The 115,343-nt window shown below is 34.2% G+C and carries 95 protein-coding genes and 1 tRNA gene (2 of these 96 only partly in view); 40 read left to right on the top strand and 56 right to left on the bottom strand.

The window, feature by feature from the left end; genetic code table 11:
- Positions 1 to 772: the 3' portion of a tRNA dihydrouridine synthase DusB gene (gene dusB, locus BUE95_RS05330; RefSeq protein WP_073582111.1), read on the top strand. The gene continues 233 nt to the left of window position 1, outside the view; the window shows 772 of its 1,005 coding nt (coding positions 234-1,005); the start codon falls outside the window, past its left edge; the stop codon is at positions 770 to 772.
- 90 nt (positions 773 to 862) lie between these two features.
- Here the strand turns inward: dusB and BUE95_RS05325 are convergent, their stop codons facing one another.
- The 7 genes from BUE95_RS05325 to BUE95_RS05295 form a co-directional block, all read right to left on the bottom strand.
- Positions 863 to 1,222, bottom strand: a complete 360-nt coding sequence (locus BUE95_RS05325; protein WP_073582109.1) for a nuclear transport factor 2 family protein — start codon at positions 1,220 to 1,222, stop codon at positions 863 to 865.
- A 156-nt stretch (positions 1,223 to 1,378) separates the two neighbouring features.
- On the bottom strand, positions 1,379 to 2,284 hold the full coding sequence (locus tag BUE95_RS05320; protein ID WP_073582107.1) for a pseudouridine synthase: 906 nt from the start codon (positions 2,282 to 2,284) through the stop codon (positions 1,379 to 1,381).
- A gap of 28 nt (positions 2,285 to 2,312) precedes the next feature.
- Positions 2,313 to 3,233: a geranylgeranylglycerol-phosphate geranylgeranyltransferase gene (locus tag BUE95_RS05315; RefSeq protein ID WP_073582105.1), complete on the bottom strand. Its 921-nt coding sequence runs from the start codon at positions 3,231 to 3,233 to the stop codon at positions 2,313 to 2,315.
- Positions 3,234 to 3,321: 88 nt separating this feature from the next.
- Positions 3,322 to 4,260 carry a mevalonate kinase family protein gene (locus BUE95_RS05310; protein ID WP_073582103.1) on the bottom strand — a complete coding sequence of 313 codons (939 nt, stop codon included), beginning with the start codon at positions 4,258 to 4,260 and terminating at the stop codon, positions 3,322 to 3,324.
- A 30-nt stretch (positions 4,261 to 4,290) separates the two neighbouring features.
- Complete coding sequence (locus BUE95_RS05305; protein ID WP_234977627.1) at positions 4,291 to 4,584, bottom strand: type II toxin-antitoxin system RelE/ParE family toxin; 294 nt, start codon at positions 4,582 to 4,584, stop codon at positions 4,291 to 4,293.
- Entirely contained in the window at positions 4,584 to 4,793 is a 210-nt protein-coding gene (locus tag BUE95_RS05300) for a hypothetical protein (protein WP_234977626.1), read from the bottom strand. The genes BUE95_RS05305 and BUE95_RS05300 overlap by 1 nt, the downstream gene beginning before the upstream one ends.
- A 42-nt stretch (positions 4,794 to 4,835) precedes the next feature.
- A complete protein-coding gene (locus tag BUE95_RS05295) occupies positions 4,836 to 5,915 on the bottom strand; it encodes a diphosphomevalonate decarboxylase (RefSeq protein ID WP_073582097.1) in 1,080 nt (359 codons plus the stop codon).
- An 82-nt stretch (positions 5,916 to 5,997) separates the two neighbouring features.
- Here BUE95_RS05295 and BUE95_RS05290 point away from each other — a divergent pair, with 82 nt between their 5' ends.
- Positions 5,998 to 6,474 (top strand): TspO/MBR family protein, encoded by a 477-nt coding sequence (locus tag BUE95_RS05290; RefSeq protein ID WP_073582095.1) that lies wholly within the window; start codon positions 5,998 to 6,000, stop codon positions 6,472 to 6,474.
- Between the two features lie 10 nt (positions 6,475 to 6,484).
- Here BUE95_RS05290 and BUE95_RS05285 read toward each other — a convergent pair whose 3' ends face one another.
- The 9 genes from BUE95_RS05285 to BUE95_RS05245 form a co-directional block, all read right to left on the bottom strand.
- A complete protein-coding gene (locus BUE95_RS05285; protein WP_073582093.1) occupies positions 6,485 to 7,699 on the bottom strand; it encodes a BaiN/RdsA family NAD(P)/FAD-dependent oxidoreductase in 1,215 nt (404 codons plus the stop codon).
- A gap of 90 nt (positions 7,700 to 7,789) precedes the next feature.
- Positions 7,790 to 9,226 (bottom strand): alpha-amylase family glycosyl hydrolase, encoded by a 1,437-nt coding sequence (locus BUE95_RS05280; RefSeq protein WP_073582091.1) that lies wholly within the window; start codon positions 9,224 to 9,226, stop codon positions 7,790 to 7,792.
- 11 nt (positions 9,227 to 9,237) lie between these two features.
- Positions 9,238 to 10,176 (bottom strand): alpha/beta hydrolase, encoded by a 939-nt coding sequence (locus tag BUE95_RS05275; protein WP_073582089.1) that lies wholly within the window; start codon positions 10,174 to 10,176, stop codon positions 9,238 to 9,240.
- A complete protein-coding gene (locus BUE95_RS05270; protein ID WP_073582466.1) occupies positions 10,177 to 12,012 on the bottom strand; it encodes a glycoside hydrolase family 13 protein in 1,836 nt (611 codons plus the stop codon).
- Between the two features lie 7 nt (positions 12,013 to 12,019).
- Positions 12,020 to 14,134 carry a glycoside hydrolase family 97 protein gene (locus tag BUE95_RS05265; protein WP_073582087.1) on the bottom strand — a complete coding sequence of 705 codons (2,115 nt, stop codon included), beginning with the start codon at positions 14,132 to 14,134 and terminating at the stop codon, positions 12,020 to 12,022.
- A 102-nt stretch (positions 14,135 to 14,236) separates the two neighbouring features.
- Entirely contained in the window at positions 14,237 to 16,519 is a 2,283-nt protein-coding gene (locus tag BUE95_RS05260) for a glycoside hydrolase family 65 protein (protein ID WP_073582085.1), read from the bottom strand.
- Positions 16,520 to 16,563: 44 nt separating this feature from the next.
- Positions 16,564 to 17,214, bottom strand: coding sequence for a beta-phosphoglucomutase (pgmB, locus tag BUE95_RS05255; RefSeq protein WP_073582083.1), 651 nt, complete (start codon positions 17,212 to 17,214; stop codon positions 16,564 to 16,566).
- Positions 17,215 to 17,217: 3 nt separating this feature from the next.
- Entirely contained in the window at positions 17,218 to 18,564 is a 1,347-nt protein-coding gene (locus tag BUE95_RS05250) for an MFS transporter (protein WP_073582081.1), read from the bottom strand.
- Between the two features lie 203 nt (positions 18,565 to 18,767).
- Positions 18,768 to 19,790: a LacI family DNA-binding transcriptional regulator gene (locus tag BUE95_RS05245; protein ID WP_073582079.1), complete on the bottom strand. Its 1,023-nt coding sequence runs from the start codon at positions 19,788 to 19,790 to the stop codon at positions 18,768 to 18,770.
- Between the two features lie 224 nt (positions 19,791 to 20,014).
- Between BUE95_RS05245 and BUE95_RS05240 the strand changes: the two genes are divergently transcribed.
- The 4 genes from BUE95_RS05240 to BUE95_RS05225 are packed head-to-tail and all read left to right on the top strand — an operon-like array spanning position 20,015 to position 28,708.
- On the top strand, positions 20,015 to 23,074 hold the full coding sequence (locus BUE95_RS05240; protein WP_073582077.1) for a SusC/RagA family TonB-linked outer membrane protein: 3,060 nt from the start codon (positions 20,015 to 20,017) through the stop codon (positions 23,072 to 23,074).
- Between the two features lie 10 nt (positions 23,075 to 23,084).
- Positions 23,085 to 24,635, top strand: a complete 1,551-nt coding sequence (locus BUE95_RS05235; protein ID WP_073582075.1) for a RagB/SusD family nutrient uptake outer membrane protein — start codon at positions 23,085 to 23,087, stop codon at positions 24,633 to 24,635.
- Between the two features lie 19 nt (positions 24,636 to 24,654).
- Positions 24,655 to 25,749, top strand: a complete 1,095-nt coding sequence (locus tag BUE95_RS05230; protein WP_073582073.1) for a SusE domain-containing protein — start codon at positions 24,655 to 24,657, stop codon at positions 25,747 to 25,749.
- Between the two features lie 58 nt (positions 25,750 to 25,807).
- Positions 25,808 to 28,708, top strand: a complete 2,901-nt coding sequence (locus BUE95_RS05225; RefSeq protein WP_073582071.1) for an alpha-amylase family glycosyl hydrolase — start codon at positions 25,808 to 25,810, stop codon at positions 28,706 to 28,708.
- Between the two features lie 94 nt (positions 28,709 to 28,802).
- On the opposite strand, the gene BUE95_RS05220 is transcribed toward BUE95_RS05225, so the two are convergent.
- The 3 genes from BUE95_RS05220 to rplU all read right to left on the bottom strand — a co-directional run bounded on the left by BUE95_RS05220 (position 28,803) and on the right by rplU (position 29,700).
- A tRNA-Leu gene (locus BUE95_RS05220) sits at positions 28,803 to 28,884 on the bottom strand.
- A 120-nt stretch (positions 28,885 to 29,004) separates the two neighbouring features.
- Positions 29,005 to 29,265: a 50S ribosomal protein L27 gene (gene rpmA / locus BUE95_RS05215; RefSeq protein WP_073582069.1), complete on the bottom strand. Its 261-nt coding sequence runs from the start codon at positions 29,263 to 29,265 to the stop codon at positions 29,005 to 29,007.
- Between the two features lie 18 nt (positions 29,266 to 29,283).
- A complete protein-coding gene (gene rplU, locus BUE95_RS05210; protein WP_073582067.1) occupies positions 29,284 to 29,700 on the bottom strand; it encodes a 50S ribosomal protein L21 in 417 nt (138 codons plus the stop codon).
- Between the two features lie 178 nt (positions 29,701 to 29,878).
- Here rplU and BUE95_RS05205 point away from each other — a divergent pair, with 178 nt between their 5' ends.
- A complete protein-coding gene (locus tag BUE95_RS05205) occupies positions 29,879 to 31,204 on the top strand; it encodes a M16 family metallopeptidase (RefSeq protein WP_073582065.1) in 1,326 nt (441 codons plus the stop codon).
- A gap of 13 nt (positions 31,205 to 31,217) precedes the next feature.
- Complete coding sequence (locus tag BUE95_RS05200) at positions 31,218 to 33,269, top strand: insulinase family protein (protein ID WP_073582063.1); 2,052 nt, start codon at positions 31,218 to 31,220, stop codon at positions 33,267 to 33,269.
- A 43-nt stretch (positions 33,270 to 33,312) separates the two neighbouring features.
- Here BUE95_RS05200 and BUE95_RS05195 read toward each other — a convergent pair whose 3' ends face one another.
- Positions 33,313 to 34,182, bottom strand: coding sequence for a DMT family transporter (locus BUE95_RS05195; RefSeq protein ID WP_073582061.1), 870 nt, complete (start codon positions 34,180 to 34,182; stop codon positions 33,313 to 33,315).
- Between the two features lie 110 nt (positions 34,183 to 34,292).
- Here BUE95_RS05195 and BUE95_RS05190 point away from each other — a divergent pair, with 110 nt between their 5' ends.
- Entirely contained in the window at positions 34,293 to 34,661 is a 369-nt protein-coding gene (locus tag BUE95_RS05190; RefSeq protein WP_073582059.1) for a heavy-metal-associated domain-containing protein, read from the top strand.
- 115 nt (positions 34,662 to 34,776) lie between these two features.
- On the opposite strand, the gene gldD is transcribed toward BUE95_RS05190, so the two are convergent.
- Genes gldD through mutY form a run of 4 tightly spaced genes read right to left on the bottom strand, consistent with a single transcriptional unit; the run spans position 34,777 to position 38,134 of the window.
- Positions 34,777 to 35,334, bottom strand: a complete 558-nt coding sequence (gene gldD / locus BUE95_RS05185; protein ID WP_073582057.1) for a gliding motility lipoprotein GldD — start codon at positions 35,332 to 35,334, stop codon at positions 34,777 to 34,779.
- A gap of 4 nt (positions 35,335 to 35,338) precedes the next feature.
- Complete coding sequence (gene gldE, locus BUE95_RS05180) at positions 35,339 to 36,628, bottom strand: gliding motility-associated protein GldE (RefSeq protein ID WP_073582055.1); 1,290 nt, start codon at positions 36,626 to 36,628, stop codon at positions 35,339 to 35,341.
- Between the two features lie 15 nt (positions 36,629 to 36,643).
- Positions 36,644 to 37,045 (bottom strand): single-stranded DNA-binding protein, encoded by a 402-nt coding sequence (locus BUE95_RS05175; protein ID WP_073582053.1) that lies wholly within the window; start codon positions 37,043 to 37,045, stop codon positions 36,644 to 36,646.
- A gap of 39 nt (positions 37,046 to 37,084) precedes the next feature.
- Positions 37,085 to 38,134 (bottom strand): A/G-specific adenine glycosylase, encoded by a 1,050-nt coding sequence (mutY, locus tag BUE95_RS05170; RefSeq protein WP_073582051.1) that lies wholly within the window; start codon positions 38,132 to 38,134, stop codon positions 37,085 to 37,087.
- Positions 38,135 to 38,265: 131 nt separating this feature from the next.
- On the opposite strand from mutY, the gene BUE95_RS05165 reads away from it, so the two are divergent.
- Both BUE95_RS05165 and BUE95_RS05160 read left to right on the top strand, forming a co-directional pair.
- Positions 38,266 to 38,559, top strand: coding sequence for an HU family DNA-binding protein (locus BUE95_RS05165; protein ID WP_008254909.1), 294 nt, complete (start codon positions 38,266 to 38,268; stop codon positions 38,557 to 38,559).
- A 327-nt stretch (positions 38,560 to 38,886) separates the two neighbouring features.
- Complete coding sequence (locus tag BUE95_RS05160; RefSeq protein ID WP_073582049.1) at positions 38,887 to 40,437, top strand: Rne/Rng family ribonuclease; 1,551 nt, start codon at positions 38,887 to 38,889, stop codon at positions 40,435 to 40,437.
- A gap of 391 nt (positions 40,438 to 40,828) precedes the next feature.
- Here BUE95_RS05160 and pbpC read toward each other — a convergent pair whose 3' ends face one another.
- The 3 genes from pbpC to BUE95_RS05145 all read right to left on the bottom strand — a co-directional run bounded on the left by pbpC (position 40,829) and on the right by BUE95_RS05145 (position 49,221).
- The gene (pbpC, locus tag BUE95_RS05155; protein ID WP_073582047.1) at positions 40,829 to 43,198 is read right to left on the bottom strand and encodes a penicillin-binding protein 1C; all 2,370 of its coding nucleotides are present in this window, start codon (positions 43,196 to 43,198) and stop codon (positions 40,829 to 40,831) included.
- Positions 43,174 to 48,666, bottom strand: a complete 5,493-nt coding sequence (locus BUE95_RS05150; protein ID WP_073582045.1) for an alpha-2-macroglobulin family protein — start codon at positions 48,664 to 48,666, stop codon at positions 43,174 to 43,176. Before BUE95_RS05150 ends, pbpC begins: the two co-directional genes overlap by 25 nt.
- 114 nt (positions 48,667 to 48,780) lie before the next feature.
- Positions 48,781 to 49,221 (bottom strand): nucleoside deaminase, encoded by a 441-nt coding sequence (locus BUE95_RS05145; RefSeq protein WP_073582043.1) that lies wholly within the window; start codon positions 49,219 to 49,221, stop codon positions 48,781 to 48,783.
- Positions 49,222 to 49,263: 42 nt separating this feature from the next.
- Between BUE95_RS05145 and BUE95_RS05140 the strand changes: the two genes are divergently transcribed.
- Together BUE95_RS05140 and BUE95_RS05135 are read left to right on the top strand one after the other, a co-directional pair.
- Positions 49,264 to 51,039, top strand: a complete 1,776-nt coding sequence (locus BUE95_RS05140; protein WP_073582041.1) for a 1-deoxy-D-xylulose-5-phosphate synthase — start codon at positions 49,264 to 49,266, stop codon at positions 51,037 to 51,039.
- Complete coding sequence (locus tag BUE95_RS05135; RefSeq protein WP_073582039.1) at positions 51,032 to 51,976, top strand: DUF3078 domain-containing protein; 945 nt, start codon at positions 51,032 to 51,034, stop codon at positions 51,974 to 51,976. Before BUE95_RS05140 ends, BUE95_RS05135 begins: the two co-directional genes overlap by 8 nt.
- A gap of 12 nt (positions 51,977 to 51,988) precedes the next feature.
- Here the strand turns inward: BUE95_RS05135 and dgt are convergent, their stop codons facing one another.
- From dgt to BUE95_RS05105, 6 genes are all read right to left on the bottom strand, one after another.
- The gene (gene dgt / locus BUE95_RS05130) at positions 51,989 to 53,329 is read right to left on the bottom strand and encodes a dGTP triphosphohydrolase (protein WP_073582037.1); all 1,341 of its coding nucleotides are present in this window, start codon (positions 53,327 to 53,329) and stop codon (positions 51,989 to 51,991) included.
- A gap of 36 nt (positions 53,330 to 53,365) precedes the next feature.
- Entirely contained in the window at positions 53,366 to 53,590 is a 225-nt protein-coding gene (locus BUE95_RS05125) for a hypothetical protein (protein WP_026725983.1), read from the bottom strand.
- A gap of 81 nt (positions 53,591 to 53,671) precedes the next feature.
- On the bottom strand, positions 53,672 to 54,586 hold the full coding sequence (locus BUE95_RS05120) for a hypothetical protein (RefSeq protein ID WP_073582035.1): 915 nt from the start codon (positions 54,584 to 54,586) through the stop codon (positions 53,672 to 53,674).
- A gap of 9 nt (positions 54,587 to 54,595) precedes the next feature.
- On the bottom strand, positions 54,596 to 57,031 hold the full coding sequence (locus tag BUE95_RS05115; protein ID WP_073582033.1) for a ribonucleoside-diphosphate reductase subunit alpha: 2,436 nt from the start codon (positions 57,029 to 57,031) through the stop codon (positions 54,596 to 54,598).
- A gap of 252 nt (positions 57,032 to 57,283) precedes the next feature.
- Positions 57,284 to 58,261: a ribonucleotide-diphosphate reductase subunit beta gene (locus BUE95_RS05110; protein WP_073582031.1), complete on the bottom strand. Its 978-nt coding sequence runs from the start codon at positions 58,259 to 58,261 to the stop codon at positions 57,284 to 57,286.
- A gap of 267 nt (positions 58,262 to 58,528) precedes the next feature.
- Positions 58,529 to 59,095 carry a DUF3109 family protein gene (locus tag BUE95_RS05105; RefSeq protein WP_073582029.1) on the bottom strand — a complete coding sequence of 189 codons (567 nt, stop codon included), beginning with the start codon at positions 59,093 to 59,095 and terminating at the stop codon, positions 58,529 to 58,531.
- A gap of 442 nt (positions 59,096 to 59,537) precedes the next feature.
- Between BUE95_RS05105 and BUE95_RS05100 the strand changes: the two genes are divergently transcribed.
- Genes BUE95_RS05100 through BUE95_RS05090 form a run of 3 tightly spaced genes read left to right on the top strand, consistent with a single transcriptional unit; the run spans position 59,538 to position 60,937 of the window.
- The gene (locus tag BUE95_RS05100) at positions 59,538 to 60,119 is read left to right on the top strand and encodes a MarC family protein (RefSeq protein WP_073582027.1); all 582 of its coding nucleotides are present in this window, start codon (positions 59,538 to 59,540) and stop codon (positions 60,117 to 60,119) included.
- Positions 60,120 to 60,131: 12 nt separating this feature from the next.
- A complete protein-coding gene (locus BUE95_RS05095; protein WP_073582025.1) occupies positions 60,132 to 60,329 on the top strand; it encodes a hypothetical protein in 198 nt (65 codons plus the stop codon).
- Complete coding sequence (locus BUE95_RS05090; protein WP_073582023.1) at positions 60,329 to 60,937, top strand: FAD-dependent oxidoreductase; 609 nt, start codon at positions 60,329 to 60,331, stop codon at positions 60,935 to 60,937. Before BUE95_RS05095 ends, BUE95_RS05090 begins: the two co-directional genes overlap by 1 nt.
- Before the next feature lie 4 nt (positions 60,938 to 60,941).
- On the opposite strand, the gene BUE95_RS05085 is transcribed toward BUE95_RS05090, so the two are convergent.
- The 4 genes from BUE95_RS05085 to BUE95_RS05070 are packed head-to-tail and all read right to left on the bottom strand — an operon-like array spanning position 60,942 to position 64,061.
- On the bottom strand, positions 60,942 to 61,457 hold the full coding sequence (locus tag BUE95_RS05085) for a hypothetical protein (RefSeq protein ID WP_073582021.1): 516 nt from the start codon (positions 61,455 to 61,457) through the stop codon (positions 60,942 to 60,944).
- Positions 61,458 to 61,469: 12 nt separating this feature from the next.
- Positions 61,470 to 63,038: a S41 family peptidase gene (locus tag BUE95_RS05080; RefSeq protein WP_073582020.1), complete on the bottom strand. Its 1,569-nt coding sequence runs from the start codon at positions 63,036 to 63,038 to the stop codon at positions 61,470 to 61,472.
- Between the two features lies 1 nt (position 63,039).
- Positions 63,040 to 63,468: a deoxycytidylate deaminase gene (locus BUE95_RS05075; RefSeq protein ID WP_073582019.1), complete on the bottom strand. Its 429-nt coding sequence runs from the start codon at positions 63,466 to 63,468 to the stop codon at positions 63,040 to 63,042.
- A 2-nt stretch (positions 63,469 to 63,470) separates the two neighbouring features.
- Positions 63,471 to 64,061: a HupE/UreJ family protein gene (locus tag BUE95_RS05070; RefSeq protein ID WP_073582018.1), complete on the bottom strand. Its 591-nt coding sequence runs from the start codon at positions 64,059 to 64,061 to the stop codon at positions 63,471 to 63,473.
- Positions 64,062 to 64,202: 141 nt separating this feature from the next.
- Between BUE95_RS05070 and BUE95_RS05065 the strand changes: the two genes are divergently transcribed.
- Complete coding sequence (locus BUE95_RS05065; RefSeq protein WP_073582017.1) at positions 64,203 to 64,634, top strand: tellurite resistance TerB family protein; 432 nt, start codon at positions 64,203 to 64,205, stop codon at positions 64,632 to 64,634.
- A 78-nt stretch (positions 64,635 to 64,712) separates the two neighbouring features.
- On the opposite strand, the gene fbp is transcribed toward BUE95_RS05065, so the two are convergent.
- Complete coding sequence (fbp, locus tag BUE95_RS05060; protein ID WP_073582016.1) at positions 64,713 to 65,720, bottom strand: class 1 fructose-bisphosphatase; 1,008 nt, start codon at positions 65,718 to 65,720, stop codon at positions 64,713 to 64,715.
- A gap of 193 nt (positions 65,721 to 65,913) precedes the next feature.
- Between fbp and BUE95_RS05055 the strand changes: the two genes are divergently transcribed.
- The 9 genes from BUE95_RS05055 (at position 65,914) to BUE95_RS05020 (ending at position 76,642) form a co-directional block, all read left to right on the top strand.
- Complete coding sequence (locus BUE95_RS05055; RefSeq protein WP_073582015.1) at positions 65,914 to 66,387, top strand: GNAT family N-acetyltransferase; 474 nt, start codon at positions 65,914 to 65,916, stop codon at positions 66,385 to 66,387.
- Between the two features lie 69 nt (positions 66,388 to 66,456).
- Positions 66,457 to 67,710, top strand: a complete 1,254-nt coding sequence (locus BUE95_RS05050) for an aspartate kinase (RefSeq protein WP_073582014.1) — start codon at positions 66,457 to 66,459, stop codon at positions 67,708 to 67,710.
- Positions 67,711 to 67,789: 79 nt separating this feature from the next.
- Positions 67,790 to 68,002 carry an addiction module protein gene (locus tag BUE95_RS05045; protein WP_073582013.1) on the top strand — a complete coding sequence of 71 codons (213 nt, stop codon included), beginning with the start codon at positions 67,790 to 67,792 and terminating at the stop codon, positions 68,000 to 68,002.
- Positions 67,995 to 68,129, top strand: coding sequence for a hypothetical protein (locus BUE95_RS13860; protein WP_262494362.1), 135 nt, complete (start codon positions 67,995 to 67,997; stop codon positions 68,127 to 68,129). The genes BUE95_RS05045 and BUE95_RS13860 overlap by 8 nt, the downstream gene beginning before the upstream one ends.
- 214 nt (positions 68,130 to 68,343) lie before the next feature.
- Positions 68,344 to 71,748: a hypothetical protein gene (locus BUE95_RS05035; protein WP_073582012.1), complete on the top strand. Its 3,405-nt coding sequence runs from the start codon at positions 68,344 to 68,346 to the stop codon at positions 71,746 to 71,748.
- Positions 71,749 to 71,810: 62 nt separating this feature from the next.
- Positions 71,811 to 75,260, top strand: a complete 3,450-nt coding sequence (locus BUE95_RS05030; RefSeq protein WP_073582011.1) for a T9SS type B sorting domain-containing protein — start codon at positions 71,811 to 71,813, stop codon at positions 75,258 to 75,260.
- Between the two features lie 2 nt (positions 75,261 to 75,262).
- Positions 75,263 to 76,012, top strand: a complete 750-nt coding sequence (locus BUE95_RS05025) for an enoyl-CoA hydratase/isomerase family protein (protein ID WP_073582010.1) — start codon at positions 75,263 to 75,265, stop codon at positions 76,010 to 76,012.
- Positions 76,009 to 76,176, top strand: a complete 168-nt coding sequence (locus BUE95_RS13715) for a hypothetical protein (protein WP_200778597.1) — start codon at positions 76,009 to 76,011, stop codon at positions 76,174 to 76,176. The genes BUE95_RS05025 and BUE95_RS13715 overlap by 4 nt, the downstream gene beginning before the upstream one ends.
- A 16-nt stretch (positions 76,177 to 76,192) precedes the next feature.
- Entirely contained in the window at positions 76,193 to 76,642 is a 450-nt protein-coding gene (locus BUE95_RS05020; RefSeq protein WP_073582464.1) for a 6-pyruvoyl trahydropterin synthase family protein, read from the top strand.
- Positions 76,643 to 76,687: 45 nt separating this feature from the next.
- Here BUE95_RS05020 and BUE95_RS05015 read toward each other — a convergent pair whose 3' ends face one another.
- The 3 genes from BUE95_RS05015 to BUE95_RS05005 are packed head-to-tail and all read right to left on the bottom strand — an operon-like array spanning position 76,688 to position 85,705.
- Positions 76,688 to 78,559 carry an OmpA family protein gene (locus BUE95_RS05015; protein ID WP_073582009.1) on the bottom strand — a complete coding sequence of 624 codons (1,872 nt, stop codon included), beginning with the start codon at positions 78,557 to 78,559 and terminating at the stop codon, positions 76,688 to 76,690.
- A gap of 18 nt (positions 78,560 to 78,577) precedes the next feature.
- Positions 78,578 to 79,498, bottom strand: a complete 921-nt coding sequence (locus BUE95_RS05010) for a PorP/SprF family type IX secretion system membrane protein (RefSeq protein ID WP_073582008.1) — start codon at positions 79,496 to 79,498, stop codon at positions 78,578 to 78,580.
- 54 nt (positions 79,499 to 79,552) lie between these two features.
- Complete coding sequence (locus tag BUE95_RS05005) at positions 79,553 to 85,705, bottom strand: fibronectin type III domain-containing protein (protein WP_073582007.1); 6,153 nt, start codon at positions 85,703 to 85,705, stop codon at positions 79,553 to 79,555.
- 161 nt (positions 85,706 to 85,866) lie between these two features.
- Here BUE95_RS05005 and BUE95_RS05000 point away from each other — a divergent pair, with 161 nt between their 5' ends.
- Entirely contained in the window at positions 85,867 to 86,607 is a 741-nt protein-coding gene (locus BUE95_RS05000) for a UDP-2,3-diacylglucosamine diphosphatase (RefSeq protein ID WP_073582006.1), read from the top strand.
- Here the strand turns inward: BUE95_RS05000 and BUE95_RS04995 are convergent.
- The 7 genes from BUE95_RS04995 to BUE95_RS04965 all read right to left on the bottom strand — a co-directional run bounded on the left by BUE95_RS04995 (position 86,604) and on the right by BUE95_RS04965 (position 92,588).
- The gene (locus BUE95_RS04995; RefSeq protein ID WP_073582005.1) at positions 86,604 to 87,872 is read right to left on the bottom strand and encodes an MFS transporter; all 1,269 of its coding nucleotides are present in this window, start codon (positions 87,870 to 87,872) and stop codon (positions 86,604 to 86,606) included. The two genes, BUE95_RS05000 and BUE95_RS04995, sit on opposite strands and share 4 nt — an antisense overlap.
- A complete protein-coding gene (gene recJ, locus BUE95_RS04990; RefSeq protein ID WP_073582004.1) occupies positions 87,865 to 89,565 on the bottom strand; it encodes a single-stranded-DNA-specific exonuclease RecJ in 1,701 nt (566 codons plus the stop codon). Before recJ ends, BUE95_RS04995 begins: the two co-directional genes overlap by 8 nt.
- 150 nt (positions 89,566 to 89,715) lie before the next feature.
- The gene (locus BUE95_RS04985; RefSeq protein WP_073582003.1) at positions 89,716 to 90,048 is read right to left on the bottom strand and encodes a HopJ type III effector protein; all 333 of its coding nucleotides are present in this window, start codon (positions 90,046 to 90,048) and stop codon (positions 89,716 to 89,718) included.
- A 3-nt stretch (positions 90,049 to 90,051) separates the two neighbouring features.
- Positions 90,052 to 90,474 carry an OsmC family protein gene (locus BUE95_RS04980; RefSeq protein WP_073582002.1) on the bottom strand — a complete coding sequence of 141 codons (423 nt, stop codon included), beginning with the start codon at positions 90,472 to 90,474 and terminating at the stop codon, positions 90,052 to 90,054.
- Between the two features lie 6 nt (positions 90,475 to 90,480).
- Positions 90,481 to 90,696 (bottom strand): PLDc N-terminal domain-containing protein, encoded by a 216-nt coding sequence (locus BUE95_RS04975; protein ID WP_073582001.1) that lies wholly within the window; start codon positions 90,694 to 90,696, stop codon positions 90,481 to 90,483.
- A gap of 16 nt (positions 90,697 to 90,712) precedes the next feature.
- The gene (rsmI, locus tag BUE95_RS04970; RefSeq protein ID WP_073582000.1) at positions 90,713 to 91,390 is read right to left on the bottom strand and encodes a 16S rRNA (cytidine(1402)-2'-O)-methyltransferase; all 678 of its coding nucleotides are present in this window, start codon (positions 91,388 to 91,390) and stop codon (positions 90,713 to 90,715) included.
- Between the two features lie 238 nt (positions 91,391 to 91,628).
- Positions 91,629 to 92,588 (bottom strand): hypothetical protein, encoded by a 960-nt coding sequence (locus BUE95_RS04965; protein WP_073581999.1) that lies wholly within the window; start codon positions 92,586 to 92,588, stop codon positions 91,629 to 91,631.
- A gap of 99 nt (positions 92,589 to 92,687) precedes the next feature.
- Between BUE95_RS04965 and BUE95_RS04960 the strand changes: the two genes are divergently transcribed.
- The 9 genes from BUE95_RS04960 to BUE95_RS04920 all read left to right on the top strand — a co-directional run bounded on the left by BUE95_RS04960 (position 92,688) and on the right by BUE95_RS04920 (position 103,658).
- Positions 92,688 to 93,320, top strand: a complete 633-nt coding sequence (locus tag BUE95_RS04960; protein WP_073582462.1) for a thymidine kinase — start codon at positions 92,688 to 92,690, stop codon at positions 93,318 to 93,320.
- A 1-nt stretch (position 93,321) separates the two neighbouring features.
- Positions 93,322 to 95,766, top strand: a complete 2,445-nt coding sequence (locus BUE95_RS04955) for a bifunctional UDP-N-acetylmuramoyl-tripeptide:D-alanyl-D-alanine ligase/alanine racemase (RefSeq protein WP_073581998.1) — start codon at positions 93,322 to 93,324, stop codon at positions 95,764 to 95,766.
- A 66-nt stretch (positions 95,767 to 95,832) separates the two neighbouring features.
- Positions 95,833 to 96,204: a large conductance mechanosensitive channel protein MscL gene (gene mscL / locus BUE95_RS04950; protein ID WP_073581997.1), complete on the top strand. Its 372-nt coding sequence runs from the start codon at positions 95,833 to 95,835 to the stop codon at positions 96,202 to 96,204.
- A gap of 159 nt (positions 96,205 to 96,363) precedes the next feature.
- The gene (locus tag BUE95_RS04945; RefSeq protein WP_073581996.1) at positions 96,364 to 97,359 is read left to right on the top strand and encodes an aspartate-semialdehyde dehydrogenase; all 996 of its coding nucleotides are present in this window, start codon (positions 96,364 to 96,366) and stop codon (positions 97,357 to 97,359) included.
- A 231-nt stretch (positions 97,360 to 97,590) separates the two neighbouring features.
- Entirely contained in the window at positions 97,591 to 97,899 is a 309-nt protein-coding gene (locus tag BUE95_RS04940; RefSeq protein ID WP_143165227.1) for a hypothetical protein, read from the top strand.
- A 65-nt stretch (positions 97,900 to 97,964) separates the two neighbouring features.
- Positions 97,965 to 100,346: a TonB-dependent receptor gene (locus BUE95_RS04935; RefSeq protein WP_073581992.1), complete on the top strand. Its 2,382-nt coding sequence runs from the start codon at positions 97,965 to 97,967 to the stop codon at positions 100,344 to 100,346.
- Positions 100,347 to 100,357: 11 nt separating this feature from the next.
- Positions 100,358 to 100,918 carry a type 1 periplasmic binding fold superfamily protein gene (locus BUE95_RS04930; RefSeq protein ID WP_073581965.1) on the top strand — a complete coding sequence of 187 codons (561 nt, stop codon included), beginning with the start codon at positions 100,358 to 100,360 and terminating at the stop codon, positions 100,916 to 100,918.
- A gap of 109 nt (positions 100,919 to 101,027) precedes the next feature.
- Entirely contained in the window at positions 101,028 to 103,130 is a 2,103-nt protein-coding gene (locus tag BUE95_RS04925) for a prolyl oligopeptidase family serine peptidase (RefSeq protein WP_073582460.1), read from the top strand.
- A 78-nt stretch (positions 103,131 to 103,208) separates the two neighbouring features.
- The gene (locus BUE95_RS04920; RefSeq protein ID WP_073581963.1) at positions 103,209 to 103,658 is read left to right on the top strand and encodes a hypothetical protein; all 450 of its coding nucleotides are present in this window, start codon (positions 103,209 to 103,211) and stop codon (positions 103,656 to 103,658) included.
- On the opposite strand, the gene BUE95_RS04915 is transcribed toward BUE95_RS04920, so the two are convergent.
- From BUE95_RS04915 to BUE95_RS04900, 4 genes are all read right to left on the bottom strand, one after another.
- On the bottom strand, positions 103,651 to 104,097 hold the full coding sequence (locus BUE95_RS04915; RefSeq protein ID WP_073581961.1) for a hypothetical protein: 447 nt from the start codon (positions 104,095 to 104,097) through the stop codon (positions 103,651 to 103,653). The two genes, BUE95_RS04920 and BUE95_RS04915, sit on opposite strands and share 8 nt — an antisense overlap.
- Positions 104,098 to 104,175: 78 nt before the next feature.
- Positions 104,176 to 104,976 (bottom strand): TIGR00266 family protein, encoded by an 801-nt coding sequence (locus BUE95_RS04910; protein WP_073581959.1) that lies wholly within the window; start codon positions 104,974 to 104,976, stop codon positions 104,176 to 104,178.
- Between the two features lie 109 nt (positions 104,977 to 105,085).
- Positions 105,086 to 105,826, bottom strand: coding sequence for a monofunctional biosynthetic peptidoglycan transglycosylase (gene mtgA / locus BUE95_RS04905; protein WP_073581957.1), 741 nt, complete (start codon positions 105,824 to 105,826; stop codon positions 105,086 to 105,088).
- 50 nt (positions 105,827 to 105,876) lie between these two features.
- Entirely contained in the window at positions 105,877 to 106,989 is a 1,113-nt protein-coding gene (locus BUE95_RS04900) for an NAD(P)/FAD-dependent oxidoreductase (protein ID WP_073581955.1), read from the bottom strand.
- Positions 106,990 to 107,210: 221 nt separating this feature from the next.
- Between BUE95_RS04900 and BUE95_RS04895 the strand changes: the two genes are divergently transcribed.
- Positions 107,211 to 108,539, top strand: a complete 1,329-nt coding sequence (locus BUE95_RS04895; RefSeq protein WP_159433496.1) for a TlpA family protein disulfide reductase — start codon at positions 107,211 to 107,213, stop codon at positions 108,537 to 108,539.
- Here the strand turns inward: BUE95_RS04895 and BUE95_RS04890 are convergent, their stop codons facing one another.
- A complete protein-coding gene (locus BUE95_RS04890) occupies positions 108,540 to 109,223 on the bottom strand; it encodes a DedA family protein (RefSeq protein ID WP_073581951.1) in 684 nt (227 codons plus the stop codon).
- Between the two features lies 1 nt (position 109,224).
- A complete protein-coding gene (locus BUE95_RS04885; protein WP_073582458.1) occupies positions 109,225 to 110,487 on the bottom strand; it encodes a dicarboxylate/amino acid:cation symporter in 1,263 nt (420 codons plus the stop codon).
- An 85-nt stretch (positions 110,488 to 110,572) separates the two neighbouring features.
- On the opposite strand from BUE95_RS04885, the gene BUE95_RS04880 reads away from it, so the two are divergent.
- The 3 genes from BUE95_RS04880 (at position 110,573) to BUE95_RS04870 (ending at position 113,613) form a co-directional block, all read left to right on the top strand.
- Positions 110,573 to 112,474, top strand: coding sequence for a S9 family peptidase (locus BUE95_RS04880; protein WP_073581949.1), 1,902 nt, complete (start codon positions 110,573 to 110,575; stop codon positions 112,472 to 112,474).
- 101 nt (positions 112,475 to 112,575) lie between these two features.
- Positions 112,576 to 113,091, top strand: a complete 516-nt coding sequence (locus BUE95_RS04875; RefSeq protein ID WP_084530224.1) for a hypothetical protein — start codon at positions 112,576 to 112,578, stop codon at positions 113,089 to 113,091.
- A gap of 51 nt (positions 113,092 to 113,142) precedes the next feature.
- A complete protein-coding gene (locus BUE95_RS04870) occupies positions 113,143 to 113,613 on the top strand; it encodes a hypothetical protein (protein WP_073581945.1) in 471 nt (156 codons plus the stop codon).
- Positions 113,614 to 113,669: 56 nt separating this feature from the next.
- Here the strand turns inward: BUE95_RS04870 and accC are convergent, their stop codons facing one another.
- Positions 113,670 to 115,019, bottom strand: coding sequence for an acetyl-CoA carboxylase biotin carboxylase subunit (accC, locus tag BUE95_RS04865; RefSeq protein WP_073581943.1), 1,350 nt, complete (start codon positions 115,017 to 115,019; stop codon positions 113,670 to 113,672).
- Between the two features lie 93 nt (positions 115,020 to 115,112).
- Positions 115,113 to 115,343, bottom strand: partial view of an acetyl-CoA carboxylase biotin carboxyl carrier protein gene (gene accB, locus BUE95_RS04860; protein ID WP_073582456.1) — the final stretch only. It continues 258 nt past the right edge of the window; 231 of the gene's 489 nt are visible here — the last part of the coding sequence; its start codon lies beyond the right edge, outside the window — the gene reads right to left on this strand; it ends in the stop codon at positions 115,113 to 115,115.

Here is a 115,343-nt window from a genome sequence, read left to right as displayed (position 1 = left end):
AGAAGCGATGGAAATGTCGTCGCGAATTGTAGATGCCGTTCAACCTGATTTGGTAGATATTAATTTTGGTTGCCCAGTAAAAAAAGTAGTTTGCAAAGGTGCTGGTGCTGGTGTTTTGAAAGATGTCGATTTAATGATTCGCTTAACGAAAGCCGTTATCAAAGGAACGAGTTTACCTGTTACCGTAAAAACGCGTTTAGGTTGGGATGAGAGTTCAATAAACATTGATGAAGTTGCAGAACGTTTACAAGATATTGGTGTGCAAGCTTTAACCATACACGCTAGAACTCGTGCGCAAATGTACAAAGGCCATTCCGATTGGTCACACATTCAGCGTGTGAAGGAAAACCCTAGAATTACGATGCCGATTTTTGGAAATGGCGATATTGATTCTCCTGAAAAAGCATTAGAATACAAAAACAAATACGGTTTAGATGGTATGATGATTGGTCGTGCTGCGATTGGTTATCCGTGGATTTTTAATGAAATTAAACATTATTTCGCCACAGGAGAAAAATTAGCACAACCAAGCATGACCGACCGAATTGAAGCCGCAAGAAATCACTTAATTTGGAGTATCGAATGGAAAGGCGAACGTTTAGGTATCAACGAAATGCGTCGTCACTACACCAATTATTTCAAAGGCATTCACGGTTTTAAAGAATACAAACAAAAATTGGTTACCACAGATGGTATCAATCAATTATTAGATGTATTTACTGAGATTGAGCAGGTGTATGCGGATTATGTTTTTGAGGAAAATAAACAATGAAACGGTTTTTGTGCCGAACTTGTTTGAGCATCTTATCTTTTAAAATGATGAGATTCTGAAACAAGTTCAGAATGACAGAACTCCTATTCTCTACCCATGATACACTCTAGAAAACACTATTTTACCCTCTTTAATTTCTAAAACTTCAGCTACTAACATATCAGCTTCACCAGCTACTTGACGTGTGTATTCCATGAAAACTCTGTCGGTGTTAGCGGTTAATGAGGTTACTTTGTAGTGTAACGTTGGCAATCTATCAAAAGCATCTTGCCACCAAACGCGCATCGCTTCTTTTCCGATGATTAAACCATTGGTTTCGGGTTGACGCATTTTTAATTTCGGACTGAAATGTTGGGCTTCGTTGTCGTATAATTCTAATAGCTTTTCTAAATTTTTTGCATTAAAAGCATCAAACCATCGAATGGCGATTTGTTGTAGTTGATTTGGCATAGATTACATTATTTTATTTGCAACACATAGACATATAGGTTTCATAGTTTTAAAAAAAGGTCGTTTCACTGCGCATAGAAAACATAGCGTTATGGAAAATCATAAAAAAAGACACATAAAATAATCTATGTGCCTATGTGTTTCAAAAAAATACGTTTAAGCATTTTTAAGGTTGATGATTTCTTGTTCCGTTAAAAATCGCCAATCGCCTCTTGGTAAGTTTTTCTTAGTTAAACCGGCAAACGTTACACGGTCCACTTTTAAAACATCGTATTTTAAATGTTCGAAAATTCTACGAACGATTTTTACGTTTGAAGTTTTCATTTTTAAACCAATTTCACTTTTTGGCTGATCTTCAATATAAGTAATTTCTTCCACGTAAACTCTATGATCGTCAATCGTTAATCCCTTTTGGATGCGTTCTAAATCTTCAAACTTTAAGTTCTTATCTAACGAAACTTGATATACTTTAGAAGAACGTTGATTTGGAGCGGTGAATTTTTGGATAATTTCAGTATCATTGGTAAACAACAACAAACCAGTTGTCGTTTTATCCATTCTTCCTACAGGCATTAAATTGGCTTTTGATGCACCACGAACTAAATCTAAAACATTAGCTGAACCTGGCGAATCATCTCCTGCTGTAGAGAAATTTTTCGGTTTATTTAATAAGACATACTCTTTCTTTTCTGGCGTAATATTTACCCCATCAAACTGAACGGTATCCGTTAATTTTACTTTATAACCCATTTCGGTAACTACCACACCATTCACCTTTACATTTCCGCTTTGAATATAAATATCCGCATCTCTTCGGCTACACATACCCGAATTAGAAATATAACGATTTAAACGAATTTCATCTGGATTAGATGGTTTTTTTGGAGACTTTGGTGCTTTAGGTGCTTCTTTAGCTCCGGATGTTGCAGGATCTGCCTTGGTTTTAAACTTTGAAGGCGCTTTACGAATTGGAGAATTTCCTCTTGAATTACTATCTTTTTTGTAACCTCCTTGTCTTCCTGAACCCGGACGACTTTTATCGCTATCTTGATGACGTGACATATTATAAACAATTTGTGCAAAGATATAACTAATATATGGAAATCAATTTTTTGCCGTGAATTAAAACGGAAGGCTCAATTAAAACTATGCAAAAAACACCTGAAACAATGATGAATTTCAGCAAAAAATGAAGTTTTAAATATTCCGTTTTTGAAGTTGCTTTCCATAAAAGTAAAACAAAAAAAAGCAAAGCCATTAAACTCAAGTAAAAGTAGATATCCATGTAACCCACATCATACACTTCAATTAAAAAATAAACCGGAAATAAGGTCGAAATTGTTAAAACCGAAATAATAGATTTGGCCATTTTCTCTCCAAAAACCACTGGAATTGTTCTGTATTCTGCTATTAAATCTCCTTCAATATTTTCTAAATCTTTAATTAATTCCCGAATTAAAATCAATGAAAATAAAAACGTAGCATGAGCAAAAATAACTTCGTAAAAGTTTTTATAGTACATCAAAACTCCAAAGAAAGGCAAAACCGCTAAAACTGCTGCCGTGACATTTCCAATCAAGAACATCTTTTTCAATTTGTGCGAATAAAACCAAATTAGAAAAATATAGGTCGAAAAGAACAAAACCGCCCACCACGAAATGAAAAACATCAACAAAGCAACGATGAAATTAATTCCGAAATAGACTTTTAACTTCGTTTCCTGACTCACCAATCGGTCAATCATAGCTTTTTTTGGGCGATTGATTAAATCCTTTTTCGCATCGTAAAAATTATTGATAATATAACCCGAAGCAATGGTTAAAATTGAAGCAACGACGATTAAAAACAAACGCCAATCGAGGATAATGTCCAAAGCGCGTTTTTCAGGAGCCAAAATAAAAATGGCAGAAAGATACTGTGCAAGGGCTATTACCCAAATATTGTATCCTCTAATCACAGAAAAGAAGCTGAAGATTTTAGTAAGGACTAATTTGGATTTGCGTGTAAGCATTTCTCTTGAGGTTTAGGGTTATGGGTGATTGGTAATTGGTATGAGAATATAAAAACCCATTACCTATTACCAATAACCTATTACCTATCTAAAAGTTATAAACTACTTCTAATTTATAGTCTTTCAAAGATTCTTTTGCTTTGTCTAAATCTTGGGTAAATCCTAAAATGTAACCACCACCGCCAGAACCACACAATTTTAAGTAATAATCGTTGGTATCGATTCCTTTTTGCCATACTTGGTGGAATTGTTCTGGAATCATCGGTTTAAAGTTATTCAAAACCACTTTCGATAATTGTTTGGTGTTTTCTAACAAGGATTTTACATCGCCATGTAAGAAGTTATCCACACATGCATCGGTATATTTTATGAACTGGGATTTTAACATGTTTCGGAAACCGTTATCCTTTAAGTTTTCCATAAAAATCGAAACCATTGGAGCGGTTTCACCCACAATTCCTGAATCAATTAAGAAAACCGCACCTTTTCCTTGTGTGCTTTGTGTTGGAATTCCCGTTGCTTCTATGTTATCTTTTGAGTTAATTAAAATTGGAATACTTAAATAACTGTTCAATGGATCTAAACCTGAACTTTTTCCATGGAAAAACGATTCCATTTGAGAGAAAATCGTTTTTAATTGCAATAATTTTTCACGCGTTAAATTCTCTAAAACCGTGATTTTATCATTAGCATATTTATCGTAAATCGCAGCAACTAAAGCACCGCTACTTCCTACTCCATATCCTTGCGGAATACTCGAATCGAAATACATTCCGTTGTTTACATCTTGTTTTAAAACTTCTAAATTAAAAGTTACCAATTCAGGCTGTTCCGCTTGTAATTGCGCCAAGTAAACAACGAACTTTTTTAAACTTTCATTAGATTTCACAGCACTTTCAGACGAATTTCCATCACTTTTTAAAGCACCATTGTAAAAATTATAAGGAATTGAAAGTCCTTTCGAATCTTGGATAATTCCGTATTCTCCGAAAAGTAATATTTTTGAGTAAAAAAGTGGTCCTTTCATTTTTAGTATTCAGTTTACAGTTTATAGTAATCAGATTTTTAATTTCTTTGGGTTTTGTCTTGTATCAAAAACAGCAACCATTACAATATGCTTTTCATTATAATGATAAAAAGGTGTATTCTGTTTTGCAACCACACACTTTCTAAATTTAACATTTTTACTTGAAACAGGAAATGATTCTGGACTTTTTGCTACAATCTTCAAAACTAAATGAAGCTTATTCACAAAATCATCTTTAACTTTCAAATTCCATTTTAACACCAAATATTCAAAAAGCTGATTCAATTCATTCTGAGCTCTTGGCGTTATTACAATTTCTCTCATTATTTCAAATGTGGCTTGATAAAATCGTCAAAAGAAGAAAATTCTCCCTTTTCATATTGCTCCATTGATTCGTTTAGAATATTTTGTTGCTCTTCCGTTAAATCATCCCACCAATCTTTATCTTCTTTTTGGAAAATTTTCCTAATAGCTTGTAATACCAAAGGATTTTCTGTTTCCATCAGCATTTTCATAAGCTCTAATTTTTCCAATCGAATGTCCATTTTTATTGAAATCTATGGTAAATATACGAATTATTTTAATTGATTTGCACCATTTCCAATTTGGTCACAAATATACTGACCATTTTGACAATAGCCAACTAATTCATCTTGAATAAATTGCAATACGTTTTCTTTCACATTTTCAGGATACAAAACGTGTACATTGGCACCAGCATCTAACGTAAAACAAACCGGGATTTGAGTCTCATCTCTAAACTTCCAAATTTTATTGATAATTTCCAATGTATTGGGTTTCATCAAAATGAAATACGGCATTGAAGTCATCATCATTGCATGTAACGTCAAAGCTTCGCTTTCCACAATTTTGATAAACTCTTCCACATTTCCTGAGGATAAAAGCGTTTTTATTTGGGATAAATTTTCGTGAGCTTGAGCAAAACGTCTTTCGGCATAAGGATGATTATGCATTAAATCGTGCCCAACCGTACTCGAAACTTGCTTTTCTCCTTTATCTACCAATAAAATCGTGTCTTGATAGTTTTTGAAGTTGGAATGAATTTCCGAAAATTCCACTCCAAACAAATCCGAACTCCCATTAATTTGAACATGATTTCCCCAAACAACCACTTCCCCTTTGATGCTTCTGCACGCACTTCCACTTCCTAATCTTGCTAAAAATGAAGCTTTTGAATAAAAATAGTCATCAGAAATAGCTGGATTAATTGCTTTCTCCAAACTCATGATATTCATCGCTAAAGCTGCCATTCCGGATGCGGAAGAAGCAATTCCTGAACTGTGAGGAAAGGTATTCTGAGTATCAATTTTAAAATGATATTCTTTCAAAAACGGACAATATTTTTCAATTCTTTCAAAGAATTTTTGAATTTTCGGCTTAAAATCTTCTTTCGGTTTTCCTTCAAAAAGTAAATCAAACGAAAAACTAGAGTTCTCCGACTTTTTTACCACGTCTAATTTAGTAATTGTCTTGCAATTGTTTAACGTAAAACTTATTGAAGGATTCGCTGGAATTTGGTTTTCTTTCTTGCCCCAATATTTCACTAAGGCAATATTACTAGGCGCGCTCCATTCGAAACTAGCGGAATCAATAGTATTATATGAGGTGGCGATAAAATCTTTTTCGGCAAGCATAGCTTAAAATTTTGACAAAAATACCGATTTTGATTGATTTGTTCCCTTGATATTTCGTTAATTTGCCTATAAAATTAAAAAGATGAACAAATACCTTAAAATCATATATTGTGTTGCCATTTGTTTGGCTGTTGGTTATTTATCAAGTAATGTAACACAATCAAGCATTACTACTTGGTATCCCGAAATTAAAAAACCGAGTTTTAATCCGCCTAATTGGGTTTTTGCTCCCGTTTGGACAATGCTTTTTATTCTAATGGGAATTGCCGCTGGAATGGTGTGGAACAAATTAGAAACCAACAAAGAATTGGTAAAAAAAGGGTTGCTGTTTTTTACTGTTCAATTGCTTCTAAATGCCTTGTGGTCTTATCTATTCTTTGGGCTGAATAATATTTTATTAGCTTTAATCGAGATTATTTTACTTTGGTTAATCATTTATGAAACCTATCATATTTTCAAACAAATAGACAAAAGAGCTTCATATTTATTGATTCCGTATTTAGCTTGGGTTGGATTTGCAACGATTTTAACGGGAAGTATTTATTGGTTGAATCGATAGTTATAAGCACTTATTGAGCGATATTCTCAGCAACAATAAATCCGCCTGTCCAAGCATTTTGAAAGTTAAAACCACCTGTTATTGCATCGATATTAAGAATCTCTCCAGCGAAAAACAGATTTGGTAAAACTTTGCTTTCCATAGTTTTGAAATTCACTTCTTTTAAGTCGATTCCGCCAGCGGTAACGAATTCTTCTTTGAAAGTACTTTTTCCATTTACCTGAAATTCAGCATTCGTTAATTGTTCGGCTAACGTATTTAGTTGTTTTTTGTTGACATCGGCCCATTTGGTTTCTTCAGTAATTCCGGAAGCTTTAACCAAATTTTCCCAAAGTCGTTTTGGTAAATCGAAATGTGCGTATTTAGAAACTAATTTTTTAGAATTTTCTTCCTTAATTTCTTTTAAAAAATCAATTGTATCTTCAAAATCAGAATCGTTTAACCAATTGACTTGAATAGCAAACTGATATTTTTTATCTGCCAATTCTCGAGCTCCCCAGGCAGAAAGACGTAAAATTCCTGGACCGCTCATTCCCCAATGGGTAATCAACAAAGGTCCAGATGCTTGTAGCTTTGATTTCTTTACTTTTACAGAAGCAAAAGTCGAAAGTCCCATCAAATCTTTGATTCGGACATCCTTGATGTTAAACGTAAATAAAGAAGGAACGGGTTCGATAATCGAGTGACCTAAATTTTGCATCAATTCCCACATCTTTGGATTACTCCCTGTTGCCATCACCACTTTTTGACAACTAAAAACTTCTTGATGGGTAGAAATTTTCCAATAATTTTCACCTCGATTCAGTTCTTGAACACTTTGCCCCGTTAAAACATCGATTTTAAGTTTTTGAGTTGCTTTTAAAAAACAATCAATTATCGTTTGAGACGAATTAGAAACAGGAAACATTCGTCCGTCATCTTCAATTTTAAGTGCCACTCCATGTTTTTCAAACCATTCAATGGTATCTCCAGAGCAAAATTGATGAAACGGCCCACGGAGTTCTTTTTCTCCTCTTGGATAAAATTTAACCAGTTCATTTGGTACAAAACAAGCATGGGTAACATTACAACGACCACCGCCAGAAATGCGCACTTTTTCTAAAACGCTTTTCCCTCTCTCTAAAATAGCTACTTTTAAGTTTGGATGCTTTTCTACAATGTTGATTGCAGTAAAAAATCCAGCAGCTCCTCCGCCGATGATGATGATGTCGTATTTTGAATTCAATTGATTTTATTTTTGCAAATATCGGTAATTTCAAAATAAAAAATCCTATCGACTTGCAATAGGACTTTAAGTTATAGTTTGTAAGGATTCTTAATTATTCAATATAAAATATTGGAAAGGTTGAAGCATGATGACTTCGTTATCTTTTAAACGCATTGGTTTCCCTGTCATGTAATTAGTAAATTCACCTGTAATCGCTACTTTTGAATTAATTGGTTTACTTGAAAAATTAGCAATATAAACTACTTTTTTACCATTTTTCTCACGAACAAAAGCTAAAATATTGGCATCGTCGTCTGTTTTAATTCTAGTATAGTTTGCTTTGCTTTTTCCACCATTTAATGCCAGATTTTCAGCTTTTAGCTTTCCTAATTTTGCTCTTAATTCCCAATCTTTTCCTTTTGTTTTTGGAATAGAATCTTTTTCGAAAAACTTCAAGCTGTGATTCAAACCATATTCATTTCCACTGTAAATTAATGGCATTCCGGGCATCACATAAGATAAAGCAGTCATCGCTTCTTCTGCTTTTCCTAATCTTCCTTTAACCGTTCCATTCCAAGAATTCTCATCGTGATTATCCACAAAATTCATTAGGATATCGTTAGCCTCATATTTTTTTGCATCCTCCGTCATGAATTTATCCCAATCTTTCACGGTATTTTTCCCTTGAGCGATTCTATTCATGGTGTGATGGGCTTCCCAACCATACGCCATATCAAACAAACCATCTTTTAATAATTCAGGTTCCCAAGCTTCTGCTAACATGAAAATATTTTTTTCTTTTCGCAATTGTGGAATAGCTTGTTGCCAAAAATCTAAAGGAACATTACTTGCCACATCGCAACGGAATCCATCAATGTTTTCGTTTTTAATCCAATGTAACATATCCGCTGTCATCTCCTTACGAAGTTCTTGATTGTCGTAATTCAAATCGGCAACATCTGACCAACCCCAAGATTTTCCAGTTTCTGGATTGATTGGATCGATGATTTCACCTTTAGCATTTTTTGTATAATATTCTGGATGCTCTTTAATCCAAACATGGTCCCAACCAGTGTGATTAGGAACCCAATCTAAGATTACATAAATACCATTGTCATGCGCTGTTTTTACTAAATTTCTAAAATCCTCAATTGTTCCAAACTCTGGATTTACTTTTTTGAAATCAGAAACAGCATAGTAACTTCCTAAATATTTGTGTTGCTCTTCTTTTGGCATTTCAGAAGCAAACTTACTATCATCGCCACCTGTTGCTTTTCTTTTGGTTTGTGAAATTGGAAAAATCGGCATTACCCAGATGATTTTCACACCTAATTCTCTTAATTGCGGAATATCTTTAGTGAATGCATTAAATGTTCCTCCTGGCGAATATTGGCGGATGTTTACTTCATAAATAATTCCGTTTTCTTCAACTTCGGGAGAAAATTTTGCGATTTCAGTTTTTGAATTTTCTGCCGTTTTTTCTGTTTCGTTTTTACAACTCGATAAAGTTAAAACAGCTAATGCAGTAACAATTGTCTTTTTCATTTTTTATAATTTTATTTTCCAAACATAAATTCTAATGGGATATGAATCCTTTTTTGCCAAGAAGCTTCGGAATGATTTTCACCTTCGAACTTTAAATTTCGTGAATTAGCATCCGTATATCCTTTTGCTTTTAAAATTTCATCAACTCGATATTCATATTTTATATAGAAAGCATCTAAAGTTTCTGTTCCGTAATCGAAATATATTTTGTGATTCTTAGCTTCGGGTAATTTCTTTTCCATATACGCGAAAAAAGATTCCGGAATTGGGTTGTTATCAAATTCTCTAAATCCAATCCAATGCGTTGACAAACAAGCCGCTTTTCCAAAAACATTTGGATATTCACACAAAGCATACATCGAAATCAATCCGCCCATACTTGAACCCATAATAGCTGTATTGTTCGCAGTTGTTAAAACCGAATACTTTTTATCTATGTATGGCTTCAATTCTTCCACAATAAATTTCAAATAGTCATCCGAATTTATTTTGCTGTCATCAAATGGAAATTGCGATTTTTTAGCTTCAATTTGAATTTTCTCTTTTAATTTATTTGAAAGTGATTCATAAGGTTTTTTTGGATACAAATCCATGTGACGTAAATTAGGAATGTTCCAAATAGCCACGACAATAAAATCATTTACTTTATTTTCTTGCATCAGCTGTGATGCAACTTCATCAACTTTCCATTCTTGTTTGTTCCATGTGGCTGTGGCATCAAAAAGCATTTGTCCATCGTGCATATACAAAACACTATACTTTTTTGTTTTAGAATAGTTTTTCGGTAACCAAACATCAACCGTTCTTGGCACAATATGTTTTGATGGAAAACTATCTACTCTTTCAATATTTCCTTCAAATTTTCCTGAGTTTTCAAGAACATATGATTTTATCTTACTTTGAGAAAAAGTAAAATAAGAGCATAATAGAAAGAATAGCAACTGTTTCATTTATTTCAATTCTAAAATCATAGACGTTTTACCTTCAATCGACAATTCGTTTTTCAAATCGACTGTTTTTCCTGAAAGAATATCATTTCCTAAAGTAAACGATTTGATATTTTCTTGAAAACGAATAAGATTCAAGTTCTGAGTATCAGTAGCATTATTGATAACCACCATAACCGTTTCTTTGTCATTGTGACGGAAATATACATACACATTATTTTCAGGAATGTAATGGGTTAATTTTCCGGTATGAATGACTTCTTTGTTTTTTCTCCAATTCAATACTTTTTTCGAAAAATCGAAATATTTTGCTTGTTCTGCGGTTCTTCCACTAGCTAAAAAAGCATTGTTTACATCACCTTCCCAACCACCAGGAAAATCTTGACGAATATCGGCATCTCCTTTTCCTTTATCGCCCGCCATTCCAATTTCAGAACCGTAGTACAATTGTGGAATTCCGCGCATCGTTGCCATAATGGTCATTCCTAATTGGTACTTTTTGAAATCGTTTTGATAAATGTGATTAAAACGACCAGTATCATGATTTTCTAAGAAAATCAATAAGTTATTTGAGTCGGCATACAAGAAATCGTTAACGAAATTCTCGTAAAACTTAATCATTCCGTTGCTCCAATCCGCTCTATCTTCATTAAAAACGTTTCCAAAAACATCATGTAATGTAAAATCCATTACACTTGGACAATTAGAATTGTAGCTTTGAATTTTAGCAATCGGACTATCTTTTTGCCAATACGAAATTTGGGCTTGATCGTGCATCCAAACTTCACCAACAATATTAAAATACGGATATTCGTCAGTAATTGCTTTTGTCCATTTTGCAATTCCTTCTTTATCGTTGTACGAATAGGTATCCACACGGAATCCATCCAAATCGGCATATTCTATCCACCAAATCGCATTCTGAATTAAATAATTCAACACCAAAGGATTCGACTGATTTAAATCGGGCATACTGGGCACAAACCAACCATCCATACAATATTTAGCATCGCGTTTTGAACCATTGATGTCGTATTGCGTGGTCATGCGATAATTGCTTTGTGCATATCCTGGAAATTGATGAAACCAATCATAAGTTGGCATATCTTTAAACATCCAATGTTCGGCTCCCCAATGATTCGTAACGTAATCTTTGATTAATTTCATGCCACGTTTATGCATTTCATCGGCTAGTTTTTTGTATTCTTCGTTGGTTCCGTAACGAGGATCAATTCTGTACACATCAGATTGTCCGTAAGTGTGGTACGAATAGCCTTTGTCGTTATCTTCACACATGGGTGTACTCCAAATTGCTGTTGCACCTAATTCTTTGATGTAATCTAAATTATTAATGATTCCTTGAATATCGCCACCATGTCTTCCTCCTGGTAAACTTCTATTAGCTTTTTCTTGTAATTCAGGTGAAGAATCATTGTTTGGATTTCCATTTGCGAAACGATCGGGCATCAATAAATACATTACATCTGAAGCATCAAAACTCTTACGAATTGCAGAATTTGGTCTTCTCTTTTTAATTTCGAAATTTCTCTTGAATGATTTTTTACCATTACTAAACGTAAATTGCAGGTCTTGTGCTTTTATATTTTTAGTATCAATCGTAACGAAAAGATAGTTTGGATTTTCGGTCTTAGTTACATTCGTAATTACTACATTATTGGAAACTTGTACCGAATTCTGAGCAATATTCTTTCCGTAAAACAATACTTGAACTTCGCTTTTATTCATCCCTTCGTACCAAAACGGTGGTTCCATTCGGTCAATTTGTGCCGAAAGCGAAAGTGTAAATAAGGTAATTAGTGAGAAAATTATTTTTTTCATAGCTTTTTTATTTAACCTCAACAATACTAATAGCATAACCCCCTCCTGCTGCTGTTCTCAATTGCAATTTAGTCTTATTGGTTACTTTTTGTTTTGAAATTTTGTAGGCTTGTGGATTGGTTTTGTAATCCGCGTCTGCAGCATCGGCGTAAATGGTGGCTTCGTATTTTTTCCCTTTTTCTAAGAAATCTAATGTAATGGTTGATGTTCTTGAACTGTAACCATTTGAATTTCCAACAAACCAATTGCTTGAATTTTTATCTTTTCGAGCGATGGTAATATAATATCCTGGTTCTGCTTCTAAATATTTTGAAGCTGACCATTCCACTGGAACATCTTTTATGAATTGGAACGCATCTAAAAATCGGTTGTAATTTTCTGGTAAATCGGCAGCCATTTGAAGTGGCGAATACATAACCACATACAATCCTAATTGATTTGCTAATGTTGTATTAACGTGTGAATTGTTGTTTGGATTCAATTTTGCAATATCCATTTCGAAGATTCCAGGCGTATAATCCATTGGACCTCCAATTAATCTTGTAAAAGGCAATAAAGTGGTATGGTTTGCTTTCGAACCACCAAACGCTTGAAACTCTGTTCCTCGAGCCGATTCATTTCCAATTAAATTAGGATACGTCCTGCAAATTCCTGTTGGACGAACCGCTTCATGTGCATTTACCATAATTTGATAATCAACTGCTTTTTCAATACAATATTGGTAATGATTTATAATGGATTGGCTGTAATGATGTTCTCCTAAAGGTAATATATTTCCAACATATCCACTTTTCACGGCATCATAACCATTATCTTTCATAAACTGATAGGCTTTATCTAAATGACGTTCGTAATTTCTAGTTGAACCCGATGTTTCGTGATGCATAATCATTTTTACGCCTTTTGACTTCGCATATTCATGAATTTCTTTTACATCAAAATCAGGATAAGGTGTTACAAAATCAAATACATAATCTTTTTCGTGACCAAACCAGTCTTCCCAACCTTCGTTCCAGCCCTCCACTAAAACAGCATCAAAACCATGTTCCGCAGCAAAATCAATATGGTCTTTTACATGTTTAGTATTCGCTGCGTGTTTACCATTTGGCTTAGCTTTGGTGAAATCGGTAATTCCTAATTGTACGGAAGGAATTTCATCGGTATATGCCCAAGAGCTTTTTCCTGTAATCATTTCCCACCAAACGCCAATGTATTTTACAGGTTTAATCCAAGAAGTATCCTCAATCTTACATGGCTCGTTAAGGTTCAACGTCATTCGTGATGCTAAAATAGCACGGGCATCTGAACTTGCAATTATCGTTCTCCAAGGCGAAACACTAGGCGCCTGCAAATACCCTTTATTTCCTTTTGCATCGGGTGTTAAGTGCGACTGAAAAACTAAGTTTTTATCGTCCAAATTCAAGTGCATACAAGAATAATTAATTAATGCGGCTTCGTGAATGTTGATGTAAATTCCTTCTGAAGTTTTTAGTATTAAAGACGTTTGAACCCCTGTATCTGAAAATTGCTTTTGAGAAGCATTATCGGTAACTGCTTTTTTAAACAATCCTCTAATTTCAGTTAGCTTACTTTCAGTAAAATCGTATTCTTGTGTATCGTAATCACCCGGAATCCAAAATGCGGTATGGTCACCAGTCATAGCAAACTCCGTGCGTTCTTCTTTTACTACAAAATACGTTAGGTTTTTTTGTTCTGGAAATTCGTAACGAAAACCTAAACCGTCGTTAAATAATCGAAAACGAATAATAACTTGTCTTTCGGTTTCATTTTGTTTCAGTGTTAGCGCTAATTCGTTGTAGTGGTTACGAATTTCGGTTTCTTCCCCCCAAACGGTTTTCCAAGTTTCATCAAATGTGTTTCGAACCTCATTTACCAATGTAAAATCATTCAATAATGACTTTTTATCTTTTTGAAGTTCTAAGCCTAACTTACTTTTTTTGATAACTTCCCTGTCTTTCATGAAAAGTTGATACGTTGGCGTACCATCATTTTCTAAAGCGAAAATCATTTTAAAATTTCCATTTGGCGATTTTAATTCTTGAGCATTCATCCCAAAAATCGAAAAAACCATCACGAATACTGAAACAAAATATTTATTCATATGTTTAAATTTTATTTTTTAGCGGTAACATATGGTGTCGCCTTTTTTAATCATAAGTGTTTGCTTATGCAAACTTTTTGTTAATGGCGATTTCATATCTTACTATTTAATTAATTGTGATTCTCCGTTTACAAATACTTCTACATCCGAATTTCCTTCGATAGAAACATTTGTCCCTTCTTGTCTTACTTCAACTTTTACAATAGCATTTCTGAAATTCACTTTGAAGGAATAACCTTTCCATTGTACTGGAATTTTGGGTTCAAAATGCAATTGGTTATTTCTAACACGCATTCCGCCAAAACCTTCCACGATACTCATCCATGTTCCTGCCATGGATGTAATATGCAGCCCTTCTTCTACTTCTTTGTTGTAATCGTCTAAATCTAAACGTGACGTTCTTAAATAAAAGGTATACGCTTGTTCCATTCTGCCTAAAACAGCCGCTTGAATGGAATGTACACAAGGAGAAAGCGAACTTTCATGAACCGTAAATGGTTCGTAAAAATCGAAATGTTTTTCCAATTCTTCTTTAGTAAAATGATCTTCGAAGAAATAGAATCCTTGTAACGTATCGGCTTGTTTGATATATGGTGAACGTAAAATTCGATCCCAAGACCATTTTTGATTAATTGGGCGTTGCGATTTATCTAAATCCGCTACGGTAATCAATTCTTTATCTAAGAAACCATCTTGTTGTAAATATACACCGTGTTCTTCGGAATAAGGAAAATACATATTATCTGCCACTTTTTTCATTGCAGAAATTTCGGCTTGTGATAATTTCACTTTATTCATGATTCGGGTATAATCCGATGGATATTCTCCTTCTATTCTTTGAATTTGCGCTACTGTATAATCAATACACCATTTCGCAATATAATTTGTGTACCAATTGTTATTTACATTATTTTCATACTCATTTGGCCCCGTTACTCCTAAAATCACATACTGATTTCTGTACGTTGAAAACGTAGCTCTTTGATGCCAAAAACGCGCAATTCCGATTAAAACTTCTAAACCTTTTTCTGGAATATAGGAATAGTCTCCTGTGAATCGGTAATAGTTGTAAATAGCAAAAGCGATAGCGCCGTTTCTGTGAATTTCCTCGAAAGTAATTTCCCATTCGTTATGACATTCTTCTCCATTCATAGTTACCATTGGATACAAAGCAGCTCCATTTTTGAAACCTAATTTTTCAGCATTCTCGATAGCTTTATCCAATTGGTTGTATCGATACGCTAATAAGTTTCTAGCGACTTGTTGGTCTTTGGTTGCCATATAAAAAGGAATACAATACGCTTCGGTGTCCCAGTAAGTAGAACCTCCATATTTTTCACCCGTGAATCCTTTTGGCCCAATATTCAATCTCGAATCCTTTCCTAGATAAGTTTGATTCAATTGAAAAATATTGAAACGAATTCCTTGTTGTGCTTTTACATCGCCATCTATGGTGATATCACTCATTTCCCAAATTCTTGCCCAAGCTTGTTTTTGGTTTTCAGTTAATTGTGAAACCCCTATTTCTAAAGCTTTTGCGATACTTTTTTTAGCTCCTAAAATTGTGTCATCATGATTCATAGAAACGGTATAACCACCAATTTTTTGAATCGTAGTTGTTTGACCTTTTGCTACCGCTACTTCATATGAAAATTGAATTTTATCCTTTGTTTCTTGAACACTTACAGGCGCTACACTTAAACTAGAACCTTCTAACAAAACACTATTTTGCATGAATGTAGTTGCCGTGAAATGCGTTTTGAAAGTTCTAGCCGTTACGAAAGCTTCGTTTCCTGAATGTTTTACGCTAATTGGTTCCCAAAATTTCTCTTCCCAATTGGCGTCTTCGTTATGAACTCCAGCGTCAACATAAGGTTTAAAAACGATTTTTGCATCCGAATTTAAGGCCGTGATTTCGTAATTGATAACCCCAACTTCATCCAAATCTAATGATAAGAAACGCTGTACTTTAACAGCAATTTCCGTTCCGTTTGCTAAAACTGCATCGAATGAACGGTAATAAATACCTTCTTTCATGTTCAACTCACGACGGAAATTAGAAACCGACTGACATTTGGCTAAATCTAAATTCTCACCATTAATTTCGATGTCGATTCCAATCCAATTGGGTGCATTTAGTACTTTTGCAAAATATTCGGGATAACCGTTTTTCCACCAACCTACTTTTGTTTTATCGGGATAATAAATTCCAGCAATGTAGCTTCCTTGAAACGTTTTGCCTGAATAATATTCTTCAAAATTAGCGCGTTGCCCCATAGCACCGTTTCCGATACTAAATAAACTCTCAGAAGATTTAACTCGTTCTACATCAAATCCTTCTTCTATAATCGACCAATTGTCGGGTTGTATATAATCTTGATTCATTTTTGTAATATGTCAATTTGTTAATGTGTCTATTCGTCAATTTCTTAACCAATTAATTGCGATAAAAAAGTTTCATCAATAAAGGTGAAATCTTTAAAATTATACTTTGCTTCGTGTAAAACGGTGGCATCTCCGATTCCTACACTTATCATATTCGCTATATTGGCCGCTTGAATTCCCGCTACAGAGTCCTCAAAAACGACAGCATTTTCATTGAAAACACCTACCAATTGTACAGCTCTTAAAAACACTTCTGGATCTGGTTTTGCATTGGAAACATCATTTCCATCAACAATAGCATCAAAAAAGTGCGTGATATTGGTTTTATCTAAGATAGGACGCGCATTTTTACTTGCCGATCCCAAAGCAATGAATTGGTTTTTACTTTTCAGATACTCCAATACGTTTAATACACCCGGAAGAATTTCACTTTCGTCCATGTCTACTAAATAGGAAAGGTACTCTTCATTTTTTTGAACCAACCATTGGTTCTTATCTTCTTGGGAAGCTTGGATGTTTCCCAATTCTAAAATAATGTCTAAAGAACGAACTCTACTCACGCCTTTTAAGCCTTCGTTATGTTCATGCGTAAATTCGATTCCTAATTGATGGGCCAACTTTTGCCAAGCTAAAAAATGATATTTAGCGGTGTCAACGATTACGCCATCAAGGTCAAATATGAATGCTTTTCTCATTGTCTAAATATCTTTTTGATCTCTAACTTTTAATACCAAAAGGGCTGCTAATAGGAAACTCACACCACTCATCACAATAGCATAAATCGCATGGTCGTTATAAACATATTTTACTAATGGACCACCAATTAAAGCATTTATAATTTGTGGAATTACGATAAAAAAGTTGAAAATACCCATGTAAACACCCATTTTTTTAGGTTGAATGGAGCCCGCCAAAATAGCATAAGGCATGGCTAAAATACTTGCCCAAGCAAATCCAACTAAAACCATTGAAAGGATTAAAGCTTCTTTGTTTGGCATAAAATACATAGAGATTAATCCGATTCCTCCCAAAACTAAAGAAAGTGCATGTGTTTTTCTTCGTCCAATTTGTTTTGCGATGTATGGTAATGCAAAAGCTACCACAGCAGAAACTGCATTATAAACTCCGAAAATAATCCCTACCCAATCTCCAGCGGATTGAAATTCTGGACTTTTTATATCATCTACTGACAACCCATAAATGTGTTGTGCAATAGCGGGAGTAGTAAAAACCCACATCCCAAATAATCCAAACCAAGAAAAAAATTGTACCCAACTTAGCTGACGCATCGTTTCTGGCATTTTAGCAAAATCTGAAAAAACATCTGAAAGTTTAGCTTCTTTGGTTTCACCTATAGCTTCTTTATGTTCTTTTTCGTCACTAAATTGTTCTAATTCATCAGGAGAATATTCTTTAGTTGTAACAATAGTAACTAAAATAGACACAACTAAAATAATGGCTCCTATTATAAAAGAATAAATTAAGTTTAATGGAACAGCTGAAGTTTCGGAAGGTTGATTACTAATTCCAAACCAATTGGTTAAAACATATGGCAACCATGATCCTACCACGGCTCCTATTCCAATTAAAGCGGTTTGAACACTGAAACCCAACGTATGTTGGTCTGCTCTTAAATTATCTCCAACCAATGCACGGAAAGGCTCCATGGCAATGTTAAAAGAAGCGTCCATAATCATTAACATTCCAGCACCAACCCATAGAGCAGGCATCAAAGCAATGAAAATTTCAGCTTGCGGCATTAAAATTAAACCAACGGATGCTAGGATTGCTCCTACTAAGAAATAAGGTTTTCTTCTTCCAAATTTAGACCAAGTGTTATCACTATAATGTCCTATTATGGGTTGTACAATTAATCCCATTAAAGGGGCAATTATCCAAAACCAGGATAATTCATGAACATCGGCACCAAAAAGCTGAAGAATTCTACTTGCGTTTGCATTTTGTAGGGCAAAACCCATTTGAATTCCCAAGAAACCGAAACTCATGTTCCAAATTTCCCAGAAACCTAATTTACGCTTTTCCATTATCGTAATTTATTGATTAATAAATCGATAAGCGTTGTATGTGCTTATCAAAACTTATGTTTTAGAAGTGAGTTACAAGTTTTGATATCACAAATATAGAAGGTTATTTCGAATAAATAATCTTATTTAATTAAAAAAATTTGATTCTAAATGGAAAAACAATTTATTTAATCAATTGATTATTAAAGATTTATATGCAGCTATTACGATTTCGTAGATTCTCGAATTATTAAATTCGTTTCGATAATTTCGGTTTTGTAGTGTTCGTCTTCCTCATCATCCAACTCTAGCCTATTAATAAGCATTTCAGCGGCTTTTCTTCCCATTTTAATCCCATTTTGACTAATCGTGGTAATGGTTGGCGTGGAATATTTAGAGATAATTCCATCCGTGAATGCTACTACAGATAAATCCTCTGGAATTTTAATCCCTTTAGACATTGCTAATTTTATGGCCGTTACTGCAAACAACTCATTAACAGCCAATATGGCATCGATAGATTTATTTTCTAATAATTCATTAATTTTCTCATCACAATGTTCCGTATCTTCAATTCGAATTATTAGGTTTTCATCTACTTCAATTCCATGATCATGCAACACATTTAGGTAACCATCTGTTCTTAATTTGCCAACACTAACGTAATCAACTGTAGTTAGCAAGGCGATTTTTTTCAACCCTTTAGAAATTAAGAAATGAGTTGCTTCATAAGCGGCTAATTGGTCGTCGATAATCACTTTATCACACAAAATATCATTAGAAATTCTATCAAAAAGGACGACAGGCATTCCTTGATTTATTACTTCCTGAAGATGATGAAAATCTTTCTTTTGCTGGGTTTCCTTTGATAAGGACATGATAAATCCATCTGTACTACCATTAGCCAACATCTCCATATTGATTACTTCCTTGTCAAAGGACTCATCAGATAAACAAACAATAACATTGTAACCACTTTCATTTGCGACTTGTTCGATACCACTAATTACAGTTGCAAAAAAATGATGCACAATTTCAGGAATAATGATGCCGATGGTCTTCGTCTTTTTGTTTTTTAAACTCAGAGCAATATTATTGGGTTTGTAGTTGTATAATTTAGCAAAAGCTTGTACTTTTAAGCGAGTATCCTCACTAATTTCTGGACTATCACGAAGTGATTTTGAAACGGTTGAAATTGATACATCTAATTCTTTAGCAATTTGCTTTAAAGTAACTTTTCTTCTCATTACAAATTAAGGATGATTATAAATTTTCAATAAATGTAACTTATTTTTTTGGGTATAACAATTATATGTTAAAAATTAGCCCAAATCCATAAAGTTTTCAACACGAAAACGTTTTCGAAAGGCTTTTAATGAAACTCAGTTTTTTTTATACACAATTTTACATAAATTTAACATTAGAAGTGAATTACAAGCGAACAAAAAACAATTTAATCTAAACAATTTGTATGAAAACACTGCAAAAAAAGTTATTGCTTTTGTTACTAATAATACCTTTCGGTATGTTGGCACAAAACACTCTTAAGGGAGTTGTTTTGGATGGTTCTTCAAGCCAGCCTTTACCGGGTGTTAACGTATTAGTGCAAGGCACAACAAACGGATCTACTACGAACTTTGATGGAAATTTCACTTTGACAAACATCAGAAAAGGAGATAAAATCGTATTCTCATATATTGGGTTTAAAGATCAAACCTTAATATATGAAAATCAAAATACAATAACGATTACCCTACAAGAAGACCAACAAGAATTGAGAGATGTTGTTGTTATTGGTTATGGAACTACAACTAGAAAAGACGCAACAGGTTCACTAACATCAATCACTTCTAAAGACTTCAACAAAGGAGCTATCGTTTCCGCTGACCAATTATTAACTGGAAAAGCGCCAGGAGTCAGAATAACTAATAACGGAGGACAACCAGATTCATCTCCAAACATAAGAATTAGAGGAGGTTCATCGTTAAGTGCAAATAGTAGTCCCTTAATTGTAATAGACGGAGTACCTGTTGACAACACAACACCTGCAGGGGTATCAAATCCTCTTTCTCTTATTAATCCTAACGATATTGAGAGCTTTACTGTTCTTAAAGATGCCTCTGCAACAGCAATATATGGTTCAAGAGCCTCTAATGGAGTAATAATTATTACAACAAAAAAAGGAATCAAAGGAACGCCAGAGTTCAATTATTCATCAAATGTTTCATTTGGAAATGTTTCAAAAAAAATTGAAGTTATGGACGGTGCGACTTTCTCAAAGTTCATCCAAGAATATCACCCAAATTTAGTAAATAGTCTTGGAATTGCAGACCCAAATGCTCCTATTGGAACTGTTGACGATCCATCCACTCCTAATATTATTGAAGGAAGGATTTTAGCTGATACGGATTGGCAAGATGCTATTTTTAGAAATTCAATTTCTACCGATCACAATTTTAGCGGAAGAGCTAATCTTTTTGGTTACTTACCTTTCAGAGCATCTGTTGGTTACACAAGAAATGAAGGTGTTGTTAAGACAAATGATTATGAGCGATTTTCATATTCTATAAAAATGAATCCTAATATGCTTAACAATCACCTAAAACTAGATGTTAATGCAAAAGGTATTGTAACCGATAAAAATGCAATTGATGAAGGTGGTGCTTTAGGAGGAGCAATCAACATGGATCCAACTAAACCTATATATGATTCAAATAGTCCTTTTGGTGGTTATTATCAAACTACAACAACTAACAACCCCAATGTCCTGAGTGGTCAATACAATCCTCTAGCTTTATTAGAGCAAAGACAAAGACCTGAACGTTCACTTCGTTTTCTAGGAAATATAGAAATGGATTATAAAATGCACTTTTTACCTGAACTGAGAGCTGTAGTGAATTTAGGATTGGATGCATCAGAATCAAAAATTAGAGAAACGTTTTCCAATAACGCAATTGCAACTTATAATGGAGCAAATGTGGTTTTTAATCCTGGAAAAAACTACGAAGAAAACCAAACAATAACAAACACCACACTAGATAGTTACTTAGTTTACACAAAAGAACTTGACGGTTTGTTAAGAAAATTCGACATCCAAGGTGGTTATTCTTACCAAAATTTTAAAAATGATGGTAATAAAGAAATATATCAGTATAATCCAACAACAGGTATTAGGGAATTAGTTATTAATCCAAATAATTTAAATAACAGATACTATAACGAACTTAATCTACAATCCTTCTTTGGGCGAACTAATTTAGACTTTGCTAATAAATACTTAATTACCCTTTCATTTAGAGCCGACGGTTCTTCTTTATTCAACGAAGAAAACAGATGGGGATTTTTTCCGGCTGCCGCATTTGCATGGAAATTAAAAGAAGAAGACTTTCTTAAAAACGCAAATTTTATAAATGATTTAAAGCTTCGTTTAAGCGCAGGTAAAACAGGTCAACAAGACATAACTGGACAAGTAGGATTTTACCCTTCAATCCCATTATTTTCAATAGGTAGCATAACAAGTCAATATCTTCCTGGATCAAACTTATACTCTGCACTTCCTTTTAATGCTGATTTAACATGGGAGAAAACAACAACACTAAATGCAGGTTTGGATTTCAATTTCTTTAAAAATAATTTGATTAGTGGTGCCTTTGATATTTACCTAAATAAAACAACTGATTTATTAGCACAAGTACCAACTGCTCCAGGTCAATATTTAAGAGATAGTTTTATAACTAACGTTGGTGAGACCGAAGGAAGAGGTTTTGAACTTGACTTAAATATTAAACCGATTTCTAATGACATTTCAACACTTGAATTTTATTCCAACATAGCTTATAATCATGTTAAAATAACCAATCTTGGAGATGTAGAAAGAATCAATGCTGGTGGAGGCCTACCAACAGGGACAAATGTAAATACGCAAGTGCATGCTTTAGGCTATCAACCTGGTGCTTTTTGGTTGTTCCAACAATTATATGATTCAAACGGAAATGTAATTCCTGGTGCTTTTGTAGATAGAAATGATGATGGACAAATTACAAATGATGATAGGTATTATATAAAAAGAACTCCTAACTGGACTTTTGGATTTGGGTTCAACTACAACTATAAAAACTGGGATTTCGGAACTAGTTTTAGAGGGCAAATTGGTGGGCAAACCTACAATTCAAGAATACTTACATCAGGTTGGATAGATGCCTCTGTACCAACAAACTCTAATAGCTTATCAAATGTGCTTGATTTTTATGCTGGTGAAGCAAACCCAGATTTCATAAATTTTAATGGAAATGAAAAATTCTCCGATTATATGATTGAAGACGCTTCTTTTCTACGTTGTGAGAACATTGTATTGGGATATCGTTTTAACAAACTATATAAAGACTCTTCATTGAGAGTATATGGAGCTATCAACAATGCATTCATTGTTACCAAATATTCAGGTCAAGATCCTGAAAACTTTGGAGGTATTGATAACAATTTTTATCCAAGACCACGCGTATATACCGTTGGTTTAAGTTTAGATTTCTAAAAATTATACTATGAAAAAAATAAAATTATTTAGTTTAATTACTTTGTTTTCAGTTTCATTATCTTGTACTGATGATTTGAACACTGAGCCAAAAGTAGAACTTTCACTAGAGCAACTCTTGACACAAGATCCTAATGCAATTAATGGAATTATGTCTAAACTATATGGCTCGTTCGCTTTATCAGGACCTAATGGCCCTGGCAGTTCGGATATTAGTGATGACCCAGGAGAATCTCCATTTTTAAGAGGAATTATTAACCTACAAGATTTTACGGCAGATGGAATGAAAAACCGCTGGGGTGACGACGGTTTAGACCAATTAACGACTGCTTCAAATTGGGACGAAAATAATAAATTCTTCAGATATCTGTACAACAGAGTATATTACACCGTACCTCAGTGTAACAATTTATTGGTCGTTCTAAACTCGGTAGATGTTGCAAATAAAGATCAAGTAATTGCAGAAGTTCGATTTTTACGCTCACTTGCTTATTATTACATGATTGATTGCTTTGGAAAGGGAGTATTAGTTACAGAAGCTGAAAATGGAATTTCAAATCCACTACCAGAAGCCTCAAGAACAGAGTTATTTAATTTTGTAGAGAATGAATTAATTGCTGCTGTTGAAAATCTTCCACAAACCAACACTTATGGTAGGGCAAATAAATACGCCGCTTCGATGCTACTATCCAAATTGTACATGAATGCAGAAGTATATACCGGATCTCCTAGATATACAGACGCATTAACTTACATAAATAAAGTAATTAATGAAGGTGGTTATGTATTAGATGATAATATTACTGAAGTCTTTTCAGCAGATAATAACACCTCTTCTGAAATTATTTTTCCTCTAATAGCTGATGCTATAGTAAGTCAAAGTTTCGGGAACACCACCTACATTGTTAATGGAAGTATGAATAGTGCTACAATGAACACAGTGTCCTTTGGAAATCCAGGTGGTAATGATGCATGGGCAGGACATAGAGCAACAAAGGCATGGTATGGCTTATTTGGAAATCTAGCAACTTCAACAGATGATAGAGCCGATTTATTCTGGACCGCAGGTCATACTTATGAGATGACCGATTATAAAGAATGGACTAACGGTTATCCGTCTACAAAATTCAGAAACACTAACTTCCATTCAATATCTGGTACACCAACCGTGTTTTCAAGTACTGATTTCCCATTATATCGATTAGCAGATGCTTATTTAATGTATGCTGAATGTGTAGTAAGAGGAGCTGCAGGCGGAAACATTTCTCAAGCAGTTGATTATGTAAATGACGTTAGAGAAAGATCTAACGCTACCACAATCACCGCAGGAGATTTAACACTCGACTTTATACTAGACGAAAGAGGTAGAGAATTAAACCTTGAAGGGCACAGAAGAAGCGACTTAATTCGTTTTGGAAAATTCACAGGCGGATCATACCTGTGGCCTTGGAAAGGGAACACCTTAAATGGAACTTCAATTCCAAGCACATATAATGTTTTCCCAATTCCTTTAACCGCTTTACAAGCTAATCCAAATTTAACTCAAAATCCAGGTTATTAAAATTAAAAATTGTAATAAAATGAAAAAAATATTGAAATTATACACATTAGCTTTTTTAGTAATTGCTAATGTATCGTGCGAAAATGATGATCAAACTATCGCAACTGCAAAAGGTGGTCCAGAACTATTAACACCACTTGATGGAAGCTCTTATGTTTTAGATCCTGCTACCGCAAGTAGTGAGGCTACTACTTTAGTTTGGAACCATGCAGATTATGATGTACAAACAGCAGTAAATTACGAAGTAGAAGTGGCATTAGCAGGTACAGATTTTGCTGAAATTCAATCGGGAGGAACAACAACAAATCGGTTTATAGTTTGGACACAAGAGGCGCTTAATGCAGTTGCAACACAAGCAGGATTAACGCCTTTCACAGCAGGAGATTTAGAAATAAGAATTAAATCAACTTTAGGAACTAATTTAGACTTAGCTGCCTACTCAAATGTAATCACTATCACAGTAACACCTTACACTACCGAGACACCAAAACTATATGTAATTGGAAACTTTTTAAATGCTAGTGGTTATGGTGCTGACTGGACTGCTAATAGTACACTACCAGCACTAGCTTCATCTGGTTTTGGACAAACTGACTTTGAAGGATATGTATATATGAATGTTTCAAGTCCTGAATTTAAATTGTTACCAACAAATGTTAATTTTGACGGAGATTATGGAGATGACGGAAGTTTTTCAGGAACTTTATTACAAACTGGCGAATCAAACATTCTGCTGTCAGCTAGTGGATACTATAGAATAACTGCTAATACAGACCCAACAGTTCTTAGTTATAATGTTGAAGCTACTAGATGGGCTATAACAGGTTCGGCAACTCCACTTGGATGGCCAGATAATGGTGTAGTTGATCAAGATTTAACTTACAATCCAACAACAAAAAAATGGGAAATAATCATACCACTAACAGCGGGTGGAAATCAATTTAAATTTAGAGCAAATGATGCTTGGACTTTAAATTATGGAGATGATGGAAATGACGGAACACTAGAGTTCAACAGTGGAAGCAATTTAAGTGTATCTGCTAGCGGAACTTATTTAGTTGAATTAGATTTAAGCAATCCAAGAAACTATACTTGGACAGCAACGCTTCAATAGATTAACACAAGGGTTGTCCTAAAAAAGACAACCCTTTTTTTATTAAAATACATATGCTATGAAAAAAAACCTACACTACTTATTAATACTATTTTTAACTACGTTTATCACAAAAGCGCAAGTAACCATTACACCAAGTAGCTTTAACGTAAATGACCAAATTACCATTACTGTTTCAACAGCAACACAAACCTGTAACCAAATTGGAACTACACCTGCGAAAGTATACATGCATGCAGGCATAGGAGATGACGCTAATGCTTTTGGGTTTGGTGTTGTGGGAAATTGGGGTCAAGATGACAACATAGGGATAATGACAAATAACGGAAATGGCACGTGGAGCATTACAATAACTCCGAGCACCTACTTTGGTCTAAATTCAACCCAACAAGCAAACGCTACCAAACTAGGAATGGTATTCAGAAATGCTAACGGTAGTCAAACCTTAAAACTCCCTCCCTCTTGTGGCGATTTTATTTTTAACGTCGGAACTTTTCAAGTTAATCTTTCAACACCTACAAATAACAGCACAACCATAATTAACTCGGGGGGAAGTATAGCAATTGCTGCTTCAAATACTGGTGGTACAGCTAACTATAATCTAAAAGCTAATGGATTAAGTATCAACACAAACACTACTTCCAATTACACTTTTAATCCTTCAAATATTACAAATAATACAAATTACGAACTCGAAGTTACACTAGGAGGCTCAACAATAACTAGACGGTTTTCTGTAGTAGTAAATCCAACTGTAATAAACGAAACCCTACCAACAGGATTAGAGAATGGAATAAACTACTCTGTTTCAGACAATACAAAAGCAACACTAGTATTGGAAGCGCCTGGAAAAGATTTTGTTTACGTTGCAGGAACCTTCAACAATTGGAATCCAGATCATAATTATGCTATGAAAAAAGATCCTGCTACTGGTAAATTCTGGATAGAACTAAACGGATTAACTCCTGGAGTAGATTATTCCTATCAATATTGGGTAGTTGATCAAACTCCAGTAGCAAATTCTCCTGTATTAGTGAGAACTGCAGATCCTTGTTCCACAACCGTATTATCTTTCTATGACGATCAATGGATACCTAACACAAGCTATCCTAATTTACCATCATTTCCTACGGCATCTGGACAAGAAAGAGAAGTAACAATGTTAAAAACAGGGCAAACTCCGTATAATTGGATTACTACTAACTTTACAAAACCGAATAAAGATAAACTTGTAATCTATGAATTATTAATACGTGATTTCGATGTCAATAGAAACTACCAAGATGTCATCAACAGAATACAGTATTTCAAAGACCTAGGAATCAATGCCATCCAACTGATGCCTATTATGGAATTCGAAGGAAATGAAAGTTGGGGTTACAACACTTCGTTTCACATGGCTTTAGACAAATTTTATGGAACACCAGAAAAGTTCAAAGAATTAGTAGATATCTGTCATCAAAATGGGATTGCTGTAATTCTAGATATTGCTTTTAATCATGCCTTTGGAAGAAACCCAATGGTACGCATGTGGATGAACGATCCTGATGGTGATGGGTGGGGTTCTCCAAGTGTTGACAATCCATATTTCAACACAACTGCAAGACACAGTTATAGCGTTGGGGAAGATTTCAATCATACATCCACGCTAACAAAAAATTACGTAAAGCAAACTATAAAACACTGGATAACTGAATATAAAATTGATGGATTTCGTTGGGATTTAACTAAAGGATTTACTCAAAACTGTACAGGTGGAGATGACAACTGCACAAATAATTACCAACAAGATCGTGTTGATGTATTGAAAGAATATGCAGATTATTCTTGGAGTTTAGACAACGACCATTATGTGATTTTTGAACACTTAGGTTCAGATAACGAAGAACAACAGTGGGCAAACTACCGAATTAACGAGGGCAAAGGTATTATGATGTGGGGTGAAATGTGGGCTCAATACAAAGAATTAGCCATGGGTTACTCTACTCAAAACATTTCAAGAATGTCACACACAAGTCGAGGTTTTACCGGAAAGCGATTAATCGGATACCCTGAAAGCCACGATAAAGATCGAATAATGTATGAAGCCTTTACTTATGGAAATGGCGCAGGTGCATTTCCTACATTAAACAACTTGAACAATACGTTGAACCGAATGGCTTCAATTGGAGCCACAAGTATTCTAGTACCAGGCCCAAAAATGATTTGGCATTTTGCAGAATTGGGAAATAATCAATCTATATATACCTGTGCAAATGGCACAATTAATGATGAAGGATCCTTATTTCCTGGCGATTGTAAATTAGACACCAAACAGCAGGTTCAGTGGACAGAAAACTGGCTCACAGATGCAAGAAGAACTTCTATATTAAGTGACTACTCAAAGATGATTAAATTAAAGACAACCGAACCTGTTTTTATGGGAGATCATTTCATTAGCCCAGATGGAAATAATCTAAGGCAGAGAGTTTATATTTACAACAACTCCTTTACAACTGCCCAATTGAGAAATGTTGTAGTATTAGCAAATTTTTCAGTCGCTAACCTATCTATTAATCCAAATTTTCCAACTGATGCATACACTTATCCTATGACTTGGTATGATTTAATGGATAATACACCGGTAATAATTAATAATCCAACTGAGGCGATCGCGATTAACTCAGGAAAATTCAGGATTTTTGGAAACCAACCAGCATCAACGTTATCAAATAGTGATTTTGAAATTAATAACAATGAAATCAATTTATATCCTAACCCTACCAAAAGCACATTTGCAATTAGTAGCGATGCTACTCAAGTAGAAATCTATACGATAACCGGACAAATGATTCAAACATTCAAAGATATAGTTTCTAATCAAGAGATAGATATCACAAATCTTGGTACGGGAATATATTTAGTAAAAATAACGAATGCTTTCGGTCTAAGCCAAACGAAGAAATTAATAAAAGATTAGATTCCATATAGTTAGTTAAAAACAAAAATCCGATTGAAATTTTCAATCGGATTTTTTATTCTTCAAAAGCAACATTACATTAACTTGAGTTAAGTGCGGGTAAAAGGACTCGAACCTTCACACCTTGCGGCACCAGATCCTAAGTCTGGCGTGTCTACCAATTTCACCATACCCGCGTATGCTTAATTGTGGGTGCAAATATAAGGAATTGCTTTAAATATGCAAACACAAACCAATTTATTTTTAATAAAAAAACCTCTCCAGTAGAGAGGTTTTATATTATCTAAAAAAGATTATTAAGCTTCAAAAGGAATAACAGACACATACGATTTGTTTTCCCCTTTTTTCTGGAATTTTACAACTCCATCAACTTTAGCATGTAAAGTATGATCTTTACCCATGTAAACATTTTCACCTGGGTTGTGCTTTGAACCTCTTTGTCTAACAATGATGTTACCAGCAATAGCAGCTTGACCACCATAAATCTTAACGCCTAAACGTTTCGATTCTGATTCTCTACCATTCTTCGAACTACCGACACCTTTCTTGTGAGCCATGATGTTATATTTTAAATGTTATTCTTCCGTTTTTGGTTTTTTTGTAGCTTTTGCTTTTGGCTTAACTTCTTCAGCAGTTTCAGTTACTTCAACTTCTTTCTTAGCAGCCTTTTTCTTAGCTCCACCAGCAACAATTCCTTCAATTAAAATTTGAGTGAATGATTGTCTGTGACCGTTTTTCTTTTTGTAACCTTTTCTTCTTTTCTTTTTGAAAACGATTACTTTATCACCTTTTAAGTGTTGTAACACTTTGGCTTCTACTGAAGCACCTTCTACAGCTGGGGCGCCTAAAGTTACAGTTCCGTTTTCATCTAATAAAAGAACTTTATCAAAAGAAACTTTAGTTCCTTCTTCTGAAGCTAAACGGTGAACATAAACCTTTTGGTCTTTGCTTACTTTGAATTGTTGCCCTGCTATCTCTACGATTGCGTACATAACAATGATTTTAGTTAAAAATTTTAAGGTTGCAAATATACAATAATTTCTAAACCAAACAACTAAATTTACAACAATTATATAATCAAACCATAAGATTGCAAAAGAAATTCAAATCAATCTGTAACAAAAACATCCAAATCGCGTCAAATTTGAATATTAAACAAATTAATAACGTATGAAAAAATCTTTAATGGCTTTGGGTACTGCACTAATGCTTGGCGGAACTGCTTCTGCTCAAAAAGTAACATTCGAGGAATTTGATTTAGACAACGGATTGCATGTTGTACTTCATCAAGATAATTCAGCACCAGTGGTAATTACTTCGGTAATGTATCATGTGGGGGCAAAAGACGAACAACCGAACCGTACTGGTTTTGCACATTTTTTTGAACACCTTTTATTTGAAGGAACAAAAAACATCGGTAAAGGGGAATGGTTTAAATTAGTTACCGCAAACGGAGGAAACAATAATGCAAACACTACTGATGACAGAACGTATTATTATGAAGTTTTCCCTTCAAACAACTTAGAATTGGCTATTTGGATGGAATCTGAAAGATTGATGCATCCAGTAATTGATCAAAAAGGAGTTGACACACAAAACGAAGTAGTTAAAGAAGAAAAAAGACTTCGTGTTGACAACCAACCTTATGGAAACTTGATCAAGGCAGTTAAAGAAAACATGTTTAAAGTACACCCATATCGCTGGACAACCATAGGTGAAATGGAACATTTAGACGCTGCAACACTTGAAGAATTTCTTGCTTTTAACAAAAAATTCTACGTTCCTAACAATGCTGTTTTAGTCATAGCAGGTCAATTTGATAAAGCACAAGCTAAAGAGTGGGTAAAAAAATATTTTAGCCCAATTCCAAAAGGAGCACCTGTAACTCGTCAGCAATATGAAGAAGCTCCAATTACAAAAGAATTTAAAGCTACTTGGCAAGATCCAAACATTCAACTCCCAATGTTAGTAGCTTCTTACAGAACTCCTTCTATGAAGTCTCGTGACGCTCGAGTTTTAGATATGATTTCAACGTACCTTTCTGATGGTAAAAGTTCGAAATTATTCAAAAAGATTGTAGATGAGAAAAAAATGGCATTACAAATTGGAGCTTTCAATTACACTCAAGAAGATTATGGAATGTATTTAATCTATGGTATACCAATGGGAGAAAACACTACAGAAGCTATCTTGAAAGAAATTGATGAAGAAATCGTTAAAATTCAGAACGAGTTAATTTCAGAGAAAGATTTTCAAAAACTTCAAAATAAATTTGAAAGTAATTATGTTAGCAAGAATGCTTCAGTAGAAGGAATTGCTGATAACCTAGCAACGTATTACATGTTGTATGGAGATATTAATTTAATTAATACCGAAATCGATATTTACCGTTCAATTACGAGAGAAGAAATTAGAGAAGTAGCTAAAAAATATCTAGGTTCTAACCAAAGATTAATTTTAGATTATGTTCCTGCTAAAGATAAAGCTCAAAACTAAGATTGAAAAACATATGAAAAAATTTATATACATAGCAGCCAGTTTATTTTTAACAATAACTATGCAAGCACAAGATAGATCACAACCTAAACCAGGACCTGCTCCAACTATCAATATTAACAAACCTCAAAGCTTTGTATTAAAAAATGGCTTAAAAGTTTTGGTTGTAGAAAATCACAAATTACCAAGAGTTTCTTTTAATCTTTCATTAGACAATCCACCCTACGCAGAAGGAAATAAAAAAGGAGTTTCAGATATTTTAAGCGGTATGCTAGGAAATGGAACTCAAACCATCAATAAAAATGCATTTAATGAAGAAATCGATTTCTTAGGAGCCGATATTAATTTCTATTCCTCAGGTGCTTTTGCGAATGGCCTTTCTAGATACTCAAAAAGAATCTTAGAATTAATGGCGGATGGCGCATTGAATCCATTATTTGACAAAGCCGAATTTGACAAAGAAAAAGAAAAAATAATTGAAGGTTTAAAAGCTGATGAGAAAAGTGTTTCTGCTATTGCTCGTAGAGTAGAAAACGTATTAACTTATGGAAAGGAACACTACAAAGGGGAATTCACAAGCGAAGAAACTTTAAAAAATGTAACCTTTGAAGATGTAATTCTAAACTACAATACTTACTTTGTACCAGCAAATGCTTACTTAGTAATTGTAGGAGATGTAAATTTTAAAGAAGTTAAAAAGGAAGTAGAAAAACTTTTTGGCAGCTGGAAAAAGGCAACCGCTCCTCAATTGTCTTATAGCGAGCCTAAAGATGTTCAATACAGTCAAATCAACTTTATTGATGCACCAAATGCGGTACAATCTGAAATCGCCCTAGTAAATTTATCTAATTTAAAAATGACAGATAAAGAATATTTTTCTGTATTGTTAGCTAACCAAATCTTAGGTGGTGGTGGTGAAGGAAGATTGTTCCTAAATCTTCGTGAAAAACACGGTTGGACATATGGGGCTTACTCTTCAATCGGAGCTGGAAAATACATAAATAAATTCCGTTCAAGTGCTTCTGTAAGAAATACAGTAACTGACAGTGCCGTTGTTGAGTTTTTTAATGAACTAAAACGCATTAGAACAGAACTTGTATCAGAAGAGGATTTAAAAAATGCTAAAGCAAAATACGTAGGTAACTTCGTAATGCAAATTGAAAAACCATCCACTATTGCTGGTTATGCTTTAAACAAAGAAACACAAGGTTTACCAGAAGATTTTTACGAAAACTACATTAAAAATATCAACGCTGTTACTGCAGAAGACATAAAAAATGCAGCGAACAAATATTTCTTATCTGACAAAACAAGAGTGGTTATCGTAGGAAAAGCAGGTGATGTTTTACCCGGATTGGAAGCGATGAGTAAAAGAGAAAAATTACCGATTTTTTATTTTGACAAATACGGTAACCCTACAGAAAAGCCTGAAGTTAAAAAACCAATTCCTGCCGGTGTAACAACCCAAACCGTTTTAAACAATTACATCAATGCAATTGGAGGCGAAAAAGCAGTGAATGGTGTAAAAACTTTAGCTATCTTTTCTTCTGGAACCGTTCAAGGAACTCCTTTAGAAATAATAACAAAATCAGCACCTAAAAAGCTTAGCGTTGAAACCAAAGCAATGGGAATGACATACCTTAAACAAGTAGTGAATGAAAAAGTAGCTTACGCAATACAGCAAGGTCAAAGAGTTGATTACAAAGACCAAGAATTAAAAGATATGCAAGCAGAAGCCGCTACATTTGTAGAATTGACAATGCTTAACAACGCAGCAGCTACATTAACTGGAATTGAAAATATCAATGGAAATGATGCTTATGTGATCAAGAAAGGCAAAGCTACATATTACTATGATGTAAAATCAGGATTCAAAGTTGCAGAAGCAAAAGAACTTGAACAACGTGGTCAAAAAATGACACAAACGGTATATTTCCAAGATTATAAAGATGTAAAAGGCTTGAAATTTCCTTACAAGACTATTATGAATGTTGGAATGGAAATCGAGTTAATAACTTCAGAAGTTAAAATTAACGAAGGAGTTACAGATGCTGATTTTCAATAATCAGAACGCAAAAAATAAAAAAAACGCTCAATGAGCGTTTTTTTTATTTCTTACTCGAAAAATATACTCCAATCAATACAATTAAAGCACCAAACAATTGAACAACTGAAAGTGTTTCATTCATAAAGAGATAGCCTAAAACAAAAGCCACAACTGGAATAATATAAGTTACCGAAGAAGCAAAAACCGGAGAAGAAAGTTGGATTAGTTTAAAGAACAAAATATTCGAAAATCCAGTACCAACAACACCCAAAATGGCAATAAAACCTAATGAAGTTTGTACTTTCGTTTCGTGAACAATATCAAAAAAACCCGTGAAATACAAAACCAATAAAGCAGGAAAAAACATAATTAAAAAATTCCCAGTACTTATTGTTAAAGGCTTTAAATCTGATAGGTACTTCTTGATTAGGTTAACATTAATACCATAAAAAAGCGAAGCGATTACAATTAAAAAAGCGTAATAATAATTTTCTGTTGTGTTTTCTCCATCACCAAACAAAACCAACAAAGCACAGCCAACAAAACCTATGATTACTCCAAAAACTTGGCTTCTTTGCACACTCATTCCAAAAAAAAGCAATCCTACCAATAAAGTATTCAATGGCGTTAACGAATTTAAAATTGAACTTATGGAACCATCAATCTTAGAAAGTGCAAATGCAAACAAAAAAGCAGGAACAAAGGTACCACACAATGCAGTCAAAGCAATATACTTCCACTTATAAGAAGGTATTTTAGAAACATGCTTAAAGCCAACAACAATTAAAAAAATAGCAGCAAAAAGTATTCTTAAACTTCCCAATTGAATTGAGTTAACACCTTTCAAACCCAATTGCATTAAGATAAATGAACTACCCCAAACACAACCTAGAAAACCTAATAAATACCATTTTGTAGAATTATTTTCCATGACACTAATTTATCCGTCAAAATTCAAGCTTTATTTTGAAAATAGCACTATGATTTTTTGTAATTTTGTAATGTCTTTATTTAGAGGCTAATAATTTAACATTTACTCCTATGAAAAACTTAAAGAATATTGGATTATCGTTTTTAATGATCATTGCTTTATCAAGCTGTAAAAAAGAAGCGACAGAATTGGCAGTAGAAGAAACGAAAAAAGAAATCGTTTCAGAGGCTGATTTAGCTAAAATGCAAACAGCAAGTTTCACAATTGATGGAATGACTTGCGCAATGGGGTGTGCAAAAACTATCGAAAATAAACTAGCTTCTCAAGCAGGTGTTGGACAAGCTGTAGTTGATTTTGAAACTAAAATTGCAACTGTAAAATTTGATTCTGAAAAGCAATCACTTGAATCCTTAACTAAAACTATTGAAGCGGTTGCTGGTGGCGATTCTTACAAAGTAACAGACTCAAAGAAAATGTAATTTCATATGTCATTCTGAACTTGTTTATCTTCCTTGTAACTTCAAAATTTAAGAAGTGTTTCTCTTTTAAATTTTAGAAGCTAAAGCAGGTTCAGAGTGACAATGTTGTTTTGGTTTATTTCCACTCTAATGTTTCCATAATTCTTCGCATATCTTCTTTCAAATATTCAGCTGCAGGCAAAATAGAATCAAAATTAGGTTTTGCGTAAAAATAAACACTTCCTGTAAGAAAATTTTTTGTACTATCTGTCAAATAAAACTGAGCGTTGGTAGCTGCATTTCCACCTACCTCATAAAACATTCCGTAGACCCTCTTTTTTTTGTTTATGAAAGGCTGTTCTAAAATATCGTCCGCTTTGATAACATGTTCGTAGGTAAGCTTTTGCGCATCACGCAGAAGATTATCAATATTATTTACAACTGGTTTATGAGTTAAATAAATTGTGGCTTTCATTCTAGGATAATTGATTTCAAAAGAACAATCATTTTCTTTAACCACACTTAAGTTATTGGTTTTAAATCGGATCGAACAATCCGCATCATAATTTACATATTGAGGAGCAGGATATTCTAATCGTAAAAAACTACTAGGCTTAGGCACAACCTCTTCTTTACAGGCAGCAAAGGCTAACGCCAAAACCAATAAACTTAACTTATATATAAAATCTTTCATACAATTATTGCAAAGTTACTTTAATCTGTTTTATTCTTCTTTTATCAACATTTTCAACGGTAAAAGTAATATCTTTAAATAAAATCGTCTGTTTAATCTTTGGAAAATTTCCAGAAATCTCTAATATAAAACCAGCTAAGGTCTCAGCTTCACCTTTAGCCTCTTCAAAATCTTGATCATCTATATTTACAACTCTATAAAAATCTTTTAAACTAGTTTTACCTTCAAATAAGAAGTTCTTTTCATCATATTTAACATATAAAATTTCGTCATCATCAAACTCATCACTTATATCACCAACAATTTCCTCTAAAACATCTTCCAAGGAAACTATCCCCGAGGTACCACCATACTCATCTACAACTATGGCCAAATGGTTTTTCATGGTTTGAAAATCTTTTAACAAATTGTCCAATTTTTTATTCTCAGGGACAAAAAAAGGTTCACGAATCAGTGTCTTCCAATCAAAATCTGTTTCATCTATATGGGGTATCAAATCTTTTATAAACAAAACACCTTCTATTTGATCAATATTTTCTCTACAAATTGGAACCCTAGAATATCCTTTTTCAATAATTTTCGGCATGATCTCGGCAAAAGATTCATCAATCTTTAATGAAAAAACATCGATTCTTGGACTCATAACTTGTTTAACATCTGTGTTACCAAAAGTAACAATCCCTTCCAAAATCTTGTGTTCCTCTACAGTTGTCTCCGACTGTTGCGTTAGCTCTAAAGCTTGTGAAAGCTGATCTACTGAAAAATTACTTTTTTGAATACTCAATTGTTTTTCAACAAACAAGATAATATTACGCATTGGAACACTTATAGGAGACAAAATTTTAGTTATTACAGAAAGTGGTACTGCAACTTTTTTTGCAAACAATACGTTATTTCTATTAGCGTAGATCTTTGGCAATACTTCTCCAAACAACAATATTAAGAAAGTAACAAGTACTACTTCAATAACAAACCGCAATAAAGGTGAAGTAATAGCATTAAAAAATCTGCCACTAAAAGAAGAAAAGAAAATAACAATTGTAATATTCACAAAATTGTTAGCTACGAGAATAGTAGCTAACAATTTCTTGGGTTTTTCTAATAATTTGGAAATTAAATTCCCTTTATCGTAGCTGTCCTGAAGCAAATCATCTATATCCTTCTTAGATAAAGAAAACAAAGCCACTTCAGAACCTGAAATAAACGCAGAAATAATTAATAAAGAAACTAAAACAAAAAAATTAATAAGCAATTCAAAATCGATAAATTGCAAAAAACTGGGATCAGAATCCAAATTAAACAAATTTAGTTAAACATTAAAATCATCAGGTGCGCTTCCACTAGGCAAAGAAGACTTAGATAAATCCGTTTCTTTTTTAGTGGTTAAAAATGTAAATTCTGTTACTTGAATCTCAGTTGTATATTTTGTAGCACCGTCTTCTGCTTGCCATTGACGAGATTTAATTCGTCCTTCAATGTAAATTTTATCACCCTTGGAAAGGTATTTTTCACAAATTTCGGCTGCTTTATTCCGAACAACTATATTATGCCATTCCGTAGAAGTAATTTTTTCTCCAGTAGTCTTATTAATGTACACCTCGTTCGTAGCTAAAGGAAAACGTCCGATACAATTACCACCTTCAAAGTAATGCATTTTAACTTCGTCACCTAGATGACCTATTAAAATAACCTTGTTTAATGTTCCGTTCATGGCTTATAAATTTTATTAGGGTTAATCAAAAATAGTAATTTAAAGTGAATTATAATAATTTGCAACAATAAAATTATGAATCACTATTGGAAAAGGGAGTTTTTCAATTTCTGTAAATGATTTTGAATCAGGCAATTTTGATGCGAACTGTACCTCAAAAAAGCGAATGTTCAACTGTTGATGGGATAGTTTGTGAAGAATACTTTTGCTATGCAACGAGACAATATCAATTGGCTTTTCGTTAAAAAATTGCATCTTCAAAACTTGATCCATGATTTCGGTTTCCGATAACGGCAATTCTGTTTCTAAAACGGGAAACTCATATAAGTTTTCCCAAATCCCTTTCCCTTCACGCTTTTGAACAATAAAATTTGCATCAGCATCTTTTAAGATTAGATAATTTAAATAACGTAAAGAAATCTTTGTCTTTTTAGTTTTCACTGGCAGCGCATTTACCTTTTTATTTTGAAGTCCAGCACAACTTGAATTCAGTGGACATGATTCGCAATTTGGGTTTTTTGGAGTACATTGCAACGCACCAAACTCCATGATAGCTTGGTTAAATAGGGCTGGATTTTTTTTATCCAACACTTCTTGTGCTAATTGTTGAAACTCTATTTTGGTTTTTGGCAAAGAAATATCGCTTGTAACATTAAAATAACGACTCAACACCCTATAGACGTTTCCATCTAGAACTGCTACAGGCTCATCAAATGAAAAGGAAGCGATTGCGGCTGCGGTGTAATCACCAACACCCTTCAACATCAATAATTCTTTATAAGTTGACGGAAATTTGCCATTCAATTCAAAAGCAATATATTTAGCTGTGGTGTGTAAGTTTCTGGCTCTGGAATAATATCCCAGACCCTGCCAAAGTTTAAGTACTTGTTCTTCTTCAGCTTTTGCCAAGTCAAAAACAGTAGGGAAAGCTTCCGTAAAAGATAAAAAATAAGGCAAACCTTGCGCCACTCGCGTTTGTTGTAGCATGATTTCAGATAGCCAAATCCAATACGGATCAGTAGTGTTTCGCCATGGCAAGTCACGCTTGTTTTGTAAATACCAATGAATTAAAGAGTTAGAAAATTCCATTTTTTTATATTGGGGCAACAAAAATAAATCTTTAGTAATTAAAATTTAATCAATTAAGGTTGAATTATTGTTTTTTTAATTCTTATATTTGCAAACTCAAAAAAATACACAAAATATAAATACGAAAGAAAATGACGAAAGCAGATATCGTAGCGAAAATTTCAGAGAAATTAGGACTTGAAAAAGGAGATGTTCAAGCAACAGTTGAGACTTTTATGGAAGAAGTGAAAAACTCGTTAGAAACTGGTGACAATGTTTATTTAAGAGGTTTTGGTAGTTTTATCATAAAAACAAGAGCTGAAAAAACAGGTAGAAACATTTCTAAAAACACTACAATTAAAATTCCTGCACATAACATTCCAGCATTCAAACCAGCTAAAGTGTTTGTAGAAAGCGTTAAAGAAAAAACAGAAGTTACAGTATAAAAACTATTTATTAATCTAAACACCAACATGTTATGCCAAGTGGTAAAAAAAGAAAAAGACATAAGGTAGCAACTCACAAACGTAAGAAAAGAGCGAGAGCAAACCGTCATAAAAAGAAAAAGTAGTTTAAAACTACTTTTTCTTTTTTAGAAAAAAGTTCATTGAAATGAATCAATTTAAAGATTGATTCCCAGGTACAACTGCCTGTAAAAAATGTTTAATCCATCTGTACGAGTAAAATTTAGAATTTAGAAATCAGGATTTAGAATTTTTCTAACTTCTATCCTCTATTTTCTAACTTTAAAAGTATGGATAAAAATGTACTGCATGAACAAAGAGTTAATTATTAGATCTGGTTCAGACGCTGTAGATTTTGCCTTATTAAAAGATGGAAAACTAATAGAATTACACAAAGAAGAAGAAAAACAAAGTAATTTTGCGGTGGGTGATATTTTTATTGCTAAAATCCGTAAACCTGTGGCTGGTTTAAATGCCGCCTTTGTAAACTTAGGCCATGAAAAAGATGCATTTTTGCATTATCATGATTTAGGTCCCAACTTACCTTCTTTGATGAAATTTATTAAACTTGTAAGCGCAGGTAAATTAAAAGATTATTCACTCAAAAATTTTCCTTTTGAAGCTGAAATTGATAAAGATGGTGCTATAACTGATATTCTTAGTGCTAATCAATCCGTTTTAGTTCAGGTGGTGAAAGAACCTATTTCGACTAAAGGTCCCAGAATTAGTTCTGAGATTTCGTTAGCAGGAAGATACGTAGTTTTAGTTCCTTTTTCAGATCGCGTTTCTGTTTCGCAAAAAATAGAATCAAGAGAAGAAAAAGACCGATTAAAACGATTGGTTCAATCTATCAAACCAAAAGGATTCGGTGTTATTGTGCGAACAGTAGCCGAAGGCAAAAAAGTAGCCGAACTAGATAAAGATCTACAAACATTGATGGACCGTTGGTCTGCGATGTGTAGGAGACTACAAACAGCTCATCATCCATCAAAAGTATTAGGAGAACTTAACAAAGCCTCCTCAATATTACGTGATGTATTTAATGATACCTTCACAGGAATTCATGTCGATGATGAAGATTTGTATCTTGAAACGAAGGAGTATTTGCAAGAGATAGCTCCGGATAAAGTGTCTATCGTAAAACACTATCAGTCTAAAGAACTGCCTCTTTTTGAAAAATATAATATCGAGCGACAAATAAAAACGTCTTTTGGGAAAACAGTTTCCATGAGTAAAGGTGCTTATCTGATTATCGAACATACAGAAGCTTTACACGTTATTGACGTAAACAGTGGAAATCGTTCTAGTAAAGCAACTAACCAAGAAGATACTGCTCTAGAAGTTAATATGATTGCTGCAGCTGAAATTGCACGTCAGTTACGACTTAGAGACATGGGCGGAATTATTGTAGTGGATTTCATTGATATGCAAAATCCAGAAAATCGTAAAGTATTATACGATTTCTTAAAAGAAGAAATGAGTGACGATAAGGCCAAGCATAAAATCTTGCCTCCTAGTAAGTTTGGATTAATTCAAATTACTAGACAAAGAGTTAGACCTGAAGTCAACATTAAAACAAGAGAAGAAGACCCCAATAATGAACATGGGGAAATTGAAGCTCCAATTTTAATCGTTGATAAAATTGCGTCTGACCTTGAACGCATTATTAAAGACCATAAAAAGGTTGTTCTAAACACACACCCTTTCGTGGCAGCATACCTTACTAAAGGTTTTCCATCCTTACGTTCGAAATGGTATTTCGAACATAAGAAATGGGTGAAAATCATACCTCGTGACGCTTACACGTACCTAGAATATCATTTCTTTGACAAAGAAGGAAATGAAATTATAGTAAAATAACATAGGATGTATCCTATAAATCAAAACCGCCTTTCGTGAGATTGGCGGTTTTTTTATACCTGAAGTCCACTGGACTTCCTCCTCTTAATATCAAATCTCGTGACGCTTACACGTACCTAGAATATCATTTCTTTGACAAAGAAGGAAATGAAATTATAGTAAAATAACATAGGATGTATCCTATAAATCAAAACCGCCTTTCGTGAGATTGGCGGTTTTTTTATACCTGAAGTCCACTGGACTTCCTCCTCTTAATATCAAATCTCGTGACGCTTACACGTACCTAGAATATCATTTCTTTGACAAAGAAGGAAATGAAATTATAGTAAAATAACATAGGATATATCCTATAAATCAAAACCGCCTTTCGAAAGATTGGCGGTTTTTTCACTCATTCAAATTGTACTCTTCGCCTTATTTCATTACCAAATTCATCTACCACTGTAATGACATGAAATCCTGTTGTAGCAAAAATAGGTTTCTCATGGAAGGTCTTGGTGTTTCCTACATACTTATCATCTAAATACCAAAACAACTCTGCATCGGAATTAGAATGTGCTACTTTAATGATAGCGGGTTGTAGTTTACTTTCAAAATCTTTAGTAAGTATGATTTTGGTATTCGCTTTGGGATAAATAAAATCCATACGTTTGTCTTGTAAAGCATCGACACAATCGCTTCTATAAGGTGGTAAATTTTGATAATTTACATTCTTACTCTTATAATACCATTCCATAACTGGCGGCAAAACAAACCAAGATTTGGTTGTCATTTCATGAACACTTTCGCAATTACTATTTACTCTAAATTGCTGATTTTTATCTAAATGAATGATTTTATGATACGGACAATTACCTGTTTTTTTGGCGGTTTTTGGAATCCATTGTTTGATTTTTGGACAATGTTCTTGTGCTAAATAACCCGAAAGCTCACAAACTTCAACAGGAACTAAATCTTTATACGGCATTTCAAACCATTTCGATTTTGGCAATAATCTGAATACATCAAACAGAATAGGCGCTGCACTATCTACCCCAGTTAACAATGGTCTTCCTTCGCCTGTAGCATTTCCAACCCAAATTCCAACCACATAATCTTTAGTTACCCCAATTGCCCAAGCATCTCTACTTCCAAAACTTGTTCCAGTTTTCCATGCAATTTCTAGTGATGAATCGTAGAATTTCCAAGCTTCATCACCTTCTGGCCGATTGACTTCTTTCATCGCATTAAAAGTTTGCCAAATAGCGCCAGCACCAAAAATATTTTTCTTAAGAGAACTACTTCCTAAATCGAGTTGAAAATTGGCATCGTAATTCAAATTATGCATTTCATTCTTTCGATATTTAGCATCGTTTTGATTGAAATACGTCAGCGTAGATGACATGTAAGCATACGCTTTACACAAATCCCACAGATTTGATTCAGCACCACCTAAAATCAATGACAAACCATAATTGGAAGGCTGACGATTAACATTTTGCAACTTCAATTGTTGCAAATTCTCATAAAACTGATTCACAGAATAGTCTTGCAACATCAAAACCGACGGAATATTCAATGAACGCGCCAAAGCTCTACTCGCAGGAACTGCACCGTCATAGGTCAGATTGAAATTTTGAGGGGAATATCCAGAAATCTGTGTAGGAATATCAGCAACCAAAGTTTGTGGCAAAATATAACCATCATTCAACATGGCAGCATACAAAAAGGGCTTCAAAATGCTTCCAGTACTTCGTGGTGCTTCAATAATATCTACATCTTTTTGATGTTCTTTGTCTGTTGGACTATTTCCAACATACGTTATTATACCACGTGTTTGCACATCCACTACCAAAACAGAAATGTTATACACCTGATTTTGTTTGTAATAATTATAGTACTGATTTACAATTTCTTTCGTACGCTCTTGCAAATCCAATTGAATAGTAGTCTTTATTTTTTTAGCAGGATACTCTCTTGCTGCTTTTTCAACCAAATGAGGTGCTATTTGGGGAACGTCAAATGGCTTTTGAGGCAAAGTTTCTTGTAACGATAATTCATAAGTCCCTTTATCAATGACTTCTGCTTGATATAATTTTTTAAGCAATCTATTTCTTTTGACTAATAATCGTTCATGATTTTTTCCAGGATATATCAAACTTGGTGCATTAGGTAAAACTGCCAAAGTAGCTGCTTCTGCCCATGACAACTGATGCGGTTGCAATCCGAAATACTTCCATGATGCCATTTCTAAACCAACCACATTGCCTCCAAAAGGCGCATGTGCACAATACAATTCCAAAATTCTATCTTTTGAATGCCGAAATTCTAATCGTGTTGCGAGAATTATTTCAATTCCTTTTTCAAAGTAGGAACGCGATTTTCCTTTTCGGTGTAAGCGTATCACTTGCTGTGTCAACGTACTCCCGCCTCGAATTACGCGATTTGCTTTTCTATTTTGTTTGAAAGCATCATACATCGAAATTGGATTAAACCCAAAATGCCTATAAAAATATTGATCTTCAAATGCAACAATACATTTCTGAAATTTATGAGGTACACTATCACTCTCAGGAAAACGCCATTGTCCATCGGAAGCAATTTTTGCTCCTAGAAGTAGCCCTTCTTGACTTTCAATTACGGTTGAATAATTGTTCTCAAAAAGTTGTCTCGGAAGTGCGAAATAGTAAACCACCAAAAGCAAAAGGCTGATGGTAGTTTTAATTTTATTGTTTCTAATTTTAGCTTTTAATCGAGTTACTCTTTCACTATTTGTACCCATTGTCCTTTCGTTCTTGACAAATAATTATTGTCATACATCGCTTCGCATTGTACACCAGGAAAATAATAATTTCCTAAATAAGTTGCATTTAACAGCATCGTAAATGTTTTCGTTTCTTTTGTTTTAATTCCGAAATAGAATTGTGTTCTATCATCGCGAATATCTATGTAATCCGCTTTATTTTCAGCGTAATCACCAAAATCGGTATAGCGCGAGTTCATAATTTCAAATCCAGAAGGAATAATTTGTGAAAGTGCAACATTTTCCAACGATTCATCCGATTGGTTTTGAATAGTTACTTGAGCAACAATTTCAGTTCCTTGTTTCACGGAGTTTAAATTTAGAATTGTTCCTTTTCTATCTTTATAAACTACCGATGTTGAGAAGTTTTTCTGAATTTCTTTTTCTGCTCCAATAGGTAAAATGCCACTGTTTAAAACCCTAACATAAAGGGTTCCACTGTTTTTATTTTGAATTGTTACCGAATTCGAACCGTATTTCACCACTAAATTTCTATCTACAAATGCTTTTTTAGAACTAATTGTCTCCGATTTTCCAGCTACAGCATACGTCATATTAACTCCTTTTCCACCGTTTTTAAGTGCAAATTTAGACATCGCATACAAACCAAAAGCAGTAGTTTGCGTACTCATATAACGATTAGAAGATAGGTCTTTGGCTAATTTGTTTGCCATTTCATACGCTTTCGTTTTATTATCTAATAAAATATACGTTTCTAAAACCATAGCACGATTTCGTTCTTCAGAACCGTAATAATACATATATTGGCTGTCTTCTTGATTTGTTGTTATTCGTATTAACGAGAATGCAGCATTTTTTTGACCTGCTAAGGCATAAGCAGCTGCTAATCGCAATTTAGCTTCATTAGAAATTCCAGTAGTTTCTCTTAATCTGTTCATCGAACCCATATCGGCAGAACCTGATAATGCTAGCGTATATAAACGATATGCTTGCGCAAAATCGTTACGATATTGGGGATTGAATCGCCACTTTTTAGCTTCAGACTGTTGGAACGAAATCCATTTACTTTTAAATCCAATTGGTAAAACATAGCCTTTTTTCTCCGCTTCTAGCAAGAAATGTCCGGCATAAGAAGTTGCCCAATCATCTGCATAATTATTCCCTTGCCAATAACTTAATCCCCCATTTGATAGTTGGAAATTACCTAGTTTTTGAATTCCAGCATTGATATTTCGTTGAATTTCCGTTTTTTTGTTGGCATCAACATCCATAATATCTGCCAAATACAACTGAGGAAATACAGCTGAAGTGGTTTGTTCCAAACAACCATGTGGATATTGAATCAAATAACTTAATCGTCCATTAAAATTGATGGTTGGGAAAGAGGAAACTTCTAATCTTGCTTTATTACTTCCCACAACTCCAAATGTTTGCCAATGGATTTTTTTAGTACTATTTGCTGGAATCACCATATCTACATAATCATTGGTAACCGGATTTGGATTTGTAATATCGACTTCCACAGCATACGTTGATTTTTCTTTTCCTGAAGTAGCAATGACTTCTATTTTACCAACCCCTGTTACGCTACCAACTTCTAAATCAAAGTAGACTACTTTTTCATCTGGTGAATTAAAACTTACATTTTGAGTTGCCCTTCCAATGATTCTTAAGCCATTATTCGTTTTTAATTGCACATTAACGTTTTTTACTTGACTTTCCATTGCGAAAACGGTTACGGGCAACATAATTCTTTCACTTGGAGAAATTTTTCTTGGTATCGTAGCCAATACCATGACTGGTTTTCTCACAAAAGATGTTTTTTCCGAACTACCATAAGCGCTTGTTTTTGAATCGCCAGCAACAATCATTGTTCGAACAGAACCAACATAATTTGGCAAGGTAACGGTATGTGATTTGGTTTGTCCTTTTTCTAATTTGAAGGGCCCTAAATAAATGACGACTGGTTTAAATCGATTGGCTTTCTTTGCATTTCCACCTGCTAAATCCTGATCACCTCCAATACTGAAAATTTGGTTGATTTTCCCACCATAAGCACCAATTACGTCATCATAAACATCCCAAGTTTTCACACCAAGTGCTTGTCTAGAATAGAATTTGTCCCAAGCATTTGGCGTTTTAAAACGGGTTAAATCTAACAAACCATCATCTACAATTGCAATGGTATATGTCATTTCTTTACCTGATTTTTCACTAACTTTTAAGGTGGTTTTTTGCTCTGGTTTCAAAACCGCTGGAAGCGTTACTTCTGGCTGTAAAACGGTATTTTTATTAATAACTTCTACTGGTAAAATTCCGTACATTCTAATTGGGGTATCGTTTATTGTAGAAGCATGTGGCTTTAACAACGAAATGTGAAAATATACATTTGGTGCCATATCACCTGTGATAGGAACTTCCACTTGTGTTTCCCCTTTTTTTGTAGTTGCCCAAAGCGTTTTGATAACTTTAGATCCATTCTCTACCGAAATCAAAGCTCTTCCACCTTCACTTGACGGAAAAGAAACGATAGCATTTTCACCTACGTTATACTTCTCTTTATTAGTTGTAAACACTAACATATTGGCTGTTTCAGCACTTCCCTGACGGGATTTTACTGACCAATACGGCCAATCGATGTAAGAAGTTAAGCTTGTTGCATGACCTTCATTTGTGTCTTCTACACGAATTAAATATCTCCCCCAATCAGCTTCTGGAATTTTAAATTGAAAACTTGCTTTTCCTGACGCATTAGTTGAAATCACATAATTTCTGTAGGCTGTTGTTACTTCAGAGGAATTGTATTTTGATAAATCATCCCCATTGGAATTCCACCACCAACGCCATTCCACTTTGTACACACGAACTTCTAGATTTTTAACTGATTTCGGCTTACCCAATTCGTCCAGTGTCACTATATCATATCGATTTACTTTTTCAGTTTCTAACAAACCATATTTGTTAGGTTCAGGTGCTTTTATTCCAACATAAGTTTTATATGGAGAATACACTGCTGTAGCTACATCTGTACTAAAATCACCACCATTTTCAAAAGCTTTCGTTTGAAAAACCATTTTCAATTTCCCTGGTGCTTGACTCGTAATTTTAGGTTGAATATTAACTTTAGTTTTTCCAAATTCATCTACTTTTCCTGAAAAAACGTTTATTTCTTCTGTGTAGAATTTCCGAACATCATCATCAAAATCATATTTTTCAAATTTTTTGAAAATAGTTTGTTGCTGTAGAAATTTAACTTGCATCTCAACTTTTAAATTTTTCGCAACTGCTCCATGCAACCAAGCAATTTCAACTTCACCACCGTTAAGCCTACTGCCCGAAAGTTGTTTCTCTGCAAAAGTATTTTTAATTTTTAAACGGTTAGGTTTGATCGTTTCAATCTTAATACTTTTATAAAAATGCACCCCACCTACCGAAATTTTGGCTTCCCAATTCCCTGTTGGATCATTCTCTTTAGTGACTAATTTGAATTTGTAATGGTTTAAATCATTATATTTTTGAACCATTTGGTAACGCATTTTCCCTTTAGGATCACTTAATTTAAAAATAATGGGATGCGTTTTTTCTAATTTACTTTCAACATCATTCAACATAAACGCCAAATGCAAGGTATCCCCTGGACGCCAAACCCCTCTTTCACCATAAATGAAACCTTTTAACCCTTTTTGAAGTGCTTCACCACCCACGTCAAAATTACTTACAGATAAGGATTGTCCTTCATCTAACTTCACGTAGGTTGTATTATTATCTTTTGATACAATCGCAAAAAAGGCATACTTTTTTAATTCCGTTTTAGCAATTCCTTCGCTATCGGTTGTAATCGTTTCTAAAAGTTGCTGCTGAAAGTTATACAATTCAATTTTTGCTGCCGCAACGGGCTCTGTTGAAACAATATTATTCACCGCAAAAATATAGGAGCCATTGCCTCCACGCTTGGCAATTACACCCAAATCAGATGCAATTACATTAGTAAAAACAGTATTGTTATAATAATACGAATCCGAACATGGATCTTCTCTTTCGTACCAATCATAACCTTCGTAATAGTAATCATCATAATAATCTTGATTACTTCTCACTTCCTCATCTTGAACTTCTTCCTCCTCATTACCTTCATCTACAAATGGTGAAGCACATTTGTAAAGTGAATATTTGCGTTTATACGATATTTCAACACGGTAAATGGCCCCTGGATTTGGGGTAATGATATTAGCCAAATCAATAGCATATGCATTCCATTTTCCTGAATTCTGTAATTTACTTTTATTTAATATAATGGTTTTTTTAACTATAGGTTGGGCCACTTTTCTTAAATTTCGACTGCCATTTAACTCGTTATCTTGAAGAAATTGGAGGATATTATTTTTATAAATATGATAAACCTTAACATCAACCGCACTTAAGTTTACCGATTCGAAATTGATTTTTAAGTTATTTGAACTTGGCAAAATTGTGCCGCTTTTTATGAAACGAACTCCTGGTTTTACTTGTTCGAAACTAACTTTTTCAGAAAAATTTTGTTTCATTTTGTAGCCGTCTTCACTTTCTATACCTTGAAAAACTTCTACTAAAAGCTCCCCTTTTAAAGGTTGGTCTAAAAACACTTTAAGTAAATTTCCCGCTGTAGCAAAACGCAAATTTGTTGCTGATTCTATTTGTACTAAACCTGAAAAATCTTGATCGCGATTTAAAGGATCCGAAAAATTTAACAATAAAACTTGGTTGTTATCTTTCTCAACTTCACAAGAAACGATTTTAAAATTATTTTTTCCCGGGATATCATAAAGCATTTCGCCTTTTTGATCAATATCAAACGACGTACCGTCCCATGAAATTTTAATTTTACTGTCTTCAACTTGTCTCTTAATACTATCAATTACAAATTTGTATTCTTTTTTATTACTCAGCTCTTGGACAAACTTAACTTTTACTGTTTTATCGTCCTGATTAACCGCAATTAATTGTTTAGCCGTTTCAAAATCCAAATCATCACTTGATGTGACTACTCCGTTTAAGTATTGATAATCTTTGCTGTAGGATTGTAAATCATTAGTAGTAACCATAAAATCTTGCTTTATGGTTTTTATAGTAAAATTGAAGTCTTTTAACTTATTAGAAACATTTGTTAATTTTGATAAATGAAGTGTTATCTGATACGCTTTGTTCTGATCTAGTCTTTTATTAGGAAGGAATGCGATAGTGTTATTGGAGAGTGCTACTACTTTCCCGTCAACACTTGGACTAATCGTGAATAAATTTTCATCTAACTCTTCATTAGCTCTCCACTCTTTTTTATCAAAAGCCAAAACAACTCTAATATCACTACTTGCCGAAACTAATCCTGAACTAAAATTTAAAATATACGCTTTAAAAAGGGAAAAATCAGAGTTGAAATCTTTTGTGCTTTTAGTGCACGACATAACTACAATTAACACAAACATCAATTGTAAAAAACGAGTTGTCTTCATTAGGAAAGAGATTAGAAAGTTAGTTTGTTTTTGTTATCAACTTTATAAAGTCAAAAATCATGCAAATTCTTAAAGTAAAGATAGAAATATTTTTAAATAAAATCCTTACAAAATTTATCGCTTATTTTTAAAAAATGCTTTCATTAAATCGGCACATTCTTTTTCTAAAACACCTGAAATCACTTGAGTTTTCGGATGCAGTTGTGCTCCCATCTTTTGAAACCCTCGGTTTTCATCGGAAGCGCCAAAAACAATTTTGGAAATTTGAGACCAATACAAAGCTCCTGCACACATTTGACAAGGTTCTAAGGTCACATACAAAGTGCAACCCTTCAAATATTTCCCTCCTAAAAAATTTGCAGCACTGGTTATGGCTTGCATTTCAGCATGTGCTGTAACATCATGAAGCAATTCTGTTAAATTGTGCGTGCGTGCGATAACACGATTATCAACCACAATTACAGCACCAACAGGAATTTCGCCTTTATCAAAAGCAATTTCAGCTTCTTGAAGGGCTTTCTTCATAAAATAATCATCAGTAAAAATATGCTCCATAAGTACAAAAATACAACAACCAATTATTACATTTGTGCTGTAATGGAAAAATTACTTTCAAAAATCAACAACCCCATCGATTTAAGGAAACTTCCTAAGAATCAATTACCTCAATTGGCCAAAGAATTGAGGGATTTTATCATTGATATTGTCTCGAAAAAAGAAGGGCATTTGGGAGCCAGTTTAGGGGTTGTGGAATTAACGATTGCATTGCATTATGTCTTTAACACACCAGAAGATATTTTAGTTTGGGATGTGGGACATCAAGCTTACGGACACAAAATCCTAACCGAAAGACGCGATAATTTTCACACGAATAGAGAATTAAATGGAATTTCTGGTTTTCCAAAACGAAGTGAGAGTATTTACGATTCGTTTGGTGTGGGGCATTCCTCTACTTCAATTTCGGCTGCTTTGGGAATGGCTTTGGCTTCGCAATTAAAGGGGGCAATGGATAAACAACATATTGCGGTGATCGGAGATGCCTCCATTGCTAGCGGAATGGCTTTCGAAGGCTTAAATCATGCCGGTGTTACTGATGCCAATTTATTAGTAATTTTAAATGATAATGCGATAGGAATTGACCCAAGTATCGGTGCGTTAAAAGAATATTTAACAGCGGTTAAAGCGGGAAAAAATCCAAAACAAAACAACATTATTAAATCCTTGAATTTTGATTATTCAGGACCGATAGACGGACATGATTTACCAAAATTGATTTTGGAATTAGAACGATTAAAATCAGTAAAAGGTCCGAAATTTTTGCATGTAATTACTACCAAAGGAAAAGGACTGCAATTGGCCGAAGAAGACCAAGTAAAATATCATGCTCCAGGAAAATTCGATGCAGAAACAGGGAAAATTCATCCAAAAGACGAATCGCATTTGCCTCCAAAATTTCAAGATGTTTTCGGACATACGTTGGTGGAATTAGCCAAACAAAATGAAAAAATAATTGGAATTACTCCAGCCATGCCTTCTGGAAGTTCCATGAAATATATGATGGAAATTTTTCCTCAGCGTGCTTTTGATGTTGGAATTGCCGAACAACACGCTGTTACGCTAGCTGCTGGTTTAGCTACACAAGGAATGATCGTTTTTTGCAACGTTTATTCCACTTTTTTACAACGAGCATATGATCAGGTGATTCATGATGTCGCCCTACAGAATTTGCCCGTCATATTTTGTTTAGATAGAGCCGGTTTAGTTGGTGAAGACGGAGCTACACATCACGGCGTATTTGATATTGCCTATTTGAATTGTATTCCAAATATGATTATTGCGGCTCCAAAAGATGAAATCGAATTGCGAAACATCATGTTTACTGCTGCAGAGGGTTTACATCATCCTATTGCTATTCGCTATCCAAGAGGAAGAGGTGAAAACACAAATTGGAAACAACCCTTCGAAAAGATTGAAATTGGAAAGATCAAAGAACTTAAAAAAGGGACAAAAGTAGCCATTCTCTCAACTGGAACTATCGGAAATAATGTTACAAAAGCTTTAGCTCAAATTGAAAATGAAAGTTTATTTTCACACTATCATTTGCCTTTTATTAAGCCGCTCGATATAGATTACATTAAAACAATAATTAACACTCATAATCATATTATTACGATTGAAGATGGTGCAATTATTGGTGGCTTTGGAGAACAGATCAGCAAAATAAATGCCAGCTACAACTTAAAAAAAACCATCATAAATCTCGGAATTCCCGATAGTTTTATAGAACATGGAACGGTTTTTGAGTTACAAGAACTTTGTCAAATTGATACCAAAAGTCTAACTTACTTATTTAAAACTTTTACTCATGATTAAAAAAACCTTCCTGTTAGGATTTTTATTTTTTGTTATTCAAAACAACTTTGCTCAAATTATTAGAACCGAATTACCTGATTCAACTTCTTACTGGAAAAAAACAAATAAAATAGGTCTTGATATTTCACAAATTACCTTTGTAAATTGGAATGCTGGAGGAAATAACTCTATCTCAGGATTAATCAATGGTCAATTTTTAAGAAATTACAAAAAGAACAATATCATTTGGGATAACGAACTAATCATGCGTTACGGGATTAACAAACAGGAAGGTCAAGGAGCTCGAAAAACCGATGATCAAATCCAAATTAATTCTACCTTTGGCTACAAGAAAGATACAATTTCTAATTGGTATCATGCTGGTAAATTTAATTTCAACACGCAATTTGCAAATGGATATGCTTATCCAAATACAGACTTAGCTATTTCAAAACCATTTGCCCCTGCCTATATTTTTCTTGGGATTGGAGCTGAATATTCTAGAAAAGATTTGGATTTGAATGTTTATCTTTCCCCATTAACTCAAAAAACAACCTTGGTTTTTGACCAAAGACTTGCTAATCAAGGTGCTTTTGGAGTTGAAAAAGCAATTTTTGACGAATTTGGAAATCTCATAAAAGAAGGTAAAACAGTACGAAATGAAACTGGAATATTAGTTACCAATCAGTGGAAGAAAGAAGTTTATGAAAACATCATCCTTGAAAACAGAATTAGTTTATATACCGATTATATTCACAACTTTGGAAATATCGATCTGGATTGGCAACTGCAACTTGGGATGGTCGTAAACAAATATGTAAAAGCCAATATAGGCACACATGTTCTTTATGATGACGACATCAAATCAAAAGTAGAGGAAAATGGAATTCAAGTTACTAAAGGCCCAAAAGTGCAGTTAAAACAACTTTTAGGCGTTGGAATGGTCTATCTTTTTTAATCGTTACTAAATTTATTTATTTGCCTGAATTGTTCTATACAATTCCAAAGCTTTTCCATCTGTTAATAAAGACACGAAGTGACAAATATGCAACAATCGGTCGTAGAGATCTTCTTTTTGAAATTGAAAACGCTCTGGAAGAAGTTTCAACAACAATTCGTCATAATTAGAAGCTGTTCCATTTACTTTATTGTTATAGGCAGTACAAAATCCATCTAACAAGCTATGGATGATTTTATAGCCCATTACTTCTTTCTGAATTACTTCTTTACTTTGATAGACGTTTTTAATACTGATTTGGATGATGTCATTCATTTGCGCTTTGTACTGGCTTCTATCCATCAGGGCAAAAGGAAATTCTCCAGCTAAAATGGCTTTTTCATTCTCCATAAAAACCGCTACTGCGTCGTTGATTAAACTGCCAATGGCTAGGGCGCGCAAATAACTAATTCGATCTTCTTTAGTGATTAACTCATTGTATTTTTTGGTGTCGATTCCATTTTTAACTAGTTTGATTAGATATTCTAAAGCATATTCTTCCGAAATCCAACCTAAATTAATGCCATCCTCAAAATCAATAATCGTATAACAAATATCATCAGCTGCTTCCACTAAATACGCTAATGGATGACGCTCAAAACCAATATCGTTTCCTGATTTGTTTGAAATCAAACCCAATTCATGGGCAACCTCAGCAAAAAACGCTTTGTCTTGCTGGAAGAAACCGTATTTTTTATCGCAAATTTTAGATGTTGGTTTTTTTGGCAAACTTTCTTTCGGATATTTCATAAAAGCGCCCAAAGTCGCATACGAAATACGCAAACCGCCTTCAATTCCTTCACGAGAAGAAGCTAATACTGAAAATCCATTAGCATTCCCTTCAAAATCGATTACGTCTTGCCATTGTTTTTCGGTCAGTTGTTCTTTGTATTGCAATCCGTTTCCAGTTTTGAAATATTCACCAATGGCTTTTTCACCCGAATGTCCAAAAGGCGGATTTCCAATATCATGAGATAATGCCGCAGCTGCTACAATCGCACCAAAATCATTCGCTTGATAACCGTGCACTTCTTGTAAATGTGGATAGTTAGAAATGATTTGCTTGCCCACTAAACGTCCAAGAGAACGCCCCACAACCGAAACTTCTAAACTATGAGTAAGTCGATTGTGCACGAAATCGGTTTTTGAAAGCGGAATGACTTGTGTTTTGTCTTGCAAACTTCTAAAAGCGGCAGAAAAAATAATTCGGTCATAATCGACTTCAAAGCCTAAACGGGTATCGTCTTGCTCTTTTCGTAAACGTTTGCTGGTGTCGCCTTGTCTTTTTAAGGACAATAATTGTTCCCACTGCATCATAAGATTCTAGATTGAAGATTGCGGATTTTAGAATTACTCTTTTTCGTTAGCCAAGAAGAAATTTCTCGATTTTTTAGGATACTGATTGTAACTTTTATCACTCGGATTTACGATAACCGATTTGATGTTGATTTCGTCTCCAACTTTGAAGTTTTTCTCTGTGTATTGGTAATCCAACAAATATTCTCCGCAGAAATAATTTCCGTCTGCGTCTTTTTCTATGATTCCCGTGTAAACGCCTTTTTTGTCTTTTGACATAATAGTATTTTTTTCAAATGTACGAATTGGATTGTAATTATTTAAAAGAAAAACAGCCATCGAATGATGACTGTTTTTCTTTTAAATTTTTATCAACCAAAGCAATGGTAATATTAACAATATTAACAACACAAGCATACCTAAAAAGGTACTAGCAAAAGGTTGCATAGGAAGGTCAGGTTTAGGAACATTTATTTTTTCCCAATAACTATCTGGTAAATTATTAGGACTATAAATTTTAGCCAACTCTTTTTCCTTATATAATCTTAAAATATTCTCGTTAAACTTACTATTCCATTTTCTTTTCCAACTTCCAAACATAAAATATTTATAAACCTCGTAAATCATTCCAAAGGGTAATATTAATGAACATAAAGCATATACAATTATACCTATCCAAAGCAAAACTGCTGAAATAGATTCAGGCAGATAATCAGCTAAATTTTTACGCTGATTGACTTGTTGATTTATTTTTCTGTAAGTAATTTCACCATCAACAATATCTCTTTCATCACCAATAATTTTTAATTCACTTGAAGCATTAGAAATTTGCTCTGCATATATAGTTACATCTATTTGCTCATCTTCTCTCCATTGCGAAAAAAATAATCTAACAGAATTACTATCCTTTTTTATTTCATTTGGAAATTGAGCTTTAGCAATGTTAAAATCGATTAATCGAAAACCTTCATTTAATTTAAAACCAATATGATTTTCAATAATGTTTTTATTTGTCCCTTTACCAATAATTGTTTTTGACCCTACATTTTTGATTACTGCGTTTAATTTCCATAAATTAGTTATAACACTATCCTTATAAGAAAAATTAGCGGTCAAGTTTTTTATTCTAGGAATATTAGTTAAATTATCATTGTTAATCTCTAATATCTCAATTTTAGGATTATCCGATTTAACTTGATAAACAAAACTTAAAACTGCTACAATACCAGCAGTAATTGTAATTATTGTTACAATATTCTGTACAAACTTCCTCATTCTCTAAAATTAAGAACCACACATTTCACAATCTTCTGGACCTGCGTTTCTAGCCATTTCGATCATTGCTCTGTATTCTTCAGCTGTCATTTCTGCTGGTTCTTCTAAAACGGCGATAGCTTCTACTTTTTTCACTTCAACCTGTTGCTCTTTCACTTCAATTGGAGCCGCAACTTTATCGTTGTTTAACGTAAACTTAATTGCATCCACCGCAGCTTTTGTTCTTAAGTAGTACATTCCTGTTTTTAAACCTGATTTCCAAGCGTAGAAATGCATCGAAGTTAATTTCGCATAATTTGCATCTTGCATAAACAAGTTCAACGATTGCGATTGGTCAATGAAATACCCTCTTTGACGCGACATATCGATAATATCTTTCATCGACATTTCCCAAACGGTTTTGTATAATTCTTTTAAATCTGCTGGAATTCTTTCAATATGTTGTACTGAACCATTGTGACGCATAATTTCTTGCTTCAATGTTTCGTTCCACAAACCTCTTTCTACTAAATCGTTTAATAAGTGTTTGTTTACCACGATAAATTCTCCCGAAAGTACTCTTCTTGTATAAATGTTAGAAGTATACGGCTCAAAAGCTTCGTTATTTCCTAAAATTTGAGATGTTGAAGCAGTTGGCATTGGGGCTACCAACAATGAGTTTCTCACTCCGTTTGCCATTACTTCTTTTCTTAAACTTGCCCAATCCCAACGACCAGAAAGTTCTTCGTCTTTTAAACCCCAAAGGTTGTGTTGGAATTCTCCTTTTGAAATTGGCGAACCTTCGTAAGACGAATACGGCCCTTCTTCTTTTGCCATTTCCATAGAAGCGGTTACAGCTGCGAAATATAAAGTTTCGAAAATTTCTTGGTTTAATTTTTTAGCTTCATCACTTGTAAAAGGCATTCTTAACATAATAAAAGCATCCGCCAAACCTTGAACTCCTAATCCTACCGGACGGTGACGCATGTTTGAGTTTTCCGCTTCTTTTACTGGATAGTAGTTTCTATCGATTACTTTATTTAAGTTGCGAGTAACGCGTTTTGTTACATTGAATAACAATTCGTGATTGAAGGCTCCGTTTTCCACAAACATTGGTAACGAAATAGACGCCAAGTTACACACTGCAATTTCATCTGGAGAAGTGTACTCCATAATTTCAGTACATAAATTAGACGAACGAATTGTTCCCAAATTCTTTTGGTTCGATTTTCTGTTCGCTGCATCTTTGTACAACATATAAGGAGTTCCTGTTTCGATTTGAGATTCAAGAATTTTTTCCCAAAGCTCACGCGCTTTAATCGTTTTTCTGCCTTTTCCTTGTGCTTCGTAGGAAAGGTATAATGCTTCGAATTCATCCCCATAAACTTCATCTAAACCTGGACATTCGTTTGGACACATTAACGTCCAACTAGCATCTGCTTCTACACGTTTCATGAATAAATCAGAAGTCCACATCGCGAAGAATAAATCTCTCGCACGCATTTCTTCTTTACCTGTATTCTTTTTCAAATCCAGGAATTCAAAAATATCGGCATGCCAAGTTTCTAAATAAATTGCAAAACTTCCTTTACGTTTCCCTCCACCTTGATCTACATAACGAGCCGTATCATTGAAAACACGTAACATGGGAACAATTCCGTTTGAAGTTCCGTTTGTGCCACGAATGTAAGAACCCGTTGCACGAACGTTATGAATAGCTAAACCAATTCCTCCAGCGGACTGTGAAATTTTAGCCGTTTGTTTTAGGGTATCGTAAATTCCATCAATACTATCATCTTTCATCGTTAATAAGAAACAAGAGGACATTTGAGGTTTTGGAGTTCCTGCATTGAATAATGTTGGTGTAGCGTGTGTAAAGAACTTTTTCGACATTAAATCGTAGGTTTCAATAACCGCTTCTAAATCATTTAAGTGAATTCCAACAGACACACGCATTAACATGTGTTGTGGACGCTCCACGATTTTTCCGTTGATTCGCAATAAGTACGAACGCTCTAAAGTCTTGAAACCAAAGTAATCGTAATTAAAATCACGGTTATATATAATATGCGAATTTAAAAATTCTGCGTTGGCTTGAATAACTTCGTAAACCTCATCCGAAATCAAAGGGGCTTCTTGATTCGTTCTTGGATTTACGTAGTGGTACATTTCACTCATCGTTTCCGAGAATGATTTGTTGGTATTTTTGTGTAAGTTAGAAATTGCAATACGAGCCGCTAGTTGGGCATAATCTGGATGCGTAACCGTCATGGATGCTGCGGTTTCAGCTGCTAAATTATCTAATTCTGAAGTAGAAACTCCATCGTACAAACCTTCAATTACACGCATTGCCACTTTCACAGCGTCAACCATGTCGTTAAGTCCATAACACAATTTTTTAATTCTGTCCGTGATTTTGTCAAACATTACTGGCTCCTTATGGCCATCTCTTTTTACTACATACATACACTTTTAGTTTTTGAAAACAGACAATCCCTTCTCTGCTTTCGGTTAGTATTTATTGAACTAAAGCACGAGTCTCCCGACATTTTATAGCGCTTTATTTTTTAAAACACATAGAAACATAGATAATAACTTTTAAAAAAAGATTTAGATAGTTCATTCTGAATACACATAGCGCTATGTCAACTTAAAAAAGTGAAACGCCTTAAATTCATCCAAAAAACAATCCTATGTGTCTATGTGTTTAAATATTTTTTAAAAATCAGCGTCGAAGCTAATTTTACTTGATTCAGCATCTGAATTCATAACACCTGCTTTTTGATATTCTGCAACGCGTTTTTCGAAGAAATTCGTTTTTCCTTGTAACGAAATCATATCCATAAAATCGAATGGGTTTGAAGAGTTATACACTCTATCACATCCTAATTCTACTAATAATCTATCGGTTACGAATTCTAAATATTGCGTCATTAAAGTAGCATTCATACCAATCAAACTTACTGGCAATGATTCCGTGATGAATTTTCTTTCGATGTTTAATGCATCTACGATAATTTCCGTAATTCTTGCTTTTGGCACTTTGTTTACAATATGATGCGTGTGTAAGTGAACCGCAAAATCACAATGCATTCCTTCATCACGAGAAATTAATTCGTTTGAGAAGGTTAATCCTGGCATTAATCCACGTTTTTTCAACCAGTAAATCGAACAGAACGAACCTGAGAAGAAAATTCCTTCTACTGCTGCGAAAGCAATTAATCGTTCTGCAAATGAATCTGATTCAATCCATTTTAAAGCCCATTGTGCTTTTTCTTTAATTGCTGGAAACACTTCAATAGCATGGAATAACTGATTTTTCTCTGCTTCGTCTTTCACATACGTATCAATTAATAACGAATACGTTTCACTGTGAATGTTTTCCATCATGATTTGGAAACCGTAGAAGAATTTTGCCTCTGGATATTGCACTTCATTAACAAAATTTTCTGCTAAGTTTTCGTTTACAATTCCGTCAGAAGCTGCGAAGAATGCTAAAATATGTTTGATGAAATATTTTTCGTCATCGTTTAATTTATTGTTCCAATCGCTTAAATCTTGATGCAAATCAATTTCTTCTGCTGTCCAAATACACGCTTCTTGTTTTTTGTACCATTCCCAAATATCTTGGTGCTTGATAGGAAAAATTACAAATCGATCTTTGTTTTCTTGCAAAATAGGTTCCACTAAAGACATAGCTGTTTGATTTTAAAAATGTTAATGATTGGTTGTTTTAATTCATTTGGGGTTTACAAAGTTTGTCATTTGAAATGAAAAAAGAAAGGCAAACTTATTCACAATTGAGGTAAGTTTTTAACAAAGCTGATAATTGCCAATAATTTAATATAGGTTTTTAAAATACTGAAAATCAATTAATTAAAAACCTATAAAACAACTGTTAAAACCTTGTAAGCAACTGAAAAATAAGTGACTCACGAGTATTTTCAATCGATAAAAAAGGGATTATTTTTTCAACTCTTTTGCAACTTTGTCTAATTCATCAAACCATTGTTGTCCGAATTTTCTAACTAGTGCTTCTTTCACAAATTGGTACACCGGAACACCTAATTCTTGTCCTAACGAACAAGCGTCATCGCAAATATGCCATTTGTGATAATTCACCGCTGCGAAATCCGAATATTCTTTAATTCGAATTGGGTATAAATGACAAGAGACCGGTTTTTTCCAATCTACAATACCTTGATTATAGGCTTGCTCGATTCCACAAAGTGCCGTTTTTCCGTCAAAAATCACGTAAGCACAGTCTTTACCATCGATAAGTGGTGTTTCTAATTCTCCAAAATCGGAAACTACGTGCGTACCTTGTTCTTCAATGGCTTTTATTCCTTCAGGACGAAGAAAAGGTTTTACTTTTGGGAAAATTTCAGCTAAAATTATGGTTTCTTCCTCATCTAAAGGAGCACCCGCATCGCCATCCACACAACAAGCGCCTTGACAAGCTGACAAATTGCAAACGAATTCTTTTTCTAAGATTTCTTCGGAAACGATGGTTTTGTTTAACTGAAACATATTGGGCTTATTTTAAAGTGCAAAGATACGATTTTGAATTTAGATTTTGGATTTTAAATTAAACTTGATATTGGCACGCGGATGACACAGGTTCTGCGAAGCGCGAATGATGACGGATTTTTTGCAACACAAAGTCTCTCGAAGTTTTGCATAAAGTTTCACAGAGTTCTTTTGTGTTTCATTGCGAAAAAACTTTGCGCTCTTTGCGTATAGCTTACAAGGAGTTTTTTAGATTTTGATTGCGTTGAAAAAAGCCAGACCGAGACGTTTTACTTCTCTCATTGCGCTCTTTGCGAAAAAACTTTGCGACTTTGCGTTTAAATCTTCACATTACTTGAATTTGAACTTGATATTGATAATGAACTTGATATGATAATGTATCGTTAAATTAGAAACGTTCTTGATTCATTATCCTTATATTTGCACAAATATTCAGCGTTTTATGGAATTAGGAATCAATTGGAAAGACATTTTTACCATCAGCATGATTTTATTTGCTGTAATTGATATTGTGGGAAGTATTCCGATTATTGTGGATTTACGCAGTAAAATGGGTCATATTCAATCGGAAAAAGCGACAATTGTTGCGGCGGTAATTATGATTGCCTTTTTGTTTGTAGGAGAAGAAATTCTGAAATTAATTGGCATAGATGCAAATTCGTTTGCTGTTGCGGGTTCGTTTGTCTTATTTTTTCTTGCTTTGGAAATGATTTTAGGGATTCGATTGTACAAAGAAGACAATCCAAGTACTGCTTCAATTGTACCTATCGCGTTTCCGCTGATTGCTGGAGCTGGAACGATGACAACAATATTATCGCTTCGTGCAGCTTATGATAAAATCAACATCATCATAGCTATCTTGATCAATGTAATTGTCGTGTATGGGGTGTTGAAATCATCAGGAAAAATAGAAAGGCTACTGGGAACCAATGGCTTGGGTGTAATTCGTAAAATTTTTGGTGTTATTTTACTGGCGATAGCTGTAAAATTATTCGCCGCTAATGTTAAAGGATTATTTATTTAGAAATACAAAAAAATGAAAATATTTACTTATGTAGCAGTTGCTATCGCATTAGTTTTAATTGTTTTTAATCTTTTTCAAATTGATTATAGCAATCCTTTTGATGAAAATAGCACCATTGCCATAATTGGTGTTGTCGCTGGAATTTGCGCAATTTTACTACTAGTGCTATTGCGTTTTTCAAAAATGATTGAAGAAAAAACCAAACAATAATGCTTGACGTTTTAATTATTGGCGCTGGTGTTTCCGGAGTTTCGTGTGCTTTGATTTTGGGTTCAGCCCAAAACAAACCGTTTGCAATAGATAAAAAAATTGCGATTGTGGCACACCAAAAAGCCTCTTCATTACAAAATGCCATTTTTAATAACGCTTACGGAATTCCTGCAGGGAAATTAGGCAGTGAATTATTAGAAGAAAGTTTGGAACATTTGACCAACTTGTATCCGCACGTGCAACAAATTCATGGTAAAAAAGTACTTTCTATTTCGGGTGAAGCAGGAAATTTCACAATTACTACCAACAAATCTTCGCTTCAAGCTAAAATTGTAGTGATTGCGATTGGCGCTGGAAATCCTTTTACCATTGAAGGTTTGGAATCCTTTGTAATGCCACATCAAAAAGCTGCTCCTGAGAAAAACAGAATCCAATTAAAAAATACCGACCATTTGGTTACCGAAGGCATTTATGCAGCAGGCGTTTTAGCCGGACATAGAAGTCAATTAAGCATTGCAGCTGGTAGTGGTGCTTCAGTTGCAACGGATATTTTAACGTTGTGGAATAACGGAAATCCGGTACAGGTGCATGATGCTTTGGGAAAATAGCTTTTTATTCTTCTGAATCATATTCTTCATCATCGAAATTCATTCCTTCTAAAAAATCATCCCAATTGATTGGATCTTGATATTCATTAGGGTCTGGCGGAATAGCTCCCGGCGGATTAAACAATTCCCATTCGTCCCAATAATAATTACTCTTGTCAAAACTAGCTACCCAATTGATAAACAATTCTCTGAATTCGTCGATTTCTTTTCTAATCAACGTAACATAATCGGTATCTTTAAAAGAATCGTGAAATCGTAAACTTCCTACTTGAACATATAAATGCATTGCATGATCTCTGATGATTGCCGCATTTTGCATTCGGATGCTATACATATCTCCGCCTTCAGCACCCGCAATTTTAGCACAAATTATCGCAGCATCATCTCGCATCATATATTTTGTGGCATTCAAATACTCATCTTCTTCACTAATGGTGTTTAAAAGACTGTTTACCAAATCTAAAATTAATTCGGCTTTTTTATAAATTGGCAAATCGAATAATTTATCTCTTCTACTCATTTTATAACATTTTTACTTACTCAACACCTTATTTACCATATTGTCTTTCTTTAAAATCAATTGGTAATAAGCATTTTCGTTAAATAATTGGCGAACAAATTCTGCTTGAAGATAGAATAATACTTTATCTTTCTGAGTATCTAAATTGAAAAGTAAACCGCCTTTTGCCATATATTCTTTAAAATTATTAAAATAATTTCCAGAACGTAATTCTTTTTCTAAAGCTTCCATCGAAATTTTTTCAAACTTTTTGCGGTTTTGATCTAATTGTTCAAACACAAAATAATTCACCAATCCCGATTGCATCAACATCGTTAACCCTTCTGCTCCGTGCGAATCTTCTAGTGGAACAAAAATATCAGGCATAATTCCGCCACCGCCATATACGATGCGCCCTCTCTTCGTTTTGAATTTTAAGCTATCCGCAATTTTTACCTTATCTTTTTCGTACAATTCGCCGCTTTCAAAACGCTTGTCAAATTCATTGAAATAATTTTCACCTTTGTCTTCATAAGGCTTTTGAATGGAGCGTCCTGATGGTGTATAATATCTGGCAATGGTTAATCGTACTGCCGAACCGTCCCCTAATGGCATTTCGCGTTGTACTAATCCTTTACCAAAAGAACGTCTTCCGTACACCAAACCTCTGTCGTTATCTTGAATAGCTCCTGCTAAAATTTCACTTGCTGAAGCACTATTTTCATTAATTAAAACACTGACTTTACCCGTTTCAAAAATTCCTTTTTCAGTGGCTAAGGTAGTTTCAATTTTATCCTTTTTGTTTTTCGTTTTAACTATTAATTCTTTGTTTTTCAAGAACTCATCTGCGATTTTTACAGCCGAATCTAGATAACCACCACCATTATCTCTTAAATCGATAATAATATGATTAGCACCTTCTTTTTTCAATTGGGTTAAACCCGACAAAAACTCATCATAGGTTTTTTCTGCAAAGCGATTGATTTTAATATAACCCGTAGTTTTGTTCATCATTTGCCATACATCAACACTTTTAATTGGAATGACATCACGAGTAATGTTTACAGCAAATTTCTTCTTTTCGGATTTTCGATAAACAGTTAGTTTTACATTAGAACCTTGTTCGCCTTTTAAGATGGAAAACAACGTATCAGTTTCTAATTTTTTATTGTACAATTGCAACTTATCGGCAAAAAGGATTCGGTCTCCAGATTTTAAACCCGCTTTTTCCGAAGGTCCATTTGCAATGGTTTTTATAACTGCTAAAGAATCATTGTACATGTAAAAATTGATACCAATTCCAACAAAGTCCCCACGCATTTCTTGTTCGACTGCCTCTAGTTGACTTTTAGGGATATAAACCGAATGCGGATCAAGTTTTTCTAAAATCCCGTTAACCGTTAAATCCACAATAGAATCGGTATTTAGGCTATCCACATATTCTTTTTCGATGAAATCGATGAGTTTGTTGAGTTTGTTTTTGTTATTATTCCGACTCAAAAAAGCGTTTTCAGTGGAAGGGTTGAGTTTACTTCCCAACAACAAACCGACCGCAACAGCTACTGCGATTACTATTGGAAAATATACTTTATTTATTTTCATTTTAACTCAAATCTTCAATTAGTTCAACCTCAACTCCTGCCTTTCTTAAAAAATCAACCCCCGAAGTATCTTTATATTCTTGATGATACACCACTCGCCTAATACCCGATTGATGAATTAATTTACTGCAATCTTTACAAGGTGAAAGTGTTATATATAACGTAGCATCTTCACAAGATTGCGTTGAACGTGCCACTTTTAAAATTGCATTTGCCTCTGCGTGCAGTACATACCATTTGGTCACGTTATCTTCGTCTTCACAACAATTTTCAAATCCTGATGGTGTTCCGTTGTAACCATCTGAAATAATCATTTTATCTTTAACGATAATCGCACCTACTTTTTTTCGTTGGCAATATGATAAATTGCCCCATTCTTTGGCAATTCTCAGATAAGCTTTGTCGTATTTCGCTCTTTTTTCTTTCTTCATTATCAATTCCAAATTTCGCTCTCTATTAGCATAGGCAAAACTACGCCAATTATAAATGCTGACATAACTAAAGCCCAATCTCTTTTAGAAAAACGGAAAAAAGTTTGTACGATATAGGATATAATTAAAAAAACCACAACTACAATAATTTGGGCTGCTTCAATCCCTAATGCAAATTCTAGTAGGGGTAATAATTTATCGGAAGCAGCACCTGGTAAGATTGTTTTGAAGTAATTTGAAAAACCTAATCCGTGAATAATTCCAAAAAACAAAGTAACAATCGCAACAAAGGTGATACTTTCGTTTTTAGATGATTTTCCAGCAGTGAATAAATGAAAAATGGCGGTAATCAAGATGGTAACGGGAATTAAAAACTCAACCAAACTTGCTTGAATTTGTACAATTCCGTAAACCGACAACAACAACGCCAAGGTGTGTCCGATGGTGAAAAGTGATACCAGAACAAAAACATTTTTCCAATCCTTAAAGGCATAAGGAACAACCAAAGCCATCAAAAACAATACGTGATCATAAGCGTTAATATCTAACACATGTTTGAGACCAATATTAAAATACATCCAAAATTCTGACATAATAATTAAGTTTTATTAGGGAAATCCAAACTTACAATTTATTTTTTTATGTATCCAAATTCTACATCACAAAAGCAAATAAAATTGTTGTAAAAAAATAGATTTTTTGTGTAATTTTGCTACCATATAAAAACAAACAACATGTCAATTTCAGATTTATTCGATAGCGGTTTTAGAAATAGAAACAAAGGTCATTTTTCGGCTATTGTAAGAGTAGCTTTATCCGATGGAACTATCACTCCTGAAGAAAAACACTTCTTAGACAAACTGGCTATCAAATTAGAAATTTCTCAAGCAGAATATGATGAAATTTTAGAAAATCCATTAAAGTATCCCGTTAATCCACCCTTAATGCATACCCACCGCTTAGAGCGTTTGTATGATTTAGCAAGAATGGTATATGCGGATGATGTTTTAGGCGAAAAACAACAAGATTTACTAACACGTTTTGCGTTAGCGCTAGGCTTTACAGCTGCCAATGTGGGATATATCGTTGACAAAGCCTTAAGGTTAGTAGATATGAATGTAGATTTAGAAACATTTACTTACGAAATGCAACACATGAACAGGTAATTAAAACTGTTTTAAAATACAAAAGCACAATTTCTACCGAAATTGTGCTTTTTTTATTTTTGCAGGTTTTAGAAAAATCTACTTTGCATTTGCCATAAACTCTTCTGCCTTTTCTACCATATTTTTACTTCCACAGAAAAACGGAACACGTTGGTGTAATTCTGTGGGTTCAATTTCCATGATCCTTTTGAAACCGTCTGAAGCTTTACCGCCCGCTTGTTCGGCAATAAATGCCATTGGATTGCATTCATATAACAAACGTAATTTACCATTAGGTGCCTTTGAGCTTGTTGGGTACAGGTAAATTCCTCCTTTAATCATGTTTCTATGAAAATCAGAAACCAAACTTCCAATATAACGAGAAGTATAAGGCCTATCTCCTTCTTCTAATTGGCAATATTTAATGTAATCTTTTACCCCTTGTGGAAAGTGGACATAATTACCTTCATTAATCGAGTAAATTTTTCCGTCTTCCGAATATTTCATATTAGGGTGCGATAAATAAAAAGTCCCGATGGCAGGGTTTAAAGTAAACCCGTTCACTCCATCACCTGTTGTATATACCAACATTGTTGAAGTTCCATAAATCACATACCCTGCTGCAACTTGATTTATACCTGGTTGTAAGAAGTCTTCTAAGGTAACAGGAGTTCCTACTGGAGTAATTCTTCTAAAAACCGAAAAAATTGTTCCTACAGAAACATTTACATCAATATTGGAAGAACCATCTAATGGATCCATCAAAACCACATATTTGTTGTTGTGTGAATTATCTGAACCTGCAACGGTAATAAAGTCATCATTCTCTTCTGAGGCGATTCCACATACGATTTCGCGATTAATCAACGTTTGAATAAAAACTTCATTCGCATAAACGTCTAATTTTTGTTGGTCCTCACCTTGTACATTTTGTTCTCCCGCAGCACCCACAATATCTACCAATCCCGCTTTGTTTACTTTGTAATTAACCACTTTTGCAGCCAATCGAATAGAATTGATAATTCGTGATAATTCTCCTGTTGAATATTGAAACGAATTTTGATGTTCAATGATAAATTCGCCTAAGGTTCTGTTTCTTTCTTCCATTTCGAAAACGTTGTAGTTGTGTTTAAGGCACAAATATCGTGTTTTTTGTGAAATAGCCACAAAAAAACAAAATCCTTTTAAAAAAATGGCTATTATTTATGACCTTTGCGAAAAATATTAGCGTCATAAAAATGATACAAAATATTTGAAAAGATGTTTAAGTTAATTTTACTTTTGTATAAAATTAGAAAAAATGATTATTAGAAAAGCAACGAAAAACGACATGACATCCGTTTTAGAATTGATTCAGGAATTGGCCACTTTTGAAAAAGAACCTGATGCTGTTGTAGTTACCGTTGATGATTTGGTTCGTGATGGTTTTTCAGAAAATCCACTTTTTCAATGTTTTGTTGCCGAAGTTGATGAAGAGATTATCGGAATGGCTTTGTTCTATTATCGTTATTCGACTTGGAAAGGTAAAACCATCCATTTAGAAGATTTAGTAGTAAAAGAAAACAAACGCGGAACTGGTGCTGGATTTGCTCTTTACAAAGAAATCATTAAACAAGGAAAAGCTGAAAATGTTCGCAGAATCGAATGGAACGTTTTAGACTGGAATACACCAGCAATTCAATTTTATGAAAAATCGGGGGCAAAAGTTTTAGACGATTGGCGTGTGGTGCATATGGATGAGGAAGGAATAAAACAGTTTTTGATTGAAGAATAACCATTTAAGATTTTTGAAGTAAATACTAATTGACACATTGGCTAATTGCCATATTGACTAATTGAACTCATGAAAATATTCAAATTTGGAGGTGCATCGGTTAAAGATGCTGCAGGCGTAAAAAACGTATTACATGTTTTAAACACAGTAGGACACGAGGATGTTTTGTTGGTAATTTCTGCTATGGGAAAAACCACAAACGCTTTAGAAGTAGTCATCAAAAACTACTTTGATAAATCGAAGGAATTGCATGCCTCGCTTCAAGAAGTTCGTAAATACCACAACCAAATTTTATTAGATTTATTTGAAGATGAAGAGCACGACGTGTTTTTTGATGTGAATGCGCATTTCGACGATTTAGAATATTTCATTCGCAGTAATAAATCTCCTAATTATAGTTTTGTATACGATCAAGTAGTGAGTATTGGAGAGATTGTATCTACAACAATCGTGAGTCATTATTTCAATTCACAAGGTTTATTTAACCACTGGATTGATGTGCGACCACTAATTAAAACCGATAACAATTACCGTGACGCGCAAGTAGATTGGGAAACCACTCAAAAATTAATTTCAAAAGGAGTTAAAAGAAAAGTATTGAACATCACACAGGGGTTCTTGGGCTCGGATGAAAACAATTTTACGACAACTCTAGGCCGTGAAGGTTCAGATTATACGGCTGCAATTTTTGCCTATTGTTTGGGTGCGGAAAGTGTCACCATTTGGAAAGACGTTCCCGGAGTTCTAAATGCCGATCCAAGATATTTTGAAAACGCAGTTTTGTTGAACCAAATTTCATACAGAGAAGCAATTGAGTTAGCGTTTTACGGAGCTTCGGTTATTCACCCAAAAACCTTACAACCTTTACAGAAAAAAGAAATTCCATTATACGTAAAATCGTTTATTAACCCAACATTACCAGGAACAAGCGTTTCTAGAGGAGCTGATTTAGAGCCGCAAACTTCTTGTTTCATTTTAAAGAAAAACCAATTGTTATTATCGTTATCGTCTATTGATTTCGATTTTATTATGGAGAATCATATTAGTGAGATATTTGCTTTGTTTTCGAAATACAAAATCAAAGTGAATTTAATTCAAAATACAGCAATTAGTTTCTCTGTTTGTATCGAAGACAAATACAACAACTTTGAAGAGTTGCGAAAAGTATTGGCAAAAAAATTCAAAGTTTCCTATAACGAAAATGTATCGCTTTACACCATCAGACATTTTGATGAGAATGCAGCAAAAGTGGTAGAAACGAATAAAACGATATTACTACGTCAAATTTCGAGAGAAACGATGCAGGTGATTACGAAGGAGTAGTTTAATTTGGAAATTAGACTATTAGTCGATGTGCCAATTAATAAAAATATTTTTCCTAACTTTATAAAAAAGTTTAGCCATGAAAATCAAAGATTTAGATAAATATACCAATGCCGAAAAAATTCTTTTAGCAGAAGAACTTTGGGAAAGTGTTTCGAAAGAAAAATTAGAATTGTCTGATGCAATGAAACAAGAATTAGACCGAAGAATTTCATTGGTAGAAGAAGACAAAACCGAGTTTTATACTTGGGAAGACGTTAAAAATACGTTGAAAAAAAGTAGAAATGCATAAACTTATATTTTCAAAAGAAGCGCTTCTCGATATTGAACAGATTGCCATTTGGTATGAAGAACAAAGAGACGGTTTATCTTATGATTTTGAACTTTGCTTAGAACAAAGTATTAGTCAAATTTTTTAGAAATCCTGAACTTTTTCAAGTTAGATATAAAAATGTAAAAGTTAGATTTATTAAACGATTTCCTTATGGAGTTCATTATCTAATTAATCTTGATAAAATAATTGTAATTGGAGTTTTTCACACTTCTCGCTCCCCAATTGATTGGTCAAAAAGGTTGAAATAATAATTTTCCAACAATAAATACTACTTTTGAAGATTCGGAGTTATAGTATTTATGCAAAAAATTGTTTTTTTAGCGGGATTTTTGTTGTGCTTTTTGAGTAGTTTTACTCAAGAGACCTTGCAATCCTACCCAACTAAAAAAATTGCGTTTTCAAAAGACACGATTTCAATAGAAAAATTCAGTTTGAACAATTCCTTTTTTGAAATTAAAGACAAAAATGGAAAAGTCATTGACACCAGCTTTTACAAAGTAAATTTCCAAAAAGGAACGGTAATTTTCACCAAAGAAATCAACACTTCTGATTCCCTAATTGTGCGCTATGCAAAATTTCCTGATTTTTTAACCAAAACCTATTCCATTTACGATGACGATAAAGTGGTTTCGAACGACGCAGGAAAATTAGTCGTTTTCAAAAAAGACAAAAACACCCAATACAAACCATTTGACGGATTAAATACCTCGGGAAGTATTACGCGTGGTGTTACGGTTGGAAACAATCAAAATACGGTGGTGAATTCCAATTTAGATTTACAAATCACAGGAAAAATTTCCGAAAAAGTAAGTTTACGCGCTTCCATTCAGGATAGTAATATCCCTTTGCAAGAAGGCGGTTATTCGCAAAAATTAGATGAATTTGACCAAATTTTCATCGAATTATTTTCGGACAAATGGAACATTCGCGCTGGTGATTTATTTCTGGAAAATCGAAAATCTGCTTTCTTAAATTTCAACAAAAAAGTACAAGGTTTAGCCTCTCAATTCACCTTTGGAACGGCTGATAAAAAAACGGAAGTCATTGCTTCTGGCGCTTTGGTTCGAGGACAATATGCCCGAAGTTCGTTCGTTGGACAAGAAGGCAATCAAGGTCCGTATAAATTACGAGGAAATAATAACGAATTGTACGTTTTAGTAATTTCAGGTTCTGAACGGGTTTATGTGAACGGAATTTTGAAAACCCGTGGAGAAAACAACGATTACATCATCGATTACAACGCAGGGGAAATCATTTTCACTTCTTTATTTCCAATTACTTCTGAGATGCGAATCAACGTAGAATATCAATATACGGATAGAAATTTCACCCGATTTATTACGTATGGCGGTATCTCGCACGAACGAGAAAATTGGCAAATTGGCGGTTATTTATATTCGGAAAGTGATGTAAAAAACCAACCTTTACAACAAAATTTATCTTCTGAACAAATAGCAATTTTACAAAACGCCGGCGATGATGTATCACAAATGAACGGACCATCGGCTTATTTGGACACCTACTCAGAAAATAAAATTTTGTATCGAAAAGTAGTAATTGGCGGGGTTGAAGCATTTGAATATTCGAATAATCCAAGTGACGAATTGTATAATGTACGTTTCTCCTTGGTGGGGAATCTTCAAGGAAATTACATTTTAGCAAACAATCAAGCCGTAGGAAAAATCTATGAATACATAGCACCAATTGGTGGTGTTCCACAAGGAAATTACGAACCGATTGTTCGTTTGATTGCGCCAACAAAAATTCAAATGGCAACGGTTTTAGGGAAATACAATCCGAGTGAAAAAACATTTTTAGATTTTGAATTGGCTTTAAGTAGCAGCGATCAAAACTTATACTCATCGCTAAATGACGATAATAACAGAGGATTCGGGGGTAAATTTAGCGGAAGACAACGAATTTTTGATAAGAAAACTAAAATTGAAGCTTTCTCGAACTATCAATTTGTACAAGAAAATTTCAAACCAATTGAACGTTTGTATACCATTGAATTTAATCGCGATTGGAACATTACCGCTCCTTTAATTGGAAACCAAAGTTTTTTAACTTCGGGGCTGGATTTTAATTTTAACAACAAAGGGAAAGCAATTTATCAGTTTGAAAACTTAACTTTTGGCAATTCTTTTTCGGGAAACAAACATACTTTTTCAGGAAGATATACCAAGAAAAACTGGATGATTTGGAGTAATTCGAGCATAATGAAAAGTGATTCCAAACTTTCTAATTCTTCCTTTTCTAGAAGTGAAAATCGTTCGTCATACAAATTGGGTAAAAATTGGGTGGGTGCTACTGTGAATTTAGAAGAAAATTTAGAGAATCTAAAAGCAACTAATACATTTTCAGACTTGAGCCAACGCTTTTTAGAATATGGTGCTTTTGTGGGAAGAGGCGATTCTACAAAAGTCTTTGTGGAATTAGGCTTTTTACAACGTCAAAATGATAGTCTACAAAACAACAACATTGAACGAGTAAACCATTCCAATTCATATTATTTGAAATCACAATTGATCAAAACTGAGAAAAGGAATTTGAGTGTGTTTTTGAATTATCGTACCTTGAAATATGAAGACGCAAACTTAAAAGACGAACCATCGTTGAATTCCCGAATTTTGTATTCCGACAGCTTTTTCGAACAATTAATTCAGACTACGACAGCTTATGAAACCAGTTCGGGTACGATTGCCCAACAAGAATTTACCTATTTAGAAGTAGACCCTGGACAAGGGGTTTACATGTGGAACGATTACAATGGCAATGGTATTCAGGAATTGCAAGAGTTCGAAATTGCTCCATATTCTGATTTAGCTATTTACGTTCGCGTGTTTTTACCGAATCAAGTTTTTATACGCACGCATCAAAATAAGTTTTCACAAGCCTTAAATTTCAACTTTAACCAATGGCAAAATGAAAAAGGGTTCAAGAAATTTGTATCTCATTTTCACAATCAAACTTCTTTTTTAATTGATAAAAAGAACTTTCGAAATGGTGCTAATTTTGATTGGAATCCATTTTCAAAAAACGATGATGAATTAATAGGTTTGAATACAAATTTCAGAAATAGTTTGTTTTTTAATCGCGGAAAACAACATCACTCAACGACTTATTCATTCTTACTAAACGAAAGTCAGAATTTACTTTCTGTTGGAAATGTTATCGCAATAAATCAGTCACATCAGTTGCAATACCAACATTTGGCTAAGAAAATTTGGTTGTTCAATTTATCCTCTAGCAGCACAAAAACAGCCTCTTACTCCGATAGTTTTTCGAATAGAAATTTTGCCATTAGAAGTTATCAAATTGAACCAAAAATTGGTTATTTGTTTTCCAAAAATGCGAGTTGGGATATTTTTTACGAATACCAACAGAAAGAAAATCAAATTGGCGTCTTCGAAACGTTAAAACAAACCCGTTTTGGAACATCATTTACCTTCAACAGCGAAAAAGGATTTAGCATGAACGGTGAATTTTCGATGTATAATAACTTGTATGATGGAAATGCCTTATCAGCAGTTGGCTTTCAAATGTTAGCAGGTTTACAACCCGGTAAAAATCAAACATGGCGCATACTTTTACAAAAAAATTTGACACAATATTTAGACCTGAACATCAATTATCAAGGCAGAAATAGTGAAACCAGTAAAACCATACATACTGGGAACGTGCAATTAAGAGCTTTTTTTTGATAATATTTAGATTAATTCTACTATTCTATTTATTTTTACAAGCTTATACACCCGCATTCACCATGAAAAATCTATTAATAAAAGTTTTTTTAATTTTAGCTTTTAACGCTTCCTTTAGTCAGTTAAGTAACAAACATTGGTTACCCCCTTTGCACTCTAGAGATGCTTCCCAAATTGAAGACCAATACCTTTATCTCTCAACTGCTGAAATCACTCCATTTTTGGTTACCGTAACCGATGGGAGCGGAATACCTATCGCAGGTTCTCCCTTTTCACTATCAGCTGCCACTCCTGTAATTATAGACATCGGATTTGGACAAAACACAAAGATGTTTTTAGACATTATGGATGTAAATACGGTACTTAGTGACAAAGGTATTATTTTAGAAGGAAGTGAAGATTTTTATGTTAGTTTCAGAATGCGCTCTGGAAGTCACTCCGAAACTTTAATTTCGAAAGGAAGACCTGGAATTGGAACAAGCTTTAGACTTGGGTGTATGATTAACGAGCCTAATGATTCTCGAAAATCTTTTGTATCGAGTGTCATGGCAACTGAGGACAATACAACAATTACCCTATCAGATTATGATACAGGTGTGGTATTTGTTTCAGGAAGTGGTATTCTTTCAGTACCCTCACAAACTTATACACTAAATAGTGGAGAAAGCATTATCTATAGTGGCTATAGTGATTTAGGAGCTAATTTAGACGGAATCATTGGAGCACTAATCACTTCTGACAAACCTGTAGCTGTAAACACTGGAAATGCCCTTGGTGGAATTGAAAACGGTAGAGGTGATTTTACTTTAGATCAAATTGTATCGGCTTCACAAATAGGTACCGAGTACATTTTTATCGAAGGTAATGGACTTTCTTCTATGGAATTACCGTTGATTGTTGCTAATGAAGACAACACCGAGATTTATATCAACGGTTCTGCAACACCTCAGGCTATCATTAATGCTGGTGAATATTATTTAGTAAGTAACTTTAATTATCAGGGAACCATAAACCGAAATATCTACGTTAGAACTTCAAAGAATGTTTATGCCTACCAATTATTAGGCGGCGGAAGTGATACAGCTACAGCTGGTCTTAATTTTATTCCACCATTAAGTTGTTTCTTTCAAAACTCGGTGAGTATTCCTGATGTTAATAGAATCGGAGGTAGTTTTTATACAGCTGATTTGATGGTTCTTACTTATGCTACTTCGAACTTAACCTTAAATGGGGTAATTATCCCTGCCTCTCAAGCCCAAACGGTTCAAGGAAACACTGATTGGGTTACCTATAGAATTTCAGGTGTAAATGGAAATGTAAATGTTGAATCTACAGGTCCACTAGCTGTAGGTGTATTTGGATTTCAAGGTAATATTTCTGGATACGCTGGGTATTATTCTGGATTTGGTAGTAATCCACAACCAACAGATTTAGCGGTGTGTTCTAATACAACTGTTAACCTTTTTGAGGCTATTATAGGGAATCCAGGAACTAACGGAACGTGGACAGTTCCATCAGGAGGAGCCCCATTGAATGGCAACATATTTGATCCTTCTGTCAATATTGCTGGAGAATATGTATATACTTTTACTAAAGATTGTAATTCATCATTATCTACCATCCCGGTAACAGTTACCGTTTCTATTCAACAAATTGGTAATCCTGGAACTAATAATGCTGTTTCTACATGTACGAATCAAGCTCCTTTTGATTTATTCCCTCTTTTAGGGCCTGGAGCTGAAGTTGGAGGTGTTTGGTCACCAATTCTAGCTTCTGGGACCAGTATTTTTAATCCTGCTGTAGACATGAGTGGCGTATATACATATACCATTCCTGCCAATGGCGCTTGTTTAAGCGTATCTGCAAACATAACAGTTACGAATAACACTATTCCAACAATAACTCCAATAAGCGATTTTGAACTTTGCGATGACGATGTAATTGGAACAGATACAGATGGATTTTCATTTTTTGACTTAACTGTTAAGGATGATGAAATTTCAAATTCCCAATCAGGAGTGTTAGTAACCTACCATATGACTCCAATTGATGCCATTAATAATAGTAATGCCATTAGTTCGATAAATTCTGACAATAGAATCATATATACAAGAATTACGAATTCAACTACAGGCTGTTACAACACCAGCTCTTTCAATTTAGTGGTCAATGCAAAACCTATTGTGAATGCTGTGGTCAATTTAAGACAATGTGATACCGATACAGACGCCATCACCAATTTTAACCTTACGCAGGCTAATGGATTAATAACAACGGATACCAATATAATCTTTACATATCACAATACCCTTTCAGGAGCAGAAAACAACAATGATTTTGTTACAAATGACATTTCATACATTGCAGCGAACGGAAGTACTGTTTGGGCTAGAGTTACTAATTCATCTGGCTGTTTTAGAATTAGCAATGTAAATTTATTAGTTTCAGCAACAACAATTGATCAAAATTACAGATATACATTAAGAGAATGTGATGATTATATTAATGCTACCGATACTGATTCTGACGGAGTAGATTATTTTAATCTTACAGCAATAGAACCTTTTTTAACAAATCAGTTCCCAATAGGTCAATCCTATACTTACACCTATTACCTCAATCAAACAGATGCTGAAACAGAACAAAATGCAATAACAGACGTTACTAACTTTAGAAATTCAACATCTGACTATCAAAACATTTGGGTAAGAATTGAAAGCAATTTATTTGACTGTGCCGGTCTTGGCCCTTATTTAGAACTTATTGTTGACCCGTTACCTGATACTGATTTAGGAGATAGTCCAACAGTAATTTGTGTCGATCCTTCCACAGGGATAGGTTCACAGACAATTGACGCCACACCAGCCACAGCAGGTAATTATTCTTATTTGTGGACACCTATCAATCCAGAGGGAAACATAGCCACCTATAATGTTACCATTCCAGGCACTTATAGTGTAACGGTAACCAATTTAGACACCTCATGCAGCTTTACGGATACCGTAACAACAGTCATATCCTCAGGTCCTGAGTCTTTGACCGTTAATTTAGTGACTCCTGCATTTGCTACGGAACTTGCTACAATTGAAGCGATAGCTACAGGGGGATTTGGTACTTATGAGTATAGTCTAAATGCTACTGACTGGCAATCTAGTCCTATATTCACAAATTTAGAAAATGGCACTTATACAATCTATGCAAGAGATGTTCTCGCTTGTGGGATGCTAATTTCAGAGGAAATTAAAACAATTAGCTATCCTCGCTTCTTTACCCCTAATTCTGATGGTTATAACGATTTTTGGAATATCGATTTACCAATTGAATATGAAGGAATCATATCGATTTTCGACAGATATGGAAAATTATTAAAACAAATCAGTACGCAAGGTGAAGGTTGGGACGGAACATTTAACGGAAATTTATTACCTTCGACTGATTATTGGTTTAAAATCGCATACATAGAAAATAATCAGAAAAAAGAATTCAAATCACACTTTAGCTTAAAAAGATAATAATGGGAACTATTGAAGTTACAATTCATGATAATGTTGCAACCCTAGCGTTTTTTCATCCCGCTAGCAACTCATTTCCAAGTTCTTTATTACAAGAATTGACAGATGAAATCAATCGTTTAGGCAAAAATGAAACGATTTCAATAATCATCTTAAAAAGTACTGGAACAGGTGCTTTTTGTGCAGGAGCCTCTTTTGAAGAACTACTTTCTGTGAGTAATTATGAAGAAGGGAGTCGCTTTTTTTCTGGGTTTGCGAATGTAATCAATGCGATGAGAAAATGTCCAAAACTAATTATCGGAAGAATTCAAGGCAAAGCCGTTGGTGGTGGAGTTGGATTAGTTGCAGCTTGTGATTATTCATTTGCCACAAATAAAAGCGATATTAAACTTTCAGAAATTGCTATCGGTATTGGTCCTTTTGTGATAGAGCCTGTAGTTTCAAGAAAAATTGGAAAAATGGCAATGGCCGAAATGACCTTAAACCCAACCATTTGGAAAACTTCAAAATGGGGACTTAAAAAAGGTCTTTTTTCAGAAATATTTGAAACCGTTGAAGAATTAGATTTTAGACTTCAAGAATACAGCAAAGAACTTTCCTCGTATAATCCAGATGCTTTGTTTGAAATAAAAAAAGTACTTTGGGAAGGAACCGATAATTGGGACAGTTTGCTTTACGAAAGAGCGGCAATATCAGGAAGACTTGTTTTATCAGATTTTACAAAAAGCGCATTAGAAAAATTTAAAAAATGAGAAGTTTGATCCTTTTTTTACAACAAGTTAATGTAGAACAAAAATTAAAAGAAGCTCCCGATGGTCAATACCAGATTGGTGTACTTATTGGTTCTTTTATCCCCTTCATTGTATTAGCTGCGATAGCATATGCTTTGTATTATAGCGCAAAAAAAAGAGACTAAATTTAAAATAAAAAACATGTCAAAAATAAGAATTACCAAACAATTCAGCTTTGAAACAGGTCACGCCTTATATGGTTATGATGGAAAATGCAAAAACGTTCACGGGCACAGTTATAAACTTTCTGTTACCGTTATTGGAACTCCAATCACTGACACCAATAATGTAAAATACGGCATGGTGATTGATTTTGGTGATTTAAAAAAAATTGTAAAAGAACAAATTGTTGATGTTTTTGATCATGCCACTGTTTTTAATAAAAACACACCGCATATTGAATTAGCGAATGAGTTAAAATCTAGAGGACATGATGTAATCTTGGTAGATTATCAACCAACGAGTGAAAACATGGTTATTGATTTTTCAAATAAAATTAAAAATTTACTTCCAGAAAACATTCGACTACATTCTTTAAAACTGCAAGAAACAGAAACATCTTTTGCGGAATGGTACGCTTCAGATAACTAAATAAAAAAGGGAGCTATAGCTCCCTTTTTTGCATCTATTATAAGATTATTTCTTCACAATTAAGAATTCACTTCTTCGATTTTGAGCATGTTCTTCTTCCGTGCATTCCTCACAAATCACTTTAGGCTCTGTTTCTCCAAATCCTTGTCCAGAAATTCTATCTTTCGAAATTCCTTTTGAAATCAGATATTGAACCGTTGACTTTGCACGTCGATCAGATAAATCTAAGTTATATTTATCTTTTCCTCTGCTATCGGTATGCGATTTTGCAAATATCACCATGTTAGGATATTCATTCATAACTTGTACTAACTTATCTAACTCAGCTGCTCCTTGCGCTGTAATATTGCTTTTATTATACTCAAAGAAAATAGGCTCTAAAATAACTTCCTTCTCTGTAATAATTGGCATTATTACAATAGGATTTAATAATGCCTCAACAACTATTTGGCTTTCTGATGTTTTAGAAATAGTAAAAATCCCCTCTTCGTAACCTGATTTTGAAACCAAAACAGCGTAGTCCAAATCACAGTTTATAGGGAAATTAACTTCCCCATTACTTTCTGTAATCAATGACCCGATGTTTTGTTCTTTTGCATCAATCAATGAAACTTTGGCATACTCCAATAAATTTCCTGTTTTAGCATCTTTAACTCGAGTTACTGCATTAACATAACAAATCGGATCGGCTACAAAAATATCATCATTGCCCTCTCTGTTACTAGCAAAAAAACCTATTTTTTTAGAAGAATTGTAAGAGAATGCAAAATCATCTTTTTCTGAATTAACTGGCAAACCAATATTTTCAACATCAGATCCCTTTTCTAAATCAACTCTAAAAACATCTAATCCTCCAAAACCTTGTTTTCCATTAGAGGCATAGTAAAGAATGTTTTCATCTGTTATAAAGGGGAAACTTTCGTTTCCTTCCGTATTAATCTTATCCCCTAGATTTTCTGGTTCACCATATTCGTCACCATTTACAGCAACTTTCCATAAATCTTCACCTCCATATCCACCAGGCATATTGGATGAAAAATATAAGGTTGTACCATCTTTACTTATACTTGGATTTCTAATGTCAAACTTAGGGTCGTTAAAAGGCAAAGGCTTTGAATTTGACCATGTCCCATTTTCATTTGTTGCTTTGTATAAATAAATTTTACCAAACTTAGCTTTCTTTGTTTTATCCTTAACAAACGCTTTCTCATTGAAACTTTCACTCCCGTAATATAGTGTAGCACCATCCTTTGTAATCGCTACGGGACCATCATGCCACTGTGTATTCAATTCATCAACTGATACAGCTTCGCTAATTGTTCCATTTTGGTTATAAGTAGCTTTGTAAATATCTAAATAAGGCTCTCCATCATAATCGCTTTTCTTCCTTGAAATATTTCTTCCACTTGAAAAGTAAAAATGATTATCATCCGTTAAAATTGCTCCAAAATCCGATTTATCACTACTGATATCAGACTTTGTAATGTTGAATAATTTGGTTTTATCTTTTAGTTGAGTAAGATAATCAGGATTAGAAACAAACGCTTCTGCTCTTTGATCGTTCGGAGCTAACGTTGCGAATTTCTTCATTTGCTTATTTGCTTCCTCACTCTTTCCTTCTGCTTTTAACATTTGAGCATATCTAAAATAAGTTTCAGCATCTTGCTCTTTTTCAACTGCTTTAGCATACCATTTAACAGCTTCTTTTGTATTAAAAACATTATAATAACTATCCGCCAATTGTTTATAAACGTAGTTATCTGCTTTGTTTGCTTCTGTTAATTTTAAATATTCTTTAGCCGCATCCACATACTCGTGTCTGTCATACAATTTATCGGCTATTTTGGTGTCTTTGTTTTGTGCACTAAGTAAACCACTTGCGATTACAAAACTCAATGTTAAATATATTTTTTTCATGTCGTTATCGCTTTTAGATTAGAAAAATCTTGGTGAACTTGATACTTTTTTCGAGAAATTCAAATCAAACAGCAAGATGATTTCATGTGATGATGGAGTTGTTACGTTCAAATCTGACACGATATGATCATAAGCATAACCAACTCTTAAACTCGGATTGATAGCATAATTTATCATGGCTCCAAAACTATCCTCAAGGCGATATGTTGCACCCACTTCAAACTTATTGTTAAACATAAAATTTGTTGATAGATCTAATGATGTTGGAGCACTAAAAGCAGACTTCATCATAAAAAAGGGCTTAAACTTAACATTTTCATTAATATCAAAAACATATCCTCCTGTTAGAAAATAATGAGAAACTTCTGAACCAAACTCTCTTCCATCAAAGTCTAAATGCTTAGATTTAATCATATTAGGAACTGACAATCCTAAATAATATTTATCCGTGTAATAGAAAAATCCAGATCCTATATTTAGGTAGGACTTATTAGTGTCTGCCTTAAATGCAGGGTCGTCATCTTGTGGCAAAGTGTTGTAAATATCAGAAAACAAGCCAACATTATGGATTGTTATTCCTGTTTTCAATCCAAATGCTAATTTATGTTCCCCACCTAAATTCAAAGTATAAGAAAAGTCGGCATAAATATTATTCTCTTCAACTGGACCAATTTTATCTGAAATAACAGACAAACCCATTCCAACGTTCCTACCCACAGGGGCATGTCCGAAAAACGAAGCAGTTGTAGGTGCATCTTCGATTTCAACCCACTGCTTTCTGTATAATAACCCCATTGACAGGCTTTCTTTACTTCCTGCATAAGCAGGATTCATTACGCTCATATTATACATATATTGTGTATAATGCGGATCTTGTTGTGCTTGTAAATCCATCGCAGTGGCAATTACAGCTAAAGCTACTAAATATAGTTTCTTCATTATGTTTTTATTTTTAAAGTTGGCTACTACTATGAAGCAGTAGCCTAACTTTTATTATTGTTCTCTATTGATATAAATCCATCCTGTTTTAGGTTCCAAATCTGAAAGACTAATCACATAATAATAGGTTCCATCTGGCAACTCATTTCCGTTATCCGATTGACCATACCATTCATTTTGATAATTAGAAAAACTATATACTTTCGTTCCATATCTATTGAAAATTTCCAACTTTCTTACATTATAAGAAGTTAAATCGAAGTAATCGTTTTTACCATCGTTATTTGGCGAAATACCTTTTTGAATTTTACAATTAACAACATTCACTGTTAATGTAGCTTGATTAGCACAGAATGACTCATCAGGAGTAAAAGTATACGTAGTAGTCCCTACATTATTAGTATTTACCACATTTGGAGACCATGTACCAGTATACCCTTCAGTTGATGTTGTAGGAAGTACAAAAATAGAGTTCAAACAAACATCTTCAATAGCGTCAAAAGTCGTTGTATTCGCCGGAGAGATTACAATCGTAAAATTAGACGTTCCTCCATTAGTACACGTTGCAACATTCTCTAATACGCTATATGTAATTACATAAGTACCTGCTGTACTTGCCGATAAATCAATTTCTCCAGTAACGCTATCAATTGACAGTCCCGTTGTTGATGTGAACTCTCCACCTGAGGTGAACGATGGGCTCAGAACTGGAAGAACATTTGCCGAGCTAACATTACATATTGGTGTATCGTAACTGAAAACCAATACAGGATCTGAAAAAACTATAGGATCAATTGTAAAGGTAAAAGGTAAAGAATAACACCCTGAAACTGTGTCATGTGCTACCAATGTATGTGAGCCTGGTGTAACACCAGTAAAGTCAACACTTGTTTGAGTTGTTGTTCCATCCAAAATATATTCATAATTTGAAACAAATAAACTATAAGTACCAAGATCTGTAAATTCTTCTGGATCTAAAGCAGTCCAATCCGCTGGATCCCAAACCAAGCTAGGAAGAGGAGCAGAAATATTTCTTCTGTAAGAATAACCCGTCTGATTGAGCGGCGTAAAAGGAGTTCCGTTGGTGGTTCCCCAAGAATCAACCTCAACATCTAAACTTGTTGTTAGCCTAATATTGTCATTATTATTAACTCCCCCACAAGAAGTTGGGAAAGAAATATCAGGAACTATTCCTCCTGCATTAGCTGCATTACCTAATTTAATTAAGTAAACATCATCATTTGCTAATATCCCAGATAATGTTAATGAACATCCTGGAGTCGTAGAACCATTCAAATATGTTTTTAATTTATAACCACTTAAATCTACAGCAGCACCCGTTCCATTGTATATTTCTACATAAGTCAATGCTCCAACCTGCGCATCAAACACTTCAGAAATAATAAGATTTGTTGGAAAATTAAGTTGTAAATTAACAGGTGATACAACTGTGAAACTAGCGGTTGGTACCGAACATGATGGTTGAGAAGTTATATTAATAGCAGGTACATCAATTGTTACAACATCAACAGTTGCAGACAAAGACAAATTACTACTACATAGTGCACTTTCAATACTAATTAAGTCTAAGACAACATCAGAAGATGGAGTTGTAAAGACTAACGTATACGTTCCTGAAGAAGATAACGTTAATGCTTGATTTGTACCGCCATTTACGGTATAAGTTACAATGGCATTTGAAGTACCTGAGATATTGAACTCAGCATTACTTCCTACACAAACAACCTCATCTACAGCAACAAAAGAGGTAATATTAGGCAAAGGTTCCACTGTAACTAACTCGGTCAAGTTTTGACTGGTATTACAATTTCCATTGTCTATGTCTACTAAATTTAAGGTAACGTTTGCTGATGGAGCAGTCTCTGTATGCACATACACTCCAGAAGCATCTGTAGTAGCTGTTTGATTTACACCACCATTTATATTAAATGTAACTTGTGCATTTGCGGTTCCTGTAATTGTAAATACCGCATCTTGTCCAAAACAAATTGGAGAATTTGACACTAAAGAAGTTACTGAAGGTGCTGGATTAACAACCACTGTATAGGGTGCTGAATTTTGCGCACACTGACCCGCAGCAGGAATAAAAATATAAGATAATGTTTGCGTATTATCTACTGGAATGTCCCAAGTTCCTGTAAAACCTTCAATGGATGTTGTTGGAAGTGTAATTACATCACCAACACAGAATGGCCCAATTGGAGCAAATGTAGGAGTATAAACAGGATCAACCAGTGTTATTGTATCCGGAGCAGTAAATGTACATCCGTTAACGGCGAAACTAAAGTTGTTATAAACTCCAGAATTTAAGCCAACAATATTTATTTCTCCAGTCGCATTTGCAATATATGATGTAGGACCAACGTTTACAGCATCAACAGAATAGCTTACATTATAAGTTACATTAGGGGTAAAACCACTTATTGTGATTGTTCCTTCATTACCATTACAACTGGTTGGATTTGTAAATGCAAAAATTGGACTAGATTGTATTGAAAACGAAGCTGTATAGTTAACTCCATTGTTATTAACCAAGATGGTATCATCACAACCTGTAGTACTATCATTATCCCCAGTTAGATCAAAGAAAACTTCAATAATATAATTTCCAGGCGCTAATGTTGTAAGATCTAGTGGTGCTTCTAAGTCACTTAAGACTCTTTGCCATCTTTGATCACCAGCATTACAACTACCTCCTGTAGGGAAATTACCGGCAACACAATCTTCTAAATTTGGAAGATTTAGAATTGTAAATGCTCCAGGTGTTGTTGAAACTTCGTATACACGGTAGTTCAAACGAGCACTACAAACATTTGATGTAGCTGTTTTAAACGATTTCAGTTCAGCCCCTCTAAAAATTAGATTTCCTGAATTTTGAACATAGTTCCCCAAGTCACTATTAGGGAAAATATTTGTAGAAGGCCCAATTAAAGTTGAACCAGAACCTGTAATATTATAAAAATCTCCATCTGTAGCCGAATTTTCACAATTCTCAACCCAAACAGCTGTAGCAAATGCATTAAAAGTACAGTTTGTTAATACCTCAACAAATAAAGTAGTTGTAGCAGCGCACTGACCTGCATCTGGTGTAAATGTATAAGTTGCAGAATTTAAATTATCTACAATTGCTGGAGACCAAGTACCTGTAATACCATTATTTGAAGTGGTAGGAAGTACTGGAGCTGTATCACCAGAGCAAAAAGGAGCTGGAGCTAAAAATGAAGGAGTAACTTGATCAAGAACTACTATATCTAAAGTAGTCGTAACTGCACATTGTCCTGCGTCAGGAGTAAAAGTATAAGTTGCAGAGTTCGTATTACTTACAACTGCAGGAGACCAAGTACCTGTTATTCCTACAGCATTGGTTGATGTAGTTGGTAAAACAGGAGCAACATCTCCATTACAAATTGGAGCTGGCTGCACAAATGTAGGCGTAACTACATCAACAACTGTTATAACTGTTGAACTCTGAGTGGAACATATCGGATTCGTGTCTGTAGACTCAACAACAACAGTATAAGTTCCTGGTGCTGGTGGCGTGAAAACAACTGAAGTACCTGTTACAGCACTTAAACCTGTATTTGGAGACCAATTATAAATTCCGTTTCCTCCTGTTACATTTAAAGTCATAGAATCCCCCATACACATAGTAGGGTTTTCAGGAGTTAAAACAACATCTGTAGTTGTAGAACCACCAGAAGTTACTGTTACCGAGTAATCACAAATCGCCCCTGCAAAACCATCAATCATTAAAAAGTAATTCTGTCCTGGAACTAAATTAGTAAATGTTAAATTATTAACTCCCGGATCCATTTCAAAATAACATCCTAAATCGGTTACTGGCCCTGAACCACATGTTGGCGTTGTAAATACCATAAACTGAATGCCGCTACCATTTGTACAATTTCCAACATTTACAGTTAATGAAATCGAAGTCGAAGCGGCTTGAAATGATAGGAATGAATTATTCTCAATTGAACCACAAAAAGCAGCATCTAAAGCTGGCCATGAATTATCTGTATACGTCCCAGATGTATTTCCACAGTAACCATCTAAACTACACACTGGAGGTGCTACAGCACACTCATTTCCAGCAGGAGTAGAACCATTACATCCAGCAAATAAAGTATTAAAACTAACCGGACCAGTCCAAAAACTCACTCCATCGGCAGCCCCACAATCAGCTAAAACATAAAATTCATATGACGAATTAGGATTCAACCCAGTTACCGTATAAGAATTTGTTGTAACCGGAATTGTCGTTGAAGTCGCAGTTGGATAACCGGAACCTACTGGTTGAACTACTATTTGCCAATTTGAAGCAGCTGGACTATTGGTATCGGTCCATGATAAAGTAGCGCCCTCAGAGGTATTATTAGATACCGAAAGGTTTGTTGGTTGCAAACAAGTTGGAGCTGGGCTACAAATTATAGTTGCATCCCATCCTGCAGGCGTAACACTTGTATCTGATGTGAAATTAAAAGTCAAACATCCACTAGCAGATGAAGCTATAAATTGTGGAGGTAAATTAGTCCCTGTGAAAGTTCCTAAAAGAGGTGCAGATGTACTATTTCCATCATATATCCTTAAAAAATCAAAATTGTTTTCTAAAGCAAATGAATTAAAAATTACCATCACTACATCTCCAGGATTCTCTGGACATATAGTTGTGGTAACATTTTGACTATTTCCATAAGGAGCACTTGGTCCTCCTGGGTCATAAAAATGATTTCCTCCACAATAATCTGGAGTTGTTGCAAAATTTACAGGGCCTGCCCAAAAACTTTGGTCTGTTGGACTACAAACTGCACTAATATAAACCTCATAAGATGTAGCTGATGGTAAACCTGAAAAAGAATAACTAGTAGTTGTTGTTGTAGCAGTCGGTGTCGTACCCACTGGTGGATAGCCCGTTCCTGCAGGTTGTATTATAATTTGCCATTCTGAAGCTCCCGCATTATCAGACCAAGTTATAGTTCCTGCATTCGTATTAACACCCGTTACTAATATATTCGATGGCTGTGGACACGTTGGAGGCACACAAGCCGCTACACCAGAATATAGCAAACTGTTTTGAGTCCCTGACCCTGGTGCTTTTGTGAAAACAGTAACATTATTAGGATCAATAATTTGTACTCCTACTTGAGTGGGTGACGTCCCTCCTGAATTCCAAAACAACTCAAAAGGTTGACTACTACACAAAGGAACTGTAACATCAACTGGACCTCCTCCAGTGGTGAATGTTGGACCAAGTGTGGCAACCAAAACACCAAACTGTCTTACAGCCATAGTATTTCCTTGCCAACCATTACTCCCACTATCCGTTAATCTAAAAATAAAGTTACATTGAGATGAAGCGGCACACAAACCCGTTGTGAAAGTAAAAGGACCTGTCCAAATACTCACGTTATTGTTACCGCAATTTGCTCTAACATAAAAATCATAAGTAGTATTAGCTGTTAAACCCGTTAAATTGTAAACATTTGTATTTACTCCTGTTATTAAAGTTCCTGTACCTTGAACAAATCCTGCAGGACCCCATTCAATATCCCACTCTGAAGCACCACTTGGATTATTCCAAGTTAAATCTACGGAGGTATCCGATACATTAGATACATTTTGAATAGTTGGGTTCAAACACCTAGAATCCACATTTACATTATCTACAACCCAACGATCTCCGTTGTCATTTTCCATTACAAAAGCTATGTAAACATTCTGACCCACATAAGCAGTTAATGGTAGTATTTTTTGCTCATGAACATTAAACGTTGTTACTAAATCAGCCTCTGTCCAAGTTTGAATTGTTGTAAATTCAGCTGGGTTATTTTGAGATGTAGTTGAAACTCTAATGGTATAAATACTTCCAAAATTTCCTGCTTGCGTTTTACGTGTAAAAAAACGCAATTGACCGTTGGCTGGTACTGTAACTGAAGGGGTAACTAACCAATCTAAAGCTGTTGTTCCGTCAGTAACATTTTCCCTGTTTAGAAAAGCAGCACCAGTTGAAGTATTGTAAGTCAACCCGGTATTCGTAGTTCTGCCCCAAGACACTGCAGTTCCAATTCCATTATCGAAGACAGCCCATCCTGTAGGAGGAAACAAAGCGGTCTCAAAGTCCTCTTGAATCTGAGCAAATCCCAAAACCGAGAAGATCGACATGAAAAAAAGTAATAGTTTTTTCATTATGTTAATTTTTTGTTATAATTTGGTTAATGTTTCAAAGTTAATAATATTTATCACTTACAATATTCTTATCGATGAAATGTTTGTTTTTATCGTTGAAATACATTTATTTTCCTAAAAAAATTACATAACTTTGTTAAAAATTAAAATTTACCAATAAATTGAAAATCTACTTCGCATCCGATCAACACTTTGGAGCACCTTCACCAGAATTAAGTTTCCCAAGGGAGCAGAAGTTTGTCCAATGGCTTGATATCATTAAGAAAGATGCTGATGCTATTTTTCTTTTAGGAGATTTATTTGATTTCTGGTTTGAATATCAAACTGTAGTACCTAAGGGTTTTGTAAGAGTATTAGGGAAATTAGCTGAAATTAGAGATGCGGGTATTCCTATTTATTTTTTTGTGGGGAATCACGACTTATGGATGAGTGATTATTTTCAGAAAGAATTGAACATCCCTGTTTATCACGATAATCAAGAATTCACATTTAACGGAAAAACTTTCTTAATTGGTCACGGCGATGGAAAAGGACCTGGAGACATGGGATATAAACGAATGAAAAAAGTGTTTACCAACCCGTTCTCAAAGTGGTTATTTCGTTGGTTACATCCCGATATTGGTGTAAAACTAGCTCAATATTTATCCGTAAAAAACAAATTAATTTCTGGAGCTGAAGACGTAAAATATTTAGGAGAAGATAACGAATGGCTGGTACAATATTGCAAAAGAAAATTAGCTACAAAACACTATGATTTTTTTGTTTTTGGGCATCGTCATTTACCATTAGAAATTGAACTAACTAAAGAAACAAAGTATATAAATTTAGGCGATTGGATAGGTTATTTTACGTATGGAGTATTTAATGGAACTGATTTTGATTTAAAAAAATTCGAACCTTAATATCCTTTTTCTAAAGCGTTAACCTCGTCTTCCAAATCCAATTTTCTAAAACTTGGCGATACGAACCCCATAAAGGAAACTGTGAGAAGCGTCATAACCCCTCCAAAAACAACGGCATTTACAACACCCATTAATTTTGCAGTTAAACCGCTTTCAAATGCCCCTAACTCATTTGAAGAACCAACAAAGATGGAATTTACAGATGCCACTCTTCCTCTCATATGATCGGGTGTATGTAATTGTAAAATGGTATTTCGAACAACTACTGAAACACCATCAAAAACACCACTCAAGAACATGGCTAAAACGGAAATCCAAAAAATTTCTGATAACCCGAATATGATAATACTCACTCCAAACATAAAGATAGCACCTAGTAATTTTATCCCGGCTTTTTTATTCAAAGAAATATAAGCCGACAGTATCATCATTATAAAAGAACCCAAAGCAGGTGCCGCCCGAAGAACTCCAAATCCTTCTGAACCCACTTTTAAAATATCTTGAGCAAAAATTGGCAATAACGCCACTGCCCCACCAAATAAAACAGCAATCATGTCTAAAGAAATGGCACCAAGAATTGTTTTATTAGTAAACACAAAATGCAATCCTTCCTTTAAACTCTTAAAAACAGGTTCTCCGATTTTAGGATTTAAAATTGGCTTTTGTTCAATTTTTGACAACATAAACAAAGCTAATATTGAGCAAGCAAAAACAAAACACAACGACCAATGAACCCCCATAATACTTATTGAAACCCCAGCTAGTGCAGGTCCAAACATTGAAGCCAATTGCCAAGTGGAACTACTCCACGTAGCCGCGTTGGGATAAACTTTTTTAGGCACAATTAAAGATAATAAAGAAAATATAGTAGGCCCTAAAAAAGAACGAACAAAACCTCCTATAAAAACCAAAGCATAAATGATATATAGGGTGGTATTTTTTGATAAATCTTTAGTAATTTCAGGAACGGTGATCAAAAACAACCCCAAACTCACAACTGAAAATCCTAAAATACACTTTACTAAGAGCTTCTTTTTTTCACTTTGATCAACGATGTGACCCGCAAATAAAGCCATTGAAACCGCTGGAATTATTTCCATTAAACCAATAATACCAAGTGATAAAGGATCTTTTGTTAAACTATACACTTCCCATTCAATAATAACAAACTGCATAGACCAAGCAAAAACCATGGCAAAACGCATCAATAAAAAAAAGTTGAACTCTTTGTACCGTAATGCTGCGTAAGGATCTTTCTTATTCATTGGGTAATCGTATATCTCTAAATTGCAATTGCAAAGTTACAGTATCTTTCCATTCATTTTCTTCCAAAGAAAAAATAGCATCAAATTTCTTTTTATTAGCCACAATATCTAACTTACACCCTAAACCAAAACCAATAGCACCAACATTCAGCGAATTTTCTTGTTTTACAAAAGCCTTCAAATGTTCGTTGTCGGAACCTAAAGTTTTAGCATAACCCGAATCCGTTAGGTTTTTACCTAAAAATAGCGGCATCATATTTTGAGGTCCGAAAGGTTCAAATTGTTTCAACAAGCGAATTAATTTCGGATTGATCCCAGACAATTCGATTTCGGCATCATAAGTAAGCTCTGGTATTAATAAATCAGGATGAATAGTATCCTGAACCACTTTTTCAAAAGCTTTTTTGAAATTCTCATAATTTTCTTCCAAAAGCGTCATTCCGGCAGCATACATATGACCACCAAATTGCTCTAAATGTTCCGCACAAGCCTCCAATGCATTATAAACATCAAAATCTTTTACGGAACGTGCTGAAGCAGCTAATTTTTCACCACTTTTCGTAAAAACAATGGTTGGACGATAATAATTTTCTACTAATCTTGAAGCTACAATTCCGATCACTCCTTTATGCCAATGTTCTTGATAAACGACGGTTGAAAATCGGTTTTGCTCGTTATTTTCTTCGATTTGTAACAATGCTTCTTGGGTAATCCGCTTATCTAATTCTTTTCTGCCTGAATTATATTGTTCAATTTCTGAGGCAAATTGTTCCGCTTGGTCTAAATCGTATTCCGTTAATAAAGCAACCGCTTCGTTTCCATGCTTGATTCTTCCTGCAGCATTGATTCTTGGCGCGACGATGAAAACCACATCTGTAATGGTCAATACTTTCTTCTTTACATTCTGAATTAACGCTTTTATTCCTGGTCGCGGATTCGAATTAATGACTTCCAATCCAAATTTCGCCAACACTCTATTTTCACCAGTAATCGGTACAATATCGGCAGCAATCGCAGTCGCTACCAAATCTAAATACATTATTAAATCTTCTATCGTTTGCTTTCGATTTTCAGCTAAAGCTTGAATCAATTTAAAACCCACACCGCACCCACATAATTCATCATAGGGGTACGAACAATCGTCTCGTTTTGGATCTAAAACCGCAATGGCATCGGGCAAAATAACACCCGGTCGGTGATGGTCGCAAATGATAAAATCAATGTTTTTTGCTTTGGCATAATTGACGTGGTCAATCGATTTGATACCACAATCCAAAGCAATAATTAAAGAAATACCGTTGTCTTCGGCATAGTCAATTCCTGTATAAGAAATGCCGTAACCTTCTGAATATCTATCGGGAATATACGTGGCAACATTCGGATAAAAACTACGTAAATAACTCGAAACTAAGGAAACAGCAGTTGTTCCATCCACATCGTAATCACCGAAAACTAAGATATTTTCGTTATTAGCAATAGCTTTTTCGATTCGCGCGACGGCTTTGTCCATATCTTTCATTAGATACGGATTGTGCAAATCGGCCAAAGTGGGACGAAAAAAGGTTTTGGCTTGTTCGTAGGTTTCAATACCTCGTTGAACTAAAAGTGTCGCAATAATTTCATCGACTTGAAGCGCTTGCTGAATGGCTTGTACTTTTTCTGGATTTGGCTTAGATTTTAGATTCCAACGCATAATTATAAAATTAGAATTTAGTCCCGATAGCTATCGGGATAGAATTCAGAACTTTAGTTTGAACTCTGTTATTTTGGCTTATATAATTGAAAGACAAAGGTATAAATATTTTTTATTTTTTTGTTGTCATTTCGTCAATAGGAAAAAACACTACGAAAGTGCTTCTTTTTCAAACGCGATTCCGTCCCAACCAAAATTCATGAAATTTCGAATGTTTTGATGATCAGCATCATTTGGTGTTTCAAGAACTTTTTGATAATGTTCACCAAAAAGAAAAAGAGTTTCTTTTTCTGATAACTGATGCATTTTAGCAAATGAAAACACCTTGCATGAACCATTATTTTGATTTTCTTCATTTACAACATCACCATTTTTAAAAAAGGAAGGTGTAAAAGAATAGTTGGTATCGATAGTCTCGATAACCTCAGCAAAAGAAAGTATTTCCGATTGCTTTACTTTATTGATAAGTGCTTCTACTGTCATTTCTTAATTGTGATAAAAAATTTCGATTTCCACTTTAGCAAATTGACGGAACATTTCCATCACGCCACAATATTTTTCTACGGATAAATTCACGGCTTTTTCTAGCTTTTTCTCGTCTAAATTATTACCGTAAAAATGGTAATCCACTTTTACTTTGTGATACGTTTTAGGATGTTCTTCCGTTAATTCACCTGAAACTTCAATTTTGAAATCGGTTACTTCTAACTTCATTTTTTCCATTAAAGAAGCTACGTCTAAACCAGTACAACCCGCTAAAGCCGATAACATCAACGCTTTTGGGCGCAAGCCTTTTCCTTCGCCTCCATTCTCTGGACCCGCATCAATTGAAATGACATCGCCACTAGGGTTAGTGGACTCAAATTGCATGTTACCTTTCCAGGTGGTAGTTATGTTGTGTGTTTCCATATTTAATTAATCATAATTCTTTTTTTTTCCGATAAAAAAATACAAAAGAGGTCCCAATATTGGAACAAATAGTAAAACTAATACCCAAACTAATTTATCGTTACCATTAAATGAATTTCTCAAAACATCAATTACACAAAACAACCAAAAAAACAATGTAACAAATAAAATAATTTGCCAAATCATTAATCCAAATGAAAAACTGTCTAACTGAAACTCCATATATAATGTTTTAGATTTACTTCAAACTCTTCCCTCCCACAACCACAACAATTTCTCCTTTAGCCGGTTTTGCTTCAAAGTGTTTTAAAACTTCTTCGGCAGTTCCTCTTACGGTTTCTTCGTGTAATTTGGATAATTCTCGAGAAACAGAAACCGGTCTATCGGCTCCGAAATATTGCACAAATTCAGCTAAGGTTTTGTTTAACTTGTGTGGCGATACGTAAAAAATCATCGTGCGATATTCTTCTTGTAAGGCTAAAAATCGGGTTTGTCTTCCTTTTTTATCGGGTAAGAAGCCTTCAAATACGAATTTATCGTTTGGCAAACCGCTATTTACTAAAGCTGGCACAAAAGCAGTTGCTCCAGGCAAACATTCTACTGCAATTCCGTTTTCCACACAAGCGCGCGTAAGCAAAAATCCTGGATCGGAAATCGCTGGAGTTCCTGCATCACTAATTAAGGCAATGGTTTCGCCAGCTTGTAAGCGCTTTACCAAATTCTCAACGGTTTTGTGTTCGTTGTGCATGTGGTGGCTGTGCATGTGCGCAGCAATTTCGAAGTGTTTTAGCAATTTACCACTAGTGCGTGTATCTTCTGCTAAAATTAAATCGACTTCTTTTAGTACTTTAATAGCACGAAAAGTCATGTCTTCTAAATTGCCAATGGGCGTTGGGACGATATATAATTTACTCATTTAAACAGGTTGAATTTAACACGATTTTTTAAACACATAGGCACATAGTAATATTTGAATTTTGAAAAGAATAATTTAGAAAATAAATTTTCTACACATTAGCTATACGTGCTAAACAAAACTCAAACAATAAAAAACCTATGTTTCTATGTGGTTAAACTAAAAACTCGAATTTCACTAATTAGCACGAATTCACCAAAAGGAATCTGCGACTGAAAACTGAGACTGTGACTAAAAACTAACTAAACTTCTTCTCCACAATTTCCATGAAACGCGTTTCGAACTCTTCAGCACCTTCCCAATTGTTATAATCCGGTTTTACGAAATCATTCACAAAAGCTTTGGCTTCATCAAAACTATCAAACGTATTCAATTGCGATACCACACGGTTAAAATCATTTGAGCTACCACCGAATAATTTTTTCTCAAATCCAATTCTGTCATTCAACCCAAAAGTAATGGCTTTATTTAATTTGTCGTTTAGCGAGCTGTTTTTTTGTTCCTGACTTACTTTTTCGAAAGTTGCTTTTACTTCTTCCTCTAATACTTTTGGTCCCGAAGTTTTGGAATCAACAACAATTGCATCCTGTTCAATCGCCGCCGAAACTGGATCAACTACTTCAAAAACAGCACTTGATGCTTTTTCAACTTCAATAGGAACATCTTCTACTTTAACAAAATCCAATTCTTTATAATCATGTACCAACATGTCTTCAAACGATATTTGCTTCGCCAGCTCTTCTGCTTTTGGTTCTGAAACTCCTAAAGCGGCAAAAGGTGTTGCTTCAATAACTGATTCTTCTTCCGTTGAAGCTATCAAAACCGCTTCATCTTCTTCATCTTCAACCACTAGCTCAGCTACAACAATCTTATCATCCTCTATTGGGGTTTCACCTTCAATTTCTTCTACAATTTGACCTTCAACAACTGTTTCTTCTTTTGCAGGCACAATTTCTTCTATAACAGGAATTGGTTGATCAAAAACACCCGCTTGTTTTGCTTCTAATTTTGCTTCTAAAACTTCTTCTGAAATTTCGTTTTTTAACCCTTCAAAATTTTCTTCATAAAAGCGTAAAATTGTCAATTGGTCATACAAGTTTTTGGCTTCTTGTTGTAATTGAATGGTTTCAGAATGATTTTTTAACTTTAAAATTCGGTGGGCAATACTGATTAATTCAGCGGTTACTCTTTTCTTCATAACTTTATTGAATGGAATTGAATATATCGATAGTTTTTTAATAATTTTGTTTTGCTTACAAAGGTAGCAGAAAATAATTTTAACGACGAAAGATACAAAATGTTTCTCGAAAATACCGTAAATCAACAAGAACAATTTGGCTGGATTGAAGTAATTTGTGGCTCCATGTTTTCGGGCAAAACCGAAGAATTGATCCGCCGACTAAAACGAGCACAATTTGCCAAACAAAAAGTAGAAATCTTCAAACCAGCTGTCGATACCCGGTATGACGACGAAATGGTGGTTTCTCACAACAAAAATGAAATTCGTTCTACACCAGTTCCTGTCGCTGAAAATATTCGAATTTTAGCGCAAGGTTGCGATGTGGTTGGTATTGATGAAGCCCAATTTTTCGATGAAGAAATTGTTGCCGTTTGTAATGATTTAGCTAATTCAGGAATTCGAGTAATCGTTGCGGGATTGGATATGGATTTTAAAGGAAATCCGTTCGGACCCATGCCGGCACTTATGGCAACTGCCGAATATGTTACGAAAGTCCACGCAGTTTGTACGCGTACAGGAAATTTAGCGCATTACAGCTTTAGAAAATCAGATGATAAAAGACTCGTAATGCTAGGCGAGACTGAAGAATATGAACCTTTGAGTCGTGCCGCTTATTTTAAAGCCATGCGAGAAAACATGGAAGTGAAAGATGTTGAAATTGTAAACAAGCAAAAAGAAGCTAATCCATAAATTGAATCTCAATATCACCCATATCATTTCATTTTGTAAAGGCGTTTTTCACGGAAATTCGACTGAGTTTACTGCAAGTCATATTTCGATTGACAGCCGTTCGTTGCAAAATGGAAATAACACCTTATTTTTTGCCATCAAAGGTCAAAATCACGATGCCCATTTATATTTGGAAGAGTTAATTGCAAAAGGCGTTCGTTATTTTGTAGTTGAATATATTCCAGAACATGTATACGAAAAAGCGAATTTCATTATCGTTGAAAATTCGTTGAAAGCCCTGCATCAAACTGCAATTGGATATCGAAAACAATTCGATTTTCCATTTGTGGGAATTACGGGAAGCAACGGAAAAACCATCGTAAAAGAATGGTTAAATTTCTTGTTGAGTCCAAATCATCTGATCGTTCGAAATCCGAAAAGTTATAATTCGCAAGTCGGCGTTCCATTATCGATTTTAGCAATTGAAGGGAATTATGATTTGGGAATTTTTGAAGCTGGAATTTCGTTACCCAATGAAATGTCTAATTTAGAGCACATCATTCAACCGAAATATGGCATTTTAACAAATATTGGTTCGGTTCATGATGAAGGTTTTCCCAATCGAGAAGCCAAAATCAAAGAGAAAATCAAACTTTTTGAAAATTGTTCCGATATTTTCTTAGAAAAGAATGCTGAAATTGAAGCTTTACTTCCAGAAAACAGTCAAAAACATACTTGGAGTTTTTCGGATGAAAGTGCGAATTTATTCGTCTCGAAGAAAAAGGAAAATGGTAAAACCGAATTGACTTTTAAAAAAACAACCAACACTTTTAGTGTAAATATTCCGTTTTCTGATGAAAATTCGATTGAAAACGTAGTTACTTGCGTGAATTTCATGCTGTTTTTAGGCGAAGAAATTCCGTTCATTCAAAATCGAGTTGCCGAATTATATCCAGTAGAGTTAAGACTTCAAGCTAAAAAAGGCATCAACAATTGTTTGGTCATCGACGATAGTTATTCCGTAGATTATCAATCATTGAAAATTGCGTTGGATTTCTTGGAACAACAAAAATTACACGATAAAAAAACGATTATTTTATCTGATATTTTCACGAGTGGCATTGCCGCGGAAACGCTTTATAATCAAGTAAAACAACTGCTTTCGAAAAATAAAATCGATCGCATAATTACCATAGGCGAAACCATCGGAAAACAATTGAACGATTTACCAAATGTGATTTCGTTTGCCACTACACAGGAATTTTTACAACGTTTCAATACACAATCGTTTCAAAACGAAACTATTTTAGTAAAAGGTGCGCGCGGCTTTAACTTCCATGAAATTGTCGTTTTATTGGAAGCGAAAAATCACGAAACCATTTTAGAAATCAATCTCGATGCGATTAGTCACAACCTGAATTTCTACAAATCCAAACTTAAACCAGAAACCAAAATTATGGTCATGGTAAAAGCATTTGGCTATGGAAATGGCGGTTACGAAATTGCCAAATTGCTCGAACATCATAAAGTCGATTATTTAGGCGTAGCGTTTGCCGATGAAGGTATCGAATTACGAAAAGCCGGAATTACGACGCCAATTATGGTTTTAAATCCCGAAAACAGTAGTTTTAGAGCCATGATTGCTTATAATTTAGAACCCGAAATTTACTCGATTACCGGGTTACAAGCGTTTTTGAAAATTACGCAACACCAAAATATTTCGCACTATCCGATTCATATTAAATTGGATACCGGCATGCACCGCTTAGGATTTGAACCGCATTTGATTGCTGAGTTATGTTCCTTACTAAAAAACAACAATTTTGTAAAGGTGAAAAGTGTGTTTTCGCATTTAGCTGCGAGTGATGATTTGGAATATGATGATTTTACGAAATTACAATTTCAACGTTTTGATGCCATGTATTCCGAATTAGAGAAAGCACTACCTTCGAAACCTATTCGTCATATTTTAAACACTTCTGGAATTTTCAATTATGCAGAAAAACAGATGGAAATGGCACGATTAGGTATTGGTTTGTATGGCATTGGAAATTCGGAACAAGAGCTGAAAGTGTTAGAAAATGTGAGCACGTTAAAAACAATCATATCTCAAATAAGAGAAGTTTTACCCGAAGAAAGCGTTGGTTACAGCCGAAGATTTCGAGTGACGCAAAAAATGAAAGTCGCTACGATTCCTATTGGTTATGCCGATGGCATTCGAAGAGCTTGGGGCAATGAAAAAGGGTTTGTGACTATCAATAACCAAAAAGCAACTATTTTAGGTTCGATTTGTATGGATATGATGATGGTGAATGTCACTGACATCAACTGCAAACCAGGTGACGAAGTAATTGTATTTGGGAAAAACCCAAAAGTAACGGAGATGGCAAGTGTAATTGGAACAATTCCTTATGAAATTCTGACTGGAATTTCGCAACGTGTGAAGCGAATTTTTTACAAAAATTAACATTTTGTTTTAAATTTCGTATATTCGTAAGTACTAAAATAAAAAATTAACTTAAAAATTTCTATTATGTTAAAAGAATTCAAAGAGTTTGCTATGCGCGGCAATGTTGTTGATTTAGCAATCGGGGTTATCATTGGTGGTGCTTTCGGTAAGATTGTAAGTTCTTTAATTGAAGACGTAATTACGCCTTTACTTCTAAAACCAGCCCTTGAGGCTGCCAATTTATCACAAATTGAAGAACTAGTTGCTTTTGGTGGAGTTAAATACGGAATGTTTATTTCAGCGGTTATCAATTTTGTCATAGTAGCTTTTGTACTTTTTTTAATCATTAAGGGAATGAATGCCGCTAAGAAAAAAGAAGAACCAGCTCCAGCGGCTCCAGCAGGCCCAACACAAGAGCAATTGTTAGCTGAAATTAGAGATTTATTAAAAAAATAGTCGATACCGCTACATTGTATATTCTAATTAAACCCCGATTCGTCGGGGTATTTTTTTAAACTTTTGTTATAAATCAAAACTTTTGTTATATTTTTATTAATACTTGTGAAGTCATTGGATTATTTTCTATTTTTGCATAAAATAATAACACACATTAAAATGAAAGTAGCCGTAGTAGGCGCTACCGGTATGGTAGGCGAAATAATGCTTCAAGTATTAGCAGAACGTAATTTTCCTGTAACCGATTTAATTCCAGTTGCTTCTGAAAAGTCTGTTGGAAAAGAAATCGAATGGAAAGGCAACACCTACAAAGTAGTAGGCTTACAAACCGCTGTAGCTATGAAACCTGATATTGCTTTGTTTTCGGCAGGTGGAGAAACATCTTTAGAATGGGCTCCAAAATTTGCTGCTGGTGGAACTACCGTAATCGATAATTCATCTGCTTGGCGCATGGATGCTACTAAGAAATTAGTCGTTCCAGAAATTAATGCTTCAATCTTAACTAAAGAAGATAAAATTATAGCGAATCCTAACTGTTCTACGATTCAAATGGTAATGGCTTTAGCGCCTTTGCATGCTAAATATGATATCAAACGTATTGTAGTTTCTACGTACCAATCTATTACGGGGACTGGAGTAAAAGCCGTTCGTCAGTTAGAAAACGAATATGCGGGAATTCAAGATGAAATGGCATACAAATATCCAATTCACCGTAATGCAATTCCACAATGTGATAGTTTTGAAGAAAATGGTTACACGAAAGAAGAAATGAAATTGGTTCGTGAAACGCAAAAAATATTAAACGACAACACTATTGCCGTTACTGCAACTGCAATTCGTATTCCGGTAGTTGGCGGACACAGTGAAGCGGTTAACGTTCAATTTGAAAATGATTTTGATATAAATGAAGTACGTCAAATTTTAAGTAACACCCCTGGTGTAACAGTTCAAGATAATTTAGAGACGTTTAATTATCCAATGCCTATTTACGCACAAGGAAAAGATGATGTTTTCGTAGGTAGAATCCGAAGAGATGAAAGTCAACCAAATACCATCAACATGTGGATTGTAGCAGATAACTTAAGAAAAGGAGCAGCAACGAATACGATTCAAATTGCGGAATATTTGGTTGTAAATAACTTGGTAAAATTTTAAACACATACACACATAGTTTATTCTATAGATTAAGGATGTTACACTTTTTGAGTTCACATCAAACTTAAATTCTATGCTCCTATGTATTTCAGAACATAACCACGAATTAGCGAAATAAGTAATCAAAACATAAAAATTCGTTAATTTGTGGTTTGTTTTTTGGCATTGTGTTAAAAGCATTATATTTGTGTCATAGTGAAAAAGAAATTATTACATATGAATTTGTTTTTGATGCTTGCGGTATTATTTGCTGTAAGTTACCAATCCATTCACACTTTTTCGCATGATCATCATTTAAAAACAGCATGTTGTGATGATTCCTATCATCCAACTTTTAAAACTTCTGAAAAAACGATTACCGAAAGTAATGACTGTCCGGTTTGTGAATTTAAATTTGCCGTTTTTCTCTCACCAGAAGTTTTACATTTTAACTTTATTGCTTCGTTTTACGAAATTCCCTATCAATTCAGTAATAATGAATCTTGTATTACGTTTGAAGGAAATTCGTGCTACCTTCGTGGTCCACCTATACTAGTTTAAAAAAAATATTCCGATATCATTATCAAAAATAATGATACGTTGTTGTTTCATTTAAACTAAAAGAAATGCGATTGCTATCGATATTATTTTTCTTTTTGGTTGGCTTTTTCGGATATGCCCAAGTTACGATATCTGGTGTTATTTCTGACGAAAACGGCTTGCCACTAAGAGATGCCCACGTACACATTGCGAATAAAACAATTTCTACTGATACTAATGGGAATTATATTCTAACCGGTATTCCAAAAGGAAAACAGAAACTCTATATCTCGTTTATAGGCTATCATGCTATTGAGGAAACTATCGAAATTTCAACCGATTTAACTATCAATCGTCAATTGAAACTAGATATTACTAAGCTAGAAGATATCACTATCCAACAACTTTCGAACTCAAAAAGTGAAAGCAGTAACGAGCAAGTTTTGAAAAGCGCAACTATTGAAAAGTTTAGCAATCAAACCTTGGGCGAAGCCTTGAAAGAAGTTTCTGGCGTTTCGATTTTAAAAACTGGAAGTACAATTGTTAAACCAGTAATTAATGGTTTGCATAGTAATCGTGTGCCAATCATCAATAATAATGTTCGATTAGAAGACCAACAATGGGGAACCGAACACGCACCAAATTTCGATATTAATGCGGCTGGAAAAATTACAGTAATTAAAGGCGCTTCGGCTTTACAATATGGCGGTGATGCTATTGGTGGAATTGTAATTATTGAACCCGAAATAATTAAAGAGGATACTTTGGTTGGAAAGACCATTCTTAACTTAGCTTCAAACGGAATGGGCGGGAGCTTAAGTTCAAGTCTTCAAAAAGGAAATCGCTATGGTTGGAGTTGGAATGCTTTGGGAACTTTCAAATATCTTGGCGATCGTGAAACGCCAGACTATGTGTTGTCCAATTCAGGAAATCGCGAACAAAATTTTTCAGGTGGCATTCGATATGCACAAGAAAAATATAATTTCAATGCGATGTACAGTTTTTACAATGCGCAAATTGGAATCATCAAAGCATCTCATATTGGAAATGTAACCGATTTATACAATTCCATCAACGACCAACAACCAAGCGAGATTGAACCTTTTACCTACTCGATTAATGCGCCAAAACAAGAAGTGCAACATCATTTAGCTAAAATCAATTATCAAAGATGGCTAAACGAAAATACTTCGATTGATTTTCAATATGCCTTTCAATTTAACAATCGTTTGGAATTTGATGTTAGAAGAAGTAGCGCTAATAATGATAAAGCCGCTTTGGATTTACAATTGACCACGCATACTTTTTTAACGGATTATAAAACATCTATTGGAAATTGGAGATTAAAATCGGGTTTGAATTTGGGTTACCAAAACAATTTTGCTAATCCAGAAACAGGTGTTCGTCCATTAATTCCGAGTTATGAAAAACTAGATGCTGGTTTGTACGGAATTGCCGTTTATAAATTCGACAATGCTACTTCGTTAGAATCGGGAATTCGTTATGATTTTTCGACTATCGAAGCAACAAAATATTATTTGAAATCAAGATGGACAGAACGTGGCTATGATGCCGAATTTTCTCATTTTATTGTGGGCGAAGAAGGCAATCAATGGTTAACGAAACCCTCTTTTGATTATCATAATATTACAGCAAACATTGGATTTAGAAAGCAATTTCATCATGAAATGGAATGGTTAGTGAATGTAAGTTTGGCTTCACGAAATCCAAATCCGTCTGAATTATTTAGTGATGGATTACATCATTCTACTGGTCAAGTAGAACTAGGTGATTTACGTTTAGAAAAAGAACAAGCGTATAAATTCAACACTACTTTTAATAAAGATTGGAAATCATTTAGAATCCAAATTAATCCGTTTATAAACCGAATTTCAAATTTCATTTTTTTACAACCTATTGGTTTTGAAACTACTATTCGCGGCGCTTTTCCAGTTTGGGAATTCAAGCAAACAGAAGCTTTGCTAACGGGTTTTGACGTTAATACCAAATGGACTATTACGAATCATTTTTCGCATGAATTAGGATTAGCTTATGTTAATGGACAAAATCTAAGTACTGACGAGTATTTAATTGATATGCCGCCATTTGTCATCAATAATAAAATTCAGTACAAAAAAGAATCTTGGTTCAATTTTGTTTCCGAATTAAAGAGTGAAGTGGTTTTCACTCAAAATCAATTCCCGAATTACAATTTTGAAACCAATATTGTTGTGAATAACGAATTAACTCCTGTTTTAGTTGACATAAGTTCGCCACCAAAAGGGTATCATTTATTGCATTTTTACAGCGAAATGACTTTTAAAATCAATAAAAGAAATAGCCTAACTACATCTTTTAGTGTACAAAACATAATGAATACAACGTATCGAGATTACCTAAATCGTCAGCGCTTTTATGCTGATGAAATGGGTAGAAATGTTCAAATTCAATTAAAATTTAATTATTAAAAAATCAAAACATGAAAAATTTAAAACGTATCGCGCTATTAGTAGTTCCAGTATTATTTTTAACATCTTGTTCAAACGATGATACTCCTGTAAACGAGGAAGAAGTAATTACAACAGTTAGAGTTACACTTGTTGGTGGAGGACAAACTATTGTATTAGAATCAAGAGATTTAGATGGTGATGGTCCGAATGCTCCAGTTCTGACTCCAATTGAAGGAGGGATATTAGTAGCAGGAACAACTTATGAAGGTTCGACGGAATTTTTAAATGAATTAGAGGATCCAGCTGAAGATATCACAGTTGAAGTGGAAGAAGAAGGTGCTGATCATCAAGTATTTTATCAAGTCCCTTCATCTGTAGGAACTGTAACTTACACAGATACGGATGCTGATGGAAGACCAATTGGATTAAACTTTACATTAGTTGCTGGAACTTCTGGCTCATCTGGAAATTTAACAGTTACTTTAAGACATTTACCTAATAAAACAGCTACTGGTGTAGCAGCTGGTGACATCACAAATGCTGGTGGAAATACAGATGCTGTAGTTTCTTTTTCAGTTGCAGTAAACTAAAAAATGAAATAAAATTTGTTACAAAACGACTGAAATTTCAGTCGTTTTTGTTTTTTAACAAATCTTTAGAATTCAAATGAATATCTTTGTTTTAATCAACAAATACTATATGAAAAAAACAATAACAGTATCGGCTATTGTTTGTACACTTGTTATGAACGCACAAACAAAAATCAATTATCCTGAAACAAAAAAAATCGACCATGTTGACACGTATTTTGGCGAAAAAATCAACGATCCCTATCGTTGGTTAGAAGACGACAGAAGTACTGAAACAGAAGCTTGGGTGAAAACTCAAAACGTCGTTACTTATGGTTATTTAGAACAAATCCCCTACAGAGATCAGCTGAAAGCTAGAATGGAGCAATTGTGGAATTATGAAAAAATTGGAGCTCCTTTTAAAGAAGGGGATTACACATATTACTACAAGAATAACGGTCTTCAAAATCAATCTGTTTTGTACCGAAAAGACAAATCCGGTAAAGAAGAAATCTTCTTAGATCCAAACACGTTTTCAAAGGATGGCACCACTTCTTTAGGTGGATTGAATTTTAGTAAAGACGGAAGTTTAGTAGCTTACGCTATTTCAGAGGGCGGAAGTGATTGGAGAAAAGTAATTATAATGGAAGCAAAAACTAAAAAAATCATAGGTGACACAATAGTTGATGTGAAATTTAGTGGTGTTTCTTGGTACAAAAACGAAGGGTTTTATTATTCAAGCTACGACAAACCTGTTGGAAGTGAATTATCAGCAAAAACGGACCAACACAAATTGTATTATCACAAATTAAACACACCTCAGAAGTCAGATAAATTAATTTTCGGTGGTGATGTTAAAAGAAGATATGTTGGTGGTGGCGTTTCGGAAGATGAAAAATACTTATTCATTTCGGCAGCGAATTCAACATCTGGAAATGAATTGTATTATTTAGATTTATCAAAACCAGATGCTAAAATCGTAACGTTAATAGACAATTACGAAAATGATAATGATGTTTTAGACAACAAAGGTTCTAAAATTTATTTGGTAACAAATTATAAAGCACCGAATAAACGTGTGGTAACTTTTGATTTAGCAAACCCTGCTAAAGAAAACTGGAAAGATTGCATCGCTGAAACCGAAAATGTATTGTCGCCAAATACAGGTGGTGGTTATATTTTTGCAAGTTATATGAAAGATGCGGTTTCATTCATTAAACAATATGATTACAACGGTAAATTAGTGCGCGATATTCAATTACCAGGCGTTGGAACTGCTGGTGGTTTTGGTGGAAAAGAAAAAGAGACTACCTTATATTTTTCGTTTACAAATTATGTAACCCCTGGAACAACTTACGCTTTTGATCCAAAAACAGGAAAATCAACAATCTATCAAAAACCAAAAGTAGATTTTAATTCAGCAGATTACGAATCAAAACAAGTGTTCTACACTTCAAAAGATGGCACAAAAGTTCCGATGATTATTACGTATAAAAAAGGCACAAAATTAAACGGTCAAAACCCAACAATTTTATATGGTTATGGTGGATTTAATGTAAGTTTAACACCATCATTTAGTATTGCTAATGCCGTTTGGTTAGAAAACGGAGGTGTTTACGCCGTTGCGAATTTACGCGGTGGTGGTGAATATGGTAAAAAATGGCACGATGCTGGAACGCAATTGAAAAAACAAAACGTTTTTGACGATTTCATTGCCGCAGCTGAATATCTAATCAAAGAAAATTATACCTCATCAGATTATTTAGCAATCAAAGGAGGTTCAAATGGAGGACTTTTAGTGGGTGCCGTTATGACACAACGTCCAGATTTAGTAAAAGTGGCGCTACCTGCAGTAGGTGTTTTAGACATGTTACGTTATCATACCTTTACCGCTGGAGCAGGTTGGGCTTACGATTACGGAACATCGGAGCAAAGCAAAGAAATGTTTGAATACATCAAGGGCTATTCTCCTGTTCATAATGTAAAAGCAGGTATAAAATACCCGGCGACCATGGTAACTACCGGTGATCATGACGACAGAGTAGTACCCGCACACAGTTTTAAATTTGCAGCAGAATTACAAGCGAAACAAGCTGGCGAAAATCCAGTTTTAATTCGTATTGATGTAAATGCAGGTCACGGAGCTGGAAAATCGGTGGCGGCTACCATTCAAGAAAATGTGGATATGCAAGTCTTTACACTTTATAATATGGGTGTTAAAGAATTAAAATAGAAAAGTTAAAAAAATGATAAAAGAGCCTTAGGGCTCTTTTTTTATGCAATAAAACCAAAAGTTAACGGTTTTATATATATGAGAAAAATTGTTTTTATATCCATTAGCCTTGTTTTAATAGGACTAACGAGTTGTACTTCAACTGTGAAAAATGTGTATCGTGATGATTTTAGAAGTGCCTCTAAAACTGAAATCGAAAAAATACACACTGAAGTAAATGCAAAAAACAAAAATAGAACCATACTATTTTTAACGCAAACTTATAAAGGGGAAAAAATTACTGTTTTACAAAACGGAAAAACAATTTATTCCGAATATCCTATAACAAATTTAAATAACAGAATAGCTTCTTATTTTAGTTTTGACAACGAACGAGATATCGTAATTAAAGACAATAACTCGAAGAAAGAAATTTTAATTCCTACAAAAAACACAAGTAAGTATAAGTACGTATATGTAATGAAAAAAGTGAAAAAAGGAAAATTTCAATTCGTTGTTACATATAGCAATACGCTAAGGCCTATTTAGTCTGCCTTATAACTTCAATACTTCCGTAAAATTGCATCAACACAAATGCACCTATTAAACTTGATGCTACTCCTTCAAAAAACAAAACCCCACAATATTGAATGATGTTTATTTTACCCACAAAAAAGAAAGTATCCGATAAAGTGTTCAAGTAAGATTCACCGCCCTTTATGTGGATAAAGACAATTAATCCAAGAATTCCTAGAAAAACTCCCAACACGCCTGTTAGAAATCCTGAAAATAGGTTTTCTAAATAATCTACTTTCCCATTTATATAATTATGCTTTATCGTTTTATAAATCCCATACAAAACAATAAAGGCATTCAAAGAGCGTAAATAATTTTTACTTGCCAATCCAAAAAAATCCATTAAGAGGAAAAACAATCCGATTCCTAAAAAAATTAGAATCCCATTCTTTAGTACAATGTTTTCTTTCATGATTATCTATGTTTAAAATAATAAAATTACAATTATTATTCTAAACATCTGATAATCAATATATAAAATAAAGTTAAATTAAAAACGATTGTCTCCATCCAGCATTCTTCCTAAGCCACCGAGCAAACTTCCTTCTTCTCTACTTCCTCCATTCTGAGGCGCACTGGCATAAATTCTTCCTGCTAATCTACTAAAGGGTAATGACTGAATAAAAACAGTTCCGGGTCCGCGAAGCGTTGCAAAGAAAACACCTTCTCCTCCGAAAATGGTGTTTTTAATTCCACCTACAAACTCGATATCGTAATCTACGTCTTTAGTAAAACCTACTAAACATCCGGTATCAACACGAAGTAATTCACCAGATTGCAATTCCTTTTTAGCTAACGTTCCCCCTGAATGTACAAAAGCCATTCCATCACCTTCTACTTTTTGCATGATGAAACCTTCACCTCCAAATAAACCGGTTCCAATTTTTTTAGTAAATTCAATTCCAACTGAAACACCTTTTGCAGCGCATAAAAACGAATCTTTTTGACAAATGAATTTTCCGCCTAATTGTTGCAAATCAATCGGAACAATTTTTCCTGGATAAGGAGAAGCGAAAGATACTTTTCGTTTTCCAAAATCTTGGTTTTGATAAGCTGTCATGAATAAACTTTCTCCTGTTAAGACACGCTTACCAGCTGATAATAATTTTCCAAAAAGGCCTTGCTGTTGGTCTTGGCTTCCGTCTCCAAAAATAGTTTCCATTTTGATGCCATTTTCCATCATCATAAAACTTCCTGCTTCGGCAACAACTACTTCTTGAGGATCTAATTCAATTTCAACATATTGCATTTCCTCACCATAAATCTGATAATCAATTTCGTGTGCTTTCATATTTTGTTAATTTTTTTTAAATTAGTCGGAGGGACCAATAAAATGTTACGAGTAAAAACACAAACCAATAATACTTTTCAGTTTTGGACCGAATAGTTTAAATAGGATACTAGTAATCTAATTTTACATACCCAATTTCCCTACTGATCTTTGCTTTTCTTCTATTAATATAAGAGGAAGAATTGGAAGCTTTATATTTTCTTGGATTGGGCAGAATAGCAGCAATTCCTGCCGCTTCATAACGCGTTAAGCTAGCAGCATCTTTTCTATACCAATACTTCGCAGCAGCTTCGACTCCATAAACACCATCTCCCATCTCGATACTGTTTAAATAAACTTCCATGATGCGCTTTTTACCCCAAATCAACTCAATTAAAACCGTGTAATACGCTTCTAATCCTTTACGCAAATAACTTCTTCCTTGCCATAGGAAAACGTTTTTTGCCGTCTGTTGAGAAATAGTACTACCACCTTTTAATCTTTTTCCTTTCGAATTATTTTTATAAGCTTTTTGCATAGCTTCAAAATCAAAACCCCAATGTTCCAGAAAACGTCCATCTTCACTAGCAATAACCGCTTTTTGAAGATTTAATGAAATTTCGTCTATTGGCACCCACTCGTGACTGCATACCATTTCCTTTCCAGCTGTATTATGTTCCAAAGCACGAATACCCATTAAAGGTGTAAACGGAACAGGAATAAATTTAAAAAGCAACACCACCGAAAAACTAATGATATTAAACCATAAAAAAAGCAGCCAGAAGAAACGAAAAATCTTTTGACCTGTAGTTCTTTTTTTTGTTGGTTTTTTTGTTGAAGTCTTTTTACTTGAGGTAGTTTTTTTTGCCATATATAAAGCTTTGCTTTTGTTTCAGATTTCAGGTTAAAACTTAAAAGAAACTAAATTAATTCTGCTAGTTCTTGTCCGATTAAACTGCCGATAGCAACTCCCATTCCGCCCATGCGAACTCCGCAATAAACGTTGTTTGAAAGTTGCTCCACTATAGGTTTTTTATGTGCACCCACACCCATAGTACCGCTCCATCGGTGTTCAACTTCGAACGTTTGATGTGGCAAAATTACTGTTTTTAATAACGCTTCCAAACGATTTTGAATTAATTCTGTGGTCTCATGTGAAGTGGTGGTTTCGCCTTCAAAATCTAAGTTTCTTCCACCACCAAAAAGAATTCTATCATTGAAATTTCTGAAATAAAAATAGCCTTTGTCTAAATGAAAAGTGCCTTTAATATCTAAATTCGGAATTGGTTTTGTAATTAACACTTGAGCACGTGCCGGTTTTACTTGATTATTAGTCAATTGCGATGCAAAACCATTTGTAGTGAACAATAATTTATTGGTTTTGAATGTAATTCCGTTGGTTTCAACCTCAACACCATCGTTTAGTTCTTGAAAACCTGTTACCATTTGAGAGTTTAAAATCAGAATATCATTTTGATGAGCTTTTTTTAGCAAAGCTTGCATCATATCTCCGGTATCAATTTGTGCTTCGAATGGATTGAAAATCAAATTTTCAAAAATACCGCTAAAATTAAATCTATCTACTTCTTTTGAAAAAACATCGGTTTTAAAAAGTGGCTTGATAATGTCGTTAATGAACGGAATCTTCTGAATGCATTCGTTATAAAACGATTCATCTTCTTTTAGAAATAATTCATAACCGCCATAAGGTCTTAAATCGATAGCGGAATCGCCAAGGTTTTTTCGAAGTAATTGCAAACCTGCATATCGTTTTTGAATCAGTTGGATTACCTCTTCTTCTGTATGTGTTTTTAAATCATCTATGATTTCGGAAATGCTTCCAAAGCAAGCAAAACCAGCATTTTTGGTACTCGCACCTTGAGGCAAAACTCCTTTTTCGAGAATTAAAATTTTAGCAATTGGAAATCTTTCTCGCAAAGCTAATGCAGTGTGCAACCCTACAATTCCACTACCTACGATAGTGAAATCAACGTTTGAAAACCAATTTTTTATTTCCCAATAACTGAGTTGCATTGTTCTAAATTTAAAAAGTAAATGTAAGAATTTGTTTTTAGTTACACACTAAATCTCGTTATTTGCGTTATGATATAAAAATCTAAAAAATGAGAATTTATTTACTTTTTACAACGTTGTTTTTTACATTACTTAGTTTTGCCCAAAATTCCTCAAAAAACATAACTCTAATTTTCAAAAAAAGTAATTACCATTTTGAAGAAACTTCAGGATTTAAAAGAATGAATTCACTGATTAATTACTCAGAATACAATTCGTATAAAGAAACTTATCTTTCACCGAATAATAAAGAAAAAAACGACACAATACAATTAAATATTGAATCGGATAAAGTTTTTTTAATCCACAATTGGAAAGAATTGAATAAAAGTTCAAGAGTGATTTTGCATGCAAATGATGTGGTTGAAATTGATTACGAAAAAGGATTTCCAAATTTCAAAATTCAAAACAGAGAAGTAAAATCATTTGATTTGAATTTAGAACATCAACTAAATTTAAGTTTTCCGATTGATAATTTTGTCTTTTTTCAAACCAACAAAAGAAGTCGAAATTCAAAAGAAGAAAAAGAATATAAAGTGGAATTAGCAAACTTTATTCAAAGCTCTAAAGCAACACTAGATGAACTTTTAAATTCAGATAAAATTTCGAAAGAAACGTATGATTCGCAGTTAAATTACATCACTTTTTACACGTTAAATACGGATACAAAAACAAATTTTTCTGATTATATAAACAATCTTAAAAACGAAGAATTAATTTGGTTAAAATCGTATCGCTATTTCTTAGAATTATATGTAAAAAACGAGTTTAAAATAAAGAAATACGAAAAAGAAATTAAAGATTTTGAACTAAAAACTGCTAATAATAAAACCAAAACAAAAGATGTAAGCGTTCAATATGAAGACAACGAAAATAGTTTCCTTCAAGTTGAAAAATCGGACTTGTTTTCTACTAAAGCTAAAGAATATTTGTTGTACGTTTATTTGAATCGAATTGCAAAAACAGATTCACAAAAGCTATCAACTTATATTACAATTTTTAAAAAACATTCAAATGATAAAAAATTAATTGAAGGTTTTGAAAACGCCTTTTTAGTTAACATTGAAACTTTAAAACAAAACACTTCTGAAGTTGTTTTGTATGACGAAAACAAAAAAGCAACTACATTATCTGCAATTATTGAAGCTAATAAAGGTAGAATAATTTATATTGATTTTTGGGCGAGTTGGTGTGCACCTTGTAGAGCAGCGTTTCCAAGTTCGAGAAAATTACACGAAGAATTCAAAGAAAAAGAAATTGTGTTCTTGTACTTATCTACAGATGCTAACTTTGAAGCTTGGAAAAAAACAAATCAATTTGAAAAACTTTCCAAAAACAGCTATTTGATAATTAATCCAAAAACTTCGGAATACCTGAAAAAATTAGCCGTTGATTTTATTCCAAGATATGTGTTAATAAATTCGAATGGTGAAATTTCAAATCCAAAAGCACCTTCTCCCGATTCTGAAAAAATCAAGCTAGAATTGAATGACTTGTTACAAAGTAAATAATTAATTCGTATTCTTTTTTCTCGACTTAATCGCTTTCATTATTAAAGGAAATGAAGTTACGGCGATTAAAATTAAGATAATGGTTTCGATATGTTTCTTTAGATCGATGCCAAATTCTTCATTAAAAAAACCATACAAATAATGTCCCGCAAAAACTAAGGTAAACGACCACAAAAGAGAACTCAAAACATTATAAAACATAAACTTCCCTTTTTCCATATGAACAATGCCTGCAATAATAGGTACAAAGGTCCTCACAATGGGAAGAAAACGGGCAAAAATAATGGCTTTACCTCCGTGTTTTTCGAAGAAAGCTTGAGATTCGTATAAATATTTCTTCTTGAAAAAGAAACTATCTTCTTTATTGTATAAAAACTGACCGCTTTTGGCACCAAACCAATACCCGAAAATATTTCCTAAAGTTGCTGCTGAAGCAATTAACAAAGCAAGAATAGTAACATTTGACAAATCACTTGGAATCATGAAAAACGTTTCCACTAATTCGCGACTGTAGATTCCAGATAAAAACAACAAGCTATCACCTGGGAGAAAAAATCCAGCAAATAAACCTGTCTCAGCAAAAACGATAAATAAAACCATATAAATCCCTATAGGAATACCTCCGACTTCCATTGTGATATAGAATTCGGGATTAAATAATTTGGTCCAGTGAAAATCGTTCATACTAAGCTAGTTTATTTACAGATTTTGCTACAATCATGGAAACCGCTGCATCCCCAGTAACATTCACAGTAGTTCTACACATATCTAAAGGTCGGTCAATAGCAAAAATCAAAGCTAATCCTGCTTCTGGAATTCCAGCTTGCGCTAGTACAATTACCAACATTACCATTCCAGCTCCCGGAACAGCAGCACTTCCAATGGAAGCTAAAGTTGCCGTAACAATAATTCCTAATTGAGTAGCTAAAGACAAATCCATACCAAACGATTGCGCAATAAAAACAGCTGCAACGGCTTGATATAAACTAGTTCCATCCATGTTGATTGTAGCACCTATTGGCAAAACAAAACTTGCCACCTCGTCATCAACACCAAGATTATCAACCGTTCTTTCCATAGTTACAGGCAACGTAGCCGCGCTTGAACTCGTTGAAAAAGCCAATAATTGAGCTGGAGAAATTCCGTTGAAGAAAAATGTTGGACTTTTTTTAGTGAATACTTTTACCAAAATAAGATAAACACAAATCACTAAAAACAAGCCAATTAAAACTGTTAACCCATACATTCCCAAGGCTTTGAATAAATCTAAACTTGGTGATTCAGCAACAATAGCAGCTAAAAGAGCAAATACTCCAAAAGGAGAAAACAACATAATAAGATCAATCATTTTCAAAATGACCTCATTAAAACTGTCAAAGAAATCTTTAACGGGTTTCGATTTTTCTTCAGGAATTAAAATCATGGCAATTCCAAAAATAACTGCAAAGAAAATCACTTGTAGCATATTTCCATTATCGGATGAAGCTTTAATAATATTGTCTGGAACGATATCAATCAGAGATTGTAATGGCCCAACTTCACTTTGCTTGGCTGCGGCTTCAATTTTAGAATTAGCGTCAGCTGTATAACTTGAAACCAATTCCGTTCTGGTCTTTTCAGAAATATAACTTCCAGGTTTAATAAGGTTAACAATTACTAAACCAATTGAAACCGCTAAAATTGTAGTCATCACGTACAATCCGATGGTTCTACCCCCCATTTTAGACAACTTCGAAATATCTTTTAAATCAGAAATTCCCTTAATCAAAGAAGCTAAAATTAAAGGAACAGCAATTAACTTTAATAAATTAATGAAAATAGTTCCAAAAGGTTTAACCCAGTCTACAATTAGTTCTTTTCCCCATGTAAATTGTATTAATATAAAAGCAAATAAAACTCCGAATGCCATTCCAAGTAAGATTTGCCAATGTAATGCTAATTTTTTCATTATAAAGTTTACTTTTAAGATTGTGAAAATAGGGATATTTTTTGAAAAAATTGCTACATTTAGCTTCGTTTTAAAAATAACAGCTATGAAAAAATACATTTTTCTCATTTTCAGCATGATAAGTATGAGCACATTAGCACAAGAAAACCTAACCCCAGAAACTTTATGGCAATTAGGAAGAGTAACGCCTTTAGGAATTTCAAAAGATGGAAAATTATTGATTTACAAAGTAGGAACACCTTCTATTGAAGAAAATAGAATCAATTCAAAATATTATACAATCCCCGTTCAAGGTGGAAATGCTACTTTGGTGGAAGATTACAAATCATTATTAGCCGATAAAAATATTTCTCCTGACGGAAAATTGCTTTTGTTTTCAAAAGAAGTTAAGGTGGAGAAATTATTAGGAAAAGACCTTTACCCGGAATTATCTAAAACAACAGCCCAAGTTTACACAAGCTTAGATTACCGTCATTGGGATACTTGGAATGACGGAACACACAACCATGTTTTTTATTCAGAAAATAAAAAAGATGCGGTTGGAATTGACATTATGCCAAACGAACCTTATGATGCACCTCAAAAACCTTTTGGTGGTGATGAAGATTACATTTGGTCGCCTGATGGAACCAAAATCATCTACGTTTGTAAAAAGAAAGTGGGAACCGCTTATGCCACAAGTACAAATACTGATTTATACGAGTACGATTTAACTACAAAAACCACAAAAAACCTTACTGAAAGCAATTTAGGTTACGACACACATCCTACTTTTTCTCCAAATGGCGATTTGTCTTGGTTACAAATGAAACGCGATGGTTATGAGGCAGATAAAAACGATATTATGGTTCGCCATAAAGGATTAGACATCAATTTAACTGCGGGTTGGGACGGAACTGTGGATAGTTTCACCTGGAGCACTGATGGAAAAAAAGTGTTTTTTATTGCGCCAATGAAAGGAACAAAACAACTTTTTGAAGTTAATTTTCCTGGTTTAACAAAAATTGCGGTTCGTGTAACGCAATTAACGGATGGTGATTTTGATGTAAATGCAATTATTGGTTTCTCAGGAACTTCAGTTTTAGTAACTAGAAACGATATGAACCATGCTCCAGAGATATATTCGTATGATTTAGCGAAGAAAAATTGGAAACAAATTACCAAAGTAAATGATGAAGCTTACGCTAAAATCGCTTCTTGTAGAACAGAAAAACGTTGGGTAACGACTACTGATGGCAAAAAGATGTTAGTTTGGGTAATTTTGCCTCCAAATTTCGATAACACTAAAAAATATCCAGCACTTTTATATTGCCAAGGTGGTCCACAAAGTGCATTGACTCAATCGTATTCTTTTCGTTGGAATTTCCAATTGATGGCTTCACAAGGTTATGTAATTGTAGCGCCAAATCGTAGAGGAATGCCAGGACACGGAACGGCTTGGAACGAACAAATTTCAGGCGATTGGGGTGGGCAAGTTATGGATGATTACTTAGCCGCTATCGATGATGTAGCAGAAGAATCCTACATCGACAAAGAGCGATTAGGCGCTGTTGGAGCTAGCTATGGAGGATATTCTGTATTTCAATTGGCAGGTATCCACAAAAACCGTTTTAAGACATTCATTTCGCATTGTGGTATTTTCAACACAGAGAGTATGTATGGAACAACGGAAGAAGTTTTCTTTACAAATTGGGATTCAGGTGGTGCATATTGGGAAAAAGATAATGCAAAAGCTCAAAAAACGTACAACGAATTCAATCCAATTAAGTCAATCAACAACTGGAATACACCAATTTTAATTATCCAAGGCGAAAAAGATTACCGTGTACCAATAGGACAAGGACAAGAAGCTTTTCAAGCAGCACAATTAAAAGGAATTAAAAGTAAATTCTTATTGTTCCCAGATGAAAATCATTGGGTATTAAAACCTCAAAATGCCTTAGTTTGGCAAAGCGAATTTTTTGGTTGGTTGAAAGAAACGTTGTAAAAAAGCAAGTTCAAGAGCAAGTTCAAAAAATAAAATAGCAACTGAAACAAGTAGCTTGACAAAATTAAACTTACTCTTGAATTTAATTTTTGACCTTGAAAATGATGCCATTCGAAGACATAGAACTCACTGTGAAAACCTTTCATAAGCATGGCTTAACGAAAGAAGCGGCATTATGGCTTTTAAAAGTATATGAATTAGAACATCCAAATTTTGCAGGTTTTGAATTTAGAGAAGCGGCAAAACCTGATTATATTTTAATGACGGCTGAAGGAAACATAGGTGGCCCACAAATTATTAGAATTCCTGAAAATACCTTTCAATTTCCCCTAGTTTTGATGTTGAATTTATTGGCACATGAAATGATGCACGTAAAACAAAAAGCACCTGAAGTAGCCATGCAAGACAAAAATGAACGCGAATGGCAAGCGTATTACGAAATGTTGTTTCACAAAGAATTTCCTTTAATTCCAAAAACATCAGTACACCATCAAAAGTTTTTTGCAGAAAAAGCGATGATTTATTACAACCGTTCTGAAAAAGAAGCCAATCCGTTGCGATTGAAGTATGAAAATCAGAAAATAGAAATTGAGGAATTAATTAAAAGTTTAGGATAAGAATTTGAATTCAAATTGGAGATAATTCAATAAAAAAAATGAAAATCGAAAATGAAAAAATACATAATAATCTATTATATAATTGTTAATTTAATCTGTTTAATTCCCAGTATTATAAGTGTATTTTTAGAATTTGATTTTAAATTTAACACCTTATTTTTCTTCTCTTTTAGCTTATTAAATATTATAGCGATTTCGTTAGTTTATCTTAATCGAATAATAATACCATCTTTGTTTTTTCTGGCATTAACAAATTTAATTCAGACTTTTACATTTGTTGTTTTAGGGTTTTCATATAAATTTTTACTTGGACCAGATATTTCTTTCTTTATAATTGACGATGGTGATTTATCAGTGAGATTTGCAGCATTACCTTATAACATTATATTCTATCTAAACTCATTTGAAGTTGATGATAATTTTATGTTTGGATTTAATTTTATTCACTTTTGGTTATTCTTATTTTTTAATAAATTAATTATTGAAGAAAAAAACAAGAGTAACCTCCAATCACAAGTATAAAGTATTAACAAATAGATAAAAAAAAGCGATTTCAATTGAAACCGCTTTTTGCTTTATTATTCTTGAGGTTCTTTCATTACGAAAGATTCCATGAATTTTGTAGTGTAATTTCCAGCCACATAATCAGGTTCATCCATTAATTGCCTGTGGAATGGAATAGTGGTTTTGATTCCTTCAATTACGAACTCATCTAAAGCACGTTTCATTTTGTTGATTGCCTCTTCTCTAGTTTGAGCAGTTGTAATCAACTTAGCAATCATAGAGTCATAATTAGGCGGAATTGAATATCCAGCATAAACGTGAGTATCCAAACGCACTCCATGACCTCCTGGTGCATGTAAAACCGTAATTTTACCTGGCGAAGGACGGAAATCATTATAAGGATCTTCAGCATTAATACGACATTCAATTGAGTGTAATTGTGGATAATAGTTTTTACCAGAAATTGGTACACCCGCTGCAACTAAAATTTGCTCACGAATTAAATCGTAATCAATAACTTGCTCTGTAATTGGATGCTCAACTTGGATACGGGTATTCATCTCCATAAAGTAGAAATTTCGGTGTTTATCAACCAAGAATTCAACCGTTCCTGCACCTTCATATTTGATATATTCTGCTGCTTTAACAGCCGCAGTCCCCATTTTTTCACGCAATTCATCTGTCATGAAAGGAGATGGCGTTTCTTCAGTTAATTTTTGGTGACGACGCTGTACCGAACAATCTCTTTCAGATAGGTGACATGCTTTTCCATAAGAATCTCCAACAACTTGAATTTCGATATGACGTGGCTCCTCAATCAATTTTTCCATGTACATGCCGTCATTCCCGAAAGCCGCAGCTGCCTCTTGACGTGCACTTTCCCAAGCCTTTTCCAATTCTTCTTCTTTCCAAATAGCACGCATTCCTTTACCACCACCACCAGCAGTAGCTTTCATCATTACAGGGTATCCAATTTCTTTAGCTACTTTTTTAGCTTGCTCAAAGTCTTCTAGAATCCCTTCTGATCCTGGAACACATGGCACTCCTGCTTCAATCATTGTTGATTTTGCAGTAGCTTTATCTCCCATTTTTTCAATCATCTCCGGAGAAGCACCAATAAATTTGATACCATGCTCCTGACAAATTTTTGAAAATTTCGCATTCTCAGATAAGAATCCATATCCTGGGTGAATAGCATCCGCATTTGTAATTTCTGCAGCCGCTATGATATTTGACATTTTTAAGTAAGAATCTTTACTTGGTGCAGGTCCAATACATACTGCTTCATCAGCAAATTTTACGTGTAAACTTTCCGCATCTACAGTTGAATATACAGCAACCGTCTTGATGCCCATTTCTCTACAAGTTCTAATTACACGTAGTGCAATTTCACCTCTATTGGCAATTAATATTTTTTTAAACATGTACTTTATAATTAGACAATTAGACAATGTGTCAATTAGACAATTATGAAGTGAAATGATTTTTCGACTCCTAACCTCTAATTTCTAACTTTTTTAAGACGGATCAACTAAAAATAATGGTTGATCAAATTCAACTGGAGACGAATCGTCTACTAAAACTTTTACAATTTTACCAGAAACTTCAGACTCGATTTCATTGAATAATTTCATTGCTTCAATCACACATAAAACATCCCCTTTTCCAATAGTCGAACCTACCTCAACAAACATTGGCTTGTCTGGAGCGGGTTTTCTATAGAAAGTACCAATAATTGGAGATTTTAC

The organism is Flavobacterium cucumis (assembly GCF_900148835.1).
Taxonomy (GTDB): Bacteria; Bacteroidota; Bacteroidia; order Flavobacteriales; family Flavobacteriaceae; genus Flavobacterium; species Flavobacterium cucumis.
This window is presented reverse-complemented; position numbering and strand designations above follow the sequence as displayed.

Coding starts and splice junctions, on each gene's coding strand:
- BUE95_RS05205 (WP_073582065.1), top strand. CDS start 29,879: ATGAAAAAATCTTTAATGGCTTTGGGTACTGCACTAATGCTTGGCGGA.
- BUE95_RS05030 (WP_073582011.1), top strand. CDS start 71,811: ATGAAAAATCTATTAATAAAAGTTTTTTTAATTTTAGCTTTTAACGCT.
- accC (WP_073581943.1), bottom strand. CDS start 115,019: ATGTTTAAAAAAATATTAATTGCCAATAGAGGTGAAATTGCACTACGT.
- BUE95_RS05120 (WP_073582035.1), bottom strand. CDS start 54,586: ATGAGGAAGTTTGTACAGAATATTGTAACAATAATTACAATTACTGCT.
- BUE95_RS05275 (WP_073582089.1), bottom strand. CDS start 10,176: ATGAAACAGTTGCTATTCTTTCTATTATGCTCTTATTTTACTTTTTCT.
- BUE95_RS04925 (WP_073582460.1), top strand. CDS start 101,028: ATGAAAAAAACAATAACAGTATCGGCTATTGTTTGTACACTTGTTATG.
- BUE95_RS05195 (WP_073582061.1), bottom strand. CDS start 34,182: ATGGAAAATAATTCTACAAAATGGTATTTATTAGGTTTTCTAGGTTGT.
- BUE95_RS05245 (WP_073582079.1), bottom strand. CDS start 19,790: ATGAGAAGAAAAGTTACTTTAAAGCAAATTGCTAAAGAATTAGATGTA.
- BUE95_RS05035 (WP_073582012.1), top strand. CDS start 68,344: ATGCAAAAAATTGTTTTTTTAGCGGGATTTTTGTTGTGCTTTTTGAGT.
- BUE95_RS05175 (WP_073582053.1), bottom strand. CDS start 37,045: ATGAACGGAACATTAAACAAGGTTATTTTAATAGGTCATCTAGGTGAC.
- BUE95_RS05305 (WP_234977627.1), bottom strand. CDS start 4,584: ATGAGAGAAATTGTAATAACGCCAAGAGCTCAGAATGAATTGAATCAG.
- BUE95_RS05265 (WP_073582087.1), bottom strand. CDS start 14,134: ATGAATAAATATTTTGTTTCAGTATTCGTGATGGTTTTTTCGATTTTT.
- BUE95_RS05020 (WP_073582464.1), top strand. CDS start 76,193: ATGTCAAAAATAAGAATTACCAAACAATTCAGCTTTGAAACAGGTCAC.
- BUE95_RS05105 (WP_073582029.1), bottom strand. CDS start 59,095: ATGTTTCAGTTAAACAAAACCATCGTTTCCGAAGAAATCTTAGAAAAA.
- BUE95_RS05140 (WP_073582041.1), top strand. CDS start 49,264: ATGGAAAAATTACTTTCAAAAATCAACAACCCCATCGATTTAAGGAAA.
- BUE95_RS04895 (WP_159433496.1), top strand. CDS start 107,211: ATGAATTCACTGATTAATTACTCAGAATACAATTCGTATAAAGAAACT.
- BUE95_RS04915 (WP_073581961.1), bottom strand. CDS start 104,097: ATGAAAGAAAACATTGTACTAAAGAATGGGATTCTAATTTTTTTAGGA.
- mscL (WP_073581997.1), top strand. CDS start 95,833: ATGTTAAAAGAATTCAAAGAGTTTGCTATGCGCGGCAATGTTGTTGAT.
- BUE95_RS04880 (WP_073581949.1), top strand. CDS start 110,573: ATGAAAAAATACATTTTTCTCATTTTCAGCATGATAAGTATGAGCACA.
- BUE95_RS05010 (WP_073582008.1), bottom strand. CDS start 79,498: ATGAAGAAACTATATTTAGTAGCTTTAGCTGTAATTGCCACTGCGATG.
- BUE95_RS04960 (WP_073582462.1), top strand. CDS start 92,688: ATGTTTCTCGAAAATACCGTAAATCAACAAGAACAATTTGGCTGGATT.
- BUE95_RS05270 (WP_073582466.1), bottom strand. CDS start 12,012: ATGAAAAAAATAATTTTCTCACTAATTACCTTATTTACACTTTCGCTT.
- BUE95_RS05095 (WP_073582025.1), top strand. CDS start 60,132: ATGAAAATATTTACTTATGTAGCAGTTGCTATCGCATTAGTTTTAATT.
- BUE95_RS05075 (WP_073582019.1), bottom strand. CDS start 63,468: ATGAAGAAAGAAAAAAGAGCGAAATACGACAAAGCTTATCTGAGAATT.
- BUE95_RS05320 (WP_073582107.1), bottom strand. CDS start 2,284: ATGTCACGTCATCAAGATAGCGATAAAAGTCGTCCGGGTTCAGGAAGA.
- BUE95_RS05260 (WP_073582085.1), bottom strand. CDS start 16,519: ATGAATCAAGATTATATACAACCCGACAATTGGTCGATTATAGAAGAA.
- fbp (WP_073582016.1), bottom strand. CDS start 65,720: ATGGAAGAAAGAAACAGAACCTTAGGCGAATTTATCATTGAACATCAA.
- pgmB (WP_073582083.1), bottom strand. CDS start 17,214: ATGAGAAAAGCATTCATATTTGACCTTGATGGCGTAATCGTTGACACC.
- pbpC (WP_073582047.1), bottom strand. CDS start 43,198: ATGGGTACAAATAGTGAAAGAGTAACTCGATTAAAAGCTAAAATTAGA.
- BUE95_RS04940 (WP_143165227.1), top strand. CDS start 97,591: ATGCTTGCGGTATTATTTGCTGTAAGTTACCAATCCATTCACACTTTT.
- BUE95_RS04875 (WP_084530224.1), top strand. CDS start 112,576: ATGATGCCATTCGAAGACATAGAACTCACTGTGAAAACCTTTCATAAG.
- BUE95_RS05200 (WP_073582063.1), top strand. CDS start 31,218: ATGAAAAAATTTATATACATAGCAGCCAGTTTATTTTTAACAATAACT.
- BUE95_RS04995 (WP_073582005.1), bottom strand. CDS start 87,872: ATGAATAAGAAAGATCCTTACGCAGCATTACGGTACAAAGAGTTCAAC.
- BUE95_RS05325 (WP_073582109.1), bottom strand. CDS start 1,222: ATGCCAAATCAACTACAACAAATCGCCATTCGATGGTTTGATGCTTTT.
- mutY (WP_073582051.1), bottom strand. CDS start 38,134: ATGGAATTTTCTAACTCTTTAATTCATTGGTATTTACAAAACAAGCGT.
- BUE95_RS05025 (WP_073582010.1), top strand. CDS start 75,263: ATGGGAACTATTGAAGTTACAATTCATGATAATGTTGCAACCCTAGCG.
- BUE95_RS05085 (WP_073582021.1), bottom strand. CDS start 61,457: ATGAGTAGAAGAGATAAATTATTCGATTTGCCAATTTATAAAAAAGCC.
- dgt (WP_073582037.1), bottom strand. CDS start 53,329: ATGCAGTGGGAACAATTATTGTCCTTAAAAAGACAAGGCGACACCAGC.
- BUE95_RS04965 (WP_073581999.1), bottom strand. CDS start 92,588: ATGAAGAAAAGAGTAACCGCTGAATTAATCAGTATTGCCCACCGAATT.
- BUE95_RS05080 (WP_073582020.1), bottom strand. CDS start 63,038: ATGAAAATAAATAAAGTATATTTTCCAATAGTAATCGCAGTAGCTGTT.
- BUE95_RS13715 (WP_200778597.1), top strand. CDS start 76,009: ATGAGAAGTTTGATCCTTTTTTTACAACAAGTTAATGTAGAACAAAAA.
- BUE95_RS04910 (WP_073581959.1), bottom strand. CDS start 104,976: ATGAAAGCACACGAAATTGATTATCAGATTTATGGTGAGGAAATGCAA.
- BUE95_RS04920 (WP_073581963.1), top strand. CDS start 103,209: ATGAGAAAAATTGTTTTTATATCCATTAGCCTTGTTTTAATAGGACTA.
- BUE95_RS04935 (WP_073581992.1), top strand. CDS start 97,965: ATGCGATTGCTATCGATATTATTTTTCTTTTTGGTTGGCTTTTTCGGA.
- BUE95_RS05015 (WP_073582009.1), bottom strand. CDS start 78,559: ATGAAAAAAATATATTTAACATTGAGTTTTGTAATCGCAAGTGGTTTA.
- rplU (WP_073582067.1), bottom strand. CDS start 29,700: ATGTACGCAATCGTAGAGATAGCAGGGCAACAATTCAAAGTAAGCAAA.
- BUE95_RS05090 (WP_073582023.1), top strand. CDS start 60,329: ATGCTTGACGTTTTAATTATTGGCGCTGGTGTTTCCGGAGTTTCGTGT.
- BUE95_RS05005 (WP_073582007.1), bottom strand. CDS start 85,705: ATGAAAAAACTATTACTTTTTTTCATGTCGATCTTCTCGGTTTTGGGA.
- BUE95_RS05225 (WP_073582071.1), top strand. CDS start 25,808: ATGAAAAAAAACCTACACTACTTATTAATACTATTTTTAACTACGTTT.
- BUE95_RS05165 (WP_008254909.1), top strand. CDS start 38,266: ATGACGAAAGCAGATATCGTAGCGAAAATTTCAGAGAAATTAGGACTT.
- BUE95_RS04985 (WP_073582003.1), bottom strand. CDS start 90,048: ATGACAGTAGAAGCACTTATCAATAAAGTAAAGCAATCGGAAATACTT.
- mtgA (WP_073581957.1), bottom strand. CDS start 105,826: ATGGCAAAAAAAACTACCTCAAGTAAAAAGACTTCAACAAAAAAACCA.
- BUE95_RS04980 (WP_073582002.1), bottom strand. CDS start 90,474: ATGGAAACACACAACATAACTACCACCTGGAAAGGTAACATGCAATTT.
- recJ (WP_073582004.1), bottom strand. CDS start 89,565: ATGCGTTGGAATCTAAAATCTAAGCCAAATCCAGAAAAAGTACAAGCC.
- BUE95_RS05150 (WP_073582045.1), bottom strand. CDS start 48,666: ATGAAGACAACTCGTTTTTTACAATTGATGTTTGTGTTAATTGTAGTT.
- BUE95_RS13860 (WP_262494362.1), top strand. CDS start 67,995: ATGCATAAACTTATATTTTCAAAAGAAGCGCTTCTCGATATTGAACAG.
- BUE95_RS05050 (WP_073582014.1), top strand. CDS start 66,457: ATGAAAATATTCAAATTTGGAGGTGCATCGGTTAAAGATGCTGCAGGC.
- BUE95_RS05295 (WP_073582097.1), bottom strand. CDS start 5,915: ATGCTTGCCGAAAAAGATTTTATCGCCACCTCATATAATACTATTGAT.
- BUE95_RS04975 (WP_073582001.1), bottom strand. CDS start 90,696: ATGGAGTTTCAGTTAGACAGTTTTTCATTTGGATTAATGATTTGGCAA.
- BUE95_RS05135 (WP_073582039.1), top strand. CDS start 51,032: ATGATTAAAAAAACCTTCCTGTTAGGATTTTTATTTTTTGTTATTCAA.
- BUE95_RS05280 (WP_073582091.1), bottom strand. CDS start 9,226: ATGAAAAAGACAATTGTTACTGCATTAGCTGTTTTAACTTTATCGAGT.
- BUE95_RS05065 (WP_073582017.1), top strand. CDS start 64,203: ATGTCAATTTCAGATTTATTCGATAGCGGTTTTAGAAATAGAAACAAA.
- BUE95_RS05045 (WP_073582013.1), top strand. CDS start 67,790: ATGAAAATCAAAGATTTAGATAAATATACCAATGCCGAAAAAATTCTT.
- BUE95_RS05235 (WP_073582075.1), top strand. CDS start 23,085: ATGAAAAAAATAAAATTATTTAGTTTAATTACTTTGTTTTCAGTTTCA.
- BUE95_RS05290 (WP_073582095.1), top strand. CDS start 5,998: ATGAACAAATACCTTAAAATCATATATTGTGTTGCCATTTGTTTGGCT.
- BUE95_RS05110 (WP_073582031.1), bottom strand. CDS start 58,261: ATGTCTTTAGTGGAACCTATTTTGCAAGAAAACAAAGATCGATTTGTA.
- BUE95_RS05250 (WP_073582081.1), bottom strand. CDS start 18,564: ATGGAAAAGCGTAAATTAGGTTTCTGGGAAATTTGGAACATGAGTTTC.
- BUE95_RS05100 (WP_073582027.1), top strand. CDS start 59,538: ATGGAATTAGGAATCAATTGGAAAGACATTTTTACCATCAGCATGATT.
- BUE95_RS04890 (WP_073581951.1), bottom strand. CDS start 109,223: ATGAACGATTTTCACTGGACCAAATTATTTAATCCCGAATTCTATATC.
- BUE95_RS05315 (WP_073582105.1), bottom strand. CDS start 3,233: ATGCTTACACGCAAATCCAAATTAGTCCTTACTAAAATCTTCAGCTTC.
- BUE95_RS04945 (WP_073581996.1), top strand. CDS start 96,364: ATGAAAGTAGCCGTAGTAGGCGCTACCGGTATGGTAGGCGAAATAATG.
- BUE95_RS05115 (WP_073582033.1), bottom strand. CDS start 57,031: ATGTATGTAGTAAAAAGAGATGGCCATAAGGAGCCAGTAATGTTTGAC.
- BUE95_RS05070 (WP_073582018.1), bottom strand. CDS start 64,061: ATGTCAGAATTTTGGATGTATTTTAATATTGGTCTCAAACATGTGTTA.
- BUE95_RS04870 (WP_073581945.1), top strand. CDS start 113,143: ATGAAAAAATACATAATAATCTATTATATAATTGTTAATTTAATCTGT.
- BUE95_RS05145 (WP_073582043.1), bottom strand. CDS start 49,221: ATGGAGCATATTTTTACTGATGATTATTTTATGAAGAAAGCCCTTCAA.
- BUE95_RS05240 (WP_073582077.1), top strand. CDS start 20,015: ATGAAAACACTGCAAAAAAAGTTATTGCTTTTGTTACTAATAATACCT.
- BUE95_RS05160 (WP_073582049.1), top strand. CDS start 38,887: ATGAACAAAGAGTTAATTATTAGATCTGGTTCAGACGCTGTAGATTTT.
- BUE95_RS05125 (WP_026725983.1), bottom strand. CDS start 53,590: ATGTCAAAAGACAAAAAAGGCGTTTACACGGGAATCATAGAAAAAGAC.
- rsmI (WP_073582000.1), bottom strand. CDS start 91,390: ATGAGTAAATTATATATCGTCCCAACGCCCATTGGCAATTTAGAAGAC.
- rpmA (WP_073582069.1), bottom strand. CDS start 29,265: ATGGCTCACAAGAAAGGTGTCGGTAGTTCGAAGAATGGTAGAGAATCA.
- gldD (WP_073582057.1), bottom strand. CDS start 35,334: ATGAAAGATTTTATATATAAGTTAAGTTTATTGGTTTTGGCGTTAGCC.
- BUE95_RS05055 (WP_073582015.1), top strand. CDS start 65,914: ATGATTATTAGAAAAGCAACGAAAAACGACATGACATCCGTTTTAGAA.
- BUE95_RS04930 (WP_073581965.1), top strand. CDS start 100,358: ATGAAAAATTTAAAACGTATCGCGCTATTAGTAGTTCCAGTATTATTT.
- BUE95_RS05230 (WP_073582073.1), top strand. CDS start 24,655: ATGAAAAAAATATTGAAATTATACACATTAGCTTTTTTAGTAATTGCT.
- BUE95_RS05190 (WP_073582059.1), top strand. CDS start 34,293: ATGAAAAACTTAAAGAATATTGGATTATCGTTTTTAATGATCATTGCT.
- BUE95_RS04885 (WP_073582458.1), bottom strand. CDS start 110,487: ATGAAAAAATTAGCATTACATTGGCAAATCTTACTTGGAATGGCATTC.
- BUE95_RS05310 (WP_073582103.1), bottom strand. CDS start 4,260: ATGAAAGGACCACTTTTTTACTCAAAAATATTACTTTTCGGAGAATAC.
- BUE95_RS04900 (WP_073581955.1), bottom strand. CDS start 106,989: ATGCAACTCAGTTATTGGGAAATAAAAAATTGGTTTTCAAACGTTGAT.